The 113,697-nt window shown below is 61.2% G+C and carries 102 protein-coding genes and 11 pseudogenes (2 of these 113 cut by a window edge); 52 read left to right on the forward strand and 61 right to left on the reverse strand.

Annotation, left to right across the window (positions count from 1 at the left end; genetic code table 11):
• Both AC0NID_RS29880 and AC0NID_RS29885 read left to right on the forward strand, forming a co-directional pair.
• A protein-coding gene (locus AC0NID_RS29880) for a sensor histidine kinase (RefSeq protein ID WP_473456956.1) crosses the window boundary here: on the forward strand, positions 1-76 show its end. 1,586 nt of this gene lie to the left of the window's left edge; the window shows 76 of its 1,662 coding nt (coding positions 1,587-1,662); the start codon falls outside the window, past its left edge; its stop codon occupies positions 74-76.
• Positions 77-200: 124 nt separating this feature from the next.
• Positions 201-875, forward strand: coding sequence for a response regulator transcription factor (locus AC0NID_RS29885; protein ID WP_473456954.1), 675 nt, complete (start codon positions 201-203; stop codon positions 873-875).
• A gap of 407 nt (positions 876-1,282) precedes the next feature.
• Here AC0NID_RS29885 and AC0NID_RS29890 read toward each other — a convergent pair whose 3' ends face one another.
• Entirely contained in the window at positions 1,283-1,468 is a 186-nt protein-coding gene (locus AC0NID_RS29890) for a hypothetical protein (protein WP_473456952.1), read from the reverse strand.
• Positions 1,469-1,656: 188 nt separating this feature from the next.
• Here AC0NID_RS29890 and AC0NID_RS29895 point away from each other — a divergent pair, with 188 nt between their 5' ends.
• Positions 1,657-2,370, forward strand: coding sequence for a DUF6065 family protein (locus AC0NID_RS29895; protein ID WP_473456950.1), 714 nt, complete (start codon positions 1,657-1,659; stop codon positions 2,368-2,370).
• Between the two features lie 103 nt (positions 2,371-2,473).
• Here AC0NID_RS29895 and AC0NID_RS29900 read toward each other — a convergent pair.
• The 3 genes from AC0NID_RS29900 to AC0NID_RS29910 form a co-directional block, all read right to left on the reverse strand.
• Positions 2,474-3,417 (reverse strand): IS630 family transposase gene (locus tag AC0NID_RS29900; protein ID WP_473529920.1). Its coding sequence is split into 2 segments (ribosomal slippage): positions 2,474-3,081 and positions 3,081-3,417, totalling 945 coding nucleotides; the frame shifts between segments, so codons are not numbered across the junction.
• Positions 3,418-3,608: 191 nt separating this feature from the next.
• On the reverse strand, positions 3,609-4,331 hold the full coding sequence (locus AC0NID_RS29905; protein ID WP_473458155.1) for an RES family NAD+ phosphorylase: 723 nt from the start codon (positions 4,329-4,331) through the stop codon (positions 3,609-3,611).
• Positions 4,328-4,741, reverse strand: coding sequence for an MbcA/ParS/Xre antitoxin family protein (locus AC0NID_RS29910; protein ID WP_473458154.1), 414 nt, complete (start codon positions 4,739-4,741; stop codon positions 4,328-4,330). The genes AC0NID_RS29905 and AC0NID_RS29910 overlap by 4 nt, the downstream gene beginning before the upstream one ends.
• 143 nt (positions 4,742-4,884) lie before the next feature.
• Here AC0NID_RS29910 and AC0NID_RS29915 point away from each other — a divergent pair.
• Positions 4,885-5,058: pseudogene (locus AC0NID_RS29915) on the forward strand (efflux RND transporter permease subunit); the annotation flags it as partial.
• 66 nt (positions 5,059-5,124) lie between these two features.
• Here AC0NID_RS29915 and AC0NID_RS29920 read toward each other — a convergent pair.
• From AC0NID_RS29920 to AC0NID_RS29940, 5 genes and pseudogenes are all read right to left on the reverse strand, one after another.
• The gene (locus AC0NID_RS29920) at positions 5,125-7,011 is read right to left on the reverse strand and encodes an adenylate/guanylate cyclase domain-containing protein (protein ID WP_473458153.1); all 1,887 of its coding nucleotides are present in this window, start codon (positions 7,009-7,011) and stop codon (positions 5,125-5,127) included.
• A gap of 444 nt (positions 7,012-7,455) precedes the next feature.
• Positions 7,456-7,715 (reverse strand): annotated as a pseudogene (locus AC0NID_RS29925) (ankyrin repeat domain-containing protein); the annotation flags it as partial.
• 345 nt (positions 7,716-8,060) lie between these two features.
• Positions 8,061-8,486 carry a response regulator gene (locus AC0NID_RS29930; RefSeq protein WP_473458152.1) on the reverse strand — a complete coding sequence of 142 codons (426 nt, stop codon included), beginning with the start codon at positions 8,484-8,486 and terminating at the stop codon, positions 8,061-8,063.
• Positions 8,483-10,342 carry a PAS domain S-box protein gene (locus tag AC0NID_RS29935; protein WP_473458151.1) on the reverse strand — a complete coding sequence of 620 codons (1,860 nt, stop codon included), beginning with the start codon at positions 10,340-10,342 and terminating at the stop codon, positions 8,483-8,485. The genes AC0NID_RS29930 and AC0NID_RS29935 overlap by 4 nt, the downstream gene beginning before the upstream one ends.
• Before the next feature lie 195 nt (positions 10,343-10,537).
• Positions 10,538-10,747 (reverse strand): hypothetical protein, encoded by a 210-nt coding sequence (locus AC0NID_RS29940; protein WP_473458150.1) that lies wholly within the window; start codon positions 10,745-10,747, stop codon positions 10,538-10,540.
• Between the two features lie 669 nt (positions 10,748-11,416).
• On the opposite strand from AC0NID_RS29940, the gene AC0NID_RS29945 reads away from it, so the two are divergent.
• Entirely contained in the window at positions 11,417-11,725 is a 309-nt protein-coding gene (locus tag AC0NID_RS29945; RefSeq protein WP_473458149.1) for a hypothetical protein, read from the forward strand.
• 211 nt (positions 11,726-11,936) lie between these two features.
• Here the strand turns inward: AC0NID_RS29945 and AC0NID_RS29950 are convergent, their stop codons facing one another.
• The 8 genes from AC0NID_RS29950 to nanR all read right to left on the reverse strand — a co-directional run bounded on the left by AC0NID_RS29950 (position 11,937) and on the right by nanR (position 19,617).
• Positions 11,937-13,031 carry an ABC transporter ATP-binding protein gene (locus tag AC0NID_RS29950; RefSeq protein WP_473458148.1) on the reverse strand — a complete coding sequence of 365 codons (1,095 nt, stop codon included), beginning with the start codon at positions 13,029-13,031 and terminating at the stop codon, positions 11,937-11,939.
• A gap of 11 nt (positions 13,032-13,042) precedes the next feature.
• Positions 13,043-13,891, reverse strand: coding sequence for a carbohydrate ABC transporter permease (locus AC0NID_RS29955; protein WP_473458147.1), 849 nt, complete (start codon positions 13,889-13,891; stop codon positions 13,043-13,045).
• Complete coding sequence (locus AC0NID_RS29960; RefSeq protein WP_473458146.1) at positions 13,891-14,832, reverse strand: carbohydrate ABC transporter permease; 942 nt, start codon at positions 14,830-14,832, stop codon at positions 13,891-13,893. The genes AC0NID_RS29955 and AC0NID_RS29960 overlap by 1 nt, the downstream gene beginning before the upstream one ends.
• 116 nt (positions 14,833-14,948) lie before the next feature.
• Entirely contained in the window at positions 14,949-16,604 is a 1,656-nt protein-coding gene (locus tag AC0NID_RS29965) for an extracellular solute-binding protein (protein ID WP_473458145.1), read from the reverse strand.
• Positions 16,605-16,721: 117 nt separating this feature from the next.
• The gene (locus tag AC0NID_RS29970; protein ID WP_473458144.1) at positions 16,722-17,774 is read right to left on the reverse strand and encodes an NAD(P)-dependent oxidoreductase; all 1,053 of its coding nucleotides are present in this window, start codon (positions 17,772-17,774) and stop codon (positions 16,722-16,724) included.
• A 13-nt stretch (positions 17,775-17,787) separates the two neighbouring features.
• A complete protein-coding gene (locus AC0NID_RS29975; RefSeq protein ID WP_473458143.1) occupies positions 17,788-18,564 on the reverse strand; it encodes an HpcH/HpaI aldolase family protein in 777 nt (258 codons plus the stop codon).
• A 34-nt stretch (positions 18,565-18,598) separates the two neighbouring features.
• Positions 18,599-18,910, reverse strand: coding sequence for a putative quinol monooxygenase (locus tag AC0NID_RS29980; RefSeq protein WP_473458142.1), 312 nt, complete (start codon positions 18,908-18,910; stop codon positions 18,599-18,601).
• Positions 18,910-19,617 (reverse strand): transcriptional regulator NanR, encoded by a 708-nt coding sequence (gene nanR / locus AC0NID_RS29985; protein WP_473458141.1) that lies wholly within the window; start codon positions 19,615-19,617, stop codon positions 18,910-18,912. The genes AC0NID_RS29980 and nanR overlap by 1 nt, the downstream gene beginning before the upstream one ends.
• 1,027 nt (positions 19,618-20,644) lie before the next feature.
• Here nanR and AC0NID_RS29990 point away from each other — a divergent pair.
• Both AC0NID_RS29990 and AC0NID_RS29995 read left to right on the forward strand, forming a co-directional pair.
• Complete coding sequence (locus AC0NID_RS29990; protein WP_473458140.1) at positions 20,645-21,235, forward strand: ankyrin repeat domain-containing protein; 591 nt, start codon at positions 20,645-20,647, stop codon at positions 21,233-21,235.
• A gap of 14 nt (positions 21,236-21,249) precedes the next feature.
• Positions 21,250-21,777 carry a YHS domain-containing (seleno)protein gene (locus AC0NID_RS29995; RefSeq protein WP_473458139.1) on the forward strand — a complete coding sequence of 176 codons (528 nt, stop codon included), beginning with the start codon at positions 21,250-21,252 and terminating at the stop codon, positions 21,775-21,777.
• An 11-nt stretch (positions 21,778-21,788) separates the two neighbouring features.
• Here the strand turns inward: AC0NID_RS29995 and AC0NID_RS30000 are convergent, their stop codons facing one another.
• Entirely contained in the window at positions 21,789-23,981 is a 2,193-nt protein-coding gene (locus AC0NID_RS30000) for an adenylate/guanylate cyclase domain-containing protein (RefSeq protein ID WP_473458138.1), read from the reverse strand.
• Positions 23,982-24,357: 376 nt separating this feature from the next.
• Positions 24,358-24,852 carry an EF-hand domain-containing protein gene (locus tag AC0NID_RS30005; RefSeq protein ID WP_473458137.1) on the reverse strand — a complete coding sequence of 165 codons (495 nt, stop codon included), beginning with the start codon at positions 24,850-24,852 and terminating at the stop codon, positions 24,358-24,360.
• A 223-nt stretch (positions 24,853-25,075) separates the two neighbouring features.
• On the opposite strand from AC0NID_RS30005, the gene AC0NID_RS30010 reads away from it, so the two are divergent.
• On the forward strand, positions 25,076-25,171 hold the full coding sequence (locus AC0NID_RS30010; RefSeq protein ID WP_474033485.1) for a hypothetical protein: 96 nt from the start codon (positions 25,076-25,078) through the stop codon (positions 25,169-25,171).
• A 293-nt stretch (positions 25,172-25,464) separates the two neighbouring features.
• On the opposite strand, the gene AC0NID_RS30015 is transcribed toward AC0NID_RS30010, so the two are convergent.
• Entirely contained in the window at positions 25,465-25,659 is a 195-nt protein-coding gene (locus AC0NID_RS30015) for a hypothetical protein (RefSeq protein WP_473458135.1), read from the reverse strand.
• 881 nt (positions 25,660-26,540) lie between these two features.
• Positions 26,541-27,455: a nucleotidyltransferase and HEPN domain-containing protein gene (locus tag AC0NID_RS30020; RefSeq protein ID WP_473458157.1), complete on the reverse strand. Its 915-nt coding sequence runs from the start codon at positions 27,453-27,455 to the stop codon at positions 26,541-26,543.
• A 336-nt stretch (positions 27,456-27,791) separates the two neighbouring features.
• On the opposite strand from AC0NID_RS30020, the gene AC0NID_RS30025 reads away from it, so the two are divergent.
• From AC0NID_RS30025 to AC0NID_RS30035, 3 genes are all read left to right on the forward strand, one after another.
• A complete protein-coding gene (locus AC0NID_RS30025; protein WP_473458133.1) occupies positions 27,792-28,493 on the forward strand; it encodes a winged helix-turn-helix transcriptional regulator in 702 nt (233 codons plus the stop codon).
• A gap of 196 nt (positions 28,494-28,689) precedes the next feature.
• Positions 28,690-30,003, forward strand: coding sequence for an aminotransferase class I/II-fold pyridoxal phosphate-dependent enzyme (locus tag AC0NID_RS30030; protein ID WP_473458132.1), 1,314 nt, complete (start codon positions 28,690-28,692; stop codon positions 30,001-30,003).
• Positions 30,003-30,524 (forward strand): GNAT family N-acetyltransferase, encoded by a 522-nt coding sequence (locus AC0NID_RS30035; protein WP_473458131.1) that lies wholly within the window; start codon positions 30,003-30,005, stop codon positions 30,522-30,524. The genes AC0NID_RS30030 and AC0NID_RS30035 overlap by 1 nt, the downstream gene beginning before the upstream one ends.
• Before the next feature lie 492 nt (positions 30,525-31,016).
• Here the strand turns inward: AC0NID_RS30035 and AC0NID_RS30040 are convergent.
• A pseudogene (locus AC0NID_RS30040) lies at positions 31,017-31,230 on the reverse strand (ATP-binding protein); the annotation flags it as partial.
• Between the two features lie 160 nt (positions 31,231-31,390).
• Here AC0NID_RS30040 and AC0NID_RS30045 point away from each other — a divergent pair.
• The 3 genes from AC0NID_RS30045 to AC0NID_RS30055 are packed head-to-tail and all read left to right on the forward strand — an operon-like array spanning position 31,391 to position 33,569.
• On the forward strand, positions 31,391-32,746 hold the full coding sequence (locus AC0NID_RS30045) for a selenium-binding family protein (RefSeq protein WP_473458130.1): 1,356 nt from the start codon (positions 31,391-31,393) through the stop codon (positions 32,744-32,746).
• Positions 32,743-33,114, forward strand: coding sequence for a 2Fe-2S iron-sulfur cluster-binding protein (locus AC0NID_RS30050; protein WP_473458129.1), 372 nt, complete (start codon positions 32,743-32,745; stop codon positions 33,112-33,114). Before AC0NID_RS30045 ends, AC0NID_RS30050 begins: the two co-directional genes overlap by 4 nt.
• 5 nt (positions 33,115-33,119) lie before the next feature.
• The gene (locus AC0NID_RS30055; RefSeq protein WP_473458156.1) at positions 33,120-33,569 is read left to right on the forward strand and encodes a CoA-binding protein; all 450 of its coding nucleotides are present in this window, start codon (positions 33,120-33,122) and stop codon (positions 33,567-33,569) included.
• A 54-nt stretch (positions 33,570-33,623) separates the two neighbouring features.
• On the opposite strand, the gene AC0NID_RS30060 is transcribed toward AC0NID_RS30055, so the two are convergent.
• Together AC0NID_RS30060 and AC0NID_RS30065 are read right to left on the reverse strand one after the other, a co-directional pair.
• Complete coding sequence (locus AC0NID_RS30060; protein ID WP_474033365.1) at positions 33,624-34,823, reverse strand: flavin-containing monooxygenase; 1,200 nt, start codon at positions 34,821-34,823, stop codon at positions 33,624-33,626.
• A gap of 92 nt (positions 34,824-34,915) precedes the next feature.
• Positions 34,916-35,473 (reverse strand): OsmC family protein, encoded by a 558-nt coding sequence (locus tag AC0NID_RS30065; protein ID WP_292664767.1) that lies wholly within the window; start codon positions 35,471-35,473, stop codon positions 34,916-34,918.
• 277 nt (positions 35,474-35,750) lie between these two features.
• Here AC0NID_RS30065 and AC0NID_RS30070 point away from each other — a divergent pair, with 277 nt between their 5' ends.
• Positions 35,751-35,936, forward strand: a complete 186-nt coding sequence (locus AC0NID_RS30070) for a hypothetical protein (protein WP_473458127.1) — start codon at positions 35,751-35,753, stop codon at positions 35,934-35,936.
• Positions 35,937-36,336: 400 nt separating this feature from the next.
• Here the strand turns inward: AC0NID_RS30070 and AC0NID_RS30075 are convergent, their stop codons facing one another.
• From AC0NID_RS30075 to AC0NID_RS30150, 16 genes are all read right to left on the reverse strand, one after another.
• Positions 36,337-36,864, reverse strand: coding sequence for a GNAT family N-acetyltransferase (locus AC0NID_RS30075; RefSeq protein WP_473458126.1), 528 nt, complete (start codon positions 36,862-36,864; stop codon positions 36,337-36,339).
• On the reverse strand, positions 36,861-37,139 hold the full coding sequence (locus AC0NID_RS30080) for a type II toxin-antitoxin system TacA family antitoxin (RefSeq protein WP_473458125.1): 279 nt from the start codon (positions 37,137-37,139) through the stop codon (positions 36,861-36,863). Before AC0NID_RS30080 ends, AC0NID_RS30075 begins: the two co-directional genes overlap by 4 nt.
• A gap of 514 nt (positions 37,140-37,653) precedes the next feature.
• Positions 37,654-38,382, reverse strand: a complete 729-nt coding sequence (locus AC0NID_RS30085) for an ABC transporter ATP-binding protein (RefSeq protein ID WP_473458124.1) — start codon at positions 38,380-38,382, stop codon at positions 37,654-37,656.
• Positions 38,363-39,127: an ABC transporter ATP-binding protein gene (locus AC0NID_RS30090; protein ID WP_473458123.1), complete on the reverse strand. Its 765-nt coding sequence runs from the start codon at positions 39,125-39,127 to the stop codon at positions 38,363-38,365. Before AC0NID_RS30090 ends, AC0NID_RS30085 begins: the two co-directional genes overlap by 20 nt.
• On the reverse strand, positions 39,124-40,125 hold the full coding sequence (locus AC0NID_RS30095) for a branched-chain amino acid ABC transporter permease (protein WP_473458122.1): 1,002 nt from the start codon (positions 40,123-40,125) through the stop codon (positions 39,124-39,126). Before AC0NID_RS30095 ends, AC0NID_RS30090 begins: the two co-directional genes overlap by 4 nt.
• 3 nt (positions 40,126-40,128) lie before the next feature.
• Positions 40,129-40,989, reverse strand: coding sequence for a branched-chain amino acid ABC transporter permease (locus tag AC0NID_RS30100; protein WP_473458121.1), 861 nt, complete (start codon positions 40,987-40,989; stop codon positions 40,129-40,131).
• 79 nt (positions 40,990-41,068) lie between these two features.
• The gene (locus tag AC0NID_RS30105; RefSeq protein ID WP_473458120.1) at positions 41,069-42,241 is read right to left on the reverse strand and encodes an ABC transporter substrate-binding protein; all 1,173 of its coding nucleotides are present in this window, start codon (positions 42,239-42,241) and stop codon (positions 41,069-41,071) included.
• Positions 42,242-42,788: 547 nt separating this feature from the next.
• Positions 42,789-43,184: a VOC family protein gene (locus tag AC0NID_RS30110; RefSeq protein WP_473458119.1), complete on the reverse strand. Its 396-nt coding sequence runs from the start codon at positions 43,182-43,184 to the stop codon at positions 42,789-42,791.
• 3 nt (positions 43,185-43,187) lie between these two features.
• Entirely contained in the window at positions 43,188-44,366 is a 1,179-nt protein-coding gene (locus AC0NID_RS30115; RefSeq protein WP_473458118.1) for a glycoside hydrolase family 3 N-terminal domain-containing protein, read from the reverse strand.
• 248 nt (positions 44,367-44,614) lie between these two features.
• Positions 44,615-45,322, reverse strand: coding sequence for a hypothetical protein (locus AC0NID_RS30120; RefSeq protein WP_473458117.1), 708 nt, complete (start codon positions 45,320-45,322; stop codon positions 44,615-44,617).
• Positions 45,323-45,431: 109 nt separating this feature from the next.
• Positions 45,432-46,559, reverse strand: a complete 1,128-nt coding sequence (locus tag AC0NID_RS30125) for an MFS transporter (RefSeq protein ID WP_473458116.1) — start codon at positions 46,557-46,559, stop codon at positions 45,432-45,434.
• 170 nt (positions 46,560-46,729) lie between these two features.
• Complete coding sequence (locus AC0NID_RS30130) at positions 46,730-47,818, reverse strand: Gfo/Idh/MocA family protein (protein WP_473458115.1); 1,089 nt, start codon at positions 47,816-47,818, stop codon at positions 46,730-46,732.
• A 16-nt stretch (positions 47,819-47,834) separates the two neighbouring features.
• Entirely contained in the window at positions 47,835-49,001 is a 1,167-nt protein-coding gene (locus AC0NID_RS30135) for a Gfo/Idh/MocA family protein (RefSeq protein ID WP_473458114.1), read from the reverse strand.
• Entirely contained in the window at positions 48,998-50,530 is a 1,533-nt protein-coding gene (locus AC0NID_RS30140) for a GMC oxidoreductase (RefSeq protein WP_473458113.1), read from the reverse strand. Before AC0NID_RS30140 ends, AC0NID_RS30135 begins: the two co-directional genes overlap by 4 nt.
• Before the next feature lie 34 nt (positions 50,531-50,564).
• A complete protein-coding gene (gene hisD / locus AC0NID_RS30145; protein ID WP_473458112.1) occupies positions 50,565-51,875 on the reverse strand; it encodes a histidinol dehydrogenase in 1,311 nt (436 codons plus the stop codon).
• A 91-nt stretch (positions 51,876-51,966) separates the two neighbouring features.
• A complete protein-coding gene (locus AC0NID_RS30150) occupies positions 51,967-53,769 on the reverse strand; it encodes a thiamine pyrophosphate-binding protein (RefSeq protein ID WP_473458111.1) in 1,803 nt (600 codons plus the stop codon).
• 171 nt (positions 53,770-53,940) lie between these two features.
• Between AC0NID_RS30150 and AC0NID_RS30155 the strand changes: the two genes are divergently transcribed.
• From AC0NID_RS30155 to AC0NID_RS30190, 8 genes are all read left to right on the forward strand, one after another.
• Complete coding sequence (locus AC0NID_RS30155; protein ID WP_065010843.1) at positions 53,941-54,765, forward strand: helix-turn-helix domain-containing protein; 825 nt, start codon at positions 53,941-53,943, stop codon at positions 54,763-54,765.
• Positions 54,766-54,898: 133 nt separating this feature from the next.
• On the forward strand, positions 54,899-55,762 hold the full coding sequence (locus tag AC0NID_RS30160) for a sugar phosphate isomerase/epimerase family protein (protein WP_473458110.1): 864 nt from the start codon (positions 54,899-54,901) through the stop codon (positions 55,760-55,762).
• Between the two features lie 267 nt (positions 55,763-56,029).
• The gene (locus AC0NID_RS30165) at positions 56,030-56,908 is read left to right on the forward strand and encodes an ABC transporter permease (RefSeq protein ID WP_473458109.1); all 879 of its coding nucleotides are present in this window, start codon (positions 56,030-56,032) and stop codon (positions 56,906-56,908) included.
• A gap of 2 nt (positions 56,909-56,910) precedes the next feature.
• The gene (locus AC0NID_RS30170) at positions 56,911-57,714 is read left to right on the forward strand and encodes an ABC transporter permease (RefSeq protein WP_473458108.1); all 804 of its coding nucleotides are present in this window, start codon (positions 56,911-56,913) and stop codon (positions 57,712-57,714) included.
• Positions 57,711-58,796: an ABC transporter ATP-binding protein gene (locus AC0NID_RS30175; protein ID WP_473458107.1), complete on the forward strand. Its 1,086-nt coding sequence runs from the start codon at positions 57,711-57,713 to the stop codon at positions 58,794-58,796. Before AC0NID_RS30170 ends, AC0NID_RS30175 begins: the two co-directional genes overlap by 4 nt.
• A gap of 159 nt (positions 58,797-58,955) precedes the next feature.
• Complete coding sequence (locus AC0NID_RS30180; protein WP_473458106.1) at positions 58,956-60,095, forward strand: ABC transporter substrate-binding protein; 1,140 nt, start codon at positions 58,956-58,958, stop codon at positions 60,093-60,095.
• A 109-nt stretch (positions 60,096-60,204) separates the two neighbouring features.
• On the forward strand, positions 60,205-61,800 hold the full coding sequence (locus AC0NID_RS30185) for a GMC family oxidoreductase (RefSeq protein WP_473458105.1): 1,596 nt from the start codon (positions 60,205-60,207) through the stop codon (positions 61,798-61,800).
• Positions 61,801-61,832: 32 nt separating this feature from the next.
• Complete coding sequence (locus AC0NID_RS30190; protein ID WP_473458104.1) at positions 61,833-62,366, forward strand: VOC family protein; 534 nt, start codon at positions 61,833-61,835, stop codon at positions 62,364-62,366.
• 159 nt (positions 62,367-62,525) lie between these two features.
• On the opposite strand, the pseudogene AC0NID_RS30195 reads toward AC0NID_RS30190, so the two are convergent.
• The 6 genes and pseudogenes from AC0NID_RS30195 to AC0NID_RS30220 all read right to left on the reverse strand — a co-directional run bounded on the left by AC0NID_RS30195 (position 62,526) and on the right by AC0NID_RS30220 (position 69,400).
• A pseudogene (locus AC0NID_RS30195) lies at positions 62,526-63,085 on the reverse strand (SDR family oxidoreductase).
• A pseudogene (locus AC0NID_RS30200) lies at positions 63,072-63,308 on the reverse strand (SDR family NAD(P)-dependent oxidoreductase); the annotation flags it as partial. The pseudogenes AC0NID_RS30200 and AC0NID_RS30195, both read right to left, overlap by 14 nt.
• On the reverse strand, positions 63,305-64,213 hold the full coding sequence (locus AC0NID_RS30205) for an aminotransferase class IV (RefSeq protein ID WP_473458103.1): 909 nt from the start codon (positions 64,211-64,213) through the stop codon (positions 63,305-63,307). The pseudogene AC0NID_RS30200 and the gene AC0NID_RS30205, both read right to left, overlap by 4 nt.
• Before the next feature lie 57 nt (positions 64,214-64,270).
• Entirely contained in the window at positions 64,271-66,085 is a 1,815-nt protein-coding gene (locus tag AC0NID_RS30210) for a hydantoinase B/oxoprolinase family protein (protein ID WP_473458102.1), read from the reverse strand.
• Between the two features lie 12 nt (positions 66,086-66,097).
• On the reverse strand, positions 66,098-68,200 hold the full coding sequence (locus AC0NID_RS30215) for a hydantoinase/oxoprolinase family protein (RefSeq protein WP_473458101.1): 2,103 nt from the start codon (positions 68,198-68,200) through the stop codon (positions 66,098-66,100).
• A gap of 84 nt (positions 68,201-68,284) precedes the next feature.
• Complete coding sequence (locus AC0NID_RS30220) at positions 68,285-69,400, reverse strand: LacI family DNA-binding transcriptional regulator (protein WP_473458100.1); 1,116 nt, start codon at positions 69,398-69,400, stop codon at positions 68,285-68,287.
• A gap of 462 nt (positions 69,401-69,862) precedes the next feature.
• Here AC0NID_RS30220 and AC0NID_RS30225 point away from each other — a divergent pair, with 462 nt between their 5' ends.
• The 4 genes from AC0NID_RS30225 (at position 69,863) to AC0NID_RS30240 (ending at position 75,818) form a co-directional block, all read left to right on the forward strand.
• Positions 69,863-70,792 (forward strand): sugar ABC transporter substrate-binding protein, encoded by a 930-nt coding sequence (locus AC0NID_RS30225; RefSeq protein ID WP_473458099.1) that lies wholly within the window; start codon positions 69,863-69,865, stop codon positions 70,790-70,792.
• Between the two features lie 73 nt (positions 70,793-70,865).
• Positions 70,866-72,404 carry a sugar ABC transporter ATP-binding protein gene (locus AC0NID_RS30230; RefSeq protein ID WP_473458098.1) on the forward strand — a complete coding sequence of 513 codons (1,539 nt, stop codon included), beginning with the start codon at positions 70,866-70,868 and terminating at the stop codon, positions 72,402-72,404.
• A 23-nt stretch (positions 72,405-72,427) separates the two neighbouring features.
• Positions 72,428-73,453: an ABC transporter permease gene (locus tag AC0NID_RS30235; protein WP_473458097.1), complete on the forward strand. Its 1,026-nt coding sequence runs from the start codon at positions 72,428-72,430 to the stop codon at positions 73,451-73,453.
• A gap of 1,165 nt (positions 73,454-74,618) precedes the next feature.
• A complete protein-coding gene (locus tag AC0NID_RS30240) occupies positions 74,619-75,818 on the forward strand; it encodes an IS256 family transposase (RefSeq protein ID WP_473459523.1) in 1,200 nt (399 codons plus the stop codon).
• Between the two features lie 162 nt (positions 75,819-75,980).
• Here the strand turns inward: AC0NID_RS30240 and AC0NID_RS30245 are convergent, their stop codons facing one another.
• Positions 75,981-77,021 carry an IS110 family RNA-guided transposase gene (locus AC0NID_RS30245; protein ID WP_474033366.1) on the reverse strand — a complete coding sequence of 347 codons (1,041 nt, stop codon included), beginning with the start codon at positions 77,019-77,021 and terminating at the stop codon, positions 75,981-75,983.
• 175 nt (positions 77,022-77,196) lie between these two features.
• On the opposite strand from AC0NID_RS30245, the gene AC0NID_RS30250 reads away from it, so the two are divergent.
• On the forward strand, positions 77,197-78,306 hold the full coding sequence (locus tag AC0NID_RS30250) for an IS110 family RNA-guided transposase (protein ID WP_474033367.1): 1,110 nt from the start codon (positions 77,197-77,199) through the stop codon (positions 78,304-78,306).
• A gap of 408 nt (positions 78,307-78,714) precedes the next feature.
• Here AC0NID_RS30250 and AC0NID_RS30255 read toward each other — a convergent pair whose 3' ends face one another.
• Together AC0NID_RS30255 and AC0NID_RS30260 are read right to left on the reverse strand one after the other, a co-directional pair.
• Positions 78,715-79,776, reverse strand: coding sequence for an isopenicillin N synthase family dioxygenase (locus tag AC0NID_RS30255; RefSeq protein ID WP_473456355.1), 1,062 nt, complete (start codon positions 79,774-79,776; stop codon positions 78,715-78,717).
• On the reverse strand, positions 79,773-80,732 hold the full coding sequence (locus AC0NID_RS30260; protein ID WP_127268795.1) for a LysR family transcriptional regulator: 960 nt from the start codon (positions 80,730-80,732) through the stop codon (positions 79,773-79,775). Before AC0NID_RS30260 ends, AC0NID_RS30255 begins: the two co-directional genes overlap by 4 nt.
• A 221-nt stretch (positions 80,733-80,953) precedes the next feature.
• Between AC0NID_RS30260 and AC0NID_RS30265 the strand changes: the two genes are divergently transcribed.
• The 9 genes and pseudogenes from AC0NID_RS30265 (at position 80,954) to AC0NID_RS30305 (ending at position 90,270) form a co-directional block, all read left to right on the forward strand.
• Positions 80,954-82,072, forward strand: a complete 1,119-nt coding sequence (locus AC0NID_RS30265; RefSeq protein WP_474033368.1) for a BMP family ABC transporter substrate-binding protein — start codon at positions 80,954-80,956, stop codon at positions 82,070-82,072.
• On the forward strand, positions 82,072-83,622 hold the full coding sequence (locus AC0NID_RS30270) for an ABC transporter ATP-binding protein (protein WP_473456357.1): 1,551 nt from the start codon (positions 82,072-82,074) through the stop codon (positions 83,620-83,622). Before AC0NID_RS30265 ends, AC0NID_RS30270 begins: the two co-directional genes overlap by 1 nt.
• Positions 83,615-84,673 (forward strand): ABC transporter permease, encoded by a 1,059-nt coding sequence (locus AC0NID_RS30275; RefSeq protein WP_473456358.1) that lies wholly within the window; start codon positions 83,615-83,617, stop codon positions 84,671-84,673. Before AC0NID_RS30270 ends, AC0NID_RS30275 begins: the two co-directional genes overlap by 8 nt.
• A gap of 14 nt (positions 84,674-84,687) precedes the next feature.
• Positions 84,688-85,611, forward strand: coding sequence for an ABC transporter permease (locus AC0NID_RS30280; protein ID WP_473456359.1), 924 nt, complete (start codon positions 84,688-84,690; stop codon positions 85,609-85,611).
• Between the two features lie 272 nt (positions 85,612-85,883).
• Positions 85,884-86,106 (forward strand): annotated as a pseudogene (locus AC0NID_RS30285) (LuxR C-terminal-related transcriptional regulator); the annotation flags it as partial.
• 624 nt (positions 86,107-86,730) lie between these two features.
• Complete coding sequence (locus AC0NID_RS30290) at positions 86,731-87,609, forward strand: oxidoreductase (protein ID WP_473456360.1); 879 nt, start codon at positions 86,731-86,733, stop codon at positions 87,607-87,609.
• Positions 87,610-87,617: 8 nt separating this feature from the next.
• Positions 87,618-88,202: a TetR/AcrR family transcriptional regulator gene (locus tag AC0NID_RS30295; RefSeq protein WP_473456361.1), complete on the forward strand. Its 585-nt coding sequence runs from the start codon at positions 87,618-87,620 to the stop codon at positions 88,200-88,202.
• Positions 88,199-89,224: an alpha/beta hydrolase gene (locus tag AC0NID_RS30300; RefSeq protein ID WP_473456362.1), complete on the forward strand. Its 1,026-nt coding sequence runs from the start codon at positions 88,199-88,201 to the stop codon at positions 89,222-89,224. The genes AC0NID_RS30295 and AC0NID_RS30300 overlap by 4 nt, the downstream gene beginning before the upstream one ends.
• A gap of 77 nt (positions 89,225-89,301) precedes the next feature.
• On the forward strand, positions 89,302-90,270 hold the full coding sequence (locus AC0NID_RS30305; RefSeq protein WP_473456363.1) for an enoyl-CoA hydratase/isomerase family protein: 969 nt from the start codon (positions 89,302-89,304) through the stop codon (positions 90,268-90,270).
• A 92-nt stretch (positions 90,271-90,362) separates the two neighbouring features.
• On the opposite strand, the gene AC0NID_RS30310 is transcribed toward AC0NID_RS30305, so the two are convergent.
• Positions 90,363-90,926, reverse strand: coding sequence for a TetR/AcrR family transcriptional regulator (locus AC0NID_RS30310; protein ID WP_473456479.1), 564 nt, complete (start codon positions 90,924-90,926; stop codon positions 90,363-90,365).
• A 109-nt stretch (positions 90,927-91,035) separates the two neighbouring features.
• Between AC0NID_RS30310 and AC0NID_RS30315 the strand changes: the two genes are divergently transcribed.
• From AC0NID_RS30315 to AC0NID_RS30335, 5 genes and pseudogenes are all read left to right on the forward strand, one after another.
• Positions 91,036-91,824 carry an SDR family NAD(P)-dependent oxidoreductase gene (locus tag AC0NID_RS30315; RefSeq protein WP_473456364.1) on the forward strand — a complete coding sequence of 263 codons (789 nt, stop codon included), beginning with the start codon at positions 91,036-91,038 and terminating at the stop codon, positions 91,822-91,824.
• Between the two features lie 62 nt (positions 91,825-91,886).
• Complete coding sequence (locus tag AC0NID_RS30320; RefSeq protein WP_473456365.1) at positions 91,887-92,981, forward strand: alkene reductase; 1,095 nt, start codon at positions 91,887-91,889, stop codon at positions 92,979-92,981.
• A gap of 67 nt (positions 92,982-93,048) precedes the next feature.
• Complete coding sequence (locus AC0NID_RS30325) at positions 93,049-94,050, forward strand: NADP-dependent oxidoreductase (protein ID WP_473456366.1); 1,002 nt, start codon at positions 93,049-93,051, stop codon at positions 94,048-94,050.
• A 13-nt stretch (positions 94,051-94,063) separates the two neighbouring features.
• Positions 94,064-94,930 (forward strand): alpha/beta fold hydrolase, encoded by an 867-nt coding sequence (locus tag AC0NID_RS30330; RefSeq protein WP_473456367.1) that lies wholly within the window; start codon positions 94,064-94,066, stop codon positions 94,928-94,930.
• A gap of 54 nt (positions 94,931-94,984) precedes the next feature.
• Positions 94,985-95,179, forward strand: a pseudogene (locus tag AC0NID_RS30335) (thiolase family protein); the annotation flags it as partial.
• Here AC0NID_RS30335 and AC0NID_RS30340 read toward each other — a convergent pair.
• Positions 95,177-95,378: pseudogene (locus AC0NID_RS30340) on the reverse strand (LacI family transcriptional regulator); the annotation flags it as partial. The pseudogenes AC0NID_RS30335 and AC0NID_RS30340 overlap by 3 nt on opposite strands.
• A 314-nt stretch (positions 95,379-95,692) precedes the next feature.
• Between AC0NID_RS30340 and AC0NID_RS30345 the strand changes: the two are divergent.
• The 6 genes and pseudogenes from AC0NID_RS30345 to AC0NID_RS30370 all read left to right on the forward strand — a co-directional run.
• Positions 95,693-96,286 (forward strand): hypothetical protein, encoded by a 594-nt coding sequence (locus AC0NID_RS30345; RefSeq protein WP_473456368.1) that lies wholly within the window; start codon positions 95,693-95,695, stop codon positions 96,284-96,286.
• On the forward strand, positions 96,287-96,667 hold the full coding sequence (locus AC0NID_RS30350; protein ID WP_473456369.1) for a hypothetical protein: 381 nt from the start codon (positions 96,287-96,289) through the stop codon (positions 96,665-96,667).
• Positions 96,668-96,761: 94 nt separating this feature from the next.
• Positions 96,762-96,971, forward strand: a complete 210-nt coding sequence (locus tag AC0NID_RS30355; protein WP_473456480.1) for a BrnT family toxin — start codon at positions 96,762-96,764, stop codon at positions 96,969-96,971.
• Entirely contained in the window at positions 96,940-97,218 is a 279-nt protein-coding gene (locus tag AC0NID_RS30360) for a helix-turn-helix domain-containing protein (RefSeq protein WP_473456370.1), read from the forward strand. Before AC0NID_RS30355 ends, AC0NID_RS30360 begins: the two co-directional genes overlap by 32 nt.
• 69 nt (positions 97,219-97,287) lie before the next feature.
• Positions 97,288-97,761, forward strand: a complete 474-nt coding sequence (locus AC0NID_RS30365; protein WP_473456371.1) for a GrpB family protein — start codon at positions 97,288-97,290, stop codon at positions 97,759-97,761.
• 45 nt (positions 97,762-97,806) lie between these two features.
• A pseudogene (locus AC0NID_RS30370) lies at positions 97,807-97,998 on the forward strand (recombinase family protein); the annotation flags it as partial.
• Here AC0NID_RS30370 and AC0NID_RS30375 read toward each other — a convergent pair.
• Positions 97,999-98,217: pseudogene (locus tag AC0NID_RS30375) on the reverse strand (site-specific integrase); the annotation flags it as partial.
• A gap of 256 nt (positions 98,218-98,473) precedes the next feature.
• Positions 98,474-98,839, reverse strand: coding sequence for a winged helix-turn-helix transcriptional regulator (locus AC0NID_RS30380; protein ID WP_473456372.1), 366 nt, complete (start codon positions 98,837-98,839; stop codon positions 98,474-98,476).
• A gap of 112 nt (positions 98,840-98,951) precedes the next feature.
• On the opposite strand from AC0NID_RS30380, the gene AC0NID_RS30385 reads away from it, so the two are divergent.
• From AC0NID_RS30385 to AC0NID_RS30400, 4 genes and pseudogenes are all read left to right on the forward strand, one after another.
• On the forward strand, positions 98,952-99,698 hold the full coding sequence (locus AC0NID_RS30385; RefSeq protein ID WP_473456373.1) for an SDR family NAD(P)-dependent oxidoreductase: 747 nt from the start codon (positions 98,952-98,954) through the stop codon (positions 99,696-99,698).
• A gap of 352 nt (positions 99,699-100,050) precedes the next feature.
• Positions 100,051-100,677, forward strand: a complete 627-nt coding sequence (locus AC0NID_RS30390; protein ID WP_473456374.1) for a class I SAM-dependent methyltransferase — start codon at positions 100,051-100,053, stop codon at positions 100,675-100,677.
• 360 nt (positions 100,678-101,037) lie between these two features.
• Positions 101,038-101,310 (forward strand): hypothetical protein, encoded by a 273-nt coding sequence (locus AC0NID_RS30395; RefSeq protein WP_473456375.1) that lies wholly within the window; start codon positions 101,038-101,040, stop codon positions 101,308-101,310.
• A 270-nt stretch (positions 101,311-101,580) separates the two neighbouring features.
• Positions 101,581-101,903 (forward strand): annotated as a pseudogene (locus AC0NID_RS30400) (alpha/beta fold hydrolase); the annotation flags it as partial.
• 7 nt (positions 101,904-101,910) lie between these two features.
• Here the strand turns inward: AC0NID_RS30400 and AC0NID_RS30405 are convergent.
• The 8 genes from AC0NID_RS30405 to AC0NID_RS30440 form a co-directional block, all read right to left on the reverse strand.
• Positions 101,911-103,155, reverse strand: a complete 1,245-nt coding sequence (locus AC0NID_RS30405) for an adenylate/guanylate cyclase domain-containing protein (RefSeq protein ID WP_473456376.1) — start codon at positions 103,153-103,155, stop codon at positions 101,911-101,913.
• Complete coding sequence (locus AC0NID_RS30410) at positions 103,152-103,541, reverse strand: response regulator (protein WP_287177411.1); 390 nt, start codon at positions 103,539-103,541, stop codon at positions 103,152-103,154. Before AC0NID_RS30410 ends, AC0NID_RS30405 begins: the two co-directional genes overlap by 4 nt.
• On the reverse strand, positions 103,538-108,703 hold the full coding sequence (locus AC0NID_RS30415) for a GAF domain-containing protein (RefSeq protein ID WP_473456377.1): 5,166 nt from the start codon (positions 108,701-108,703) through the stop codon (positions 103,538-103,540). The genes AC0NID_RS30410 and AC0NID_RS30415 overlap by 4 nt, the downstream gene beginning before the upstream one ends.
• Positions 108,704-109,426: 723 nt before the next feature.
• A complete protein-coding gene (locus AC0NID_RS30420; RefSeq protein WP_473456378.1) occupies positions 109,427-110,320 on the reverse strand; it encodes an ROK family protein in 894 nt (297 codons plus the stop codon).
• A complete protein-coding gene (locus tag AC0NID_RS30425; protein ID WP_473456379.1) occupies positions 110,317-111,120 on the reverse strand; it encodes an alpha/beta fold hydrolase in 804 nt (267 codons plus the stop codon). The genes AC0NID_RS30420 and AC0NID_RS30425 overlap by 4 nt, the downstream gene beginning before the upstream one ends.
• Positions 111,117-111,953, reverse strand: a complete 837-nt coding sequence (locus tag AC0NID_RS30430) for a sugar phosphate isomerase/epimerase family protein (RefSeq protein ID WP_473456380.1) — start codon at positions 111,951-111,953, stop codon at positions 111,117-111,119. Before AC0NID_RS30430 ends, AC0NID_RS30425 begins: the two co-directional genes overlap by 4 nt.
• Positions 111,953-113,032, reverse strand: coding sequence for a Gfo/Idh/MocA family protein (locus tag AC0NID_RS30435; RefSeq protein WP_473456381.1), 1,080 nt, complete (start codon positions 113,030-113,032; stop codon positions 111,953-111,955). The genes AC0NID_RS30430 and AC0NID_RS30435 overlap by 1 nt, the downstream gene beginning before the upstream one ends.
• Positions 113,033-113,047: 15 nt before the next feature.
• On the reverse strand, positions 113,048-113,697 hold the 3' portion of the coding sequence (locus AC0NID_RS30440; RefSeq protein ID WP_473456382.1) for an ROK family transcriptional regulator. The gene runs 583 nt beyond the window's last position; only the last 650 of its 1,233 coding nucleotides appear in the window; the start codon falls outside the window, past its right edge — the gene reads right to left on this strand; its stop codon occupies positions 113,048-113,050.

Genomic DNA, 113,697 nt, shown 5'->3' on the forward strand with positions numbered 1-113,697 from the left:
GTCTTCGGATGAGACCGTCGACGCCAGCGCGATTGTTTCGAGGAAGAAGGCTCATGCGAAAACCAGCGCGGAATAAAGCAGAACCCGCGCCGTCCCAATATGCGTTCATTCATGCTACGCCGATAACGCAGCGACCGTGTCAATCTGAAAGCACGAAGTGCTCCGGCTCAGCGACAGGATCCCGGACGGAGGTGGTGTCAATGTCAAGAATTCTGCTGGTTGAGGATGACGATCGCATCGTGGGCTTTATCAAGCGGGGACTGGAAGCCGAGGGCTATCTGGTCGACCTGGCAAGCAATGGCGAGGATGCATTGGCGATGGTGCGCGAGACCGCCTATTCGCTAATCGTTCTCGACCGCCTGCTTCCCGGCATTGACGGGCTCCAGGTGTGCCGGATGCTGCAACGCGAACGGCGTGAGAATCTCATTTTGATGCTCACCGCAAAAGACAGCCTGCAGGACAAGGTTGAGGGGCTGAAGGGTGGCGCCGACGACTATCTGACCAAACCGTTCGCCTTCGACGAACTGATTGCGCGCATCGAAGCCCTGCTTCGACGGGGACCCGGCCCGGTCTCGGATCCGGTGCTGATAGTCGGTGACCTGACGCTCGACCCTGTTGCCAAAAGGGTTCGGCGCGGCGAGCGCGAGATCAGTCTGACGGCCAAGGAATTCCGGCTTCTAAACTATATGATGCTGCACGCCGGAGCCGTCATCAGCCGCACACGGCTGCTCAACAATGTCTGGGATCTGAGCTTTGACCCCGAAACAAAGGTGGTCGATGTGTACATACGCTATCTCCGCCGCAAGATCGACGGCGCGGAGGCAAACCCGCTCATCAAGACTGTGCGCGGCTTCGGCTACGTCATATCGGCCTGAGCGACGAACTTCGGGCATCGAGAGCTTCATCCGGTATGTGGCGGTCGCAGTTATCGATATTGTTGCACGGCTAACAAGATCAGAACTAAAGTAAGAGAACGGCGACAGTCAGGTTACAAGTTGGATAGAGGCGTTTTATTTCATTATTATTTCCAAATTTCTGCGTTATCTCATAGTTGTCGGGCGGTGGCGACTTCACCTTGTGACGATAACGGAGAAAGCATCATGAAACCCAATCACAAAACCGGCCGTATGATTGCCTTTGCGATCGCTGCCGCGACCGGAACAGCGGTATCAGGGGGGGCGCAAGCGGCCGTCGAGCCGCACACAATCGAGGCCGGCGGCATCAGGAGCATCGTGGGCGCGAAGCAGGCAGCGCCGAAGGCGCTCCCTGGAATGGTTCAGGCTCAGGAGAAATTGCTGCAGTTCGCCGGCAACAGCTCGTCGAACTCGAGTTCGAATGGGTCATCGAATTCCAGCTCGAATGGGTCATCCAATTCCAGCTCAAACGGCTCCTCGAACTCGAGTTCCAACAGTTCGTCCAATTCGAGCTCGAACAGCTCGTCGAACTCGAATTCGAACGGCTCGTCCAATTGGAGCTCCAACAGCTCGTCGAACTCCGGCTCCAACCGGTCGGCCCGGACCCTGCTTGACCTCCTGCGTTAACGCCAGTGACCGCGAAGAAACGAGGGGTCGGCTCTCTGGCCCCTCGTCGCACCGGACGACCCACGGTGAGCAAACCGGCTTCTCCGGCGATCACCCTTAGCTCCAGATGACAGCCATGCTGACACGCTTCAACAAGCCCTCGCCCAAGATCAGTTTTCTTTGTCAGCCCTCCGATATCGGCGTTATCGCCGAACCGCGGCCGGCCAAGTCGGTGCTGCCCGATTGGTTCCGAAAGATCGCGCCGATCGATCTGGAGCAAGTCGGCGCGCGCGACAACGGCATCACGATCAAGCGCTGCATGCCATTTCTGGACGCGCTCTCCACTGGCTGGATTATGCCACTCGCCGCGGAGGTGCGGCTGGAGATCAAGGACAGCGGGAAAACCGTCGATTACGGCTGGGAGTTCGACCGCACGATGGTCAGCAATCACAGCCCGCACCAGATCACGGGCCATCCCAGCATGCCACGGCCACCCTGCAAGTTCCACAATTACTGGGCGATCCGAACGGCGCCGGGATGGAGCTGTCTGTTCGTGCCTCCGCTCAACCGGCCGAACGGCGTCTTCGAGGCAGTCGCCGGCATCGTCGACACCGACAGCTATTCGGCGCACATCCACTTTCCCTTTTTCCCGATCGCCCCCGATGGCGTGCACATCATCGAAAAGGGTACGCCGCTGGTGCAGCTCATGCCGTTTCGTCGCGCCGACGCCTCGATCGAAAGCGAGATGCGCGCTGAGACAATGGAAGAGGCAGGCGAGCGGGAGCGCATCTATCGCAATACTATCGCCGGCTCGGGCTGGTATCGAAAGTTCGCTCGGGCCAAACGCTGAGACGAACCCAAGGGACCCAATTTGGAATTTCCGGGCCGCTGCTGTTTGAGCGGGCGACCGCCGTCGCCGCGCATACCCCCAGTCCGCCTAGAGCGGGATGAGATTACCTCCAGTCATATCCTGAGTTTGCGAAATAATTTGAGCACTCGACAGGTGTGACGCGGTTGAGAATCTGGCCGATGGCGTCGCAAACCGTTTCGACGGTCCGTTTTGCGGCCTTTCGCAGCCAGTGCTTGAGCTTGGCGAAGAGCTGTTCGATCGGATTGAGGTCGGGCGAGTATTTGGGCAGGAAGAAGAGCCTCGCGCCGGCGTTTCGGATCGCGCGGCGCACGGCCTTGCCTTTGTGACTGCCGAGATTGTCCATGACGACGATGTCGCCCGGACGAAGGGTCGGCGAGAGAACCTTCTCGACATAGAGGAGGAACCTCTCGCCGTTGATCGGCCCGTCGATGAGCCAAGGCGCGTCGACGCGATCCTGGCGTAGCGCTGCCAGGAAGGTCATTGTCTTCCAGTGGCCATTGGGAACTTTGGCCTTGATCCGCTGTCCGACCGGCGCCCAGCCCCTGAGCGGGGCCATGTTGGTCTTGGTCCAGGTCTCGTCGATGAACACCAGGCGGGCGGGGTCGATCCGGCCCTGATACTGAACCCACTGCGCCCGCCGGCGCGCCACATCGGGACGGTCCTGCTCGGCGGCGATCAGCGTCTTTTTTTATGCGACAGCCCCTCGGCGTGCACGAACTCCCACACCGAACGATAGTCGACCTTCAGGCCGCGCTCGCCAAGTTCGGCGACAAGCCCGCGCAAGGTGAAGGCCTTATCCCGGCAACGCTCGACCAGCCAGTCGCGCCACGCCCCCGATATCTTCTTCGGCTTATAGCCGCCGACCTGGCGGGGCTTGACGCTGCCGGTCTCCTCGAAAAGCTTCAGCCACTCGATCGCCGCGCTGTAGCTGACCCCAAAGCGAGCCGCCGCCGCACGCCGCGACATGCCCTCCTGCTTGACCGCTGCCACAACCCGTTCGCGAAGGTCCATCGAATATGATGCCATCCATGCTGGCCTCCTTCCCAGCATCGATGTTGAATCAGATCATTGCTGATTTGGGAATCCTACGACTCCTACAAATCCCATCCCGCTCTAGTCGCCAACGGAGAGGATCTATAGAACCACGCGAACGCCCAGTCCGTATCATTGACGAGTGGCGCAGAGTTGGCACGGGGCACTCACCCACAGCCCGTCGTTCAGGAAACATCCACGACACGGAAGACCTGCCCCGACCCTGGATCGCGCACAAGATCGACGCGCTCGCCATCCCAGTGGTAGTCGAGATGCCGGCCCTGAACGGGTGCCGAAGCACAATCCGGATAGAAAAGGCCAACGCACTCGCCGCTTGGGTGCCTGATGCTGGGATATACCACACCGTCCGAGCCAGCGTCCTTGAGGCTCTTCGCCAGCTCTTGCGATGCCTGGTAGCAGTCCGGAGCAAGGGCCGGATGGCCCTGCCGCTCAGGCCCTCTCAGGTCGTGTAGATCGGCATCAACCGAAACAACGATCTCCCGGAACTGCGACGTCCAGCCAGCTTCTTCGGCTGTCCGCGCCATGAAGCGCTCGTGGTGATGGATGGTCTCGAACAGCGCCGTCTCGAAGGCATTGCCGACGTAGAGGACGCCAAAAGTGCCGTCGGTGAAGCGGCTCGGCCTGTTGGTGCTCACATGCGTGAAGGGCGCCATCAGGTAGGACGCGCCATTGCCGCCGACCCTGCGCTCGACCGGAACGAGATCGAGATTGCCAATGCTCGCCATGACCCGCGGGTTGGTCTTCTGCTCCGCAGAGATCAGCAGCGGCCAATCGGCCGGATCCGCAATGTCCTCGAATAAATCGATCGGCGGAAAGGCGCTGCGTATGATCCTGACAGCGCCTTCCCACTCAATTCGCGAAACCGGGATCTGTTCTGGCGCCGTCACCAGCCGCCGCGCTCGGCGTCGAGGTAGCGGCGGACCCGCATGATGTCGGTAAGCTCGCCGCCGAGCATCACGTCCAAGGCGCTTGCCCCGGCAAAGGCGGAATTGCCGGTCCGGATCCACGCATATCCGCGCTGCGGCTCGGTGAAGATGATCCTGAGGGCCTTGTGGATGCCCATCAGGTTGGAGAGGCGCGCTCGGCCGTCGCGGGATATCCGCCCCGGCCCTTCGGCCTTCCAGCGGCGGAAGGACCGGACCGGCATGTCGAGCAGGGTCGCCGCCTGTTCGTCGGTCAGCTCCCATTTGCCGAAAAGATTGAGCGCGGCGCGAAACATGGCAGTCGCCTCGTCCTGGGTAACAGGATCGGCACGGAATGCCTCAGGGACGGTATCGACGCGTTCAAGTGCTGGCATGCGGAATCTCCGTATGGCAGTACATATCTCATTTTATGCCATTTGGCAATATGAGAAGAGCGCCTTGGCGGCTCCTCGGCCGGCTTGGCTTGCAAACTCGCTTCACAACTTGGCATTATGGCTGTGGCAGTTATGCTTGAGCCAAGAGCCTGCCGGCCGGTACCGAAATCATGCCTGCCTATGACCGCTCGGAACTGATTGACGCAGCGATAGAAACGCTGAAATCCACGCTGATAGAGGAAAGCCTGATCGTCGCGCTGGTGACGATCGTGTTCCTCCTGCATGCTCCGCGGGAAGCAGTGGGTCCGCTTGGCGTTAGAAGCAAGGATGTGGTCGTTAACGGGTGTCACCCGATGTCGCGCTGTTTCGGTAAACTCGCTGAACTACTTCAAGCAATCGGGAAGACGTTTTGGAAGGTTCACCTTGGCCAGCTGCTCGTCAGAGGCGCATAGCGGGAAGCCGGCCTGCGGCAACGTCGACAGGTAGCGCTCGCGCTCGACGGCGCTGACCCCAGGCGCGTTGACCATCCCCTCCACCGTCATATCCGGGTAGCTCTTGAGCGCTTCTTTCACAGAGGCTTGCGCCTCTCCTATGCGGCCGGCGCCTGCGAGCGAACCACTGCGAACTATCCACCTAATCTTGTTGTAATTGTCTGGTGTCAGGCCTTCCAGCATCTTCAGCGCGTCGTCGTATCGCCCCACCATATAGTAAGCAAAAGAAAAGGGGCCGGTGGCCCACATCGGATAGTTCGGGTCGAGCCGGATCACCCGATCGACCATTTCCGCTCCTCGTTGTGGTTCGCCGAAGGATACCGCCCAGCCGGCATAAAAGGTCAAGATTTCTGCCGAGCCGGGAGCCAGGCGCAACGCCGTGTCCAGCTCGACTTTGGCGCGCGCGAGGTCGCCGCGATCGCCGAGGCTCATGCCGAGCGCAGCGTGAGCCTCCGCGTCGCTCGGATCGAGTCGCACGGCGCGTTCGGCTGCATCGGCCGCCGCCTGCGCTCCCTTCTCGGGATTGACGCCGAAGTTCGCCAACACAGAATGAGAGTGGTAGAGTTCCACCCAGGCGCGAGCCAAACCCGGATCGAGTTGGACTGCTCGGTCAAGGAGTGCGATGGCTTCCTGAATATCCTCCTTGGTGAACTGCTCAAGCTTCTCGGTACCAAGCAGATATAGCTCGTAGGCGTTCAGGTTTTCTGGCGACTTGCGTTTGGCTGCTGCCCGCCCAGCTTCCTGGATCAGCCCGGCGCCGCCGCCGAGCCGGTTGGTGACCTGTTCGGATATCTCGGTCTGGACGGCGAACACATCCTCGGTAGGCCGGTCCCACCGCTCCGACCACAGATGGTTGCCGGATTGCGCATCGATCAATTGCGCGGTGATCCGGACGCGCCCGCCCTGGCGCTGGATCGAACCTTCAAGCACGTAGCCGACATGGAGCGCTTTGGCGACCTCTCGGGCATCCACGGGCTTGCCTTTGTAGACTTCCGTTGAATTGCGCGCCACAACCTCCAATTCCGGGAAGCGCGCAAGGTCGGTTATGATGTCTTCCGTGAGGCCATTGGCCAGCCGTCCGGTAGCCTCGTCGCCGCCATAATTGTCAAATGGCAGCACCGCCACCGACGGCCTTGCACTTACCGATGCCGCCGGCCAGAATTGCCAAGCTGCTCCGGCAGCAAGCAGCAGGGTCATGGCCACCGCCATCCCCGCTATCGCCCAACGCGGCGGAAACCGCACTGAGCGACGGCGGATGCCCTGTTTTTCTAGTGTGATGCGGAAAACCTGTACCGGTTCATCGATATTCTTGACCTTCTTTTCACCCATAGGTTCGAAGCCGAAGGCGAGCTTCTTCTCAACCTCCTTCGCCACCTTCCCCGAGACACATATGCCACCTGGTTCCGCCAATTGTTCGAGGCGAGCGGCAATATTGACCCCGTCGCCATAGCGGTCGTCACCGTCAATTATCACTTCGCCGAGATTGATTCCCATCCTGACCAAGATCTGCTCGGCCTCGGACAGCGAAGCATTGCGCTCGGCCAGGCCACGTTGCAACGACACGGCACATTCCACGGCATCGACCACGCTGGCGAACTCAGCCAGCATTCCATCCCCCATGAGCTTGAAAATGCGACCGTGGTGCCGCGCAATCTCCGGTTCGAAAAGCTCCGTGCGACCGGCTTTCAGTCGTGCAAAGGTGCCCGCTTCATCGCGCTCCATTTGAGCGGAATAGCCAACCACATCGGCCGCCAGAATGGCGGCAAGCTTGCGGTCCATGTCTCCGACCCTGCCTTCGGCTGAATAGTACCCGGCATCTGTCGAAGCGTAAAGGAGACCTAAATTGCATTGGGTGAGGGGGTATCCTAGCCAGGCCGACGCTAGTGTCCGGATCGAGTTCGCCAACCATCCGATAATTGCGATCCTAATTTCCATGCCGGTGAATTTTGCCAATGTTCGCCACAGCACAACCGCGGCAGTCAGCATCGTCAATTAGAACGTCGGCTTTTAGTCTTACTGAGTCAGAAAGTCGCGGATGCGGGGGGATTCGCGCTGGTCGCGGATTTGTTAGGGTGCTGCTTCGTGATCAGGGAAGCGCCCGCCATGCCCGACTGGACAGCCGAGAGTGAAGCAGCATTCGACGCCTATATGGATGCTTTGATCGGGGTGATCGGAACGCCGACCGAGCTGAGCCGCTGAAGGATTATTGCCTGGGACTCCTGACTTGCAGAACGCGCGGGTAATCGGCATGTAGCAATGACTCTCAGCCCGGTTCACATCCGCACCTTGCGCAATGAGGAATTCTGCCAGTTCGACATGGTTTTCCTGGCCCCGCTATCATCAGGGGGTGTGACCCCAGACTTGTTAGCCGATTCTCCGAGCACTGCCCCCTGTTCGAGCAACGGCTTGGCGATCGGCAGGCTTCCAGAAAAGGCAGCCGCGGGAGGGGGGGTAAACCCACCGGAATTGCGCGCCATGACGTCGTACAAGTTCGGCTGGAGGACTGTGGTCGGCTAAATGGCACTCCAGTGCGAGCCCGCAAAGGAATGTCCGCTTCCGATTACGCCACGAATGACGGGATGAGGCGTATTCTGTTGAAAAACTCCCCTAAGAACATTGCGGCGCGGAGCGGGACAATTGGCAGAGCACGAATCAATCTCTCGGTTTCGACCGTTGCGATGACCAGAAATGTCAGGGGCACGAGATTCTCCCTATTCCTGGAAAAGCACCGGCTAACCACCCCGCAGGCCGCGCGCATCATTGGGACCAAAGGGCAGTCGGAGCGAGGCCGACATCGCGGCATTGCGTCCAAAGGAAAGGCTAGCAGCTTAAAGTCGCGGGTGACCTGCTTCCTGGCATTCCTTGCGGTTGCCATCAGGTTCGATCCTGCCCGGCTCTTCGGAGAGTGCCAATTGCAACGAATGGTCCAACTTTTCCTTAGAATACGGTTTGGCGACTATCGTTGATCCGCGCGCGAACTCTGCCGCACCCTCTCCGTATCCGGTGGCGCACACAATCGGAATGCCCCGCAGCCTCAGAGCGTCGGCAACGCGGTCGCTCCGCTCACCGCGTATATTTACGTCCAAGACAGCCGCGTCGATTTCGTGGCTTGCTATCATCGCAATCGCATCGTCGATCGAGGTGGCGGGACCGATAACAATTGCCCCGAGCTCAATCAGAAAATCCTCGGCCAGCATAGCTACCAGGGATTCGTCTTCAACGATGAGCACGCGCCTGCCCGACAGTGTTGTCATTGGATGAGCTTTCCCTCTGGCAGGGGAGCATCGATCCTGCAGACGAGGCCCCGAGGTCGAAATTCCATCGCGACCTCGGCGTCGAGATCTGCTGCCAAGCCACGCTCAATAAGGCGGGAGCCGAAGCCTCGCCTGGTGGGAGACGAAACTGGGGGACCACCGAGTTCGCGCCAAACCAGCTTAAGCCTTGGCTTGGGTCTGTCGGTGCGACACCACTCGACAGAAATCTTGCCGGCGTCGTTTGAAAGGGCTCCGTACTTCACTGCGTTCGTTAGCAATTCATGGAGGGCAAGCGCTAGGGAAAGAGCTTGGTTGGGCTGCAATAAAATTGCAGGTCCAGTTGTCGAAACCCGGTTCGCGAACGTGCCTCGTATCTGAAGACTGTTGAAAACAAGTTGGTCCAGCGATGCATGTTTCCAACTGGTCTGGGTCAGAATGTTGTGCGCCGCTGCAAGGGCCATGAGGCGGCCTTCAAACGCAGCATGAGCATCGGTGGCCTGCGTTCCCCTGAATGTCTGATGAGCAATACCCTGGACTACCGCCAACGTGTTCTTCACACGATGGTTGAGCTCAGCCATCAGCAGTTCTCGTTGTGTCTCTGACCGCTTCCGCTCGCTGATATCGACGACGGAGGCGAGCGCCATCAATCCTTCGCTCGTCCGAATTGGGCTGAGCCCAATCTCAACCGGCACCTCACTTCCATCCTTGCGTCGCGCATAAAGATCCCTCCCGGCACCCATTGGTCGAGCCAGAGGGCGACTGCCGTAGGTCCGGCGAAAAACCGGATGCGAGCTGCTGTAGCGATCGGGGACCAGCATCTCCATGCCTTGGCCGATCATCTCCTCCCGCCCATAGCCGAACAGGGCTTCGGCGTGAAGATTGACCAGAACAATGCGTCCATCTCCGTCCGTCATCACCATGCCACTGGGAGCCGCCTCTACGGCCGATCGAAACCGCTCCTCGCTTAGACGCAGGTCCATCTCTGCCTGATCACGCTCCGTAACGTCGACATTTACTCCGATCAATCCGCGAAATATGCCATTTGCAGAGAAGTGGGGGCGGGCATCTGTGAGCAGCACGCGATACTCCCCCTTAGAATTAGCATAGCGACCCTGGACCGAAACGGCTGATTGTGTTGCCAACGCTTCCATCATCCGTGCGCCAACCTCCGCGGCATCTTCAGGATGCATGGTCGTGTGCCAATTGAAAGTTGGGACGTCATCGACCTCGACGCCCCAGAACTCCCGAAGCATGCTGTTGAGATTTGCGCATTTCCCCAAAGCGTCGCAGGTCCAGATCATCACCGGAGCGTGTTCCGACATAAGGCGAAATTGTTGCTCGGACGCTCGCAATTCTTCTTCGGCAAGTCTCCGGGCTTCTTCCGCTCGCATTCGCTCGAGATAGAACCCGATCTGTCTCGCAATTGTCGTAGCAAGGTCGATCTCGTGGCTGGCAAAAGAATGCCTCTGTTCGTGGTAGGTCATGAATTTACCCACCACTTCGCCTTGGACCGTCAGTGGAATAAACGCCAAACCAACGATGCCTTCGCTGACAACCATATCTTTGACGGAGGCAGGTTCCTCCGCCTCAGCGATGTCCGACACAAAGATTGCCTTGGGATTGCGTTGCCCCACAACCCAAGGCGAGTGCCCGTCAAGTGCCTTTCTGTAACATTCGGATAAGCCGCGCCAAGCTACGAAGCGCATCACCCCTGCACTATCGAAGAGCAGCATGGAAGCCCGTTGGCACCCCAAACCGTCCCGGATGGCATCCAGCCCGGCTTCAAATGCTTCGTAGCTGGACTTTGCCCGATACAGTCGGTCTGTCAGCACGTAAAGGGCGCTCAGTTCGTCCAAACGTGCTGCGAGCTTTTCGCGCCCCCCGCTTAGCTGCAACGCGACCCTCCCCGTGTCGAATTTTGATTAGCGGAACCTGACATAACGGTCAAAGCGCAACTTTGTTCCAACAACTTGGCACGGCGTGGTGGACGGCCAAGCGGCGGGCTAATTTACCCGTCGCTTCCGAGTTTAGTCTTCCCGTTGGTGCTGGCGTCAGAAGCGTCGCGCGATGACGGGGTTCATAGGAAGCTCGCCCAAGGACGAGCAAAGAGGACGCGCGCTCTGGATGCCGTGCGGCAGCATCCGCCAGCCTTCGGTATGCGTGAAGTAGCCATAGGGCCCGTTGCAGGCGGCAAGGATCGGCACTTCGGGGTGGTCAATGAGATTTTGCCCGACGCCGGGTAGGGTCGGCCACCACAGCAATACCCTGTGTCCTGAGCTCGTCCGCAGCGCCGATGCCCGAAAGCATCAGCAGCTTCGGCGTCACTAGTACCCCTGCCCAGAGCATTTGACAGGTTCGATGGGTTGTAACCTGGGCAGGCTATCGGGTTCGACGAGCAGTTCAATACTGCGCGCGAGGCCCGGTTGCCTGCGGATCAAATCCAGCGCGCTCGAGGGTGAGCACCATCTGCTGGACGGAAGGCGCGGTAACGCCGAGGAAGCGCAACAGCTCCCACACCCGTCAGCGATGAGTGTCAGAAAGTTCACGTGAACTGAATGGCTCCTTTACCAACTGGATCCCGAAAGCTGCCGATCTGCTTGCGGTCGACGGGTTATGTGGCGCGACACCTGGTCGAAGGCACGAAGAAACGAAACATGACCCGGCGCAGCTCGATCTACTCGACTGGGCAGCGAGCGTCCGATAGCCAAGATCATCAGCGCCATCCCGGATCGGCGAACGGATGAGGGACCGAACAACTCGCCGCACATCGTGCGGATGCGGAGGCGGGCATGAGCGTAGCAGCCTTACTGATGCAGCGTGAGCCGACCCATAGGCGCGTTTGCATCGGCCAACCTAGCCAGAGACGCTGCGACGAAGACGAATGAGAAGCCCGCCCTTCACATATTGCTGAGCGGTCTGAGGCGCCAACCGTGGCAACATGGGGCAGTGGCGAACCGGAAGGTTTTGGCCAGCCAGATGGTTCAACCCGTGCGAACTCCGTCAGCGCTGGTGGGATCGATCTTCGTCAACCGCTCCCTGGCCTCGATTACGCGCCGTCGCGCAGCCCGTATCCTGCTGCACAGCGCGATATTGATCCCGACGCCGCGGTCTTCATCCAGCATTTCATTCGCACGTTTAAGGGAAAGCTCCGCTCGGTTGAGCCGCTGTCGGGCTATCGCCAGTTCCAGATCCAAAAATTCCATTATCCTGCATCCATTGCAGTCCCTTCAATGGGGTAAACCGCTCGTAGTGGCCGTTGGTTCCGGCTGGCGCGAGCGTCCGACCCAAGCGGCCATCGCCAAGAGGCGGCACAAGGCAATATCGACACAGTCTGATCCTGTCCTGGTCAGCGCTGGGCGGCGCGGAAAGCCCGGGCAGCCGCGCCCTCCCCTTCCACCTCATTCCGACGATTCGACAGCTGCAAGCCGGCCACAAGCGAACGCTGCCTGGTCAAATCGCTCGCTCGGTCTTGGCATCAAAAACGGAGGCCCGGTTCATGTTGATGTCGATCGGCAGCCTCTCGCCGGGACGGCTGACGTCGTGCGCCTGCAGTTCCGCCATCACCGGCGCGCCGGCAAGGCGGAAGGTTGCATAGCTGCGCGAGCCGGTCGGCTGCAGCAGATCGATCGTCGCGTCGTAGCGAAATGTGCCCGGCGCAGGTGCTGCTGCGTGCGCGCGCGTCAGATGTTCCGGCCGCAGTCCGAGCAGCACCGGCTGTCCGTCGGTGACGCCATTGAGGGTCCGGCCGGGTGCGACCGGAAGCAGCACATCGGCGAGCCGGATGGCGGCAGCGCTGCCGTCCAACGTCAGCGTGCCCGGCAGGAAGCTCATGCGCGGTGAACCGAGAAAACCAGCGACGAAGGTCGAGGCTGGGCGCTCGAACAGGTCGAGCGGCGCGCCCTGCTGCTCGATCAGCCCGTCGCGCATCAGCACGATACGGTCAGCCAGCGTCATCGCCTCGATCTGGTCATGCGTGACATAGATCATCGTGGTGGCGATATGCTGGTGAAGGCGCTTGATCTCGCCGCGCATCTCGTCACGAAGCTGCGCGTCGAGATTGGACAGCGGCTCGTCGAACAGGAAGATGCGGGGATTGCGGACTATGGCGCGGCCGATGGCGACGCGCTGGCGCTGTCCGCCGGATAATTGACGCGGAAAGCGCCCGAGCAGCGGGGTGATGCCAAGCATGCGCGCCGCCTCGGCCACGCGTGCCTCCACCTCTGGCTTCGGCATCTTGCGAGCCTTGAGCCCGAAGCCGATGTTCTTCGCCACGCTCATGTGCGGGTAGAGGGCATAGTCTTGAAACACCATCGCCACATCGCGGTCGCGTGGGCGGAAATCGTTGACCACTTCGCCGCCAATCTCGATCGTGCCTTCCGAACTCTCCTCCAGCCCGGCGATCGTCCGCAGCAGCGTACTCTTGCCACAGCCGGACGGGCCGACCAGCACGGTGAACTCGCCATCGCGAATGTCGAGGTCTATGCCGCGCACGGCGTGGAAGGCGCCGTAGCGCTTGTGCAAGCCGGTGATCCTGACTTCGGCCATGCCGACCCTTTCTATCCGCGAACGGCGCCGAGCGTCAGCCCGCGCACGAGATGTCGTTGAGCAAGGACTCCCAGTGCGATCGACGGCACCAGGGAGACGATGGCAAGGGCTGCCGCCTCGCCATATTGCGCGCCCTGGAAACCGATGAAGGCGCGGAATACCGTTGGCAGCGTGAAAGCAGTGCGGCTGGTCAGGATCAGCGCGAAGAAGAACTCGGTCCAGCAGGCGATGAAGGCGAAGACGGCCGCCGCGACGATGCCGGGGGCAGCAAGCGGGACAGCGACGCGCCAGAATGCCTCCCAGCGCGTGCAGCCGTCGACGAGGGCCGCCTCCTCCATCGATTTCGGCATGCCGCGGAAATAGGCGAACATCATCCATACCGATACCGGCAGGGTGAACACCGTATAGGCGATGATCAGGCCGATATGCGTGTCGTAGAGGCCGACGCCGCGATAGATCAGGAATACCGGCAGCACGATGCCGATGGGTGGCAGGAAGCGTTGCGACAGCACCCAGAAGGACAGATGCTGGCCGCCGGTGTTGTAGCGCGCCAGGCTGTAGGCCATCAGCGTGCCGAACAAGGCGGAGAGCACCGTTGCCGACAGTGAGATGATCAGGCTGTTGATCAGCCCGTCGAGGCCGCGATAGGCGAACAACGCGGCTTCGTAGTGGACAAGCGTCGGCGCAGTGGGGAACCAGACCGGTGGCACGGTGAGATAGTCGTCGCTCGGCTTGATTGACGTGTTGAACATCCAGTAGAGCGGCCACAGCACGAACAGCAGGAAGAAGCCCAGCAGCAGGATGCGGCCGACGGGTATCGACCGGCGTTTCGGGCGGCGCACTGGCGCGACAGCGGCCATCAGACCGGCTCCGCCTTCAACAGCCGCCGCACCAGCAGCGTCACCACGAGCGCGGTGAAGATCAGGAACAGCCAGCTTCCTGCAGTCGCCTGCGACAGATGGAACTGGGTGAAGCCGACCGTGTAGAGATAGTAGGACGCCGTGTAGGTCCGCGTGCCCGGCCCGCCGCCGGTCATGATGAAAATAGTGTCGAACATGCGGATGGCGTCGAGCAGCCGAAAGGTCAGCGCCAGCAGCATCATCGGCGCGAGATGCGGCAGGGTTATCGCCCAGAATGCCTGCCAGGCGCTGACGCCGTCGAGTTCCGCCGCCTCATAGAGGTTCGGCGGAATGGCGGTCAGCCCGGCGAGCAGGATGACGAACATGAATGGCGTCCACTGCCAGACATCGGCGATGATCAGCGAGGCATAGAGCCATGGCGCTTCGGTCATCCAGCCGATCGTCACCTCCTGCCCCAACAATTGCGTCAAGATGTAGTTGGTCGGCCCGAAAGGCCGCTGCAGCAGCAGCGTCCAGGCCTGGCCGACGATGACCGGGCTGATGAACAGCGGCACGATCAGGATCGACATGATCACGCCGCGGCCCGGAAAGCTGCGCACCATGGTCAGCGCCACCAGAAGGCCGAGCACGAATTCGATGGCGACGCTGACCCCCGACAGCCACGCCGTCAGCAACAGCGACCAACGCGCGACGGGATCGAACACCACCCGCTCGAAATTCTTCAATCCGACAAAGGCGTGGCCCGGCACCTGGAAATCGTAGTTGATGAAGGACACGACCAGCGAGAACAGCAGCGGATAGATCGACAGCGCCAGGATCAGCAGCACGGCTGGCGCGACCAGCAGCCACTTGAAGTGGCGATCCGCCCATTGTGCGAAGCCCGACAGCCGGGGCGGAGCGCCGGCTGCTTTCATGCGACTGATGGTGGCGGTATCCTGCATCGACTGTTCCGAATCCGCCTGGCGGTTGGGTTGCGACAAGGTGTTGCGGGCCAAGCGCCCGCAACACCGATTTTGATCAAGAGAACCGGCCGGCGTCCCCGACGCAGGCCGGCACCTCACAGGGTGACCGCCATGCCCAGCTTCTCCACCGTATTGTCGGCGGTGGCGCCCGGCAGTTTCAGGAACTCGGTGTAGAATGCCTTCTGCGAATCCACGCCGAGCCGGTCGGTGGTCTCGTTCCATTCGGCCGCCGCCGTTTCCAGCGACGCCTTTGGATCTGCACCGGCCCACACAGCGGTGCACATGCGGTCGATGCTCAGGAAATAGTCCTGCGCGCCGGGCATGATCGGATCGAGGAGGCCGACATTGGCCGAGTTGTTGAGGTTGCTGAGATACTCCTTGGCGCTCGGGAACAGCGCGCCGTAGAGCTCGGACTTGAAGTGGGAGATGCGGTAAGGATCGCGAAGCGCATAGGGCAGCATGCAGCGCGCAAGCGAGACGGGCGGCGAGCATACCCACTGCATGAACAGGTAGGCCGCTTCGGGGTTGGCCGAATCTGCCGACAGCGCCTTGTTATAGCCGGTCGCATGTTCAGGATTGCCGGGCACGACCGCGTAGCCGACCTTGCCGGCGATCTGTGATTGCGGGATGAAGTTGATTGCAGTCGCCGACTGCGAATAGTTCGCGGCCATCCGGCCTGACGGCGGCCAGGAGTAGATCATCGCCACCTTTCCGGTGAGGAACGCCGCCCACAGCGAGACGGCGTCGAGCTCGTTGTTGCCGGGGATCGATGCCGCATTGGCGGCAATCATGTTTTGCAGGGTCTTGACGCCGGCATCCGAAACCAGGCCGGCTTTCATGTCGTCGCCGAACAGTTTCCCGCCGTTGGCGCGATACTGCTGCAGGAAATCGAACTGGTTTCCCGGGCTGCCGGCTTTTCGAAAATGGCCCGCGCCATAAACGTTGGGCGCCATCTGGTCAGTGATGAACTGGGCGATCTGGGCATACTCCTCCCAGGTCTTCGGCGGCGCAAGCTTGGCGTTGAACTTGGCCTGGTATGCCTCCACCATCTTCGGATCCTCGAAGATGTCCTTGCGATAGTAGAGAGCGAACATGTCGCCGTCGTCGAAGAAGCCCCAGACCTTGCCCTTATAGGTCGGCAGCGCCTTGTAGAGCGGATGATAATCCTCGAGATCGGCCAAGTTCATGTATTTGGCGATGTAGTCGTCCAGCGGCGCGATGACGCCGCCATCAGCGAGCGACGGCGTCCAGGCCGGCGAGATGTCGAGGACGTCATAGGCGCCTGAGCCGGCGATGTGCTCGGCCACCGCCTTGGAGTACTGGTCCGGGTTCGACAGTTCGACCACATTCGACTTCATGCCCGTAAGCTGCTCCCACATCGGCCCACTGAAATTGCGCGGGTCGAGCGCCTGCAGGCCTGCCTCGTAAGTCATGTTGAGCGTGACGCCGGAATGCGCCTTGGCCGCCTCGACGGCGCGGAAGGCGGAGCCGTCCGCCGGTCCTTCCATCGATGCCTTCATGGCCGCGGCCTGAGCCTGGCCGAGCGGCGAAGCGGCATCCGCGAGTTCGAGCTTCTGCTGCGCCAGCGCCCAATCCGTCATCATGCCGAGGATCGGCCCGGACGCCGCCAGCATGCCGGTCATCTGGCCGAAGCGGGTTATGAAGGTTCGGCGGGTGGTCTCGCCGCGCATGAAGGCGTCGACCTCGGCTTCGAGGCCTGCCTGAAAGTCACGTTTTTCATGATCGTTCATAGTGGATGGTCCTCCCATTTTTCCGTTTGCGTCACTCGTCCGCGGGCGCGGCGGTCGAGCATTCCTCCCGTGAAGCCGCCGCGAAGGGCCGCGGCGACGCGCCGAATTCTCGTACTCCTATGTTCCGAAGCGGGCGGCGAAACCGGTCAACCGATTCATCCATGCCTCCGTCGAAAGCACCTCGCGATTGACCACGCCGCGCGGTTCGCGGCCGTGCTGCACCTCGATCACCGCCTTGACATCGGCGGCACCGTTGCCGGCAAAGCACTGGTCGGTCCAGCAGAGCGCATGCGGCGCCAGGATAACGTTGTCGAGCTTGAGGATCGGGTCGTCGGCATCCGGCGGCTCCTGCTCCAGCACGTCGAGCCCCGCGCCGGCGATGCGGCGCTCCTGCAGCACTTTCGTCAGCGCCTTCTGGTCGACGATCGGGCCGCGCGCGGTGTTGATCAGGTAAGCCGTCGGCTTCATCATCGCGAGCCGCTCGGCATTGACGATGTGGTGGGTCTGAGGCGTCAGCGGGCAGCTTACCGACAGCACGTCGGCGCGGCGGAACAGATCCTCCAGACCGACCAGTTCGATGCCGAGTTCAGCAGCGACCGTCCTGTCGGCGAATGGATCATGGGCGATGAAATTCATGTCGAAGGGCTTTGCCATGCGAAAGACCTCGGCGCCGATGTTGCCGACGCCGAGCGACCCCAGCGTGCGCCCGACCAGGCCCAAGCCCATATGCTGCGAACGCTTGTCGAACCCATGAGCGCCCTTGCGGGTCAGTGCGTCCTTCGTGAGCAGCTTGCCGGTCAGTGCCAACATGAAAGTGATGACGGACACGGCAACGGGCCGCCGCACGCCGTCGGGCGTGATGACGAGCGCGATGCCGGCGGCGGTGCAGGCCTCGACGTTGACGGTATCGTAGCCGACCCCGAAACGGGCGACGACGGCCAGGCGGCCGCTCTTGGGGACACTCATCGCATCGAAGCGATGGGCAAGCAGGATCAGCGCATCGAAATCCTCAAGCTGCTCGGCACGCAGCGGATTGTTCGGCTCCAGGAACGCCATTTCGACGCCGGGCGCGTTGCGCAGCGGCTCGAGGTCGAAGTCGGGATAGGTCGGCGAGCCATCCGGCTTGCGGAAATCACCGGACAGCGCGACCCTGAACATTGTGTTGGCCATGGTTTCCTCCGCCTCACTCGCAGCCGGCCCGGATCTTGGACACCGCGTCGGCCATTGCGTCGTGCAGGACCCAGACATCACCCGAATAGCAAATGAAATCGAAGCCTTGCGCGTAGAAGTCGTGCCCCTGCTGCACGTTGGGCACCAGCCGTCCGAGCGATTTGTTGTGCTTCTTGGCGGCCGCGACGATCCTGTCCATCGCATCGGTAAAGGTGGGATGGGCAAAATCGCCGGGAACGCCGAGGGAGACCGACAGATCGAAATGTCCGACCCAAAGACAATCGACCCCGTCCAGTCCCGCGATGCCGTCGATGTTCTTGACGCCGTCGGCCGTCTCGATCAGGCAGATGAACGCCGAGCGCTGGTTGGCCGCTTCGAATTTGTCTTTAACCGAACCCGGACGGTAGCGGTCATGCGCGATCTGCAACGCCACGCCGCGAGCGCCGGCGGGATGGTATTTCATGGAATTGATGATGTGCTGCGCCTGTTCGACGGTGCTCACCATCGGCGCGATCAGGCCTTCAGCGCCCATGTCCATGGCGCGGGCGAGGAAATGGTAGTCCTGCGACGGCACACGCACCATCACCGGCAGGTCGGCAGCCTCGAAATAGCGGATCGCGCTCTTCACCGTCTCCAGGCTGAAGCCGGAATGCTCCATATCGAAGAAGACGAAGTCGCAGCCGGCGGACTTCAGAATGTGCCCGATTCCCGGCGTCGCGAACTCGGCGACGAGCGTGCCGAGCTTGACCCGCCGGTGAGCAGCTAACGCCTTGAGACCTGGTTGCGACATGCACTTCCTCCCTTCGCCCCGAAGGGCAATTCGATCATCCTTTGTTCGTAGCCTCGAGAACGAGATCGCAGATCGTCACCAATTTGGCGTCGACGAGCGGCGCGCTCTGCGTGTTGAAGTCATCGAAATGAACCGTGCGGCAGTGTTCGTCGAAGGCGGCCTCGCTATCGTAAATTTCGTAAAGCACGATCCGGTCCGGTTCGCCGCGCGCCTCCGTCACGTCGAAGCGGCGGCAGCCGGCCTCGTTGCGCACCGAAGCGACCGCATTGGCGTCGATCAGCTTCCGGAAGCTGTCTCGGGCGCCCGGCTTGAGGCGGAAATCGACCCAGACAACGAAGCTGGTCATCATTTGGGCCTCGCGATTTCCAGATAGCGCCTGGACACGTATTCCAGATGCCTGCGCATGGCCGCCTCGGCTTCGTCCGGATCGCGCGCCGCGATCGCCTCGAAGATTTCGCTATGGGCCTCGTAAGCCTTGCGGTCTTCACCTTTGGCCAAAGTCGTCCGCCGCTGTTCGAGCAGCCATTCGGCCAATGCCGCGTGGATGGCTGTGAAGATTCGATTGCGGGTGATCACCGCCAGCACGTAGTGGAAGTCGACGTCCGTGCGCTCAAAGCGCGCGAGGTCGCCGATCGACTGCCGGTTTATCTCGAGAGCCTCCTTGAGGCTGGCAATGTCCTCGTGCGTGGCATTGACGGCGGCGTTGCGGGCAAGCCCGACCTCGAAAAACAGACGGGCGCTCTGGAAGTCGTGAACCCCGCCCGGGGCCGAAATCATATGCCGTGCCGGCCCTGAGAGGGCGTCGATCACGAATCGGGGTGTGGGACGGGTGACGCGGGCACGCTCGCCAGACCTCACCTCGACAAGACCCATCTTGCTCAGATGCAGAAGCGCCTCGCGGATCGAGGGGCGCCCGACCCCGAACTGCCGCATGAGCTCCCGTTCCGACGGGAGTCGGTCGGCTTCGGCCAACTCTCCGGTGCGGATCAGCCGCTCGAGGTGTTCCACGACCTCGTCGGAAAGCTTCCGCTGTTTGATTTGAACTCCAATCACGTGGCATACCTTTTATACCAGTTCCCCACGCTATTGCCGTTCGTGTCCCTGAGTCAAACACAACCTCCACGCAGCCAATTCGGCAAGTCGGACGACAAGCTGCCCGCGTTCCTCGAATCCCTCTGATTATGCCGACACCTGTGAGCCGAAGGCGACCACTCCCGGTTCCACAGATCAGATCCCGGCAGAATCCGAATAACGGCGGTTATGCATGAGCTTATCGGCGAAAGCTCAGGTCAAGATCGACCATCATTTCGGCAATGCCGCGCCCGCTGGTGGAATGCGCCTTGCTTCATCGCCGAGGCAGCAGAGACCATTGGAGGCTGTCGAGGCCTTCTGTGCCCCTTCGTGATAAAGTCGGTTCGAACATGGTCGCGACCTCTCCGACTTGCGGCCGGGGGCGCCAACGTTTCAGTGGCTATTTCGCGATATTCTGACGGGATCGATAAGAGGACGCCCGCGTTTAGCACTATGGATTCAACCGACTCCAGACCTGATCGTCGTCTCAACCACCGGAAGCGTGTGCTGAAGGAAGCCTCCATACTTGCGGGCGTTCAGAAAGCGGAAAGCTGTCTGGTTTGCAATCAACATGAGAGAGGCGCCGAGTTGCGGGTCGCTGCCAATGCGTTGATACCAGATCGGTTTTTGCTGTTTGTCCCCGCGGACGGAGTCGCCTATCAAGCGGTAGTGCGATGGAGAAAGAAGGAGCGACTTGGCGTCCAATTCTATGGCACGGCGCCTAAGCCCAAGCTTGGTTGATGTGGTTAAGACTGACGGATGAACTTGTTCTCCCCATCCGTCTGCCACAGGTCCTGATGGGCAGCATAAGAAGCTTGAGACGACGGTTTGGCCCGTTCTGATTCGCGGGTTGGCCACCGCACTTTGCAACGCGCGGTCTCAGCAACCCGTCTAATGCGGGAGCCATCACAGAGGGCATTCCTTGCTGACTCGCACCGGAGCGCCATTTCGCCGAGCACAGTCCTCCTGCCGAACTTGTACGCCATCCCTGCGCGTGCTATCAGGAGGGATGCGTGGGCTGTTGACACTTTGTGTGTTGGCGTTTGTCGCGACGCCGGCAGACGCAGGTGATTTTCTGTTCGACGCCATCGCCGCCGGCAACAAGGCCGCCGTCGAGCAAGCATTGGCTGGCGGTGCCGACGTCGACAGCCGGGCGCGCGATCAAGGTACCCCCCTCATTGCTGCTGCTCTCGACGATCAGTTTGCCATTGCGGAATTCCTGCTGAGCAAGGGCGCCGACGTCATGGCGCGCAATTCCGGTGGGTTTACCCCCCTCCACGCGGCTGCCTTTTCTGGAAGCCTCCCGATCGCCAGGCTGTTGCTCGAACAGGGGGCGGTGCTCGAAGACTCGGCTAACAAGTCTGGGGTCACACCCTTGGTGGTAGCGGGTGAGGAAAACCATGTCGAACTGGCAGAATTCCTCATTGCGCAAGGTGCGGATGTGAACCGTGCCGAGGCTCATGGCTACTGGCCGACCACGCGCGCGTTCTGGAAGGGCAATACCGAAATCATAAAACTATTCAAACGGCACGGCGCCACGTGCCAGGCGAAAGTCCTTGGCGAAGCGAACGCTGCGAAGTGCGCAGCAATCCACGATTGATAAGGAGAGCGCAGATGGCCATGACAATCATGACGAACCTGGTTCGCTGTTCAGTGTCGGCAGCGGCATTTGCGGCCGCGGCGGTTGCCGGCACAGGATCGGCTTTCGCCAACGACACTGTGAATACCGGCTATTTCGGCGGCGTCGCGATCATGGGCTACGATACGGTGGCTTATTTCACGGACGGCAAGGCCGTAAAGGGTTCCGAAGAATTTTCCCATGAGTGGCTTGGCACACCTTGGCATTTCGCCAGCAAGGAACACCAGGACATGTTCATGAGCGAACCTGCCAAATACGCTCCTCAATACGGTGGTTACTGCGCGGGCGAGGTCGCACTCAATGAATCCGTCACCGTCAATGTCGATCCGGAAGCGTTCAAGATCATCGATGGCAAGCTCTACCTGATCTACGACGAAGGCAACGCGGCCGCCTTTGCGGACAATGCCGACGATCTTGTTCCGAAGGGCGATGCTAAATGGCCGGTCGTCGAAGCGAAGTTGGCAGTCGATGAGCCGGATTGGAACTTGGTCAATAATCCCTGAGGCTTGCGAGCTTAGTCCACCACGAAGTGAAACACCTTACCTGAATTGACGTAGGAATAACCCTCGCCGGAAGGGTCGCTGCGTTTGTAAACGGGACCACACTCGGGGCGTCCAAACGAATTCTCGCTCTGTTCACATAAGACGTCATGATCGACGTAGACTCTTAGCGTGAGCATTCGCGTCATCGTGCGGAAGCCCGCTGTGCCATCCTGTTCTATATGCATAATGGCCGGAACCCCGTCGGGTTCGAGGTTGCCTTTCAAGGTCTTGCCGACAACTAGAGATGCGATTTCGGGGCCGTTCAGCCGGTCCTGTTCGTCGGCGGTGAAGTTGAAAGGCCACTCGGGCAAGCCTGCTTGGCGCATGGCGTCGATGATCAGAGCTAAATCCTCAGCGCCGCGCAAATTGGCATAAAAATGTCGCCACGCAGCTAAGGACCGCCGCCGAGCAGGGGATTCGGACGTCGAAGTCACTCGGAGGCCCTCGGCGATTGCCGCTTTTGCATCCTGCAAACGGCCGGCGCGAGCGTATGCCGCTGCGAGCAGAATCCGAAAACCACCATCCGCCGGCGCATCGTCGCGGGTACGCTCGAGAGTCTCGATGGCCCTCGCGGTGTCGCCTTGCAGGAGAAAGACGAGACCAGCGATTTCCCGGTCCATGGGAGGGAGATTGGGATCGAGCTTCAATGCCGTCTCGACGGCATTGGCCGCCTCGGCGTGATTGCCAGCGAACAACTGCACGTATCCGAGGGCTATATGAGACCCAGCGTCTCCCGGGCCGATTGCGACCGCCCGCTTCCCCGAGGCGATCGCTTCGTCGTAATGGCGATCGATGGCCTGCATGATGCCCAGAAGGGCATAGGGCGATGAAAGGTCCGGATCGAGTTCCAATGCCTTGCCTGCCTTTTCATAAGCTCTCTTTCTCGCAAGCGCGCTCTGGCTGATGTCATCGAAGCCAGCCCGCCAAACATAGACACTCGTGCGTGCGTCGGCCGCAAAAGCTTCCGCGAATGCGGTGTCGACTTCCTCCGCCTTTTCATAGAGCGCAAGTGCTCTCTTCAGACCTGAGCCTCCACCGGAGCGAGCCGCCTGCTCGGCGCGCAGGTAGTAATCGTAGGCTTCTAGATTGGAAGTCGGCGGGCGTGCCATTCGCTCGCTCTCGGCTGCCGAAGCTTGAACGCCGAGCGCCTTGGCGATTTCCCGGCTCATCTCGTCCTGGACGGCAAACACGTCCGCGATGCCGCGATCGAACCGATTAGCCCATAGATTGTCGCCAGTGGCGATATCGATGAGCTGCGCGTTGAGGCGGATTTGATCGCCGGTGCGCCTGACGCTTCCGTCAACGACAAAGCGCACGCCAAGGTCACGCCCGACATCGGCCAGAACGAGGGGTTTTCCTTTGTAGGCGAAGACGGAGTTGCGGGCGATCACATCGAGGCCGGAAAGCATTGCCAGGTCGGTGATCAAGTCCTCGGTGATGCCGTCGGCAAAATAGTCCTGGCTTGGATCGCCGCTCAGGTTTGTAAATGGCAATACCGCAATGGATGGTTTGCCGAGCGCGGAGGGCTTTTGCCATTGCCATGCAAAAACGCCTGCAAGCATCACGATGAGCAGCGCTGCTACTCCTGCGAAAATCATGGTCCAGGAGCCCGGCCGGTGTGGCGCCGCCAGGATCTTCCCCGCTTCTCCGGGATCGAGCAGAACCCGATAGGCGCGAACCGGATCGGCGATATTCTTGAGGCGCTGCTCTCCGAGGTCGGCAAAGCCGACATCCACCTTGTGCACCGCGTGATCGAACGCCGTGCCGGAGATGCAAATTCCGCCGGGCTCTGCGATCTCCTGAAGACGGGCGGCGATGTTCACCCCGGCGCCGTAGATATCGTCACCCTCAACAATGATATCACCGAGATTGACACCAATGCGAAACCGGATTTGCCGGGCTTCGGCGGTGCCCTTGTTGCGGTCGGCCATCCGGCGCTGGATGACAGCAGCACACTGGACGGCATCGACGACGCTAGCGAACTCGACGAGCGCGCCGTCGCCCATAAGCTTGATCATGCGGCCGTGATGGATCTTGATTTCGGGGTCGATCAGTTCGCGACGGCAGCTCTTCAGTCCCTCGAGCGTGCCTACTTCGTCCTCGCCCATGAGGCGGCTGTAGCCAACCACGTCGGCAGCAAGTATTGCCGTAAGCCGTCGCTCCATGCGTGCCGTGCGCCTTCCCTGGTCGGTCGAAGCGGCTTTGCCTCCAGCCTATTATACTCCCGCTTCAGATGCGAGTGCGAGCGACCGTCCTCTGGAGGACGACGCGGTTAACTCGGAAGTGCAGATTTGCTGCCCAGCGAATTCATAGACACGAAGCTTGGTCTCGGGTCCAATTTCGGCCGATCACCCTGCCCCACGCAGGAGCATGCCGAACCGTGGCGTTTAGAAGGCCCAATCGTGCTCGCATAGCAGTCGTCAAATGGCAGCTTTGCGGAGCGGTCCAGTCACTGCGAGGAACTGCTTCGCCTGCAAAGAAAATGGCTCCCGTACTCATTCCCAAACCGGAACAATGGCACGTTCCGACGCGCAAAGGGGCTTATTCACCCGTTTCGTCGGCACTTCCGTGGATGAAGGATCGGATTTCCTCGATGTCGAGGCTGTCATCGCCATTTTCGTCGACGGCGTTGAATATCCGCCCGATGAAATCCTGAAGCTCGGTCTGAGTAAGTGCACCGTCGCCGTCGGCGTCCACTATGGCAAACATCATTCTCATGCGTGCGCTATGCATCATCCCGCCTCCCATTCGCCGCCCGTCCCGCGGTCCCTTTCGGAAGTCGCGATGCCAACGCTCGCCACCTCGCCATTCTGCGCGCCGGCCGCGACGCTCCTGCATTCTCTCCTCCAGCATCTCGCTCATCATCTGGCGCATCATTGCGCGCATGGAGTCTTCGGTCTGTCGGCTCACTCCTGGCGATGGCTCTGGGCCATGATCCTGTGCAGGTGCCGCGGGCGCAGACGACTGGGCCAGTGCTGGCGAGGCCAGCATAGCCAACGCTGCGGCAAATGCTGTGGTCTTGCCTGCTAATGTCATTGTGTTCTCCTTTGGCGAATGGGGTTGACCGAACCTGTCGGCATTCCATCCAAACCCGCCGCTCCCCGCATGGTTCCTGACGCGTCGGTAAGTGATCGCTGGGTGTTGATGTCGATCGAGACAAAACCGGGCAGTCACCTGCGCTCGCCCGGCGAAACGCATGGCGGAGAAAGTTCTAAGCCGACGAAGCGGCCCCCAATGGCGTCACGCCGTCGAACCCTGCATGGAGGGATTGCTGGGCAGAGTGCCGCCGGTAGTAGCCCGCGATGCCTTCGAAGCCGCTGCCAAGGAAGAAGGCATGTTTCTGCCCTCCGAGTGAGATCGCCAGCCTGAACAAGATCCAGAGCAAAGCAATCTCGCCACCAATCACCTACAACATCTGTCGCGTGGGCCAGGTGGCAGTCGGCACCGAACTGACCCAAGGCAAATTGGCGCAGCTACGGCAATGGCTGCCACCCACAGCCCCCTTGGCCCTTGGTTCCGCTGCGCAGCGGTCTTTGCCCGACGACCATGCGTGATTGACGCGCGACAGCCGCTACGAGCGCGGCCCCCGGGTGCCAATGCACCGCCGAGCACTCCGGCCTCGAAGACGCCGCCGTTCTCATCCAACATCTACGAGGTTTCGCCGTCCGTTCCTTGCTCTCGCTGATCAAGTGTCTCAAGCAACTCAGCAAAAGACGACGGCAGCTTTGGGTCGACTTTCAGACGCAGCAATTTGCGTAACTGCTTGCGGTTGGCTTCCCTGCTGATCAGCCGCCGCAAGGCTTCGGACTCCTGCCCCGCTTTTTGGAATGTGGGCACAACCAAGTATCCCTTCAGGCTCGTACCAGCCCTCAAGGTCGAAACCCGCTCGCGAGGGAATGGTTCCCTCACGACATCGACTTGAGCCGTCCGAATTAGAAACTACCACAGCCGCAAGTTTGCGTTCATCGATACCAGCTTATACTGTTTTGCGAGCGCTGCGACCTGGCTTAGACTAAGACTAGTCGGCTCTGCCGATAGCCAGGCAGGCAGGGCGCTGGTTGGTGAGCGGGGCCCAGAAGTGGCGTCGGCATGCTCATCACGCGCAAACCGGACTCTGGAGAGTGTGAGATACAAAAGCTGGCGGGAATGCCGGCACGCCAGGATTTACCGCAGCTGCTGCTTTCTGCGGGGCAGAGCTGCGCAAGACGTGTTCAGCACAGGACAGACCGGCCTGTGGGTCTTGGAAGCCAGCGCCTCCGCGCGGGCGGCGCCGGTATGATCACTGCCGCATTGAGGTTTTCAAGAACGCGGTCACTCCTTCTTGTTCAACGAGGTCGGCCGGAAGTGACTCTCGAAGACCCGAAACCAGAACCGATAATCGGCCTTGCGACCGTCACAGCGCGCCGAAAGAGCACACCAAGCGGCAGCGAGCGCGGCCTTGTTGTGCTCAAGTGCTGCCGCAGTGGCGAGGGCGCTTGCCTTCCCATGAGCGGCCGAAAGTTTTGCTCTGTCGCGTTTGTGCATGACGATGTTCCTGCGTGAATGTCCGACGCAGAGTTTGGGATGGCCGGACGTTCAAACTCCAATCGAGCCACGATCGAGGCAATCCGCCTCGAGTTTTCGCGTCGTCCCTGGCATCCACACCGCCTTCATTCAACAAACTCGATAGATTCCTCCTCTTCTGGTCCAAGGTCAAATCGGCGGCCCGTTCAAAGCCGCAGTTTTCACGCAGCCGGAACTTGCTGGGCAAGCATTTCCAGATGTTCGCGGCAGATCGTCTCGACCAGGTCATGCAGGATCGCGGCTCGCTCGCCGAGCCACTCCAGCGCTTCAACGCTGATCTGATAGTGCTCGGAATACCGAGCCTTCACATAGGCCTCGTTCAGCGTGTTGAACCAGGCACGAAAGCGCTGCTGGTCACGCGGCCAGGCTTCGGTCAGCCGCCGGTCACGCTCCTCAGCCAAGGTGCGAAGAAAGTTCAGGTTGTGTGACGGCGGGCTATAGCTTGTAAGGGTCAGCAGCAATGCTGAATAGGCATGCTCGACCGCTTGATGCAGCAGAAATGCAGCCTCATTGTTCCGTCCCTTTCCCAAGGCATATTTAGAGGTGTCTAGTAGACCAGCGGCCCCGGGGAAGCGATTCTGAAAATGTTCATGCGCCAACCTCAGCGCATCCGCGGGGCTTTGCGGTTTGGGTTCCGGCAGCGGTTCATCGTCGAGTTCGTAAAGCACGATGCCCTGGCGCCGAATTTCGGAGAAGAAATATTGCCCCTGCCTGAGCGCAGTGTTCACTTCCCGGCGAGAGTGCACGATCAAGCCGACCTGGGTGGACACACCGCGATCGCGTAACAGCCGATCACTGGCCTTGTACCAGTAGGTTGCAAAGTCGGTGAGCTTGCGATTGTTGACGATGACGAGGATGTCGAAATCCGAGCGGTAGCCCTTCATCGTGTGAGGTTCATCGACCCAGTCGCCGCGTGCATAGGACCCAAACAGGATGGCTTTGAGGACCCTGCCCTTTTTCTTGAACTCGGCCGAACTGCCCTTGAGCGCATCCTCGAGTTCTTCGAGCAGAATCTCGACGACGCGGACAAGTTCGCGCTGCTTGTTCGGTGGCAGGTGGTCGAGGCTGGTTTTCATCATCCGATAATGCGTGGTCCGCGATCTGGGCGAAAGGGTTAGATGATGCCGGTTGCGAAATCTATGCCCACTGCCGCTTTGCATTCTACCTTCGATCAACTGTCACAACTCCGCTTGTCACAGACAGCTGCAAGGATTATGTTGCAACATAATCACAACGTCAAACAGCATGTTGTGGCAGGATGTGAAAAAGAATCGCCTGATGAAACCGTTGTGTTCGTTGTAGTAGCTTCTCCTAATATCTTAAGATGCGATTCCTCTGAATTTGTTGCAACATCATTTTAGGCGTTAGGAACGTAAGCTCGAAACGCTCCGTCAACTGTGGGTCCGATCGGGATGAGACCTTGTATTCTCGTTTGCTCCTCCGATGCCAGCTACTACCTGCTTATCAGCTACATCCTCGAGATTGAGGGTTTTGCTTGTCTTCCGGCCGGCGCCTGCGTGAAGGCGCTGGAACTGTTGCCGCAATGCCCCTTCACGGCTGTGCTGCTCGATTGCAGCGATTCATCTTGTAAGCCCGACGCCATCGACCGCCTGTGCCAAGCGAGCAAGGAACGGTCAGTTCCGCTCGTTGCGGTCCTTCCTTCGCGAAACGAAGCGCTGTATTTTGAGCTTCTGAAGGCCGGCGTCGATCATATCTTGGTCTCGCCGCATTCTCCCTCGCAGATCGTTCGCGCGCTGCGCGCTCTGGCGGGCGTTGGCGAACAGATTGCGAGCCTCGCGAACATTGGCGAGACGGGGCTTTCGTGGGGAAAGCTCGAACTGTTCCTCCAACGGCATCGCGTGCGGTACGATGGTAAGGGTATCGTTCTGGGGCCAATACAGTTCAGGCTTCTTGCTACAATGATGGTCGATCCTGGGCGAATCTTCAGCCGGGAGGAGCTCATCCGGCAGGCGTGGCCACCCAACATTCACGTAGAACCGCGCACTGTTGACGTCCATATGGGCCGTCTGCGCGAAGCTTTGAGGAAGGCGGCCGGCCGCGATCTCATTCGCACGGTCCGTTCGGCGGGATATGGACTGGATGGCTCAAGTTGAGCAGGCGAATGGCCAAAACGCATGTCTGTGTCCGTGATAAGGCTCATCGTCAAACATTGTCACAAAATTGTCTCCGGCTTTATGGAATTTCGGGGACCACGCGCCGACTATTCGGACCGACGAGGCACGGCGCGAAACTGATTTCTTGGGTCATGACCTGCCGTTTCTCTCGCCGCGCGAGCGCTGGAGGAAGTCGATGGTCAGTCTATCTGCCGCAGATGCTGCAAAAGGCGACAGGCACGCAAGCCGAAACACGCAAGGCCTGATCGACACGGCAAGCAGCCATTTCACCGCTGCGCGTCTTGAGGGACTGATGGCACTATATGCGCGTCCCCTCGCCGGACGAGGCGTGGCAATCAGCATTGCTCGGAACAAGGAACGTTCGGTCGTCGACTTCGTCCGCTGTTCCTATCTTGGCCTGGACAACCATCCAAAGATCGTCGGCGGAGCTCTTGAGGCCATCGAGCGATACGGCACGCTACACTGGTCGTGTGCGCGTACTCGTCTGAACTTCGGTTTGATCGGCGAGCTGGAGGACAGTCTCTCGGATCTCTTCGCTGCGCGCGTGATCGTCTACACAACGGTGCTGGCCGCCAATATGGGCGCGCTTCCGATCCTGGCATCCGGGCATCTTACCGGCGGCAAGAAGCCGGTGATGGCTTTTGACCAGCTGGCGCATGCGTCATTGGCGTTTCACAAGGGCACGATCGCCGAGGAAACCGAAGTTGTTACAATTCCCCACAACGACTTGCAGGCACTCGAGGCGATCTGCCGCCAGAAAGGCGCTGTAGCCTACATCTGTGACGGCATCTACTCGATGGGCGGCGGCGCGCCCATTGAAGACCTGCTGGTGCTGCAGCAGCGCTACGGGCTTTTTCTTTACATCGACGACGCCCATGGCATCTCGATCTTCGGCCCCAGGGGCGAAGGCTACGCACGCTCTCGGATTCCAGGCCCACTTGGCGATCGCACAATCATTGCAAGTTCGCTGGGCAAGGGCTTTGGGGCGTCCGGCGGCCTGATCATGCTGGGCACATCACAACAAGAAGATCTGTTTCGCAGCTTCGCCGTCGCGCATGCCTTTTCAGCATCGCCGAATGTCGCGGCAATCGGTGCAGCACTCGCGTCGGCGGAACTGCATCGGACGACTGAACTGCATCGCCTGCAGTCGGCGCTCCAGGACAGATTGCAGCTGTTTGATCAGATGTTCGAGACGAGCTGGACCCACAGCAAGCTGCCGATCCGCATAGTCGCCATCGGCGACGAGCTGATTTCGATCGGAGCGGCACGCGCCATTCTCGACAGCGGCTTCTACGTGTCGGCCGTCTTCTTTCCAACTGTTCGGAAAGGAAGGTCCGGGTTGCGCATATGTCCAACGGCCGGACATGACCCCAAAGACATTGAGAGGCTGTGCGAAGCTCTTGCCGCGATTGTCCCATCCGATGAGGCCGGCCCAAAGTCGCCAACCACGCTTGCATCAAACATCGCAAAAGCGGGAGAAGGTCGTTGATGGTTTTGCAAACGGATCGCCTTTTTCTGAGGCCCCTTCAGCCGTCGGACGCGGATGCGTTGTTTCAGCTTCATTGCGATCCACTCGTCGTTCGGCTCACGACAGACGGTCAACCGATGACCCGCGTCCAGTCGGACGAGCGTCTGGACCTTTATCTGCGGGAGGAGAGAGACTTCGGGCTGACTTTCTTTGCCGCCTTCGAAAAACAGCCAAACGGTGATCTTCTCTTCGCTGGGCGATGCGGCCTGCGCAGCTTCAAATATGATGCCATCGAAATCGGCTATTGCTTCTCCGAGCGCGCCTCGGGACGTGGCCTGGCGACCGAATCCGCCGGTCTGATCGTTGCCGACGCCTTTGGCAGGTTGGATTGCCGCAAACTGGTCGGATTGGTCCGGCCAGCGAACCAGCAATCGCAAAGGGTGCTCAGGAGGCTTGGGTTCACACAGAACCGCATAACATGTCATCGCGATGTCGATTATCTCTATTTCGAACGCAACAAGGCTGAGAGTACGCGCATCTGAAGCACGGAACATTGGTCCAGCGGGCCATCAGCGAGATGTGCCATGAGAGTTCGCGCGGGCACTTAGTGGATACCGTTCGCGGGACAGTCGCGATTGACGTATTTGCACGAAAGACGACGACATCCGTACACACGGGCTTATGCGAATGCAAACATTGGAACGAGCCAGTCAGCCAGAACGTCATTCACGGTGACGTACCGTGTGCGCTGATGCGAGAGCGCATTTTGCGGCGCGGCGATCAGGATGAGAGGTCTCTCCCAGATCGCCGCGCTATAAGCATTTCGGGCTGATCATCTCAAAAAGCCAAAAAACGTTCTTTCAGGAGTGGAAAAGCGGTGCGTGCGCGATGCCCGTCAAGATACACCAAGTTCTTCTCATACTGCGTGTTTGCTCGCGAAGACAGGACATGGCAGGCGTTGTCGCCAACGAGATCTCCAGCTGTAGCGCGACGATCTGGATGAGAAGCTTTCTCAGGGTGATTGTCGGGGCGCGTCAATCAGGGGTGATGTTGGCGGGAGTGGCGTATGATGCGGGGGCGCCCGGGGCCGCGCTTTCGCTCCATCGCCTCACGCCGCCGGTAGCCTTCGACGTTCACCTCGAAGAGCGTTGCGTGATGAACGAGACGGTCGACCGCGGCGAGCGTCATGGCGGGATCCGGAAAAGTCTTTTCCCAAGCCCCAAATGGCTGATTGGCGGTGATGAGCATTGGGATAAGCAGCTCACGCGCTCTGTTCGCTCAGTTTCACGTCGTGGTGTGCGCTTGACCAGCCGCCCCGCCATAGCGCCAATGCCAAGCATGCACTAACATTCCAGTTTGACCCCCGTTGGGGCCGGCCAGTGATCTGTTCAAAACTGGGGACGTACCCATGACCAATCATTGCTGTGGACCGGGCTATGCTTCTCCGGCAGAGGCGATGAGGGCACCTCGCGAAAAGCTGCTCTATACGATTGCCATCTACACTGGCACGGGCATTCAGAAGCCGGACTATTTGTGTACCATTGATGTCGACCCGGAGAGTTCGACTTACAGCCAAGTGATTTCACGTTTGCAAATGCCGGGTATTGGCGATGAGCTTCATCACATGGGCTGGAATGCCTGCTCGTCGTGCCATGGCGATGCGAGCATGGAGCGCAAGTATCTGATTGTGCCGGGGGTGCGCTCGACCAATCTGCATATTGTTGATTGCGGAACCGATCCCCGCAATCCGACACTGTTCAAGGTCATAGACGGCGCTGAAATCAAAACCAGGACCAACTTGTCGGCGCCGCACACAGTGCATTGCCTCGGCTCGGACATCATCGTTTCCATGCTTGGCGACGCTCAAGGCAATGCCCCAGGCGGTTATTTGCAACTCAACAAGGAGTTCGAGATTGCCGGCCGTTGGGAAAACTCCATGGGCAGCATCAAGTTTGGTTATGATTTCTGGTACCAGCCGCGACATAACGCAATGGTCAGTTCGGAATGGGCCGCGCCCAATACCTTCATGCCTGGTTTTGACCTGGAGGAGGTTGGCCACCTGAAGTATGGCCGAGAGATCCATTTCTGGGATTTTGAGAAGAAGGAGCCAAAGCAGACATTCTATCTCGGTGAAGACGGCTTGCTCCCACTGGAAGTGCGGTTCCATCATAATCCCGATAGCAGTCACGGCTTTGTCGGCGCGGCCCTTTCTGCAAATATCATTCATTGGTGGAAGGATGCAGCGGGTGACTGGCAATGGGAAAAAATTGTCGATGTTGGCAATGAGCCGCATCCCGAATGGCCGATCCCGATACCCGGCGTGATCTCGGTCATTCTGCTCAGTATGGACGATAGATACCTCTATTTTTGCAACTGGTTGCATGGCGACATTCGCCAGTATGACATCTCGGACCCGCACAACGCCAAGCTCACCGGACAAGTGTGGATGGGCGGACTTCTCGGCCGTGCGCCTGAGGTCAATGGCGTGAAAGTGACTGGCGGGCCGCAGATGATACAGCTCAGCCTCGACGGCAAGCGCCTCTATGTGACGACCTCGCTCTTCTCGACCTGGGACAATCAGTTCTATCCGGAAATCCGTACCAATGGCGGATGCATGCTGATGGTCAATTGCGATACGGAAAAAGGCGGCATGGAAATTGATCCGCGATTTGTCGTCGATTTTGGCAAGGAACCAAATGGACCAAGCCGCTGCCACGAAACCCGTTATCCCGGCGGTGATTGCACGAGTGACATCTGGGTATGACCAGCTTCACCATCACCCTCGCCAACCAAGGCGGTGCGGCCTTTGACGTCGATCACCGCAAGCCCCTCTTGCAAAGCCTGCGCGAGCAGGGCGTGGATCTGCCCTACGGGTGCAAGTATGGCGGCTGCATAACTTGCGCGGCCAAGATAATCAGCGGCAAAGTCAGTCAAAAGGCCCAGCGGGCGCTGAACAACCGCCAGATCAACAATGGCTATATAATCCTCTGCATTGCCCGCCCTATGAGCGACTGCACGCTGGAGGTCGGCGTTGAAAGCCACGACAAGCTCTATCGTAACCCCTTCCTAGATCCCTTGGCCCCACATGAATTGAAAGCCGATATTGCGACCCCGTTGGAAGCAAAGAAATGACCCACATGAGTCATGATGAGCCCTATTCGGAGGCTTATCTGCAAGACATTCTGAAATCGGTCAAAACCATTGCGATGGTGGGCGCCAGCCCCGACAAGACCAAGTTTTCCTATGGTGTTCTCAGGGTTCTGCACGAAACCGGCTATGACATGATCCCGGTCAATCCCACTCCCGGTCTGGATGAAATTCGAGGGCTCAAGGTGTACGCGTCACTGGCGGCCATCGACCGGCCTGTGGATATGGTTGAGGTTTTTCGCCGCTCCGAAGATCTGTTGGAAGTTGCACAGGAAGCCATCGCAATTGGTGCCAAGGTTCTGTGGAGTCAGATTGGGGTGCGCGACGACGCTGCCGCCCTGTTGGCGGAGGAAGCGGGCTTGAAAGTCGTGATGAACCGCTGTCCCAAGATTGAGTTGTTCCGCCCCTTCTGGAAGCCGAAGTTGCACTTGGGAATATGATTGCAGGCTCACGGGCTTCGGCGTTGTCTCGGTAGCTGACCTGTTCCCTTGGCCTTAGACGTTGATTGATTTTTGCCTGAGGTAAGATGCCAGATGATCGCTGAGATCACGCGCGTCGTCGCCGGCGCCATCGATCAGCGCAGACTTGCGGCGGCGCAGAAACTGCATCCCCATCAGGTACATGCCCGGATGTTCCGTAGCGCCGCCGTCGTGACGGACGTGGCCCTTGCGGTCGAGGATCGGCAACTTTAGCCAGGAGTAGTCCGGCCGGTAGCCGGTGGCCCAGATGATCGTCCTGATCGCGCCTCCGGTAAGGTCGAGGCCGAGCGGCGGGTTGTCCTCGACACGGGTCGGCGGCAAGCGATCCGGCGGCCCGACCGTAGCGTCCAGGCCGTTGGCGTGCGCCCATTCGTCGATGAGGTCGAGCAGCCGGGCCATCTTGAGATCGGAAAGCGCGCACATGTTGCGCAACGACCCCGCAAACTGGGCCTTGCCGTCTTCGGTGATGCCGGCGAGACGGCCAATGAGCCTGACGCCGAGGTCGACCAGCGCATTGAGGTCGAGGGTGGTGCGGTCGGGGGTGCCGGCAAGCTGCAGCGAAGGAACCCGTCGCGCCCGCCTGATGTCGTCTACCTCGTCGTAGCGCTCGTCGAGCACGCCGGCGGCGTCCATCCACCACTCCAGGTCCTTGCCGCGATAGACGCGCGGCGCTCGGATGTGCTCACCCACCGACAGGGTCACTTGACGCCCCGAACGCTGTAGCTCCTGTGCGATCTGGGTGCCGCTCGACGATGCACCCACCACCATCACGCCGCCGTCGGCGACCTGAGCCGGATTGCGGTAGGACTGTGCCGTCAGCATGGCGACCGACGGCGGCACGCGGACGGCCAAATCGGGCAGGCGTGCGATGTTGCACGCGCCTGACGCCAGCACGACAGTTCGGCAGCGCCACTCGCCGCGGTCCGTGCGCACGAGATATCCCGCCCCGTCGCTGCTAACCGAGGTAACGGTCGTGTATGTTCTGACTGGAGCCCCGATCGCCTTGGCATAGTTCCCGAGGAAGTCGATCACTTCAGGCATCGTCCGGTAGCCGTCGGGGTCGTCGCCATCGTAGCGGAAGCCCGGCAGCCGGCTCTGCCAGTTCGGGGTGAGCAGCCGCAGCGACTCCCATCGCTCCGTGCGCCAGGTATGGGCGATCTCGCCGCGCTCCAGCAGCACATGGTCTATAGAGCGCTCCGCGAGGCAGCGGCTCATCGCGAGCCCCGCGTGCCCTGCGCCGACGATCACTGTGGTGACGGAACTAATCGCGCCCTCTCATCAGGAGAGTCTACGGCTCGAAGCGCCGTTCAATTCACCACGACCGTGACGTTCGTTGGATTGGTTACAATGTCATAGACAGCCGACCGCTTCTGTGACTGAGCGACGAGAGCCTCGATATCCTCGCGCTTGGCGTCGGCGTCGATGTTGTACTTCACCGTGATGCCGCTGAACCCGTTGCGGACGTCGCTGTCGATGCCGAGTATGCCCGCAATATCCATGTCGCCTTCTATCGTCGCCTTCACCGACTTCAACTGGATGTTCCGGTTCTGGGCAACCGCAGCGATGCCGGCTGTCAGGCAACTCGCCAGCCCGACCAGCACGTATTCAACAGGCGTGGCGCCCTGATCCAAGGAAGCAAAGACCTCCGGATGGTCGGCATCGAATGCGAAGGTGGTCTTGCGATGCTGGTCCTGGCCGAGACCGTAGAAACTCTCGACCGTCGAGTGGCTGTGGGTGCCATCCTTCCATTCGCAGGCCGCGCGCCACTTGAACTGCGCGGCCTCCGGGGCGTTGGTAAGCGCTTCGCGTGCGCCGAGCAGCGCCTCGACGTTAACGCCATTGTTTGCCTGTACTTCGGAAGCCATAGTATCCTCCTACTCTGCACTGGCTTAAAAACCCGACCGATCCCACCGACCTCCCGATCAGATTTCACCAGGGGATGGCATGCTATGGGTAGCGAAGCGTTTCTTCAAGTTGTTTCCGTCGCGAGTAGTGGTCGCCCCTCGTGGACCGATTTGCGCCTTCCAAGCTAAGGGTGCCCTGCGTGTCTGTCGGCGTTGGTTCCGCAGCCCAGGTGCCGGCCATAGGCATCGTGATGCAGTTCTTGAAGGTCGCCGGCAAGCTAGCGGACTGCATTCCCGCATGCCGATCTTCCTGACGTTGCCAACAGCTGGTTCGCCGCCGTTAATGGGCATTCAGAAGCAAATCAATTTCGGCTGCTGGCGCAACTTGCTCCGCCCGATTTTTGTTGAGAACTTCGGCAAGCGCGAGCGCTTCAGCCCTCTACTAACCGCGCAGGGATATGGCAAATCCACGTGGAATGCCTAATCAACGACGATACGGGTGCGCGGTAAGAGCATCGCGGAAAGGACTGTGGGCATTGACGAGATTGGCGTAAACTACACGCTTGGGGTGTTATCCATGCACCGTATCATCCCATTAGCGTTTGTGGCGCTCGCGACGGGAGCACGCTGAAGATTTTGAATGTGCGCTTAGTGGAGATTTCAGCCGCGTCGCATTTCGGCCTGCCGAAGCGCCAGCTGGTCTCAACCATAGCGCAGTTCCTCGCCTCCTTAGACCGATAGCGTGCTGCTCTGGCCGCGGCTCGACCCGAAAATGGCCATTTTTTTCGTCGAGCAGAGCCCAAGAATCCCGCCCCGCAGCGCTCCGAAGCGCCCCACAGCAAGGCGCCGGATTTCGGCCGCGCGGTTGTCGGCCGACGGCGTGCTCACAGGTGCCCGCTTGCTCTAAGGGTCGCGGCAAAGGTCGCCAGCGGGGCAGCGAGCGTCAGCGGACGATCCCTGAGTGCCTCTGCTCCATAACTGACATACCATTGCGCTGCCCGCTCGTTCTTTGCGTCGATGATCATCAGCACGCCGCCAACCTCGCCCGTGACACGGATGCAACGCAGCGCGGCCGCGAGCAGAAGTTGGCCACCAAGCCCCCTGCCCGCCACCGATTTGTCCACCGCCAGACGCGCCAGCAGAAATCCCGGCACATTGTGGCGAGCCAGGCCCTTTGTCATCGCGGCAGGAACTGAGTCGTGTTCGACCGAAGCTGGCGCCAGGCTGTAGAAGCCCAAGACCCTGTCCGGCGCATCGTCGGCAATCGCACAGAATGTCTTCACGGCGTTCTGCTCATGCCCCTGACGCGCAAACCGTTGCAGGAACTCGTTCATCCCGACATCGCCGCAATCGAAACGCTTGCGGTTATGCGGTCTAGCGATCGCCTCCTCGTGCCAGGGCGGCAGGCTCACAAGATCTTCGGCAGTGCCGCCGCCGCGGCGCGCAGCCTGACGTTCGGCTTGGGCGGGTTGTCCAGGAGTGCGAGGATGCGGCTGAAATCACGCTCCGAAACTTTGACGGCGTCGGCTTCGGCAAGGACGGAGTCCGCCTCACGCAGGGCTGATTGGGTCACGAAGCTGGTGAGATCGGTATGGCGAAGTGCGGCGGCCCGCAACAGGCGCGCCTTCACTTCCGGCTTCACCCGGATGTTCATCCGATCGGTATCGTCAAGGGCTGCACGGGCCATAGGCTCGATCTCGATTCTGTCTACGAGCCTTAGATACAGCTGATGGTCCAAGTTTGCAATACAATGCGCATTGAATGCGTACAAGGACAGCGAACGGCATGAAAGCCGAATAGACCTCGATGCCGACCTGGATTCGGTGTTCGGGCTTGCGCCGCTGGCGCAGCCAAGCCGTCCAAGCCGGGAGTGAAGTCCGCGCATCGTTGTCGCGTATGAGGCTGGATGCGACGGCTTTTGCTTGACGCGCTGGCTCCAAGCGCGCGCTGTCGGGCTTATGGCATAAACTATCGAGCGTCGCGGCTTCTCGCGAACATCGGCGCTCTCAGCTTGATTGATTGTCGCGCTGCACTTCAGCGGCGCTTCGTCGCCTTAACCGGTCGACAGGCCCGACGATGCGAACCGATACCGCCCCTCGCCGGCCTTCTGCATCCTACTGCAGACCCTCCGTGAAGGAGCAAGCCAGCACGCCTGAAGCTTGCCAAGGCATGCACCCTGCCCTTGCCCTTCGCTGCAGCCCTTACGCGACCGAATGCGGCATCGCGGCAACGCCGAGCAGCCTCTCGACGGTCTGCGGGCTGGCGCGCAGTGCCGCTGGCGTCCCTGCCCAGGCGACCCGGCCGCGCTCGAGGATGATGACCTGATCAGCGAAGTCCAAGGCGGCACGGATCCTTTGCTCCACGAGCAAAATGGTCATTTCTTCGGCGGAAGCGAGCCGCATCAGCGCCGCCATAAGTTCGTCGCAGATCACTGGGGCCAGTCCTTCGAGCGGCTCGTCAAGCATCAGGACGGATGGACGGCCCAGGATGGTGCGGGCTGTCGTCAACATCTGCTGTTCGCCGCCCGAGAGCTGGTTACCGCGATTGCGACGGCGCTCCTTCAGCCGGGGGAACATGGCGTATGCCTCGTCCACGGCCGATCGCTGGCGATCCTTCAGCCCGACGAGAAGGTTTTCCTCGACGGTCAGCGACGGGAAGATGCCGCGCTCCTGTGGCACATAGCCGAGGCCCAGCCAGGCGCGCGAGGCGCTGTCCTTGCCGACGATGTCGACGCCCCCCAGCTTGATCTCTCCAGTGTGGCGCCGCGTCTGGCCGGCGATGGTGGCGAGCAGTGTCGACTTGCCGACGCCATTTCGTCCCAGCACCGCCAGCCGGGCACCCGCAGCGGCGATGAAAGACACATCTTCGAGCACTCGGGTCTGGCCGTAGCCGGCGGTCAGGCCCAACACCTCAAGCGGCACTGCGGTCATCAGCATAGCTCCCGAGATAGGCCTCGCGTACGCGGGCATCCTTGGTCACGTCTCCGGGCGAGCCGTCGAAGATGATCGTGCCGGCGGCCAGAACGATGACTCGCTTCGCGAAACGGAACACGAGATCCATGTCGTGGTCGATCATGAGCACCGCCAAATCGGCGGGAAGCCCGGCAAGTGCGGACTCGATGCGCGGCGTTTCGCTTTGCGGAAGACCGGCCGCGGGTTCGTCCAGCAGCAGCACTTTCGGTCTCAACGCCAGCGCGAAGGCTATCTCCAGCAGCCGCTGCTGTCCGTAAGCGATCTCCGCCACCTTGCGGTCGGCGGCCGCCTCCAGGCCAAGGGTGCGCAGCAGCGCCTCGCCCTCTTCGAGGACATCCGGCATCGACCAGAACGTGCCGAACAGGCGGCCGGCACGGCCCTGACGCTGCAGCACGGCGAGCGCCAGATGTTCCCTTGGGGTCATCTCCGGAAACAGGCGAGTGACCTGAAAAGATCGTACCAGACCGCGTTGCACGCGCTGCATCGGCCTCATGCCGTTGAGCTGCTCGCCGGCGATCCGCACGACCCCAGAATCCGGTTTCAGGTGGCCGGTGACGAGATTGACGAAAGTGGTCTTGCCGGCGCCGTTCGGCCCGATCAGCGCCACGCGGTCGCCTGGTGCCATCGTCAGCGAGACGGCCTGCGCCACCGCCAGGCCACCGAAGGTCTTGCTCAGCCGCTCGACCTCGAACAGCGCGGTCATCGCCGCCTCCATAGATTGACCAGTTGGGCGCTCGTGCCGAAGATGCCGCGTGGTGCAAACAACACGACTGTGACCAGCAGCGCGCCCATGATAGTCAGCCAGTGAAACGGATTGGCGGCGGAAACGAAATCCTCGAACAGCATGAAGACAACGGTGCCGATGATTGCGCCATAGAGCGATCCGGTGCCACCGAGCACCAGCATCACCAGCGCCTGCGCCGACAGGGTAAAGCTCAGGCTGTCGAGCCCCACCACCTGGGTGGAGATCGCGTTGAGGCCACCGCCGACACCGGCGACCGCGCCTGAGATGATATACATCTTGAGCAGCGTCTTCCTGACCGACGCTCCCATCGCCGCGACCCGGATCGGGTCCTGCCGGATGCCGCGGCAGAGCATGCCGAACGGCGAGCGAGACAGGCGCTGCAGCAGGAAGAAGACGATCACCAGCAGCGCTGTCCCCAGCACATAGGCGCTGCGTCCCCAAAGATCGAACTCGAACACACCGAACAGCGGGCTTGGCGCGATGTCCGTCAGGCCATCGCTGCCGCCCGTCCAGCTCGTGGCCTTGTTGGCCGCCTCGTGAAAAAGATTGACGATAGCGATCGAAAGCACGAGTTGCCCTAGCCCGTGGCCGCGCAGGACCACGAGGCCGGATATCAGGCCGGCGAGCGCGCCGCCGACGGCGCCTGCTGCGATCATGGCGATCGGATCAGAAATGCCGAAATGCGCGGCGGCAATGCCGGCGGCGTAGGCCCCGGCCCCGAACAGGGCGGCGTGACCGAGTGTCGCCACGCCGCAGAAGCCGGTGACCAGATCGATCGAAAGCACCAGCATGATGATGCCGATGACGCGCGTGAGCAGCGCGAGATTGTTGGGAAACAGGAGATAGCCGACGACCGCGGCGGCCAGGATCGCGGCAAGACCGATCCAGTCGACCGAAGCGGAGAAGCGCGGCTTAACGACTTGCCCGGCAACGCTCGCAGGATGATTGGCGTTCATCCGTCAGCCCCTTCCAAGTAGGCCGCGCGGAAACACGCAGACGATGACGATCACGGCAAGGTAGAAGAAGAACTCGCCATACTCCGGCACCAGATAACGTCCCGTCGTGTCGACCGCGCCAAGCACCAGGCTGGCAAGCAAGGCACCACCGATCGAGCCGGCTCCGCCGACCGAAACGACGACGAGGAAGGTCACCAGGTAGCGCAGCGCGTAATAGGGTTCGATCGGCAGCAGTTCGGCGCCAACGATACCGCCCAACGCGGCAAGGCCGACCGCAATCGCGAAGCTCGCCGCAAAGACGGACTTGGTCCTTACGCCGAGGGCAGCAGCCATCGGCGTGTTGTCCACCGAGGCACGCAGCTTCACCCCGAATGGCGTCCGCTCGACGAGATACCAGAGGGAAGCTGCGACGGCGAGGCCGCACAGAATCGCAAACAGCTTGTGCGCGGCAATCGAGCGAAAGCCGAGATCGACCGGTCCAGTCAGCATCTCAGGCAGCGGTATGGTCTTGAGTGTTGGCCCGAACACGAAATTCGCGATGCCGATGACGCAGAAGGTGATGCCTATCGTCATGAGCACCTGGATGAGTTCCGGCTTGTTATAGATGCGGCGGTACAGCAAGCGCTCGATCGGTGCCGCAATCACGACGGTTGCGGCCACCGCCAGCACGACACCGGCGACATAGCCCAGACCAAGATCACGCACGGCATAAGAGGCAAAATAGCCGCCCACCATCGCAAAGGCACCGTGCGCGAGATTCACCACCCGCATCAGCCCCATCGTCATCGACAGGCCGATCGAGATGACGAACAGCACCATGCCATAGGCAAGGGCGTCGACCGCGATGCTGAGCACGCTCTGCATTTTTCACTCCGAGCGCTCGCCGGCGGGTCGCTGCCTGCGGACATGGATCCGATAACTGGGGGACTTTACCCCAGCAAGGCTATTTGGCGGCGGCGAGACCGGGATCGGTCATGTTCGGGAACGTCTCAATCTCCTTGTTGTAATAGGTGCCGTCCGCGGCTTTGGCGACCTCCCGCAGATAGATGTTTTGTGTGATGTGGCGGCTTGCGGCGTCGATCAGGACAGGTCCGCGCGGGGACTCCCAGGTCATTCCCTTGACGGCGTCTACGGCTTTGGCGGCATCCTGCGTGCCCCCGGTCGCTTCGATCATCTTATAGATCACCCGCATGCCGTCATAGGCGCCGACCGATGGGAAGGACAGCTCGACCGGATTGCCGATCGCGGTTCGCGCCGCTTCGACAAACTTCTTGTTTTCGGCAGAGTCATGCGCGACGGAATAGTGGAATGTGGTCGTGACGCCGAGAGCAGTATCGCCCAGCGCCGGCAGATCGGATTCCTGCGTCAGGTCTCCAGGCGCCAGGAACTGGATGCCGGCTCCCTTGAGGCCGTTTTCGTTGTAGGACTTCAGGAAGCCCAGCGTGGTCGGACCGGACGGCAGGAAGGCAAAGACCGCATCGGCGCCGGAGTCCCTTACCCGCTGCATGATCGGGCTGAAGTCGGTGGTCGAAAGCGGCATGCGGACCGATTCGACGATCTCGCCGCCATCCGCCTTGAAGGTCGTCGCGAACGCCGTCTCGGCATCGACGCCCGGTCCGTAGTCGCTGACGACGGTGATGACCTTCTTGATGCCACGCGCGGCTGCCACCTTCGCCATCGGCACCGAAGTCTGCCAGAGCGTGAAGGAGGTGCGCACGACGAGCGGGCTCTTGGTCACGATCGCCGACGTGGCGGCGTTCATGATCACCATCGGCACGTTCGCCTGCTCGAGAAGCGGCACAACGGCCATGGCATCGGGCGTAAAATAGAACCCGGCGAGATACTGAACGCTTTCCTTAACGACCAGATCCTGGGCGATCGCCTTGGCCTGCGCGGGATTCGCCGCCGGAAGGTCCCGATAGACGACCTCAACGTCGTCGTCACCGACCTTGGCTCCGTTCAATGCCACCCAGGCGTCGATGCCAGCCTTGAAATTCTTGCCCTGAATGGCGAAAGGACCGGAGAACGGGCCGATCACGCCGACCTTGATGGTATCTGCACCAGCGGTTCCGCTAAGCGCTATTGCCGCCACCGCGGCCAGAAGCAGGCGTCTCATGGCTTTCCTCCCTTAGCGGCTACCCAGCCTCCAGCAAGGTTTTCAGCCGCATTGGCATTGGTCTCTCATGCAGAAATGGTAATGTAAAATGAAAATAAGCCGTCGATTGTTAACCTCCTGGTTAGGGAAGCCGAGGAGCAAGTCGAGATGATTTCCGCCGGTTCATGGCCGACGGCACCATCGAACACGACTTGATCATCGGCATGAAGGCGCAAAACGGTTCTGTCTGTAACGCCCCCTCGCCCGCCGTCACGTCGATCCCGATTGCGATCATGTGAAGCGACAGGCGGCGGACAAATTTGGCTGGCCTTGATCCGGAGCCGTCAGCAATGCGCATGAACAGCTCCTGCTCCGAGCTATGACCCCGCTTGCGGCGTGCTTCTCTGCCTGTGCACGCGCGTGAACTTCGCGGCACCGTTTGACGCGCGAGACGCTTGCTGGGCGCAGGTAGCGGGCGGGCTGGGGCCGCCTCGAATAACGCTCTGAATTTCCTTACTAAATGTCGGCGGCATGAAGCGATCCGGGATTTGCATGCGGTTCACAGCAGTCAGGAGGTGATCTCTACCAGCGAGCCATCCGGGGTTCGTGCGATTGCTTCATAATAGCCATCTCCGGTCATGCGCGGCTGCGAAACCAGCAAACCGTCTTTATCAAGTCGCCTGGCGAGATCATCTACGGCTTCATGTGAACCGACCGAGACGGCGACATGCGCCCAGCCGGGAACTTCGGCGCCGGCGCGCGCCATGTCATCGGCAACCCACGGGCCGGTCATCAATTCGATGGTTGGTCCACTCTCCAATTCCACGAAACGAGATGCGAAGCCTGGGCGTCGACGACTGTCATACTGCTCGCCGAGCGTGGCGTCGAAGTAGCGTAACCAGAAGGCGGCCGATGTTTCCAGGTCAGCAGTCCAAAGTGCCACATGCGCAACCTTCGCGAACACGGCTTATTGAACTCCCAGGGCATCGCTGTTGGTTTCCACATTTCGTATCGCGTCGGCCAACCGGTGTTCAGGCAATTCTCCCGATCGGACTGCCGCGACGATGTGCATGGCAACCTCGTCTGCCCTGCCTGCCGGAAGAAGGATGAGGTCGGCACCCGCTTTCACGGCGGCGACTGCGGTTTCGCCATCTGAAAGGCCTCGCAGCATCCCAACAGCATCGATATCGTCACTGACGATGATGCCAGAAAAGCCAAAATCGTGGCGCAGCAAATTGATGGTTTTCCCCGAGCGAGAGGACGGATACTCCGGATCGACGGCGGGTACCAGTGTCGGGCCGGTCATGATCGCGCCTACGCCGGCTTGGATCGTCGAGCGGAAAACGTCAAATCCCGGGAGAAGATCTTCTGCTGTGCCTCGAACATCCGCGAGTTCGATGGCCGGGTCGCCCGTGATGTCATGATGGCCGGGAAAGTGTTTGGCCGTCGCCACAACGCCGGCACTCTGGACGCCGCTGATGAATGCTCTCGCGATGCGAGCGACCTGGCGCGCATCTGTGTCAAGGGTTCGTCCATGCAGCCAGGGATTGCGACCCGTGAGGACATCGACCACGGGACCGAGGAACATTCCAACCCCTAGCTCCCTGGCCTTCCGGCCAATATCGTGCGCCCGTTGGCGAATTGTCTCATCCAGCATCGAGAGCAGTTCGGCCCGATCGCCAAAGCTCGGCGCCAGTCCATGCAGACGTTCGATTCCGGTTGGCTCCTGATCGAGCGCGATTAGCACCCTGTCGGCGCGGTTGGCCACTTCGTCAGCCAGACGGCGGAAATCCTCCGCTCTTTCTGAAGCGCGTCTGGCATCGCTCATTCGACGCGAAACATATTCGGCCCGTGTCTCGCCGAGCAGAAGAGATCGGCCACCTTCGTCGAAATGGCGTTTCAAATCATCAGTCAATTCCAGACTGTCGATAGCGGGAAGGAGAACCGCGCGCGCTTTGCGTTCGATGCTGTCCACGGTCCTGTCCTTTGCAAATATGTTCGAGCCAGAGGATTTGCCGCGGCCGATGCGGATGAGAATGTTCGGTTCGGTATCACGATCTTCTGATGTTGCCCGACCCATACGGCGGCGCTTCCCGCGCTTATTCCGCGTCAACGGGTCCTTCGCAAAGTTGCTCGCTATACGCATGGGATACTTCGGAATGGGCCACGCACTTAATTCTGGATAACTCGACGTTCTGCTGATTTGTGCGGATTATAAAAGCCACGATCTTTCCCCCGAAAAAATATGATCCCGCCGACGACAACAATATCAGGCCTGCCAGGGCTGCGATTGGCATCAAGGGCTTTTTTCGGATTTGATTCAACATTGGCCTTTCCATGCAATGGGCAGAACATGGACTCCGTCTTGCCCTTTCAGGCGCCGAGACAGAGCATCTAGGAAATCGGGTGCAACTCGATTGCCAACCAGATCGAGTCCGTGTCGGCATAGTAGCGATGCCAAGGATACTCCCACCGGTTCCTGCCGGCGACGCGGCAGAATGGGTCATGCGTGTAACCAACCGGCATCATGATATCTTCATAGAGCGCGGACTGCTCGCGCTCATGGAATTTCTGCATGCGGCCGACGCCGTGGATCTGGGTATGCACCTCGAGGAACGGGTGCTCATTGTGGATGAAGCAGTCGGTTTCTCCCGGCGACCACCAAAGGTTCAGCTTCAGCTCGAACTCCTGATTTGCCGCGACGGTGGGGTCCTCGTTGGTAAAGGCGAGAGGATTGGTCGTCACGGTGCCGATCGTGTCCTGCGCCGAGATGTAGAGTGGCGTATCGCGCGGAAAGCTCTTGATCCGGTTGCCGAGCCAGTCCCAGCCGCGCAGGGCGACGCCGCCAAGGTTGGTGGTCTTGTTCATCTTCAGCACTGCCGCACGCTCCGCGCTGACGATCTTCGCCCCCTTCAGCGCGGTCGACTTCCAGGCCGGCACGATGCCGGGTACGGCTGATCCCGACGTCACCATCGGCTTTGGCGAAAGGTTGACGACCACGCCGTCCTCGACGGCGAAGTCGCGCACATTGTCGACCAATGCCGCCGAGATGAAATCATCGGCAAAAGCCAGGTTGCGACACGCGTTTTCTTGACCGGTCATCTGTATCCTAATTCCGTACGTCCAACTCTGGCGAATGGAACCACGATCCAGATCGCCGTTCAATTTCGCGGCGAGCGTTTTCCTGGCGTGGAAATAAGCAAACAATGCGTCAACTTGCGTCAGCTGCCCTGTGTGGACGGGTCGTGCCGGCACACAGTGTGATGACGACGAAGGCGACGAACACCAACCACAGACTGGCGCGCAGCGAAGTGGCCTGTGCCAGCAGACCGATAAAGGCCGGGCCGACGAGCAGGCCAGCATAGCCGAGTGTGGCGACCAACGACATCGCCGAGCCCGCCGCCTGGCCTCCGATCCGGCCGGCTGCGGCAAAAAGCAACGGCACAACGTTGGCGATGCCGAAGCCGCACAAGATGAGCGCCAGGAAGGTGACCGGCACCGTCGAGATGCCGAGGATCACCGCCAGCGCAAGAGCGCTTGCCGCGGCGCCGAGCCGCAACAGCCGTGCCGGCCCGAACGCATTGGCCATCGCGTCGCCGACCACGCGACCGACCGCCATCATGCCGGCAAAAACCGCGAAGCCGAAAGCTCCCGTGCTCTCCGACGCACCGGCATTGCCGACCAGATAGACGGCTGTCCAGTCCATCAGCGCCCCTTCCGAAAACAGCGCCAGGAACGCAATCACGCCGACGAGCAACAACCGTCGCCACTGGACAGGGTCGAGCCGTCCCGCGCCCTCGTTAGAATTCTTGCGGACTGACATATGCGGCTCGCTCAACCAACAACCGGCTGCGCCGAACAGGATCACGCCCGTTCCCGTAATGCCGAGGCACGCCTGAACGTTGCCGCCAGCAGATAGAACCAGCCCACAGATGCCGGCGCCCGCCAGATTGCCGACACTGAACATTGCGTGGAAGGACGACATGATATGGCGGCCAACACGTTGCTCCAGGAAGGCCGCGTCCGTATTCATCAACACGTCGAGCGCTCCGAACGAGGCGCCCGCGAAGGCGACGACGAACCCCAACGACATCACGCTCGGCGCATTCGGTGCAACGATCAACGCCAGACCGAAGCCGGTACAGGCCACCAGGCATAGCGTGCGCGTGCCGAACCGCGGCACCAGCCGACCGACATTGGTCATGGTCATGATCGCGCCTGCCGCGAAGCAGAGCAACACCAGGCCTAGCGTGCCCTTGTCGATCTGCAGTCCCGCACTGACGGACGGCAGGCTGGCGGCCCACGCGCCGATACCAATGCCGCCTGCAAGAAAAACCATGAAGGGGGCCAGGCGTGACGGCGTTTTTTTCTCGGCGGTGATCATTGGAATCCTGCTTGCCGGCCGGTCGGCCGGTTGTTGGCGGCATAGCCTACGGAGGGCTGGCGGACCGTTTACATGCACCAGCGACAGGGCCACGGCATTCGATCGCCACCCCGTTGTTTCGATGCCTACTCGTGATGTTTGATGGCAACCGCCCTCCCGGTCGCTGAAGCCTTTCCTACGGCTTCAGCGCCGGCGAGCGCCGCCAGCCCATCGCGTCCGGTGGCGCGAGGGAAGCCAGTCCCGGCGATGGCGTTCAGGAATTGCTCGACCGTATCTGCGTAGAGATCGTTGGCCCGCAGCGGGATCGATTCGTTGCGCCCATTCACCCGTCGCGTCAGCGTTCCGGTGGAACGCTGCGCCAGTGTGCCGGCCGCGATCAGTGCCCCGTCCGAGCCAAGCGCCACGACCTGGCTTTCCACGTCGGGCGTGACGAAGCTCTCATGCACCTGAACGAAGGTACCGCCGCTCATCTTCAGGGCGTACATCGCATGATCGTGGACGGTGTTGGAACCGAGCGCCACACCTGCGCCCAACGCGACCGCCGTCACCGGCGTCTGCTCCAGCAGGAACGAAGCCAGGTCAATGTCGTGTACACTGAGATCGAGGTAGATGCCGCCCTCGGCCGCGTCCTTAATCCGCCACGATTGCAAAACGGGTCTGAGATAGCCGGCATGGACGATCATCAGCGAGCGGACGGCGCCTATCTCGCCGGCCGCGATCATCCGCTGCATCGTCTGGTGCACCGGTGACGACCGCAGATGGTGGTTGACGGCAAGCACCACGCCGGCCTTGTCGCAGGCACGCACCATCTTCAGCGCATCAGCGGAGCGGGTGGCCAGCGGTTTGTCGCACAGCACATGTTTGCCGGCCGCCGCCGCGGCCAGCACCTGATCCCGGTGCCGCGTGTTGGTCGAACTGATGTAGACCGCGCCGATCCGCCGGTCGGCGAGCAGCGCGTCGAGATCGGAGCAGGAGTCGGGAATGTCGAGGTCGCGCGCGAAGCCGGCGGCGCGCTCGCCGTCATGGCTCATCACGCTAAGCGGCCGGCCGCCGCTGCGGCGGATCGCGTCGACCATGTATTCACGCGCGATGGTGCTGGCGCCGATAAGACCCCAGCCGAAGCCGTCGAGGGCCTCAATGGCGGCCGTCGGGGCGCGCGGCATGGTCGGAGCCAAACCGGCATGTGTGGTGTTTTTCGCTTTGCGCATAGCCATCGGAACACACTTCCAGTCAGGCGATCGAGACCCATTGGCGAAGCCGCGAGGAATCAAGACAGGCGTCGACGATCTGGGTGATGTGGTGGCCGCTCTCAAAGGTCGGCCACATGTGCTCGCCGGTGACGATGGAGCGCACCACCTCGGCGATCTCGATCTGCTTGGTTTCATTGTAGCCTAGCGCGAAGTTCGCGATCGGCAGGAACGCGGCATAGGTAGCATTCTCCGGCCCGACGTCGATCTCGCGAAAACCTCGTCGGCCTACACGGTCATCGTTGGTGTAGAAGCGCAGGCGGTTCACCTCGTCGTAGTCGTAGGCGATGCTGCCCCTCGTGCCGTAGATCTCATAGGTCTGCTTGAACTTGCGGCCGGTCGCGACACGGCTGAAATCGACGATGCCCATGGCGCCATTCTTGAAACGGCAAAGCAGGTTCGTGGCGTCGGCGTTGGTTACTTCGGCCATGTCCTCGTTGCCGGTAAGCTCAGCGCCGCTGCCGTAGTTGAACCCGGTGACGACGGGACGCTTGTGCGTGACGATCGCACAGTCGGCGATCAATTCGGACACCCGCCCAACCAGCCGCTCCATGAAGGAGAAAACGTGGCTGCCGGTATCGCCGACGATGCCGGTCGGCGCGAGCTTGCCATCCGCGCGCCACATGAAGGGTGCGTTCGGATCGCCCAGCACGTCGACATGCTGGCACGCCCTGAACAGCTTGATGTCGCCGATCTCGCCGGAATCGATGATGTCCTTGGCAGCGTCGTGGATCGGATTGCGCGGAAACGCGTGGCCGACGCGCGTGATGACGCCCTTCTCGGCCGCGATGTCGGCGAGCTCGCGCGCCTCGGCCGCCGTGTTGGCAAGCGGCTTTTCGCAATAGACATGCTTTCCCTGGAGAAGCGCCGCTTTGGCGACCTCGTGGTGCAGACTGTCGGGAAGGCAGATATCGACCAACTCCACTGACGGATCGCTGACCGCTGCGCGCCAGTCGGTCGACAGTTTCGCATTCGAGACCAGCTTGCCGGCCTTTTCCAGCGCCTGGGCGCTTGCGTCGACCAGCCAGGCGATTTCGGCCGTGCCTTTGTCCGAGCCAAAGATGAACGGGATGTTCTGGTAGGACATTGTGTGAACCTTGCCCATCCAGCCGCAGGCGCCCAGAACGGCCACTTTCACGGATCTAGTCATCGGTCCTCCTGTCCATTCGATTGCTGGACCAGCTCGGCGCGCAGCTTTGATGCAGCGCGCAGTGTCACGGCGACGATGGTCAGCGCCGGATTCACCGCGGCCGAGGTCGGCAGCACGCTTGCGTCCATGATGTAAAGGTTCTCGACGTCATGCGACCGGCAATGCGTATCGACGACCGATGTCGCGCCATCAGTGCCCATCTTGGCGGTGCCGCATTGATGCGATGGCGTACGACGATCGAAAGCGCGCGAAAGCACGATCGGAAAGCCGGCCGCCTTGAACACACCGCGCACCCGCTCGACCAGCGTCCTGTGACCGAGCATGTTGGAGCGCTGCCAGTCGAGCATGATCGCCGATCCATCAACCATGACCCGGCTTTCCGGATTGGGCAGGTCTTCGCTCATGACGTACCAGTCGAAGGAATAGCGGGCGATCAGCCCCGTAACGAACTCCGGCACGCTGGGCATGTTGGCCTTGAAGATCGGCCCCGATATCTTGCCGAGCAACTGCACATTGCCGAGCGGAAACCCGGTCTTGGTGTCGTGCAGATAGAAGTCGTTGAAGCCGAAGGTCTTGGAATGGACCGCGGTGTTGCGCAAGCGTGGATCGAGCGTGATCATCGCGGAACAATTGTGGTTCATGAAGTTGCGACCGACCTGGCCGGAGCCGTTGGCGAGGCCGTTCGGATGCTGCCCGTTCGCCGAGCGCAGCAGGAGTGCTGCGGAATTGACCGCGCCTGCCGCCAGGATGAAGCGTTTGGCGCGCACCGGCACATCCTGCCCCTTGTGACGGATCATTGCTTGCTTGATCGTCTTGCCCGAGGGGTCCGTGTCGAGGCGCAGCACTTCCGCGCCGGTCAAGAGTTCGACATTGTCGTGGGCGAGTGCGGCTGCGAGCGGACCGGTCTCGGCATCAATCTTCCCGGTGAAGGTGTCGGGAAAGGCATCCCATGGTGTCTGTGCGCGTTTCAGCCACGCGACATGATCGATCGCGATCGGTAGCGAACTCGTATGGATGCCGATCTTCTTCAGCCGCTGGCGGGCCTTGCCGATCGAGGGCTCGTCCGGAACGGCCGGAAAATCGTAGCGGGTCGAATGCGGCGGTTCTGTCGGATCGTCGCCCAGTTCGCCGCGGACGCAAAACAGCCGCTCTGCCTGGCCATACCACGCCTCGATCTCTTCATAGGAAAACGGCCAGCCCGGCGTAGAGCCCTCCATATGCTGCTGCGGGGCGAAATCCTCCGCGCGGTTGCGGTACATGATCGCGCCATAGAATTTTGAATTGCCGCCGACATTGTAGAAGTTGCCGGGGCTGAACGGCGTCCGCGTGCCATCGAGCCAGGATTCCTTGGTGCGGAAATGTTTGCGCTGAAAAATTGCGCGCTCGTCGCGCGTCTCGGGCGTATCCTGAAGCTGCTCGCCGCGTTCGAGGATAAGGATCCGCGCGCCCGTATCGGCAAGCACGCAAGCAGCCGACGCGCCGCCGATGCCCGATCCGATGATGACGATGTCGGCGGAAAGTTCCGTCACTGCGTATGCCTCGTGGGTGCTCGCCGCATGCTGGTCACGCCGCCTCGACCGCCTGCCCATAACCGACATTCTTGCGCGCGAAGCGGCGTACCCGCACATTTGCCTGCTCGGCATGGCCGGCGAAGCCTTCCATGATGCAAAGCCGCGAGCAGCGCTCGCCAATCATTGCCGAAGCCTCGTCGGTCATGATTCTTTGGTAGGTGCAGGTCTTCAGGAACTTGCCGACCCAGAGGCCGCCCGTGTAGCGGGCCGCCGTCTTGGTCGGCAGCGTGTGATTGGTGCCAATCACCTTGTCGCCATAGGCCACGGTCGTGCGATGGCCAAGGAACAGCGCGCCGTAGTTGGTCATGTTGGCGAGGAAGTAGTCAGGATCGGCGGTCATCACCTGGACATGCTCGGAAGCCATGCGGTCGGCCTCTTGCACCATCTCCTCCAGCGTGTCGCAGACGATCACCTCGCCGCAGTCTTCCCAGGCCTTGCCGGCAATGGCCGCGGTCGGCAGGATCTTCAGCAGCCGATCGATCTCGTGCATCGTGTCTCGGGCGAGCTTTTCGGAATTGGTCAAAAGCACCGCCGGTGAATTCACGCCGTGCTCGGCCTGGCCGAGCAGATCGGTGGCGCACAGTTCGCCGTCGGCCGTTTCGTCGGCGATGACCAGTGTTTCAGTCGGCCCGGCGAAAAGGTCGATGCCCACCTGTCCGAACAGGAGGCGCTTGGCCTCCGCGACATAGGCGTTGCCCGGTCCGGCCAGCATGTCGACCGGCTGGATGGTCTGGGTGCCATAGGCCATTGCGCCTATCGCCTGGACACCGCCCATGCAGTAGATCTCGTCGGCGCCGGCAAGATGCTGCGCGGCAACGATCAGCGGCGCCGGGTGGCCCTTGAACGGCGGCGCACAGGTGATGACGCGGTCGCAGCCGGCGACTTTCGCCGTCAGAACAGACATGTGCGCGGAGGCCAGCAGAGGGTACTGCCCGCCAGGTACGTAGCAGCCGACGTTCTCGACCGGGATGTGCCGGTGGCCAAGGATCACGCCGGGCAGCGTCTCGACTTCGATGTCGAGCAGGGAATCGCGCTGCGCCTGCGCGAAGTTTCGTACCTGGTCCTGCGCGAAACCGATGTCGTCGCGCTCCTGAGCCGTGAGGCTGTCGACACATGCCTGGATTTCAGCGTCGCTCAGCCGGTAGGACGACCGGTCAAGTCCGTCGAACTTGCTCGACAGTTCCCGTACCGCAGCATCGCCGCGCGCTGCGACATCCGCCAGCAGCGCCTCCACGGTCGCCGTCAACCTGGCGTCCTGCGCAAATCCCGTGGCAGCCTTCGACGATTTCAGCCGTCTGATCATGTCTGAACCTTTTGCCGAGGCGTTTCGTTGCCCATTCATTCGTGGGCGAAGCCGGAGCGGCGCCTTTCGGAAAGGCAGCCGCTCTTCGAACTCACATATGCTGTTCGAGTTCGCGGCCGGCGGCGTATTCGGCCTGCTCCTTCTCGTAGTAGGCGGGCGACGGGAAATCCCACCAGCCGGTGACGAACGGCCCGGCCGCATCGCGCGAGGTGGTCACCTCGACCAGTGCCGGGGCGCCGCTATCGAGTGCCGCCTTCAGCGTCTTTTCCAGATCGGCCGAGTCTTCGACCTTCCAGGCCTCCATGCCGAAATTCTTGGCCACTTCGGCAATGTTGGCGCTGTAAGGTTCGCCATTGCCCTTGTGGTGGTTGAACTCGCTGCCGACATGACGCCCCATGAACTTGCGCTGGCCGCCACGGATCGACATGTAGCCGCGGTTGTTCTGGACCAGGAACACGGCCGGGATATTGTTCATGACCGCCGTGCCCATCTCCGGCAGGGACATCATGAAATCGCCGTCGCCGACCACTGCAACCACTTGGCGGTCGGGCTGCGCGAGCTTGGCGCCGAGTGCCGCCGGCACCGCCCATCCCATCGGCGAGAAGGAACCCGAGGTGAGATGCGTTCGCGGTTCATAGACCGGGAACGTCTGTTTGACCGCGCCCTGCGTGTTGCCCGACCCGGCCACGATGATGCCAGAGCGGTCCATCACCTTGCGCAGCGCGCCAAGCGGCCGCTGCGACGTGAAAGGGCTTTCGTTCGAGTCGCGGCGCGGCGCCAGCATCTCCTCCCATTCGGCCTTGGCCTTGCGGATATCGGCGTGGAAGCGGTCACGCCGGCCGAGCGCGCGGCTCGACTGCTGGTCCGAGATCAGCGCAAGCATCGCCTCGAGCGTGGCGCGGGCATCGGCGACGATGCCGACTTCGGTCGGATAATTCTTGCCGATCTCATGATGGTCGAGATCGATATGGATGAGCTTGCCGGGCGGGATGGAGAAGGACGCGCCCTTGCGGTAACTCGAGGCCGACCAGTCGGTGAAGCGGCAGCCGACCGACATGACGACATCGGCGCTGGCTGTGATCTGATTGCCGCAGGCGGTGCCGGTCTGGCCGACGGCGCCGATCGACAGCGCGTGATCCTCGGGGAAGGCACCCTTGCCGTTCCAGGTCGAGGAGACGGCCGCGCCGACCTTCTCGGCCAGCGCGACCAGCGCCTCAGAGGCATTGGCGCTGATTGCGCCGCCGCCCGCGATAATGACCGGCCGTTCTGCCGACAGCAGCAGTGCCGCAGCCCTCTCGACCGCGATCGGATCGGGATAGGCGACGCCGATCGCCATGCGCGAGGCGAGCGGATGGATGGTGACGTCGGCCGCCTCGGTCTGAAGGTCCATCGGCACTTCCACATGCACCGGTCCGGGACGGCCCGACAGCATTGTGTTGAAGGCACGGTGCATGATGAAGGGCAGTTCGTCGACGCGGCCCGCCTTGTATACGCGCTTTGTCACCTGCTCGGTGATGCGCGGAAACGCGTTCTCCTGCTGGCGCTCCAATTCCTGCATGACGCCATGGCCCTTCATGTGCGTCGCCGGGCCGCCGGAAACGTAGAAGGCCGGAATGGAGTCGGTGTAGCAAGTCGCCAAGCCGATGATGGTGTTGGTCGCGCCCGGACCGATCGAGGTCGAGCACGCCATCGGCTTGCCCGAAGCCCGGAAATAGCCGTCGGCCATGTGCACGGCGCTCTGCTCGTGCATGACCTGGATAAACGGGATCTGCGAGCCGGACTCGAGAAATGCGTCGAACAATGACCAGATACCGTGACCGGGGACGCCGGCGACATATTCGACGCCGTACTCCTTCAGCGCTCGTGCTACGACTTGTCCGCCCGTCAAATTCATAGGTTCCACCTCGTGTTTAGCGTGGCCGGCGGGTCGATGGCTCGGCGCCCGGCAGCAGGATCGAGGCAGAGTTTCAGGAAATTGTCATTGACGCACAATTTCGCAGACACTTGAATATTGACGCGACATGACGCAACATATGCGACATGTAACTTAAGGTGGGCGAGGTCGATGGAACACGACGAAAACCAGGTGGCCCACTTCTCGGCCAACCTGCGCCTGCTCTGCGAGCGTCACGGCTCGATCTCCGCCGTCTGCCGGAAGATCAATCTGAATCGTCAGCAATTCAACAAATATCTTTCCGGGCTGCACATGCCCTCGCCGCAGAACCTGCGGCTGATCGCCAATTACTTCGGCCTGAGCGTGCCGATCCTGTTTTCGCAGCCGGACGAGTTTCGCACCCTTGTCGAGGGAAATTTTTTCCACGCGATGGAAAATGTGCGTCGTTCGCCCGAGCTCAACAAGTTCGTCGAAGCGATGATCGTCGAATCGAGCGGCGACCAGAAAGAGGTGCTTGGCGTCTGGGACCGCTACCAATACTCGTCGATCTACAAGGGGTTCGTCCTGCGCTCGGCGTTCTGCATCTACAAGAACAACCAGTTCCTGCAGCACTATTACATCGAGCGGTTTCCGAGCTACGACGATCCGACGAAGACGGAATATGTTTTCAAATATTACGGCTTCGTCTTTCCGGTCGCCGGCCGACTTTTCACCGCCGACTTCGAAGGCATTCAGCGTAACGAGCTGACTTTCGGCGTCTATGCCCCGGTCAAGCGCAGTTCATCGAAATTCATGTTCGGCATTGCCACAGGCATCGCCGCCACCATGTTCCGCCAGCCTTATTCGACCAAGGTGGCGCTGCACTACCGGGGACCCGGACTGCTCAAGCGCGAACACCTCGACGCACTGACCGTGCTCGACCGCGGCGACCCTTCAATCCCGCGCGAGGCCTTGCAATTCCTCGGCGACGGCTCAGAAATGATCCAGCTCGGCTGACGCAATCCGACGCGGCCAAAGCGTCAAACACGCTCGCGAATTTGTTGGCCACGAAATTGCGGGAGCGTGTGCAGACGTGTCAATTGGCGCGGTCCGGCAGGGCGCCGAACGTCCGGTCAGCAGGAGCACGATCTTGGTAGGCACCGTCAACTCGACCATGATGCCGTTTTCCAACGTGGCGCACCTGCCCTTCGCGGAAAAACTGCGGGCGACGCGGTTGGCCGGATTCGGCGAACTTTCGCTGATGCCCCTGGAGGTCGAGCGCCTGCTGGAAGGCGGCATGAGTTTTGCCGAGATGAAGTCGCGCGCGGCCGACCATGGCGTCGCGATCACCCGGCTCGATCCGCTCAACACCTGGCCGCGCATCTGGCGTCCCGACAACATGGACGACGCCTATATCCGCACTGTCGACACGACACCGGACGCCTTCTTTCGGCTGACCGATGGACTGGGTTGCACGCATATGAGCCTGAATGCCACGTTCCCGTTGAATGCCATGTCGATCGACGAGATCACCGAGCATTACGCCGACATCTGCCGTCGCGCCGCGGCGCATGGTATCACCTGCGACCTCGAATTCATCCCGCTGTGGGGCGTGCCGACGCTGGATATGGCCTGGCAAATCGTCAGCGCCGCGGACCAGCCGAATTCCGGTCTGGTTTTCGATGTCTGGCATTTCGTGCGGAGTGGCTCGAAGCTCGATACGCTTCGACGGCTTCCTGGCGACATCGTCCACTGTCTGCAGTTGAACGACGGCCCGCTCCACCTCCCAGCCGACGTCTCCATCAAGGACGACTGCTACAACAGGCTCTTTCCCGGGGACGGCGACTTTCCCAACGCGCAGATCATCCGGATCCTGGCCCAAGGCGGCGGTCTGAACCAGGTCGGACCGGAGGTCTTTTCCCCGATGCTGGCAGCCATGTCGGCCGACGAGGTCGCGGCCAAATCCTCGGTCTCGATCGCTGCCGCACTCGATGCGGCCGGCGTGAACGCCTGACGGCTTCTCTGTCCCAGCGCTGATGCTCGATTTGGAAGCGATACTTCGCGCATCGTGCGCAACATCGCTTCATGAAACCCTGTCGTGCGAAATTGTTAGCCGGCCCGAAACTGCGGACTATCACCTGGCAAGAGCAGGCGACTGGTCGATCGATCTGACGACCTGCCGACGGGAACCACGAAGGCGCCGTTGATCGGCGCGGACAGCAGCGGACGGAGCCGGCTCGAAAGGCCGGGCGATGGACGAAGCTTTGCGGGAGTGCTGCGAATGAGCCTATCACGCACGAGGACGGGAGCATTGCTGGCCACGCCGGCGATACTCTACATGCTCGTCTTCTTCGTCGTGCCGAGCCTGATCCTGTTCGCCTATAGCTTCTGGTCGTCTGCGTCCTATCGGATCGTGCCGGACTTCCAGTTCCAGAACTATCTCGGCTCGCTGGCCTCGCCGGTCTTCTGGAAAGTCACCTTCAACGCCATCCGCATCGGCCTTTTCACCGCCACGGTCACGCTGATCCTGTCGATCCCGGTCGGTTACTACCTGGTCTATGTCAGCCGTTCGCAGACCATCCTCTATCTCATCCTCATCACGTGGTTCTCGAGCTATCTGGTGCGCATTTACGCCTGGCGCACGCTGCTTGGCACGAGTGGCGTGCTCAACACTGTGCTCCTGCAGCTCGGTGTCATCGATCACCCGGTCTCGGCTTTTCTGTTCAGCCCCTTCGCGGTGACGATCACGCTGGTCCATATCTACTTGCCGTTCTGCATCCTACTGGTCGTGTCCTCGCTGAGTGAGATCAAGCGCGACCTGGTCGATGCGGCGCGTGACCTGGGCACTTCCTCCATCGGCGCATTCTTCAAGGTCATTGCGCCCAATGCTGCCAACGGCCTGGTCGGAGCCTTCATGCTGACCTTCATCCTTGTAGCGGGCGACTACGTGACGCCGCAGATGCTGGGCGGCTCGTCGGGACAAACCACCGGCCTCCTGATCGCTGACCAGTTCCGCAAGACAGGCAACTGGCCGCTCGGCGCAGCGCAGGCTTTCCTGATGTTCGGCGTCTCGATCATCCTCTACGGCGTCATCACGGTGCTTGGCCGCGCCACCGGCCTGATCGTCAAGCGGCGGGCGAAAACCGAACGGGAGATCTGACTGTGCTGTTGCGGATCATCGTCTGGGCCATCCTGGCCTTTCTGCTCGCCCCGCTGTTGATCATCGTGCTGTTCTCGTTCCACGCATCGCCAGCCCTGTCCTTCCCCTTCGCGGGATTTTCGCTGCGTTGGTACGAGGAGCTGTTCGGCAATGCGCAACTGGCCTCTGCGGTCATCAAGAGCCTGACGATCGCTCTACTCGCCGCGCTGGTGACCCTGCTGCTTGGCGCCACGGCGTCGCTGGCCTGGCTGCGCTTCGGCCGCGCCGGCCGCGGCATGATCGAGGCGCTGACCGTGACGCCGATCGCGCTGCCGGGCTTGTTCGTCGGCGTCTCGCTGCTCGTACTCTTCGCGCAGTCGGGCACCCAGCTGTCGACCGCCACGATCGTAATCGCCCATGTCGTCATCGCGATCCCGATCCTGATCGTGGCGATGAAGGCGCGGCTGGCGCTGTTCGACCCCTCTTTGGAGGAGGCCGCGCGTGACCTTGGCGCCTCTCAGATGCAAACCTTTGCCCGCGTTACCCTGCCGCTGATCGCGCCGACCCTGATCGCGTCCTCGATCCTGGCTTTTGCCGTGTCTTTCGATGAGTTCGTGGTCACCTCCTTCGTCGCCGGCACGGAAACGACCCTGCCCATGTACATCTGGTCGATGATGCGCCGCACGGTGACGCCACTCGTCAACGCCATCTCGACGCTCGCCCTCTTCTTCTCGATCGCAATCCTGGTTGCTTCCTGGCTGATCGGTCAGGCCCGTCGGCGCTCCGCGATTGCCGGCCGCCTCGAACAGTTGGAACCTTTGCCATGACCAATCCCAAGACGATCATCGATATCCGCGATGGCAAGAAAGTCTTCGGCAGTTTTACTGCATTGACTGACATCAATCTCTCGATCCGCCAGGGTGAGATCCTGACGCTGCTCGGGCCTTCCGGCTGCGGCAAGACCACGCTGATGCGCCTGATCGCCGGCTTCGAGACGCTGACGGCGGGCGCCATCAGCATCGATGGAAGCGATTGCGCCGCCACGCCGCCGGAACGCCGCCCGGTGAATATGGTTTTCCAGCGCTATGCACTCTTTCCTCATCTCGATGTCTTCGAAAACGTGGCCTTCGGCCTGAAGGTCAAGGGGATGCCCAAGGCCGAGGTCAAGGAGCGGGTGAACCGCATGCTGCATATCGTGCAGCTGGACACTTTCGCCAACCGCTACATCGACGAGATCAGCGGCGGCCAGAGCCAGCGCGTGGCGCTGGCGCGCGCCCTGGTCAACGGTCCCAAGGTGCTCCTGCTGGACGAACCGCTGGCCGCGCTCGACCTCAAGATCCGCCAGCACATGCTGGCCGAGATGAAGCGCATTCACACCGAGACAGGAGCCACCTTCGTCTATGTCACCCATGATCAGGACGAGGCGATGATCCTGTCGGACCGCGTCGTCCTGATGGAAAAAGGCCGCATTGTGCAGATCGACCGGCCCGAAGATATGTATGCCAGGCCGAAATCACTGTTTGCCGCGAAATTCCTCGGCGAGACCAACCTGTTCGATGCAACCGTCAGCGCAGTCAACGGCATCGGCACCACCGCGGTCACGCCCGCCGGCATCCCCTTCATCGGCGCCGAGACCGCGGATCGCCACGTGTCGGAGCGCATTACTGTTTCCATCCGCCCGGAATCCCTGAGTTTCCAGGGTGGCGATGCAGCAGCGCAGTCGGCCGAAGGTACAGTCGAGGATGTCGTCTTCATCGGCAGCCGTTCGTTCTACACTGTGCGCCTCGACGACCAGTCCCCGGTCCGCATCCAGGTGCAGCGCAATGGTCGCCTGGCTTTACCGTCGATTGGCGAGCGCACCCGCGTCTACTGGGACTCGGCCAATGTCGTCATGCTCCCGCATAGCTGACACGGCGCCAGAACTTGTGCATTTCCGGCGAAGGCATTCGCATACTGACGCACACAACGCGCCATGAAGCGCCGGCATTCAACACCATGCGAAATTGTTTCGTGGCCCCGGAGCCAACACAATCAAACTCCTAACGGATCTAAAAAGGGGAATTCGACAATGAGAAAAATCTGGTCCACCGACGAAGTCATGCAGTTTGCAACGAGCCGCCGTTCGTTCCTTGGCGGCGCCACGGCGCTTGCCGGCGGCGCGATGCTCGCGCCCTTCATTCCCAACCTGGCGCATGCCGCCTCAGGCGATCTCCAGATCATGGCCTGGGAAGGCTGGGAGCTGACCGACGAGCTTGCCGACTGGATTTCCAAGAACAATCTTAACGTCGAAGTCTCGGCCATGGGCAACCAGGACGACGTCACCACGAAGTTCAGCGTGCCGAACCCGCCGCCTTTCGACGCTGCCGAATACAACCAAGGCTATGCCGACCTTTATCTCGATGTGCTGAAGGTCACCAAGCCGCTCGACAAGTCCAAACTGCCGAACTACAGCGCCGACAACCTTTTCGACGTCTTCTACGATAAGCCGACCTGGTTCCGGAACGGCGAACTCCATGGCGTACCCTACGCCTGGGGCCTGAACACCATCGTCTACAATCCAAAGATGATGGAAAAACCCACCTCCTATGAGGATCTCCTGAAGCCGGAGCTGAAGGGTAAGATCGTGCTGGTCGACGACACGCTGGTTACCTGGCCGGTCGCGGCTGTGCTGGCGGGCTTCACGACCTTCCCGAACCTCACCAAGGACGAGATGGCCAAGACCTTCGAGCACCTGAAGCTCTATCGCGATCAGGCCCGCACCATCAGCCTGACCTATGGCGACGTGGTGTCGCTGATGGTGTCCGGTGAGGTCGCTGCCTGCTTCGCCGGCTGGACCGGCATCCCGACCGAGACCGCCAAGCAGAATGTCGAGACGATCTATACCATCCCCAAGGAAGGCGCCGCGACCTGGTGCGACGCCTGGTTCATGCCGCCTGGCGCCGATAACGAGGAAGCCGCCTACGAGTTCTTCAACCAGGCGATTTCACCGGAGGTGCAGGCCAAGGTCGTCACCCGCAATGCGGCCGGTGTCGTCTCGTCGAAAGCGGTCGACCTTTTGCCGCCCGAGACCAAGGCGCTGTTCGACTATTCCGACGTCGAAGGCATCTTCAAGGCCGCGCCGCTTCTCGGCATTCCGCCGCTCGAGTCGAACCAGTATGCGACGTATGCCGACTGGGTCGCCGCCTGGAACGAATTCAAGGCGGGCTGAATCCTCCGACACCAAAGCGGAGCGCATCCTCCCAGCGCTACCTGCGAGGCGGCGGCCGTGCCTGCGGCTGCCGCTCCACCGTACAGCTTGTGCAACAGAGGCAGCACCAATGCCAGACTACATCGTCATTGGCGGCGGCTCCGCCGGTTGCGTAGCCGCTTCGCGGCTGTCGGAGGATGCTGGCAGTTCCGTGCTCCTGCTGGAGGAAGGGCCTGAAGATCGGGCCATCGAAATCCATCTGCCGGTGATGGTCTACAAGACCGCGACCGGCAACCTCTTGCAGCGATTTGAACAGGAGCCGACCGCCGAGAACCCAAAGGCCACGCTCCCGACTATGGTGCAGGCGCGCGTGCTGGGCGGCGGCAGTTCCGTCAATGCCATGCTCTATATACGTGGCATTCCGGCGGACTATGACGGCTGGGCCGAACATGGCGCCGAGGGCTGGGCTTACAAGGACGTTCTGCCCTTCTTTCTACGCGCCGAGGACAACGACACGTTGGCGGGCGAGGCGCATGCATCGGGCGGACCGCTGAAGGTATCGTCTCCGCAATATGTCAGTCCGTTGACGCGGACCTGGCTCAGGGCCTGCCAGCAGGCGGGGATCCCCTATGTCGCCGATTTCAACGGCGGCGAACAGGCCGGCTCAGGTCTTTACCAGATCACGGCGCGCAACGGCCGCCGCGCCAGCGCTGCGGTCTGCTATTTGAAGCCGGCGCGCAGTCGGCCGAACCTCAAGGTACAGACTGGCGCCCGGGCTACGCGCATCGTGGTCGAGAACAATCGCACCGTCGGAATTGAATACGTCCAGGGTGGGCGCACGCTCGTCGCACGCGCACAGCGTGAAGTGATATTGTCGGCAGGCGCGATCAACTCGCCTCGCCTGCTGCTGCTTTCCGGCATCGGCCCGGCCGAGCATCTGAAGAAGATCGGCGTCCCCGTCGTGCACGATCTTCCCGGTGTCGGACGCGGTCTGCAGGACCATGTGGATTGCTACCTGATCTATGAGCTGAACGGTCCCCACGGCTACGACAAATACAAGAGGCTGCATTGGAAGGCCTGGGCGGGTCTTCAGTATGCGTTGTTTCGGCAGGGACCTGTCTGCTCCAACATCATCGAGGGCGGCGCCTTCTGGTGGGGCAATGCCGACGATCCGCACCCCGACCTGCAGTATGCCTTCCTGGCCGGCTCGGGCGTCGAGGAGGGTGTGGTAACGGTCGAAAACGGCCATGGCTGCACGCTCAATGTGTGTCAGACTCGGCCGCGGTCGCGTGGGTTCGTCGAGTTGCGTTCGCCAGATCCGTTCGCAGCGCCAAGAATCGTGCCGAACTACCTGTCTGACCCGTACGACCTCGATACGATGGCCGAGGGGGTGCGGCTTGGCCAAGAGATCATGGGACAGCCAGCCCTGAAGCCGATCGTCAAGCGCGAGCAATATCCCGGACGGCTCATGCGCACCAAGGATGATTATCGCGGCTATGTGAAGGAGATGGCGCAGGGCGCACTGCACCCGACCGGCACCTGCCGGATCGGCAGCGATCGCATGGCCGTGGTCGACAGCGAGTTGCGGCTGCACGGCCTCGACGGGCTGCGCGTCGCGGACGCCTCTGTCATGCCGAGTGTGCCTTCAGGCAATACCAACGCTCCATCGATCATGGTCGGTGAGCGCGTCGCCGACTTCATACGTCGCCGCCGCAACGCGCACTGAACCGAGATATTTTCTTATGCAGGAGGCAACAAATGAGCGACAGAAAAGGAATGCCGGGGTTGACCGCCATGGACCATATCGGCCTTGTGGTGCCCGACATGAAGCAGGCGATCGCCTTCTTCGGAGATATCATCGGCTGCGACTTCATCTATTCCGGCGGCTCGATGAAGGACGACAACGGCACCTTCATGCAGGACAAGATGAACGTCCATCCGCGCGCCAACATGAAGGAAGTCGTCTTCATGCGTTGCGGGAACGGCAGCAACATCGAGCTGTTCGACTTCGAGGCGCCCGACCAGAAGCGGGTCTATCCGAGGAACAGCGACATCGGCGGCTACCACCTTTGCTTTTATGTCGAGGATATCGAGGCGGCCGCCGACTATCTGACAGGCAAGGGCGTCAAGGTCTTCGACCGGCCCGAACTCGAAAAGCAAGGACCGGGAGCGGGCGAATCCTGGGTTTATTTCGAGGCACCGTGGGGGTTGCAGATGGAACTGATCAGCTATCCCGACGGCAAGGCATACGAGATGGATGCGCCAAAGCTTCTCTGGAAACCGGCCCGCTAGCGGATGCTCGCAGCATTATGGCGCGGATGTCACATTCGATGAACACCGGTGGATGCACGTGCTCGCTCAGCGATGTCATCGTCGGCACGTAAATCCGCTTTCATTTTTGGATGATAGGGGAGCAAGTCAGACAGGCTGCCCGGAGGTGGCGTCACGCGCTCAAACCGTCACGGTGATGCCGCCGTCGACGAAGAGCGTATGACCGTTGACGAACGAGGAAGCTCCGCTGGCAAGAAACACTGCGGCCCCGATGAGTTCTTCAACATTCCCCATCGACCGGCAGGTGTGCGCCTCTCCAGCCACGTGGAAAACTCGGGATCGTGAACGAGTGCATCGTTGAGCGGCGTCTTGAAATAACCAGGGGCGATGGCGTTGACCTGCAAACCATATTTTGCCCAGTCCGCACACATGCCTCGGGTCAGATTTCTGACCGCCCCTTTAGTCGCTGTGTAGGGCGCGATGCCTGGACGGGCGAGTTCGCTCTGGACTGAGCCGATGTTGATGATCTTCCCGCCGCCGCGGCTGATCATGCTTTTCGCCACGGCTTTGCTGACATGGAAAATGCTGGAGAGATTGGTACGCAGAAGCTCGTCCCATTTGTCTTGCGGAAAATCCTCCAATGCCGTGCGATGCTGCATGCCGGCGTTGTTGAACGAGGATGTCGATTGGGCCGATCGAGCTTTCAATTGCATGGATCCCTCGCCGAGCCGCTGGGGCATCTGTCACGTCGAAGGCCGCCACTTCCACCGACAGGCCATCTTTGATCAGATCGGTAGCGGCGTCCTTCAGTTGTTGTTCGCGGCGACCGTTCAAGACAACACAGGCGCCGTACTCCGCCAGGCCACGGGCAAGCGCCAGGCCGATGCCCTGGCCAGAGCCGGTAACCAACGCGATTTTGCCTTTGATGTCGAAAAGCGATTGCACCGGCACGCCCTCGATCACGAAGCGTACGACACCGGCGTCGCGTGCCAGCCGTTCTTTCGTTTCTCCCAAAAGGCCGCTCTCAACTGCGCGGAGATCGGACCCGGGCGGTCGTTCCCGAGGATCCTTTTTGCAAGTCGGCTTACCGGCATGATGCCGCCAGCCGTCGTCGAGAAAAAGATCTCGTCGGCGGCTTCAAATTCGTTGCGGGAGATATCCCGGACCTCGCAGCGAATTCCAAACTCATCGCAAAGTTCGATTACTGTTTTTCGAGTGATGCCCTCGAGTGCACCATGTTTGGGCGTGATCACCTTTCCACCGATGACGGCGAAGACGTTGAAGCCTGGGCCTTCCGTCACGTTTCCATCGCGATCCAGCAAAATGCAGGTTTCAGCGCCTTGATCGTGCGCCTCGAAATTCCCGCGGGTCAGGTCGCCCCAATGGAAATTCTTGATCGTCGGGTCGAGCGACTCCGGCGCAATTCGCTGCGGAGACGCGATCATCGCGTGCACGCCGCGCTCCTGCTGCTCGGGTGTGAACACCCACACCCAGGGCATGGCATGGCAGATCAGGTAGCTGCGGCCGTTGACGGGATGAAGCGGTACCCCGCGCGGCGGGCGGGAGCGGACACAGTCCATCGCCACATAGGCTTCACGCAAGCCGGTGCGCCTCACCAGTTCGGCAAGAATTTTCTTGATCTCTTCATCGCTTTCCTTCGGATTCATCCGCAGCTTCGTCATCGACGTGCGGAAGCGGTTGATGTGGTCATCGAGCCGAAAGAATGCACCGTAATAGACGCCCACGACATCGTAGGTCACATCTGACCGGCGATAGCCCCATTCGGTGATGCCGAGCTTGCCATCCTTGAGAGGCATGAATTCACCGTCAATGTAAGCCGCACCGGCGGACCAATCGACTTCTGTCATTGCAATTCTCCTTGATCTAAAGGTTTGCGCGGCTGCAAGCGGAGCTTCGGCCGGCGTCTAGACGGCCAACGCCAGTTCGCTCCGGCCGGATCGCAGGATGCGTGTCTGGACGATGTCCAATTCAAGATTGTCGTCTTCCGGAGACCCCTTGACCGCAACTGCGTAGATGTCGCGTGCGCGCTGCACGCTGATCCACCCTTCGGCAAGATCGTCCAGCACGCGCGCCGGATCGCGTTCCTGGGGGGAGCCATATCCACCGCCGCCTGAGGAGTGAGAGATCATGCGCTCGCCCGGCTGCAGCGTAACCCCGTAGCAGGGCGGAAGATCGACGACTGAACCATCGGCCTTGCGCATTGCCGCTCTGGACAGACCACCGGCGCCACCGCCGCGAGCGCCTGCGGCAGGGGTGATCGTGCCATCGGCGGTATAGAGGACGGTCAGGGTATTTCCGCCCCAGGGGCCGTACTCGCTGTAGACCGATGGCGCTCCGCGAAAAGTGCCTGCCCCCTCGGTGTCATTGAGGATATGGCGATCGTAGACGATAATTGGATGATGGAGCTCATCGACCTCAACGCTGTCGATATGGCACATCCCGGCATTGCCGGCATGGATCATGGTGAGAAAGCCGTCGGTGACCGGCGTGCCGGCACCGCCGCTGATGCCGATGTGGACCTGATTGATGAATGGCTCGTCATTGTTGTAGGGATCGCGCCCGGAGATGACACCCATTCCTGGAGGCTGGATCGGACCGGTCGCGGCTTGCCCAAAGCCGGGCGATAGTTCCGCTATCGCGCGCTGCACCGGATTGGTGACGTGGTCGGCGAGATTGGTGGTCGCCACCGAACACGAAGCCGGATGCCTCGGCATGCCGACGCAGCAGTTTTCGCGAACCCGAATGTCAATTCGTCGAAAGCTGCCCGCATTGGCTGTGACATGGTGATCGAGGATTCCGTTGAAAATCCCGATCATCGCCGCGCTCTTGGCGGTCGCCTCCGTAAGATTGAGACCGCAGGGCTGGCAATCAGGGTTATCGCGCAGATCGACAAGAATCCTGGCCTGGGCGGTATCGACTTCAACGTCTACCTTGACGGGAATGCCATCCGGGATACCGGGGAACGGGTCGTGCGCGGATACAAGGACGACACGGCCGGAAGATAGTCTTCCGATCGCCTCGATCATCTTTTGCTCGGAATAGTCAAACCAGCGGGTGGCGTAGCCTTCGAGCATGTCCCAGCCGATCTCGCGGCCAAGGTTGAGAAGCTCGCGTTCGCCGATGCGGACCGATCCGAGGCTTGCAAGAAAATCACCCCACCATTGGTCCGGAACCCGGATACGAGCCTGACACATACGCACGATGTCGTCGTTGGTCTTGTAATCTTCCTGAATCTTCGTGGCAGAAAAGATCAGGGCACCCTCTTCGTACAAATCCTTCACGTCAGCCAGATAGCTGGAAGGACGGGAATTACCGCAGTCTGCCTGGTGTGCCTTGGCCAGCACGAAGAAGCGCAGGACGCCCTCATCGTCGATGACGGGAACGATCATGCAGTGGTCTGCAGCGTGCGAGTTTCCCTCATAGGGACTGTTATGGAGGAAGCAGTCACCGCGCTTGAGGACCGGATGATGGTTGAGGACCGCCTGGCACATCAGATCGGGGCCGATGAGCGTGTGGTTCGGCAGGCTTTCCGCGGCCGCCAGCAGCTTGCAGTCCGCGGTCAGAACGACACATGAGAAATCATGGGCCGTGTTGAGGATCCCGGAGCGAGCGGTTCGAAAAAGTGTGTTTTGCATCTTGCGGGCGATGGTCTCCATGCGGCTGGAAATCATCGCCATCTGAACGCCGTCCGGCGTCGTCGTCGAAATTTGCTCAGACATTGTAGCGCCTCCTTAGAATGTCACACGCAGGCCACCGCTGGCCGTGCGTTCTGCGACTGTGCCCGGATCGATCACGACGGTCGTGAACGACGATTCGACGATGGCGGGGCCGGCAACCGGTTCGCCCGGCTGCATGGCCTCGTAGCGATGAACGGCGACATCGCTCCAACCGAGTTCAGAGAAGTAGACCGGCCGCATCGCGCGGCCGCCGGCAAAATCGCCTTCCGGAGGGAGCGTGCCGGTGGCCCGATCGGTCAGCCTGCATCTGACCTTGGCGCGCCATGTCACGAATTCGACATGGGAATTGCGGTCGCTGATCTCGAAAATGCGCTGGTGGGTGTCGTGAAAGGCATCCGTGACCTGCTTCAAATCATTGTCGCTCTTCACCTGATCAAGCGGGAGAGGAACGTCGATTTCCCAGATCTGATGCGGATACCGCGCCTCCACGGAGTATTCGATCTGGCAGTCGAGAGCCCCGGCGCCGGGTCCTTCCGCGAACTCAAGGCATCGCTTCCTCAGCTCTGCCAGGACCTCGTTGATCTTGTCGCCCGAAAATCTGTCACTGGTTGTAAACTGGAGTTGCGCATAGTCCGACGAAAGCTCCGACATCAGTGCCCCGGCGGCGCTCATCACGGCACCTGCTTCGGGGATGAGGACACCAGCACATTGAAGGCGCCTGGCAACGGCGACCGCATTGAGCCCGGCGGCGCCGCCGCCGCCGATCATAACGGCCGAGGTGGGATCAATGCCTTGGTTGACCGTGATCTCCTCGATCGCTCCGACCATCTTTTCGGTTGAAAGTCTCAGGACGGCGGCAGCGGCTTCCTCCACCTTGATTCCGAGCGGCTCGGCCACCTTCATGCGCAATTGTCGGGTCGCCCCCTCCCGGTCGAGGACCATGGCGCCACCCAGGAAGAAGTTCGGATCGATATAGCCCAGGATCAAGGCGCAGTCGGTGACTGTTGGCTCGGTTCCACCGCGGCCGTATGCGACCGGCCCGGGCGCCGAGCCCGCGCTCTGCGGACCGACCTGCAGAATTCCACCATTGTCGACCCAGGCGATCGAGCCGCCTCCGGCACCGATACTTTTGATATCGACAGATGGAAAGCCGGTCATGTGGCCGCGCGTGCGTTGGCCAATCCAGGTTTCGCGGCTCCAGGGGATGCGTCCGTCACGCACCAGGCTGACATCAAAGGTGGTTCCACCCGTGTCCGCGACAATCGCGACGGCGTTGCCGAAATCGCGTTGTGCGTAGTAACGGCCGGCGACTGGCGCCATCGCCGGTCCCGAATTGATCGAGTGGATCGGAGCGCGTGCAACTGCCGCCGCGTCCATGATGCCGCCGCTTGAGGTAACCATCAGCGTGCGGCCGTTGAAACCGGCATCCTGCAACCTGTTGGTCAAGCCATCGAGATATCTAGACATCAGCGGTTTCAGCGAGGCGTCGATGACGGTCGCGGAAGCTCGACGATATTCGCGCAGCGTTGGATTCAATCGGTGCGAGAGCGTGTATGGAACATCCGGCAGGTGCAGCTTGAGCAGTTCTCCGATCCGCCGCTCATGAACCGGGTTGACAACCGACCACAGGAGGCAAACGCCAACGGCTTCAATTTTCAGCGCCTCCAGCTTTTTGATTGTGGCGATGAAGTCGGTTTCGTTCAGGCTTTCGACGATGTTGCCGCGAGCATCGACGCGTTCATCCACGTCGAACGTATATCGCCGAGGCACATAGGGTTCGGGGTAGGCGACCGTGAAATTGAACGGCTCAATTCGCCCACCCTCGCGCATGAGCAGGATGTCACGATGACCTTTGGTCGTGATGAAGGCTGTTTTCGCCGTCCTGCCGGTGATGATGGCGTTGATGGCCCGGGTGGTGCCGTGCACGAACATGGCACCGCGGTTCAGGAAGTCTCCGAGCTCCAGTCGGTAGTGCCTGGCTGCGAGATCCAGGGCATGGAGCACGCCGCGCACCGGATCGTCAGGCGTCGTCGATGCTTTGAACAGCCTAATCTCGTTGCCATCTTCAACGACAAGGTCGGTGAACGTACCACCGGTGTCGCACGCCATCCTGATATGATTTGCGCTGGGTCTGGTGTGGGTGGCGTGGGTGTCCATAAGGCAAGCCTCTTTCGGGCCGGCGCGGATGCATCCGGCCGGATATGATGGGGTTGTCGGAAGAAAGGCGCTGTTCGGGGGCTGTTATTCCAAGCGTCGTTTTCGGATATGCGTGGCAGCCTCTTCCTGTGGCTTCGCGCATGTATCTCGAATGACGAGTTCAGGCAGAAAGATCGTATCGGAGCCGGCGCTGGTCGGCGCCGCGCTCGGTTTGAGAACGCTCTCGACAGCAGCGGCGGCCATCGCCTCGATAGGCTGACGTATGGTCGTCAGTGCAGGGAATGACAGCTGGCTGACCCAGGCGTCGTCCACGCCAATAATCGACATGTCCTTTGGAACAGCAATGCCGGCGGACCGGAATGTCGCCAGCAGGCCCAGCGCGATCATGTCGTTGAACGCGATGATGGCCGTGGGCCTGGGCGACAGCGCCGCCACATCGGAAGCGGCATCGCGACCGACCTCGACCATCTGGGCGTCTGCGATATCAAGCGCGCTCTGGTGACGCTCCAGCACAACAGCCTGACTGTCATCAAGTTCGCGATCTTTCATCGCTTTCTTGAAACCGGACAACCGCATCACCCGGCTGTGGGTGATGAGGGGATCGGTGACATAGGCAATCCGCCGATGACCAAGGGCAAACAAATGCTCCACAGCCATCGCGATTGCCGCCTCGTGATCGAGATTGACCGTATCAAGCCGAGCAAGCTTCAAATCGAGTCTGTTGGCGTCCACGGCAACGATGGAAAGGTCGCTCCACGCCGAGTAGTAACCCCGCCTGGTGTTCAGGGGCGCGATCGTGATGAGATCGGCAACGCCAACGGCGGCCAGGTTGTCCAGAAACTCCTTCTCGAGCTTCGGGTCGCGCATGGTATTGCACAGATGAACCCTGTAACCCGCCTTTACCGCAGCCTGTTCTATCGAAAACACCATCTGCCCGTTGAAGGGATTGACGATGCTGGGCACGACAAGGGCAATGACCCGCGCTTTACCGGTCTTTAGCTGACGCGCTGCCTGGTTAGGTCGGAAATCGAGTTCGGCAATTGCGGTTGCAATACGTGTCCGGGTCTCCGTTCCGAGCCGGTGGAAACGATTGTTCATGTAATTCGAGACGCTGCTCACGGATATGCCTGCCGCTTTCGCGACGTCCTGAATGGTGACGCGGTCTGCGGCATCTGCGGGTGATCCCCTCTTCGGCGGCATGACGTTCAAATCTCCCAAGGTCCCAGACAACCTCATTCTACGATTCCCGCAGCAGAACGAAACCTCGACAGCCGCGGGTTCAGCCTCGCAGCAACAAATTAAGCAAGATAGTAAAACGATACACCAAAAATCCGAACTGTCAATCGAGAACCCGTCGGAGGCGCCACAGCACAAAGCGCCCAGTATTGCCGGATTTCTGCGGCAATAACTCGAATGCGTCGGAACCACCGTCGTGACGGGGAGTTGACAGATGAAAAAAATTGAGTGTATCGTTTTACCTAATGCAGAAAGCCGAAGAGCTTCGCAGCAGGCTTTACCGGCGCTGACCATGCCTCGCTTAGGCAACGCCACGCCTGAACTTGCATGATCGTTTTTTGCGATGCCGCCGCTAGTCCGCCAGCTACCGGGACGAAGTCGGCAAAGACAAAGCTTTCCATCATCAAAAACCGACGGAGACGGAACATGAAAAAGATCTTGTTGGCTGCCGCCTGTCTAACGCTACTCGGTGTCCCTGCTCAGGCTGAAACCATCGGTTTCAGCATGCAGCGGTTCGACGACAATTTTCTTGCGATTCTTCGCAGCGGCCTGGAGGCACACGCCAAAGGCCTTGGGAACGTGACCTTGTTGATCGAGGATGCGCAGGGCGACATCGCCCGGCAGCAAAGCCAGATCGAGAATTTCATTGCCGCCAAGGTCGACGGGATGATCGTGATTCCGGTCGAGGCCGATGCCGGCGTTGCAATGTCGAAGACCGCCGACAAGGCCGGAATCCCTCTGGTCTTCGCCAACAATCAGCCTTCCAATGTGGACCAACTGCCAGAAAAGCAGGCTTTTGTCGGCTCCGACCAGATCCAGGCAGGTAGTTTGGAGGCGCGCGAGGTCTGTCGCCTGCTGGGCGGCAAGGGTAAGGCCGTGATTCTGATGGGCGAGCTCGGAACCCTGGTTGCGCGTGGCCGCACCGAGGCGGTGCACCAGGTCTTTAAGTCCGACGAATGCAAGGGCATCGAAATCGTCGAAGAGCAGCCGGCGACCTGGTCGCGCACACAAGCGCTCGACCTGACCACAAACTGGCTGTCGGCGGGTCTCAGCTTCAACGCTGTCATCGCAAACAACGACGAGATGGCACTGGGTGCGCTTCAGGCCATCAAGGCAAGCGGCGGATCAACCGGCGATTACGTCGTTGCCGGCATCGATGCGACGCAGGACGCCCTGACAGCCATGAAGTCGGGCGACCTCAAGGTGACCGTTTTCCAGGACGCCATCAGCCAGGGAAAAGGCGCACTCGACACAGTTTTGAAGCTGGCGCGAGGCGAGAAGACCGACAAGAAAGTCTTCACCACGCTCGAACTCGTCACCAAGGACAACATGGACAAATACCTGAAGAGGAATTGATCGCCAGCATCGCGCGCCGGTCATTGCTCGGCGCGCGAACTGTTCCCTTCGATCTGGATTTGGGACGACTTCGATGCAGACCACAGTCGCCGCTACGCCAACACCACCTGGTATTGAGGACAAGCCTCAGCCCTGCCTGCTGAGCGTGACCGGGATCAGCAAGTCCTTTCCGGGCGTGGTGGCTCTCGACGACGTGAGCTTTCAGCTCAGGCGGGGTAGCGTCCATGCACTGATGGGCGAGAACGGCGCGGGCAAATCCACGCTGATGAAGATCCTGGCGGGGATATATCAACCCGATGCGGGAGAGATCCTCCTCGACGGCGTTTCCGCCCAGTTCAAGACGCCGCTCGATGCGCTGGCGCAAGGCGTGGCGATGATCCATCAGGAGTTGAACCTGATGCCCTCGATGACGGTCGCGGAGAACATCTGGATCGGCCGAGAGCCGCGCAACCGATTTGGGATCGTCGACCATCGGCGCATGAATCGTCTGTCCTATGATCTTCTCGCGGAGCTGAAAATCAGTCTGAATCCAGAGACGGAAGTTCGCCATCTGTCGATTGCCAGCAGGCAGATGGTGGAAATCGCGAAGGCGGTTTCCTATCGCTCGCGCGTCCTGATTATGGACGAGCCCACCTCAGCACTGACAGAGCGCGAGTCGGCCCACCTCTTCGAGATAATTGGCGACCTGAGGAACCAGGGCATCGGCATCGTCTACATCTCGCACAAGATGCACGAGATCTTTGAAATATCAGACGAGATCTCCGTTTTTCGAGACGGCAAATATATCGGCACCCATGCGGCGGCTGCCACCAGCCGGAACGAGATCATCCACATGATGGTTGGCAGAGACATCTCAACACTGTTTCCGAAAGGTAACGTTCCAACTGACGAGGTTCTACTTTCGGTTCGGGACCTCACTTTGCGCGGCGTCTTCTCGGGGGTCAATTTCGATCTGCGGGCGGGCGAGATACTGGGCCTGGCCGGCTTGATCGGATCGGGGCGGTCCAACGTTGCCGAGACCATCTTCGGGGTGACGCCCGCCACCAGCGGCGAGATACGGATCGGGGGACAACGCGTCGATTTGCAATCGCCACGCGATGCGATCGCCAGCGGGATGGCCTTCCTGACAGAAGACAGGAAACAAAGCGGCTGTTTTGTCGTCCTCGACGTCCTCGAGAATATGCAGATTGCCGCGCTTCAAAGCCAATTCGTCAAAGCCGGCTTCGTCCAAGGCAAGGTGATTGCCGCGGCCTGTAGCGAGATGAGCAGGACGTTGCGCCTCAAGAGCTCTGGAATCCACACCACGGTCGAAAACCTATCGGGCGGCAACCAGCAGAAGGTGCTGATCGGACGCTGGCTTTTGACCAAACCGGACATCCTTATCCTGGACGAGCCGACACGCGGCATTGACGTTGCTGCCAAAGCCGAGATTCACGCCCTTGTCTCATCACTCGCCAGCGCGGGCGCGGGCGTCATTCTGATTTCCTCGGAGATGCCGGAGATCCTTGGAATGAGCGATCGGATCATGGTGATGCATGAAGGCAAGATTACCGGCGTTCTGGACCGCGATGAGGCGACGCAGGTCAAAATAATGGAACTTGCTTCGAAGTAAGCGAGGAATAGAGGAGCCGTACGATGGGAAAAGAAACAACAGCCGCCGCCATTCCTGTGTACCGTGGCAACTTTGGCAGTTGGCGAAAACCTCAGGAGATCAATATCTTCCTGGTCCTGGTGGGGATCGTTCTCCTGTGCGAGGTGTGCGGCTGGCTTTTGATCGGGCAGAGTTTCGTCTCGAATCCGCAGCGCCTCACGATCACCATTCTCCAGGTGTCCGTGGTCGGCATTATCGCAATCGGCGTGACACAGGTCATCATCACTGGCGGTATCGACCTTTCTTCGGGATCCGTCGTGGCGGCAAGCGCGATGATGGCGGCTGGGTTTGCCCAATCCGCGGAATGGTCGAAGGCGCTTTATCCTTCATTGACCGATCTGCCGGCGATCGTGCCAATGGCCATCGGTGTCCTGATCGGCCTGCTTGCAGGCATAACCAACGGCGTCTTTGTTGCCTATGCCCGAATCCCGCCGTTCATCGCAACGCTCGGAATGATGGTTTCGGCAAGGGGCATCTCGAAATGGTATACAAAAGGCCAGCCCATATCGGGACTGACCGATCAATTCACCGCCATCGGCTCGGCTGCATGGCCGGTGTTTGTCTTCATTGTCGTTGCCATAATCTTCCATGTAGCGCTTCGCTACACCCGCTACGGCAAGTACACCTACGCCATTGGCGCCAACGTCCAGGCAGCGCGGGTCTCCGGCATAGATGTCGAAAAGCATCTGGTTAAAGTGTACGCGATCGCGGGAATGCTCGCCGGGCTCGCCGGCATCGTCACCGCGGCACGCGCGCAGACGGCTCAATCCGGCATGGGATACATGTATGAGCTCGATGCGATTGCCGCGGCCGTGATCGGCGGAACGTCCCTTGCTGGCGGGGTGGGGCGGATAGGGGGCACTGTTATCGGCGTGGTGATCCTGGGCGTGATGTCGTCAGGTTTCACGTTTCTAAGGGTCGACGCCTACTACCAAGAAATCGTCAAAGGCCTGATCATCGTCACGGCCGTGACCATTGATGTCTACCGGAATCGGCAGAAGCGGTTCTAGCCCCGAAGGGTGTCCAATTCAAAAATGCAGTAAAACCCGTTCAGATAAAACTCACCAAGGCAGGGAAGCTCCACAAGCGCAAACAGGCTTGCAGGTCAATCCTGCAAAATTCCTTCGATGGGGATCGAAAATGCGAATCAAAGCGCGGCACAGCTTGGCATTGCACCATTTGGACATTCGCTCATTGACCGAATGCATATCTCAAAGATGGCGATATTTGACCAGGGTTCACGAACTTGCTCGTCGCCTTGTTGACCAATATGGGGCGAGCCGTGCGTCCGATCTTACAAAGAGGGCCGCTGCCAGAGCATCAGGGAGGCGCGGCGCGATCCTCAGGGTCGTTGCAGAGTCAGTGAACGATTTGATGCGCTTGGACATCTATTACCATTGACTGGACTGCTGTGATGCTGCGGCATCATGAGCTAGCCAAAGTTGAAGCTTATGCGCCGCAGCTGGGTCAACGAGGCGCCTGTGGCATTTAGTTTCTTTAGGTTCTGGAGGTAAGGTCGGCTCGCTGAAAGCACGCAGCTTAACTTCTGGCGGTTCGCTTAGAGTGGTCGGCAGTGAATTCGCCCCTAGACGTCATGTTCCAAGGCTGAGATCGGTGGCCCGCCCTTTCGTGCGATTAAGAGACGAGGGTTGCTTCTCTATTCGGCGTGTTGAAGTCAAGCGCTTGTCGAGCTTTCCGCTTCGCCGGTGCGTGACGTCTTTCGCGGGGTCATGCTTCTCTGCGGGATCGGCGCTCGGCCGTCGCCTTGATGGGGATCAGAAGAATGAGGCGGAACAATCTCGGAAGCGTCCTGATCGTTGTGATGCGACCGGTACTGCAACCCTCGCGAACTCACCTCATTCATCGTCCCGCGAAGGACGCTCTTTCCACCCGGCTGGTGGAACCTTATGGGGTGATCCTTGTCACGCTCGCTCTGCGATCATGTTTTCATCTCCGTGTTTGGCCGTCCCCGACCTGGTTTCGGCTCGGCCGGCGCGCGCAGTGGTCGGTCAAGGGTGGCCGAAGGTCAGCGCGCCGCGACTTGCCCTTGACGGATAGTGTCCTGAAGGTTCTGCAAAAAGCTTTGGAGAGAGAACAGCCCTTGCTCTGAGGCGAGGGGCGGCCATGGCACGCTGGTGACGTTACGACCACCGATTCCCGTGGAAGGGGAGTGCCATGACCAAGCCAGACGTTAGACTGAGCAGAGGCGAGTTGAAAGCGTTGCTGTTGTCGGATGAGGACGGCTTCCGCAGAGTTTTGCAGACTGTGGTGCAGGAGGCTTTGGAAGCCGAGATGACGGAGGCGATCGGGGCCGAGAAAGGCGAGCGGAGGGCGGAGCGGGTTGGCTACCGGTCCGGCTATTATGAGCGCAAGCTTGTGACGCGGGTTGGCGTGCTGGAGCTTCGGGTTCCGCAGGATCGGGCCGGCCGGTTCTCGACGGAGTTGTTCGAGCGTTATCAGCGCTCGGAGAAGGCATTGGTGTCGGCGCTGGTCGAGATGTACGTGCAAGGCGTGTCGACGCGCAAGGTCAAGGCGATCACCGAGGAGCTGTGCGGCCATTCCTTCTCGGCCTCGACGGTGAGCGAGGCGACGGCGCGGCTGGATGAAGCGCTGAAGGCGTTCTTTGAGCAGCGGCTTGCCGAACCTTACCCGTACCTCATCCTGGACGCGCGCTATGAGCGGGCGCGCGAGGCCGGCGTGATCGCCAGCCAGGCGGTCTTGGTGGCGATCGGGGTCGACTGGGAGGGCCGGCGCCAGGTGCTCGGTGTCGAACTGGCCAACCGGGAAAGCCATTCGAGCTGGCGCGCGTTCGTGGCAGGGCTCAAGCAGCGCGGGCTCGCCGGCGTCGAGTTCGTCGTCTCCGACGACCATCCGGGGCTCAGGGCAGCGATCCGCGAAGTCCTGCCCGAGGCAGTCTGGCAGCGCTGTTACGTGCACTTCCTCAGAAACGCGCTCGATTATGTGCCGCGCAAGGTCGATGACGATTGCCTGATGGAGCTCAGATGGTTCTATGACCGGCGCGACCTCGCCGAGGTCAAGCGCGACCTGGCGCAGTGGATCGCCAAATGGCAGGCCAAATACCCGAAGCTGGTGGATTGGGTGGAGAACAACATCGAGGAGACGCTGAGCTTCTACCGGCTGCCGCTGCCGCATCACAAGCACATGAAGTCGACGAACATGCTGGAGCGGCTAAACCAGGAGATCAAGCGGCGCACCCTGGTCGTCCGCATCTTCCCCAACCCGCAGAGCTGTCTGCGGCTGGTTCGGGCACTGGCGGTGGAGATCCACGAGAACTGGCTCGAGGCGACCCGCTACCTCAACATGGATCATCTGCGCGAGCACAAGAAGGAGAACTTGAGGGCACTGGCCGCCTGAGACGCGGCCCGCCATGTCCGCCGCTCCGCTAAACACGGGGGCTGCGCGGCGGACACGCCAACGTCACCGCTGAATGCCACGCCATTTTGCAGAACTTGACGCACACAACTCCTTGACGGGCCCACTGCGCGCGCCGGCAGGCTGCAATGGTCGGGCGCACAATCAGGCGGCCTTCGGCATGATGTCTTGTCGCGTCCAACGAAACTCTGTGCCGTCGCGCCACATGCGATGCATGATCACCGCCAGCCGGCGAGCCAATGCGACAATGGCCCTCTGTCGGCCGCGCCGCCTAGCGACATTCATCGCCCACGCCCTCAGCCACGACCATTTCGTCACGCGCGTTAGCAGGGTCTGCGCGGCTTCGTAAAGCAGCGTTCGCATCATGCCATCGCCGCAGCGGGAGATCCGGCCGATGCGGCGGCTTTCGCCCAACTCATGGAGCACCGGCGTCAGCCCCAAGATCTGTCCGACCGCCTTGGAGTTGCGGAAGCGGGCCGGAATGTCGATGGTCGCGGTATAGGCCAGCGCCACCACCGGACCGACGCCCGGTATCGTCGTCAGCCGCCGGCAGACCTCGTTATCCTGGACGATCGCCAGAAGCTTGCGGTGAAGCGCGGCAAAATTCTCGCGCAGCTTGCTGCGCGCCTCGAGCAGCGGCTCGACGATTTCGGCCAGATCGGGCATCCCTTCGGTGAGCTCGCGGATGCGGGGCTCGAACTTGACGGCGCCGACCATCCCAACCTTGAGACCGAAGTTGCGCAACAGCCCGCGGATGTCGTTTTCGATGGCGATCGCCTTATCCTGCAAGAGTTTGCGCGCCATCAGCAGGGCCCGGCGCTTCTGGCTCGTCAGCGTCTTGACATGGACCGGGCGGAACAGGTTGACCCGCATCATCTGGGCAATGCCACGGGCGTCAATGCGGTCGGATTTGTTCGGCTGCGCCTCCAGGAAGGCCTTGGTGTGGCGGGTCTCGATGCAGATCACCGGCAGGCCGGCTTCGGCCAGGCCGCTGAACAGCCATTGCGACAGCGGCCCGGCCTCGAGGCCGATCCGCTCAAAGGTCCAGGCAGGATCCGAGAGCACCCGCACAAGATCCTCGGGATGGCTCGGCACCTTCATCTCCCGGCAGATCTTGCCTGTTTCGTCGACAATGCAAATTGCGGTCTCTTTTACGGAGACATCCAATCCGGCATAATGTTTCATGCTGCGCTTCTCCTTCTGATGCTTGTGGCTGTTCCAACAGACCCACGTCTAACCATCAGCTCGAAGCGCAGCACCTTCAACCTATCCACCATGCATTGTCGCCCGAAGATGAGGCTCAAGCCGAATACCCCATCTCGGATGGGCCGAGCCGATCCTCACGCACGGAGGACGAGCCATGGGAGAGTATAGCGAAGCATTTGTTGCGTTTGATGTAGCCAAGAAGAAGCATGCGGTTGCGATCGCGGAGGGCGACCGCACCGGTGAGGTCCGGTTTGTCGGCGAGGTCGAAAATAGTCCTGCAGCGATAGAGCGGACGATCAAGAAGCTGGGAAAGAAGTATGATCGACTGCACGTCTGCTTCGAGGCCGGGCCGACGGGTTACGGGTTGTGCCGGCAGGTTCGCGATCTTGGTCACGACTGCATGGTGGTTGCGCCGGCCCTGATCCCGAAGCGGTCGGGCGAGCGGATCAAGACGAACCGACGGGACGCGGTCACGCTGGCGCGGCTGCATCGGGCGGGCGAGCTGACTGGAGTGTGGGTGCCGGACGTCGTCCATGAGGCTGTCCGCGATCTGGTTCGGGCCCGGGAAACTGCAGGCGACGATCTGCGCCGTAAACGCCAGCAACTGCTCTCCTTCCTTCTGCGCCATGGCCGGATCTACGAGGGCGGCGGTCATTGGACATTGGCGCACCGGCGCTGGCTTGCCCGCCAGAGCTTCGAGCATACGGCGCAGCAGATTGTCTTCCAGGAGAAGATCGACGCGATCGAGGACGCCGCTCAGCGGCTACGCCGCCTGGACGAGCAGTTGCGCACCATCGTGCCGACCTGGTCCATGGCACGGGTCGTCGAGGCCTATCAGGCGATGCGCGGCGCCTCGTTCCTGGTCGCAGTGATCTTCGCGGCCGAGATCGGGGATGTGCGCCGCTTCGATACGCCGCCGCAGTTGATGGCCTTCCTCGGCCTGGTTCCGGGAGAGCGCTCGACTGGCGATACGGTCCGCCGGTCGAGCCTTACGCTCGCCGGCAATCGACGCGCCCGCCGCGCCTTGGTCGAAGCGGCTTGGACTTACCGCTACCCCGCCAGGGTTAGCGAAGCGCTGAGGCTCCGGCTCGAGGGTCTGCCGAAGGCTGTCCGCGACATCGCCTGGAAGGCGCAAATCAGGCTCTGCACTCGCTATCGCCGGCTGAACGCCGCCGGCAAGAAGCCACCGGTGGTCGTGGCCGCGATCGCACGCGAGATGGCCGCCTTCTTGTGGGCTATCGGTCGGGAGGTCGCACCGTCATAGACAGGTCTCGACCCGACCCGCTGCACAGCGTTGGGGGTGGGGCCACGGTGGGGAACTCCCGTCGCTAGTTATGTGGCCGAGCCAACCCGCTCGACGCCCGCCCTCTAGACAGAGGACAGCCCCGAGACGAAGACACGGAAGGCGGTATCCAACCCGCGGATGAGAGTCTGATCAACCGTCGTCTCTGAGCTCCACCCCCAGCCCTGTGCAGCTTCACCCGATCCAACTGCTTCGCCCACGCCGAGCAGACCATCCGTCTTGCGCTCAGCCTTGACAGGGAACATGAGAGACTAACCAGTTAACCCGACGCTACCCATCGAGGGAACCTATCATATTGATCTCGGTCAACGGACGGCGGGTATGCGATGCGCGGCCACAGGAGCGGCCGCGCATGACAGGATTATCCGCTTAAGCCGCGGTTTCGGCGCCGGCCTCGCTTTGCGCGGCATAGTGCGCAAATGTCGCCTTGAAGCGGCCGTTGACGTATTCGCCCGACGTGATCGGGGGGTACTTCGCAGGATGATCCTCATCAACGCAACTGGGAAGCACCTCGATCACGGCATCATAGTTTGGACCGAAGAAGAACGGGATCGAATAGCGTTCTTTGCCGGAACGGTTCACCGCGCGGTGGACGGTCGAGGCGAAAAGGTCATTGGTCCAACGCGCCATCTGATCTCCCACATTGACGACGAAGCAGCCGGGGACGGGATCGGCCGCAATCCACTCGCCTGTTGCATTCAGTACCTGCAAGGCTGAAATACCATCCTTCTGGGCCAGGATCGTGAAGCACTCATAGTCCGAATGAGCCCCAATGCCGATCTGGCGGTCATCGATCTCGCCAAACTGCGGTGGATAGTGGAGCACCCGCAAAGTTGCGAGCGGCTTGCCGACCAGCAGGTCGAAATATGTCTCCTCCAACCCCAGAGCCAGAGCAAAGGCATGGAGCAGGTGGCCACTCAGCGTCAGCATCTCGGCATGGTAGGCTTCCAGTGCCGTTCGGAATTCCGGCCTGCCCGCTGGCCACTGGTTGGGACCGTAGAGTACTTTGCCGGCCTTCACGTCCGGATCGTCGGCCGGCACATCCAGCGCAATATCATAGGATTCGTGCAGGTCTCCGCGCGCGGTCGGATCCGTATTCTCCTCCAATATTGCCGCATAACCGCGATTATTCTTTGAATTGGAAACGTGATTCTCCATCTTCACGTCGTCGGATTCGGCGAAATACACCTCCGCCACCCCAAACGTGGCATCGATGACATCCTTCGGAACGCGATGGTTCTTGATATAGAGGAAGCCGACTTCCGTGCAGGCCTGGCGCAGTTCCTGGGCGAGCTTTCGCCTGGCCGCCTCGTCGCCTGTGAACATGGGCTCGAGATCGATGATTGGGATCTTGTCGAAGCTGACACGCTGCGGGTCGAGCCCTCCCCCTTTCATTGCACGCGCGCCGTTACCGGTTTCAAGGACCTTCATTTTTCTGTTCCCTTTTCTTGCTGGCTTGCATCGAAGATTGTTTCGACGTAGTAGCGCGGCCCCGTGAAAACGAAGCCGGGCGAGAAGTAGCGGCCGCAGACATCCATGAACGCGGTCATCTTACGCGACGGAGCGTGCGGGCGCGATATGCGGATGCTGACCCGCTTTTCCGCGGACTCCCATGTGTCGAGCAACGGGATGAGGTGGCCGCGTTCACACTCGATCGTGGTGAAGAAGTGCGGCAGATAGGCAATGCCCTCGCCCGCAACGGCGAAGTACTTGATAGTCCAGTATTCGTTGGCGATCAGGTTGCTGCGCGGCAGGATACTTTCCTGCGCGGTACCTTTCTGTAGCCGCCAGTGCTGCAGGCCCGCCGAGGTGCGATAGACAATGCCCTGGTGTTCCGCCAAATCGGCGGGTTTTCGTGGCATCCCGGCACGCTCGACATAGCTCTTGCTGGCAAAGAGTGCGAATTTTGCGGTGGAGAGCGTTTCGCCGCCTTCGATACCTTCGTCCCATGAAATCACGGCGTCGAGCATATCGAGGCTCTCCGGCGCGTAGAGAACGTGCGGCGAAAAGAAGGTGAGTTCGATTTCGACCTTGGGGTAGAGCTTTCTGAACGCCATGAGCATCTGCGTGTAGTAGGCCGTGCCGAACTCCCCCGTGGCGCCGATCCGCAAGGTTCCGGTCACGTCGTCGCTCAGTTCCGTCACGGCTGCCCGCGCCGTATCGCAGCTTTGCAGGATCTGCCGCGCGTGACCGAGCAGGGTTTGCCCTGCTTCCGTGAGCAACAGGACACGGCCGGAGCGCTCGAACAGAGCGACCTTCAGATCGTCTTCAAGCTGCTTGAGCCGGAGACTGAGCGTGGATTTGGGCAGGCCGTACAACTTCGCCGCGGCGGACAATGACCGCAGTTCCGCGATTTTTACAAATGATGCCAGAGCATCGGTGTTCATTTGATCGTTCACATTTCTGCACAAAATGCCCAAAAAATGAGCATGATTATTTTTGTTGCATGAACGAACGTAATCGGCTGTTATGCACTCCACAAGAGCCAATTCGCTTTTGCCAAATCAAAAAAGACGCTCCGGCGGCAATCGTCACCGTGCAGGGAAGCTGCATGGGCGCGGCATGCTTCCGGCTGAGAAAATCAAAGAAAAACAAGGGGAACCACGAAATGAAAGAGCGCAACACGAAGCCGTCCGACTCAGTTCGCCTGTTCGCGGCGGCGGCCACGGTTTTCGCATCCTGTGCTGCGTCCGGCGCTTATGCCTTTACTCTGGAAGGATCGCCCAAGGTCGCGTTCATCTACGCAAGTTCGGCGCAAGACGGCGGATGGAACGAAGCCCTTGAGGCCGGCCGCAAGGCCGTGGAGGAACAGCTACAGGTGCCCGTCTCGGTGACGGAGAACATACCGGAAGAGGCCACGAAGCTGCGCGCGGCGATCGATCTCTACGTCAAGCGCGGCTTCAACATCATAATCGGCACCACCTATGGCTACAGCGCCCCAATGGCCGAAGCGGCCAAGGCCTATCCGAATGTGGCGTTTCTCAGTGCTTCGGGCACGGAGAATGGAGCCAACATGGAAAGCTTCTATGCCCGCACTTACCAGGGTTGGTACCTTGCAGGCATCGCGGCAGGACAGGCGACGAAGACGAAGAAGAAGATCGGCATCCTCGCCGGCTTTCCGGTCGGCGTGGTGAACTGGGATATCAACAGTTTTGCACTCGGGGCCCGTTCGGTCGATCCTACGATCGAAACGGTCGCGGTCTTCGCCAACTCCTGGTGGGACCCGGTGAAGGAAGGGCAGATCGCCCAGGCCATTCTCGACCAGAAGGCCGACGTGCTCGCCACGAATCTGAGCGCGACCTCGGCGCTCGACGCCGCCGAAAAGGCAGGCGTTCCTTCGATAGGCTTTCAGCTCGACATGTCGCATGCCGCGCCGCGGACGATCCAGACCTCCGTCATCTTCCGCTGGGAGAAATATCTTGTGCCGACGATCAAGGAGATCATCGACGGCAACTGGAAACCCGAGGAATACGGCGCCTTCGAAGGCCTTGAAACCGGCGTGGTCGATCTCGCTCCTTTTGGCGCCTCGGTTTCCGAGGAGACCAAGGCAAAGGTCGAGGCAGCAAAGCAGGAGATCATCGCCGGCAAGCTTGATCCGTTCCAAGGCCCTCTGAAAAAGCAAGACGGCACCATCGTTGTCGATGCCGGCGGGAAGGTCGACGATGCGGCGCTCTGGTCGATGGACTATTTCGTCGATGGTGTCACAGGCACCATGCCGGCGAAGTAATGACGACGGCGCTTCCGCAAGCAGGCGACATGCGACAACCGCCGGGCACGCCGGCGGCTCTGTTGATGTGCGGCATAGGCAAGTCGTTTGACGGCAAAGCCGCGCTCCGCGATGCGTCCTTCTGTCTCGAATGGGGGGAGGTGCATGCCATCGTCGGTGAGAACGGTGCAGGCAAGTCCACTTTGATGAACGTCGCGGCCGGCGTCTATGTAGCTGACGGGGGCGACCAATCGATCGACGGCGAAGCGATCAGTTTGCGCAGCCCGCTGGAAGCCGCCGCCGCCGGTCTCGGCATGGTCCATCAGCATTTCCGGCTGGTCGAGAGTTTTACGGTTGCCGAAAATGTTCTCCTCGGCTTCGGCCGCAAGGCTGCTGTGAAAACGCTGACCGATGCGGCGGCGGTCGTTTCCGCCAAGTCGAGCGAGATCGGCCTGCCCGTCGATCCGCACAAGCTGGTAGCGAACCTTTCGATCGCCGAACGCCAGCGCGCCGAGATCATCAAGGTCATGCTTCTGGGCGCCCGAATTCTGGTCATGGACGAACCGACGGCGGTGCTGACCGACGAGGAAGCGCGCACGCTCCTCTCTTTTACCCAGCGATTGTCGAGGCAAGGTCACGCCGTGGTTTTGATCACGCACAAGTTCCGGGAGGTTGCCGCTTTCTGCGACCGGGTAACGATCATGCGGCACGGCGAGACCGTGCTTGACGGTGCGCGGGTTGCGAACGTCACCGAAGCCGAGGTGGCGCGGCTGATGGTCGGCGATGCCTTGACGGTTGCGGGCCGGCCGTTATCTCGGCCGGGCGATGTGTGTCTGAGCGTGGAAAGGCTTTCCGCACGGGCGACCGCTCACGGGCAAAGCCTGAACGATCTCGGGTTCGAGCTGCATGTCGGCGAAATTCTTGGCATCGCCGGCGTCGGCGGAAACGGGCAGGAGGAACTCGTTGCCTGCCTTCTCGGACTCGACCGTGCCGGTGCCGGCGCGATCGTACTGGATGGCGATGACATATCCACCGCTAGGCCAGACCAGCGCCGCGAGGCCGGCTTGCGCGTCATCCCCTCCGACCGCTTTGACAGCGGGTTGATCAGGGAGCTTTCCATTGCCGACAATCTCGCGCTCACGACCGTCGCCAGCGGTAGCTTCGGCGGTCCGTTTCGCCTGAGCCGGCGGGCGATGCGCGAGAAGGCCGCCGAGGCCATCGATGCGTTCGATATCCGCGGCGCGACGCCGGAACGGCCCGCCTCTTTGCTCTCGGGGGGAAACGCGCAGAAAGTGTTGCTCGCGCGGGAGCTCGATCGCGGCCTGAAGGTTCTCATAGCGCATTCCCCTTCTCGCGGGCTGGACATGAAAGCGGCCGAGTTCGTCCGATCGGCAATCCGCGGAGCTGTGGAAGCCGGCGCGGCCTGCCTTCTGATCAGCGAGGATCTCCAGGAGGTCATGTCCCTGTCCCATCGGGTGGCCGTCATGAACAGAGGAAGGATCGCCGGCTGCCGTCAGACCGGCGACGTCACGCCTGAATGGATAGGAGGCCTTTTAGCAGGCCATGCTTGACACAGCTTTCCTTGTTCGCAGGCAAAATCCCGGCTTCTTGTTGACCAGTCTCAGTTATGTTGGCGGACTGTTGGTCGGGCTGACGGTTTCGGCGGTGCTGCTCGTGCATGCGGGCGTGCCGGCAAGCGCTCTTGTGGATGAGTTCCTGATTACAACTTTTCTTACCTCGGACGGCCTCTCCCAGACGGCGACGGCCGCTTTACCGTTGGTGCTCGTCGGCCTCGCCTCCGCCGTTGCCATGCGCGTGCGGTTTTGGAACATCGGCGTGGAGGGCCAGCTATGGCTCGGCGCGATCGCGTCAACCTGGGTGGCGCTGAACGGCAGCGGGCCTGAAGTGCTGAGGTTGCCGGCGATGTTCGTTCTGGCAGCGCTTGCGGGAGCCGCCTGGATTGCGATTCCGCTTTTTCTGAAACTCAAGTGGGGCGTTAACGAGGTTATTTCGACCCTGCTGCTGGGAAGCGTCGCGTTTCTGCTCGTGCAGCATCTTCTGTTCGGGGTCTGGAGAGACCCTTCCAACAGCTTTCCCGTGACCGCCACTTTTCCCGAGGCGAGCTGGTTTCCCGTTCTGGGATGGGGGCAGTTGCATGCCGGAATCTTCCTGGTCGCCGTTATCGCATTGTCCATCTGGTTCGTCATGGAACACAGCCGGGTCGGCTTCTACGCGGATGCTGTAGGTTTCAACGCCAAGGCCGCGCTCGCCACGGGCCTGCCGGTGCTCAGCATAGCCGTGGGGCTCGTGCTGCTCTCCGGCGCTCTCTCAGGCGTTGCCGGCATGATGATCGTGGCGGGGACGGAGCACCGCCTCAACCAGTCCGTCGGCAACGGCTATCTCTTCAGCGCGATTGTGATCGCCTACCTGGCCCGCGCGAAGCCATTGTGGGTGGTCGTGATCTCTTTCGCGCTCGGCGCGGTGTTCACCGCCGGGAATGTCCTGAAGGTCTTCTACTCGATCTCCGAAGCGATGATCGTGCTGATGCAAGGCGCGGTACTGATGTCGATTTTGATGGCGCAGTTCTTTAGCTCCTATTCGCTCAAACGGCCGAAGAACTAAGGAAGGGCAGTTGCATGGATTTTCTGATCGGCTGGATTGCCATCATTCCGAGCTATGCGGCACCGTTGCTGCTGGCGAGCCTCGGCCTCATCATCTGCGAAAGAGCCGGCGTTCTCAATCTTGGAGCGGAAGGGCTGATGGCGGTCAGTGCCATGACCGGCGCGATGACGGTGCTTTCCGGAGCCGATCCTTGGGTTGGTCTTGCCGCCGGCTCAGCGGCCGCGATGGCTCTCGCGCTGCTGTTCGCAATATCGACAGTCGCCTTGCGCGCCAATCATACGCTCGCCGGCCTGGCCGTCGTCGCAATCGGACTGGGCATCACCGGGGTCGTGGGGCGACCCTACGTGCAGAAGACCTTCTCCGGCATTTCCACCCTTGGCGACCTCTTCGGGATAGACCGCGGTTCGGCATTCGGCCGCATTTTTGCGGTGCAGGACCCGGTTACGCTGGCGCTGCCGATCCTGGTCGGCGCGCTCTGGTGGTGGCTTTCCAAAAGCCGACGTGGCCTCAGGTTGAGGTCCGTCGGGGAAAACCCGGCCGCCGCGGATGTCGCGGGTATCGACGTGCAACTGGTTCAGTTCGGGGCTGTCCTGGCGTCCGGGCTGTTTTGTGGTCTCGCCGGCGCCTATCTCTCAGTCGCCACAAGTCATGTCTGGGTGGAGGGAATGGTCGCGTCGCGCGGCTGGATTGCCGTTGCGCTCGTCATCTTTTCGCGCTGGAATGCGGCTCGAGCTCTCTGGGGTGCGCTTCTTTTCGGAAGTGCGGATGCGCTTGTGCCCAGACTACAAGCCATAGGCGCCGACGTTCCTGTCTATCTCATGATGACTTTGCCGTACTTGCTGACGCTTATCGTACTGGTGGCAGGCTCATTGGGCGGCCGGCGCTCCGGCGAGCCGGCCTTCCTCGGCAGGGTCTATTTACGACAAGACAAACAATAGGAACTTGCCAGGTTCCTTCATGAGCCCCGCCGCCGCGCATCCTTCTGGACGCACTTCGCGGATTTCATGGACAAGCATCAAGGATCGCCGATGCCTGTGCGGTCCCCCCTCGCCCGGCGCTGACCTTGCGGCTCCGCTCGAGGCCTATTCGCGTGCCACTAACCGTGAGATCAAGAACAAAGCGCCATGGAGGCGACAGAGGGGGTCGCCGCGCGTAAAGCGCCAACCTCCGACCGTCGCGAGAAAGTCGCAGCCAGTCGAACCGACCCCCTCTCATGGCGCTGGTTGTGACGGGACTGTTGAACAAGCAGATAGGCTTCGAGCTCGGCATCAGCGAGATCAGTAAAGGCGCATCGCGGCCAGGTTATGCGAAAGATGAAGGCCGGTTCCCTTCCCGCACTAGTCAATATGGCTGCAAGGCTCAATCTCGCACAGTCGCCGCATCTCAGCTATTGCAAAGCCGAGGGGTCGCTTCTTGGAGTGACGGCTAAATAGCCAACTCAAAAAATTGGTGCATTGTTGGTGCAATCGCGCGCAATTCACCACCATGTCCGCTTCCGGTAAATGGAAAAGCAAGTCATCTGACTTGCGGCGCAAGCTACCGTTCGAAGCATTAGCCGCACCGGTTTTCCCGGCCGTGCGGCTACAGGGTCTGCGGTTCGATCCTGTTCAAGACCACCATGAGCGAACTGGCGGCGTGGCAGCGGAATAAGATGCAGGCTGGAACGTCCGTTTCGGGGCCGAAAGCTGCTTGTCTGCTTTTTTGGCGTCGAAACGCGGATAGCGGTCATTCACTCCGATGGGGCCACCGTTCGGATGGCATACGCACCGGATTGCAAATCAGCTGCAACATCCATGATTTCAACAGAGGCTGCGGCCATCGACGATCAGCGTCGCCAGATAGCCCTCCAGGACCTCGACCACGGTCGCTGGATCGCAGACACAATCCAGTTCGAGTCTCGAAGGCCGGCTCATACGAGACCGGCATACCTTCACCCGTCCGGGCCGCTGTGGTCGACGTCTCGCCCCTCCTTGAGAGTACGAACATAATTTAATCCTTGCCTTGCGACCGCCCAACGGCTATTGTCGTATGAACGTAATTCAAAACTTCAGGAGCTCATGATGACAACAACTCCGCAGGTTGCGCTCGTAACAGGCGCCTCCTCAGGCATCGGCAAGGCCACAGCGATCGCCTTGGCCGCCGCAGGTTTCCAGGTGATCGGAACCGGCCGCAACACCGCGAAACTCGCCTCGCCCGCCGGGGTGACCTACCTCGACCTCGACGTGACCAGCGACGAATCGGTCGCCTCAGCGGTCAAGCAGGTGATCGACCGGTTCGGGCACATCGACGTCCTGGTCAACAACGCCGGCGTCGGCACAACCGGCGCAGCCGAGGAGTTCTCGATTACCCAGACGCAGGACATCTTCGACATTAACGTCTACGGCGTCATGCGGACGACCAAGGCGGTCCTGCCGCAAATGCGCGCCCAAGGCCGCGGGCGCATCATCAACGTCTCCTCCCTCAGCGGGTTCGTCCCCAGCCCGTTCATGGCTCTCTACGTCTCGACCAAGCACGCGGTCGAGGGCTACTCCCAGTCGCTGGACCACGAGGTTCGCGATTACGGCGTCCGGGTCCTGCTCGTCGAGCCCGGCCCGATCAACACTCCGTTCGCAGGCCACAGCGTGGAGGCCGACACCCCCATGCCGCTCTACGCGGCGGGACGGCGCAACTACGACGAACTGCTGGAGAAGAACCTCAGCAACGGCGACGACCCCGCCGTCGTCGCCAAGGTGATCGTCGCGGCGGCCACCGACCGGAACCCAAAACTACGGCGAACCGCCGGTACGACCGCCCGGATCATCAACGCGGTGTACCGTGTCGCCCCGGCCCGGATCTTCGACCGCGTCATCCGCAGATTCAACCGGATGCCGAGATCCACCAACCAGTACACTGACCTGGACATAACGGTATCCGGAGCGCAACCCCGGCTGAGATAGAGGAACGCATGGTGCGTTACACGAAAGAACACAAGCAGGAAACAAGGCAGCGGATCATTGCGACGGCCGGTCGACGGCTCAAGCGGGACGGTATCGACGGCTCCGGAGTCGCGACGCTCATGAAGGACGCGGACCTGACCAACGGCGCCTTCTACGCCCACTTCGAATCCAAGGACAGCCTCGTCGCGGAGGCGGTCACCGACCAACTGCACACACTGCACGCGAGCATCGTCGAGCTGGCGGAGCCCGGCCGGGCCGGCCTCGAACAGATTGTGCGCTGGTACCTGTCAACCGACCACCGGGACAACCCCGGCGACGGCTGCCCCAACGCCGCCCTGCTCGATGAGATCGGGCGCAGCGCGGACGCAATCAGGCAGGCGTACACCGACAGCGTGCTGGTCGTCATCGACAGCCTCGCCGCCCGCATGGCACCCGGAGATCCGCTCTCGGCCCGCGTGAAGGCGCTCAGCCTCCTCGGCCTGATGGCCGGGACGCTGCAACTCTGCCGCGCCCTGACCGACCGACAACTCTCCGACGCCCTGCTCGATCAGGGCCTCCGCAACGCCCTGGCCCTGGTGGACGCCCGACCATGACCCTCATTTCCGCGACAGGCCCCGGCACACCCGGCGACGTCGCCCTCCCATCAGACAGGAACACGATGACCGAGCAACCCTTCAACCCACAGCTGCGAGCCGCGCGGTTCCTTCCGCGCACCATCATCACGGCCGGAACGCTTCCGGCGCTGCGTGTCCTCACCAAGCTCACCGGGATCACCCGGCGGCCGGACGCGCAGGTCGTATCCGTGGACGCCGACGTGTCAGTACACGTCTTCCGTCCGGCTTCGGCCCGGCCTCGGAGTCCGGCACTGTTGTGGATCCACGGCGGCGGAATGGTGCTCGGCGACGCGGCGCAGGACAGCGGCTTCTGCCGCCGGATCACCGATCAGCTCAACATCGTCGTCGTCTCGGTGGAGTACCGGCTCGCGCCCGAGCACCCGTTCCCGGCGCCGCTGGAAGATTGCTACACCGCGCTGCAATGGCTCGCCCGCCAATCCGACATCGACCCCGCACGCATCGCCATCGGCGGCGCCAGCGCTGGCGGCGGTCTGGCCGCCGCGTTGGCGCTGCTGGCCAAGGAACGCGGCGAGATCCGTCCGGTGCTGCAACTGCTGTCGTACCCGATGCTGGATGACCGGACCACCACTCGCACCGACATCGACCCGCAGCGGCTCCGCCTCTGGAGCCCGGCCAGTAACCGGTTCGGCTGGCGCTCCTACCTCGGCCCCGCCGCCGCGGACCGCAACGTCCCCCCGCTGGCCGCGCCGGCCCGCTACGAAGATCTCTCCGGCCTGCCGCCCGCATGGATCGGCGTCGGCACCAACGACCTGTTCCACGACGAGGACGTCACCTACGCCCGGCGACTGCAGCATGCCGGCGTCGCCAGCACCCTGCACGTAGTGCCCGGCGCCTACCACAACTTCGACGCCATCGAAGCGAAAGCTGCCATCTCCCGAGCCTTCGTCAAGGCTCAGACGACGGCACTGGACCAAGCACTCAACGGCGGCCGAACGGACGCACACGACAGGTCAGCCGCCCGCTTGGTCTGGGGCGCCTAGTTGCCAGCGCTAGCGCTGCGGCGAGGTGCAATTCAACAACAGGTTGCTGGTCAAACTCCAGCGTTTAGGAGACAGAGATGACATCAGATTCCCGCAAAACCGAAACAGGCTCCCGCGGTCACATCGATATCGAAGAGCGCGGGGCAGTCCTCGTCGCACGCATCGACGGAGGCCCGCATGCGCTGTTCGATGCTGCGCTTACTAAGCAACTAAAAGAGCTAGTCGATCGCGCAGACCGCGACCCGAACATTCATGCGGTCGTCTTCACCGGCACGCACCCGGATCGATTCTTGAGCCACTCCGATGTTACGTGGCTCCAACAGGGTGGTGTCGGGTTCCCGCCCATCAATACACGCATCGCGGGGATTGTTACCCGCATGGCGAGACTCATAAATAAAGTGCCGATTGTCAGAACGCTCGCGGGAATGACGCGACTCAAGACACTTTTGCAGCTCGATAGCTTCCACGCGACCTTCCTGAAGATGAATGCAAGCGGCACTATCTTTATCGCCGCACTCAATGGCTCAGCGCTTGCCGTTGGCGCGGAGTTCGCCTGGGCGTGTGATTTGCGCATCATGGCGGACGGAGACTTTGTCATCGGCCTTTCCGAAGTACTACTCGCGCTTACACCAGGAGGTGGCGGCTCCCAGCGATTACCTCGATTGATTGGCGCCCAGCGATCGTTAGCCGCCATTCTCGAAGGCAAGCCATTCACGCCAGCGGAAGCCCTCGCGCTCGGCGCAGTCGATGAGATTGTTCCTCAGGACGAGGTGCTTGCCCGCGCGATAGAACGTGCAGAATATCTGAGCCTACGGCCCAAGAAGTCTCTCGGGGCGATCAAGCGATCCATCTACTTTGGCAGTTCGCTCCCGCTGGAAGAGGGCTTGCAGCTCGAGCACGCCGAGTTTCTCGTGCGAGATCAGTCAAGGGAAGCTCAGCAGCTGATGCTCAACTACATTGCTGCGACCAACGCCACCGGCGAGTTGCCGCTTATGAATCGAGAGACCTATGCCCGTGCGCTGAGCGCTGGGCGTCTGGGCGATTGATCAAACAAATGGATTCGAACGGCTCAAGCACCCGGTCGCGGCCGACGAGGCAATCCCCAAAGTGAGATGCACAAGGCAACACACCAGCTGGGCTAACCAGCTGACTGTTGTTCAAGCCCGGCATTGATCCACGCACGCGTCTGTTCCAGGATCTCGTCCGAAAGCGCAGTGTCGTCGATCGCCCGGGCGAGGATCACGGCCCCTACCATCGCCGCAAAGCTTCCGATCGCCGCGCGGCGTCTGTCTGCCGCATCCAGCTCTGGGAGCGCCTTGCCGATACGGTCGATCTGCGACCGAAGGCCTTCGGTCATGGCCGAGCGTGCGGCCGGGGTCTGATGGCGGATAGCCGCGGCAAGACCTGCCGTCGGGCAACCACCGGCGGCGTTGTCGCGATGACGGGGCGCAAGATAGTCATCCACATAAGCACGAAAATCGCCCCCTCCGCCTGAGTCCGCGGCGAGGACATGGGCAAGGGTCTGCGCGATCAGGTCGTCCTTCGAGTTGAAGTGACCATAGAAGCCGCCATGAGTGAGGCCGGCGGCGTTCATCACTTCCGCCACGCTGACCGCGTCGAACCCTTTGTCGCGGAACAGCCGGCTGGCCGCGTCCAGGATCCGGCGACGATTCTCCGCCATCTGCTCTCGACTGACCTTCATTTCAAAATTCTCCACCAGCCCCATTGACATTTAGATGATGGCCATCATATTTAGAGGCAATCATGATAACCGTCATGAATATAATTCAATCGGAGAAAAGAGCAATCCCATGACCACCATTCCATCAGTCCTCATCACCGGCGCCTCCACCGGCATCGGCGCCGCCTATGCCGAGCGCTTCGCCCGCCGCGGCCACGACCTCGTGCTAGTCGCCCGTGACCGGACGCGGATGGAGGCGCTGTCGGCGCGCCTGCGTCAGGAGACCGGCGTGGCGATCGACATCGTCAAGGCCGACCTTACGCAGCCTGCCGATCTTGCAACAGTGGAGACGAGGCTGCGCGACGACGCCCGCATCGGCATCCTCGTCAACAATGCCGGAACGGCCATCGGCGGAAGCTTCATCGAGCAGAGCACCGATGACGTTGCGCGGCTGGTTGCGCTCAACACGACCGCGCTTCTGCGGCTTGCCAGCGCCATCGCCCCGCGTCTTGCGAAGGCCGGCGAAGGGGCGATCGTCAATATTGGCTCAGTGGTCGGCTTGGCGCCGGAGTTCGGCATGACGGTCTACGGCGCAACCAAGGCCTTCGTGCTGTTTCTGTCGCAGGGGCTCAGCCTCGAGCTCGAACCGAAGGGCGTCTACGTCCAGGCCGTGCTGCCCGCCACGACGCGGACCGAGATCTGGGGCCACGTCGGCGCCGACGTCAACACGCTCTCCAACGTGATGGAGGTGGACGACCTCGTTGATGCGGCGCTGGTCGGCTTCGACCGCGGCGAACTGGTGACCATTCCGCCGCTTCCAGATGCCGGGCAGTGGGACGCGCTTCAGGCCGCGCGCCAGGCCATGCTTCCGAACTATCGGAACGAACGTCCCGCCGAGCGGTATCGCACCGTCGCGTGAGCGCCAGCCAAGCCATTTCGTTAGTCGACCCCGCCACCGCCGGGGTCAAACAAAGGTGACCTATGACCAACAAAACGCTGTTTGAGCCCTATACTCTCGGCTCGCTGACCCTCTCCAATCGTATTGTGATGGCGCCGCTGACGCGCAATCGCGCTGACCCGGGCTTCGTTCCAGGCGATCTCGCCGCGGAGTATTACGGCCAGCGCGCCTCGGCTGGGCTGATCATTTCCGAGGCCACGCAGATCTCGCAACAGGGACAGGGTTACCAGGACACGCCCGGCATCTACTCCCAGGCGCAGATCGACGGCTGGCGCAAGGTAACGTCCGCCGTGCACGCCGAGGACGGGCGGATTTTCTTGCAGCTCTGGCATGTCGGCCGCGTCTCGCACGTCGATCTGCAGGAGAACGGCGCCGCGCCCGTGGCGCCCTCGGCGATCCGGGCTGAGACCAAGACGTTCGTCAACAACGGCTTCGTCGAAGTCTCGGAGCCGCGCGCGCTCGAACTCGATGAACTGCCGGGTATTGTCGATGAATTCCGGAAGGCGGCTGCGAACGCCATTGCGGCCGGTTTCGATGGCGTCGAGATCCACGGCGCCAACGGCTATTTGCTCGATCAGTTTGCCAAAGATGGCGCCAATGCCCGTACAGATGCCTATGGCGGTTCTGTCGAGAACCGCGCTCGGCTGATGCTGGAGGTTGCAGCTGCGGTCGTCGAGGAGATCGGCGCTGAACGCACCGGCATCCGGATTTCGCCCGTCTCGCCGGCCAACGGCGTTTCCAGCAGCGACCCCCAGACACAATTCGACTACATCGTCGATCAGCTCGATGCCTTGGGCATCGTCTACATCCACGTCGTCGAGGGCGCCACGGGCGGGCCTCGCGATGTTGCGCCGTTCGATTTCGGATCGCTCCGTCGCCGCTTCACGAACACCTATATCGCCAACAACGGCTACGACTTCGAATTCGCGGCGTCACGGCTTGCCGAAGGCAAGGCGGACCTGTTCGCCTTCGGCCGGCCCTTCATCGCCAATCCCGATCTGGTGGAGCGGCTGCAAACCGGCGCGCCGCTGGCGCAGATCAATCCTGCCACGATCTATGGTGGGGGTGCCGCGGGCTATACCGATTATCCCGCCATCGCAGCCGCAAGCCACCCCTGACCATTCGCCGCCGCGCGCAGCAGTTCCAGCCAAGGCTGGCTGTGATGAGAGATCGGAGAACACTATTATGAAGGCCTTCGTCGTCGATCGATACAAAAAGAAGAGCGCCCTGCGCTTCGGCGACATGCCGGAGCCCGCGCCAGGGCAAGACGATGTGCTGGTCGAGATCCACGCGGCCGGGCTCAATGTTCTGGATTCCAAGATCCGGGATGGAGAGTTCAAGCTCATCCTGCCCAATCGCCCGCCCTTCATCCTGGGACACGACGTGGCCGGGGTTGTGGTTCGGGTCGGATCGAAGGTCCGGCAATTCAAACCGGGTGACGAGGTCTATGCTCGGCCACGCGATGGCCGGGTCGGGACATTCGCGGAATTCATTGCCATGAACGAAGCCGACGTGGCGCTGAAGCCCAAGAACCTCACTATGGAGGAAGCGGCATCCATCCCCCTGGTCGGTTTGACCGCCTGGCAGGTCCTGGTCGAGCGAGCCAAATTGAAGAAGGGGCAAAAGGTTCTCATCCATGCGGGCTCAGGTGGCTTGGGTACATTCGCCATTCAGTTGGCGAAGCATCTTGGTGCCACGGTCGCGACGACGACGAGTACGCCGAATGTCGAGCTGGTCAGAAGCCTTGGCGCCGATGTCGTCGTTGACTACAAGAAGCAGGACTTCGAGAAAGTCCTGGCCGGCTACGACGTGGTATTGAACAGCCTGGACGGCGACACACTCCAAAAATCCCTGAGCGTGCTGAAGCCCGGCGGCAAACTGATTTCTGTCACCGGCCCGCCGGACCCTGATTTCGCCAGGGGACAAGGACTGAACTGGGTTCTGCAACAGATCGTGCGCCTGCTGAGCTTCGGCATCCGGAGGAAAGCCAAGCGCCATCGCGTCAGCTATTCATTCCTGTTAATGCGCGCAAACGGCGAGCAGTTGAGCCAGATCACATCGCTGATCGAAGCCGGGACCATTCGCCCAATCATGGATCGGATATTCCCATTCGAAGCGACCAATGAAGCTTTGGCTTACATCGAAACGGGACGATCAAAAGGCAAGGTCGTCGTCAAAATCCGATAGCAAGAAGAAGAACATGACCAAGTCTCATCCGCCACGTACCAGCAGCATAATCACCTGGAAAGATACGGGGACCAAGAGCGTCGATGTTGCAGGCACGACATTCGTCTACCGGCAACTCGGACCCACGGCCGGTGTACCGGTGTTCATGCTGAATCATTGGGGCGCCACCTTGGACAATTTCGATCCGCGCATCGTCGAGGGCCTCGCCGCGACCACGCCCGTGATCGCCTACAACTACCGGGGCGTCGGCGCATCGGGCGGGAAGGCGCCGCTCACAATAGCGAAGATGGCGAACGACGCGATTGCCTTCATCCGCGCGCTGGGCCTCACGCAAATCGATCTGCTCGGTTTCTCGCTTGGCGGCTTCGTGGCGCAGGACATTGCGCTGAAAGAACCCGGCCTTGTCCGCAAGGTCATCCTGACCGGCACCGGCCCGGCTGGGGGCGAAGGCATCGATAAGGTGGGGGCCGTGTCATGGCCGCTCATCATCAAGGGGATGCTGACGTTCCGGGACCCGAAATTCTACCTCTTCTTCACCTCGACGGCGAATGGTCGTCGCGCCGCGAAAGCCTTTTTGGAACGGTTGAAGGAGCGAAAGGCGGATCGCGACAAGCCGATCACGATGACGACATTCCTTAGGCAGCTCAAGGCGATCAAGGCCTGGGGCATGCAGGCGCGGCAGGATCTAAGCGCGATCCGGCCACCTGTTCTGGTGGCCAACGGCGATCAGGACAAGATGGTGCCGAGCAGCAACTCGATCGACCTGGCGCGCCGCCTGCCGATTGCAGAACTCGTCCTCTACGAGGACGCCGGGCACGGCGGCATTTTTCAATATCACGAGACCTTCGTGAAGAAGGCGCTTGAATTCCTCGCGCGCTGATGCGTCGCCCGAACGCTGCGCCAACAACGCCACCACCCGGACAAGGAGAAAACCATGAGCAGACCCCACATCATAGTCGGCCATCCGGTTCGCACCGCGATCGGCGCCTACAACGGCACGCTCAAGAGTGTGCCCGCGACCGAACTCGGCGCCATCGTCGTTCGGGAAACCCTTCGACGCGCCGGACTTTCGGGCGACGACATCGGCACAGTCGTGATGGGCAACGTCATCCAGGCGGGCAATCGGATGGCCCTCACTGACTTCGACGATGCCCAGGCGGGATAACGCTCGCGAAGCGCTTGCCTGAACCCTATCTTGCGTTCCTCCTCGCCGCGAAACCGGCTACTGCTGATGGTGACGAGGATGTGCGCCGGCCCGCCCCCGAGCCACTCGCCGAGGGATTGGCCGCGGTCTCGCCGGCCGCGCGGTTGTCCATGCCGACATAGGCCTGCTTTCTCCATGAGAAGAGACCCAACCGGGTACGCCCAATGACTGCTTTTAGGATCGGTGAACGGTTGTCCAAGCGTCCGAATTGGGGGCGCATTGCGGACTGGCATGATTTGGGCAGCAAGCGATCTGACAGGTTTCGAGATGTGATCGGCCATAGCCGCCCTGCTTCTAGGCTAAGCCAGACAGCCCTTGCGCCACCCTCGCAAAGGTCATTTCATCCCACTGTCCACGCCAGGCTTTACGGATACAGGGCCGATACTGTGCTTCAGCCAGCACTCTCGCTTTTTTCGAACATACGAGAATGCGCGGCAAATGTTGTTGCTGATTCAGGATGCTGAGCGCCGACAGGCGCACGATCCTGCACTGTGGGCACTCTCGGATGATGCCCGCGAGAAAATCGCAGAAGCTGTGACGTTCGCGCTGACGGCAGAAAAGCAGCCTTTCCGGCAGAAGTGGTTAGTCGCGGAGTCGGAAGACAAGCTGGTTGGTATCCTTCATTCAATGCTCCTGCCTGTGCCCCCCATCTACGCCGGCAAATGGGGCGAGCCTGGCCTGCTGCTGCCAGAGACCTTTGTAACGTGGGATGCGCCTGCTGGCACATTGGAGGCTCTGGTTGACGCGGCCGAAGCCGATCTTCGCACCGCAGGGGCGACACTTCTGCTGGCTTCATTCGTCTGCGGTGACGAATGGAGCTCGGCTTCCCGGGGGCGGGGCTATGAACCTTTGACCCTTTATCTGTCCAAGTCCGGTCTCAAACGCGCGTCGGAACCCGCTGATGTGCGGGCCGCCACCGAGCAGGATATTGAAGGGATTGTCACCCGAAGCGCGGAACACAGGGCCATTCTTCACGAACTGGATGTGTTCTGGACTCCCCATGCCGAGGCCGATGCCCGCTTTGGGGGCTAGATGAAGAAAAGCCTGTCCTTCAAGGACCGGGATATGTTGGTGGCGGGCCCGCCAGATACGATTGAGGGCTATGCAATCGCCCAGCCAGCATCGAGGCTGCACTTCCCGCCAGCGCATGACATCTCTGCGACCGGCGTGATCGACGACTTTTTCCACCGCCAGTATGCCGATCCGGCCAAGGCGCAGGGTGCCGGTGCGTCCGCACAGGCGCTACTTCAGACGGCTGAAGCATCATTCGCGGCGCGAGGGATCACGATGGCATTTGGTGTTTGCCCCGCCGCATGGACCTCGAAAATCGCGGTCCTTGAGAACGCGGGATACGAGACGGCGATGGTGTGGATGGTCAAGCGATACCACAGCTCAACGGCTCCATCCGCATAGCTGCCGTTCTGTCGCAGAACTCCTAAAACCTATGGCAGTTCACAAGCGGATCAAGGGTTGCATCCAATACGGGAATCCCGTATAGTTGAGCTATATGACGGAAGACAGGTTCGACCCCGCCAAGGATGCGGCCAACCGCGAAAAGCACAAGCTGCCGCTGGCCTTTGGCGACCGGATTTTTGCGGACGACAACCACCTGATTATTCCCTCCATCCGCGAGATCGACGGCGAGGAATGGTTCAAGGTGGTCGGGATCGTCGGGAGCAACAAAGGTGAAGAAAGAGCATATCACGCTGCCTGCTGATCCGGCCGACGCCGAAGATTTCGACGTGAGGGCCGAAGCACTGGACCGGGGCCAGCGCGCCCGCCTGATCCGCAGGACGAGGACCGGGCTTGGCCTGTCGCAAGCCGAGTTCGCCAGCCGCTTCCGGGTCCCGGTCGGCACGCTGCGCGACTGGGAGCAGGCGCGGGCGACCGCGCCGGATTTCGCCATCGCCTATGTGCGGGTGATCGGCCAGCATCCTGACATGGTGGCGAAGGCCGTCGCATAGCTGGCGTTGCCTGCATGTCGCAGGTTTCGAGATTTTTGCGACGGCTTCGGATTCGGGGAGGAGATACAGATGGCACTCACCAGCAAAATCGCCCCCTATGACAGCCGATGGCCTGCTCGGTTTTTCATTGAGAAAGAACGCGTAGCAAAGAGCTTCGGCACGGAGCTCGGCGATATTCATCGTGTTGGAAGCACGGCTGTTCCCGGCCTCGCAGCAAAACCTGAAATCGACCTCTTGGTTGAAGTGTCGGAGCATCGAAATCAGGCCGCGCGTGACGCTTCCATGCGTGCCTTGGGCTACGTTCGGGGAAAGGACCTTTCCGCAGGCCACCATTTCTATCGTCGCGACGTTGATGGGGTACGAACACATAAGGTGCATGTTTGTGTCAGTGGCCATTGGCAGATTGAACGAATGCTCCGCTTTCGTGACCTCCTGCGAGATGATCCCGTTGTCCGACAGCAATCAGGATTTGAAACTTCAGCTCGAAGCGAACAATCGACAGGGCATTGGCGAGTATCTTGCGCAGAAGGCTCCCTTTATTGATGCCTTGATGGGGCCGGAACCTCTGTCGCGAAATTCTCGTCGCGGCTGGCGCGCAACGGCCGTGACTGGCACACATTGATCGAGTTCTGTGGATTGGTCGGGACCATCATCGTCGACGAGGACGGAATGTACGATCCTCGCCATCCCAATGATCGGCTGTTGCTGGGAATGAAAGGCACGATGAGTGAGCTTGAGCTTTCGCTGTTCCGCCAGCGCTCGCAGGAGGCGCTGAAGCAGCCGAGGTGAGTGAGTGCCATACTCCTCTGGACGAAGGCCGATCGCCGTCACCCATTCGTCAACCAGGCGAGCGTACTGCCTCGTGCTCATGTGGTGTGCCTGATCGATGCGGCTTGGGAATGCATAGTCCTCGACCGTGCCGCCACGCCGTTCGAGCCAGGCCAGCAGGCTCGCTCTCACGTCGCTGGTGATCTCAAACTGGACCGGCCTCCCCGTCTTTTATCACGGGGCGCAGAGCCGGCGCGCTAACCAGCTTCGCGATTGCGGAAGCAAAACCAGATAACCACAAATGGAGCCGACACCAGACCGTCCGCTTCCGGAGAGCGATGGCAAGAAATTGGACTTACGTGTGATTTGGAGACACGCAGCTACGGTTCAATCGTCCAGCCGGCCGGGAAAGATGCAGATAGGCACTATTCCCCACGCTATAGCGACCTCAGGCGCCCCATAGCTTGCCGGCAGGATATTCGGAAATTCAGGCGGCCTTCTCCACCTCGGGAGTGCCGCGGCGTGACATGAGTTTCTCGACTTCGATCATATGTTCGGTTCCCCAGGCGCAGAGCGGCTTTAAGGCTTCGGCGAGAGTCTGACCGAACTCAGTAAGGGAATACTCGACTTTCGGCGGAATCTCCTTGAAGTCGAGCCGATCGACGATTCCATCAGCCTCAAGTTCCTTGAGTTGCTGGATGAGCATCTTGTCACTGACATTGCCGATGGCGCGTCTCAGGTCACCATAGCGTCGGGCTTCGTGGGCAAGGTGGAACAGGATCAAGGGCTTCCACTTGCCACCAATGACAGCCAACGCCGCGTCCAGGCCGCAGATGAAGCCAGATGTCGCCATTTCGTATGCCCCAATTAGTGCTCGCCAGAATACACTTACCAAAAGGTGCATACTGGAAGAAAGAAAAGCAACCCTCTAAGTCGAAGCGGTCATCATTTTCCAGGAGATAGAGATGGGCAGGCTTGAAGGTAAGATCGCCGTCATAACCGGTGGCAACAGTGGCATCGGTCTGGCCACCGCCAAACGGTTTGTGGCGGAAGGCGCCGAGGTTTTTGTTACCGGTCGTCGTCAGGAAAAACTGGACAGGGCGGTGCGGGAGATCGGTTCCGGAGTGACAGCGGTGCAGGGCGACGTTTCGCGTCTGGATGATCTTGATCGGCTGTTCGACGGGGTGCGTTCGAAGAGCGGACGAATAGACGTTCTCTTCGCCAATGCCGGGCTCGGAACGCTGGCTGCGCTTGGCGCTATCGACGAAGCGTCGTTCGATTTAACGTTCGATGTCAACGTCAAAGGAACGCTGTTCACGGTGCAAAAGGCGCTGCCGCTTATGCAAGCCGGCGGATCCATCATCCTCACCGGCTCGACCACCGGCTCGACGGGAACACCTGCATTCAGCGTCTACAGCGCGACCAAGGCTGCAATCCGCAATTTTGCCCGAAGCTGGGCGCTAGATTTGAGGGGGGCAGGCATCCGCGTGAACGTGCTCTCTCCCGGCGCCACTGAGACGCCTGGCCTCAAGGGCCTGGCAAAGGCCGGAGAGGAGGATGCGTTGATGGAGGGCTTTGCCACGCAGATACCGCTCGGTCGTGTCGGGCACCCAGAGGAGACGGCGGCTGTGGCGCTCTTTCTTGCCTCGAACGAGAGCAGCTTCATGACCGGTAGCGAGGTCTTCGTTGACGGCGGAGCCGCACAAGTTTGACGGCCGATCGAACCTCGGCCCCGAGCTTTCTTGCTCGGGGCCTTTCTCCGTTCCGCTACAGCTTGATGACGGACCGGCGGGATTCGAATGCGTACACCGAACAAGGGTGGCACTTGGATGCCCACAAGCAACGTCAGCTTTTGAACGTTGGACAATGCAGCTTTGATGTTCGAAATCGGGCGCATTGCCGCCCGGCAGCATGGGCAATCGGTCGGTAGTGTTTCTGATCGCATTTCTGCTAAAGCTGGGAACCAAATCGCCCGCGATGTCACCAACTGCCGAAAGTGTAAGAGCGCAATGGCTGATGGGCATCTCGCTCATCTGGCCTCCTGTCTTGAAGAGGAGCGCTAAGATGAGCACCGACCGGGATACCGTGCGGTCCTATGATGCGGTCGCGGCGGAGTACGCTGCCGAGGCTGCGGCGATGCCCGAATGGGTCGCAATGGAGATCGATGCGTTCGTGACAGAGCTGGGTGGCTCGGGCAGGGTGCTGGAGATCGGAAGCGGTGGCGGGCGAGATGCACTTGAGCTTGAGAAGCGGGGGATTAGCGTCCGTCGCACCGACATTTCGAAGGGTTTCGTCGAACTGCTTCGCGAGAGTGGCTTCGAGGCCGACCTGTTGGACCCGCTGACCGAAGACTTGGCCGACCCGCAGCGTCCCGGCACGCCGTACGACGGGATCTGGGCCTGTGCCTGCCTGATTCACGTCGCGCGCGAGGATTTCGGCACGGTGCTTGGGCGGCTTGCCGAGGCGACCCGGACCGGTGGCCGACTGCACGCCTCGGTTAGAGAGGGCGATGGCGAGGATGTGTCCACACACGGCGGCGCTGCAGCGCCTCGGCGCTACTTCGAGATGTACTGGCGCGAGTCTGCCCTGCGGTCCGCGCTCACAGACGCCGGCTGGATCGTCAGCGAGGTACGTCGGTGCATCGGAAAGCCCAATGATCGGTGGCTGAGCGTTCGGGCTGGTCGGGCGTGACGCACACAGACCTTGCGGGAATGGCCGGTTGTGGCGCGACCATGGACTCCAGGTGGTCACCGCAATGTCTGCTTCCGGGCGAAGGCAAGGATCGCCTCTATGGCCAACATTGGGGGCGTTGCCGCCCGGCGGTCATGGGGCCGTGACCCGACTGTCCGCAATCGAGAGCCAAACGGCTAAAGCAGTCGTTCCTGTACCGACCTATTTGTAGATTTTCAGGTGCCGACTGGAGGCTCCAAAGCGCTGGTTGCCATCAGCAATGGCTAATTGACAGTCCATGGGAAACGGCGCTCATTGGCCTTGCGCAGATGGATCGCGGCATTCGGCGGCGATTTCAACCATCGGCGTGGGGAGGATGCCATGCCAACAATTATCGGCCATCACAACATTACAAAAGATACCAAGCACTGGCTTAGTTCATCGAAGCGCAAAGAGTTGTTCGGTGCGATCGGGATTACCAACATCCGCACCTTCGTCGATCCGCAGAACCCTAAACGTGTGGCGCTGATGATGGAAGTGCCGGATATGGATAAGCTGTCGGCAATGATGCAGAGCAAAGCAGCCGCCGACGCAATGGCCTTCGATGGCGTGGTGCCGGAGTCACTGGTGATCCTGGTCGAATCCAAAGGGTAGCCGCCCGCCGGCCGAGATGGGGCCGAAGGCTGTCAGTCCGCTTTGCGCAGCCAAGGTGGAATAGCAGATATTCGCCTGGATGAGGCGGCTGCCCGAGTCTCACCCAAGTCGGACGAGCTGGACGAAAGAGAGAGGGCGGCGGCACTCGTTCAACGAGCGCTGCTAATTCGGAATGGGCAGCGATTGACGCTTCGCCTCATCCGAGGCCGGGTTTGCGAAGTCCTTCGATGGAGATTGCCCGGTCCTCCGGACGGTGCTTCTAAACCTGGGCTCGCTCGCAAAGGTGTAGCTGTCCTACGCTTCGACTTTACGGCCTTGGGATCGAGCGAGGGCGAATTCGCCCCGACGAATTTCTCCTCGAATGTCGCCGACCTCCGTTCGGCCGTCGGCTATCTGCGCAATCATTACCGCGCACGGTCCTTGCTGATCGGCTATTCGATCGGATGTGCGGCAGTCCTGGCGATGGCCAAGGATATTCCCGAGGTGCGCGCCATCGCCACGATCGGCGCGCCCGCCGATGCCGTTCATGTATTGAAGAATTCGGACCGAGCCTCAAGGAGATCGAAGGGAGAGGAAACGGACATTTGAACGTAGGCTCGATCAATCCATGTTGATCCGCGGACCTGTTGCCCCGTTCAGCAATCGCTTCAAGTGGAAGCTCGCAAGCTGGTCCCCTGCGCGCCTGCCTACTTCAGCAGCGAACGAGGTGACCGCACTAGGGTCGCCGGCTTCCAGCTTGGCGAAGGCCGCGAGGTAATCCTTCGTCGCGAGGTCGTCGCATTGCTCAGGCCTCAGCGGCTCGAAAGCGCGCAGCGACTCCGTTCGTCCTCTCAACACGAGGTCACCCACCGGCCGCCCTCGGAAATTCGCAACTTGCCTAGCGACGCTCTCGCTCACGCAAATACGGGTGCCCAGTTGCTTGTTGGCGGCTTCCAGCCGAGCCGCGATGTTGATGGTATCGCCGTAGGCCGTGTAATCGAAGAAGCGGCCCCCGCCGAAATTGCCAACGATCGCAGGCCCGGCGTGGACGCCGATGCGGGTGGGGCCGAGCGCCACGCCCCTGGCGCGCCAGCCGGCGCGGAAGTCTTCCGTGAAGTCGTCGAGGTCAAGCGCGCAGGCGACGGCGCGGGCGGCATGGTCGGGCTGCTCGCCCGGCGCGCCGAAGAGCACATGCAGTGCGTCTCCGACGATCTTGGCCACCGTACCCTCGTGGTGGAAAACGATGTCGGTCATGCCGGCCAGGTACCGGTTGAGTAGCTCGCCCAGGACCGACGGGTGGAGCGTTTCCGCCAACGCAGTGAAGCCGGCGATGTCGGTGAAGAGCGACGCCACCTGGCGTCGCTGCCCGGCAAGCTCGCCAGCGTCGCCGGCGAGCCGCTCGGCGAGGTTGGGCGAGAAGTAGCGCGACAGCGAGGCGTGCGCGCGCTCGGCCGCCGCCTGCTTGCCCCGCGCCTCGCGCAGAAGGGCAAGGTGCCTCAGCGTCTTGGAGATAGTCGTCTCCAGGTCGGCGAAATCGATCGGCTTCATCAGGAAATCGAAGGCGCCGCGGTTCATTGCCGTGCGGATGTTGGCCATGTCGCCGTAGGCCGATACGATGATGGTCGACAAACGCTCCTCGGCGTCCTGGAGCTTCGCAAGCAGCGACAGCCCGTCCATGCGCGGCATGTTGATGTCGGTAACGACCATTTCGATGTCAGGATTGACGGCGAGCACTTCGAGCGCCTCGACGCCATCGCGGGCGAAGATAAAGCTAACGGCGCCGTCGCGGATCTGGCGGCGGAACTTCTGCAGGACCAGCGGCTCCAGATCCGGCTCGTCATCCACGACAAGGATTAGCGCTGTCACGCCGCGAGCCCGACGCGGGCGTCGATCTCGCCGCGCAGCGCGACAAAATCGAGCGGCTTCGTCAATAGCGACTCGGCGCCGTTTTCCAGCGCCTTCCTATTGGTCTCTGCGTCGCCATAGGCGGTGATCATGATCACGGGCACATCGGGACGCAACGCCTTCGCTTTCGGCAGAAGCTCCAGGCCGCTCATGCCCGGCATGTTGATGTCCGACAGGATGAGGATCAGCGAAGCGCTTTCCGCCGCCTCGATAAGCGCCAGCGCCTGCGGCGCCGAAAGCGCGAACGCCATCTCGAAGCGCCCGGTTCTAAGATCTCGCCGGAACTGCTGCCGGAACAACAGCTCTACGTCGGGCTCGTCGTCGACGACCAGGATCAGCAGGCTCAAGCGTTGCCTCCGGTTTTGGCGAGCGTCGCCGCACCTCGCGGTAAAACGATGCGGAACTCGGTGAAGGTGTCCGGCTCGGTCTCCACCTCTATCGTGCCGGCGTGCTGTTTCACGATGATGTCGTAGCTCAAGGACAGGCCAAGCCCCGTGCCCTCGCCCGCCGGCTTGGTGGTGAAGAACGGGTTGAACATTTTTTCCTTCACGTCCGGCGGGATGCCGGTGCCGTTGTCGCGGATCCTGATCTCGACCGCATCGCCCAGGCTTTTCGTCGATACCGCCAACACCGGCTCGTAGCCGGTTTCGCCTTCGGCCGCCCGCCGTTTCGTCGTCGCGTAAAAGCCGTTGGAGATCAGGTTCAACAGCACGCGCGTGATTTCCTGCGGAAAGAGATCGACCTCGCCTGCGCTCGGGTCGAAATTCCTTTCCAGCGTGATGTTGAAGCCCTTCCCTTCGGCGCGCGCGCCATGATAGGCGAGGTTCAGGCTCTCCTCCACGACCGCGTTGATGTCGACCGGCCGGTGCTCGCCCGAGCCCGAGCGCGAGTGGAGCAGCATGTTCCTGACGATCGAATCGGCGCGCTTGCCGTGTTGAACCACCTTGTCGAGATTGCCTTTCAACATCTCCGATAGTTCGTCGACTTCCGCACGTGTCTTATCGTCCAGCACGGCGCCTTGCAGTGTCTCACGCAGTTCCGTGATCAGGTCGCCGGAGAGCGAGGAAAAATTGTTGACGAAGTTGAGCGGGTTCTTGATCTCGTGCGCTATTCCCGCAGTCAATTGGCCGAGCGAGGCGAGCTTTTCCGTCTGCACCAGTCGGTCCTGGGCCTTGCGCAGGTCGTCCAGCGAGCGCGACAGCTCGTCGGTACGTGCCTGCACCTCATCGAACAGGCGGACGTTTTCGATCGCGATCACGGCTTGGTCGGCGAACGTTTGCACAAGTTCGCCTTGGCGCGAAGTGAATGAATTCGGCTCCATCTTTCCGAGGAAGAACACGCCCTCGACCTTGCCTTCTCTGAGCATCGGAACACCCATCAGCGCTCTTGTGTCGGTGATTGCCCGGAATTCCTGCAGATTGAAATCCGCATCCTCTTCCACGTCGGGTATGTACTCGATAGTACCCGAGAGGGCTACGCGTCCCGAAAGCCACCGGCGGTCGATTGCGATCGGATGATCCATCGTCCAATCGGTTTTTCTTTCGGAGATAGTGGCGCGGCCACGCAGCATGTTGCCGTAACGAAGGAAGATTCCGCCATAGCTTGCTCCGCACAGCTTGGCGGCCGATTCGACCAGAGCGTTCAACACGGTGGGCAGATCGAAAGCCGCGCGGCTGATCACCTTCAGCACATCCGCCGTCGCCGTCTGCTGCCTCAGCGCCTCGCTGACATCTGCGGTACGTGCCTGCACCTCGTCGAACAGGCGCACGTTCTGGATGGCGATCACCGCCTGGTCGGCGAAGGTTTTGACCAGTTCGATTTCCCTCTCGTTAAAGGGCCGCACCTCGGTGCGGATCATGGCAAAGGTGCCAAGGAGTTCGCCTTCACGAAGCAGCGGCACTGCAAGGACGGTGCGCATGCCGCCGACCGCGGCAATCGCCGAGTGTGTATATTCGGGGTCCACGGTGACATCTTCGATCTGGATGACGCGCAGTTCTTCGGCAGCGCGCCCCACAGCCGATCCGCGGCCGGATTCCGTCTGGTGCGTTTCGCCATACTCCCTGAAGCCCGGGGGAAATCCGGTGATGGCCGCATATTCGAACCTGCCATCGATAATTCGTTCGAGGCAACCCTTGTCCGCGCGACACAGCCGGACTGCCGATTCCACGAGAGTGTCCAGCACCGTCTGCAGGTCGAAGGCGGATGCGCTGATGACTTTCAGCACATCTGCGGTCGCCGTCTGCTGCTGCAGCGCCTCGCCGAGTTCGGCCGTGCGCGCCTGCACCTCGTCGAACAGGCGGACATTCTCGATGGCGATGACCGCTTGGTCGGCGAAGGTCTTCAGAAGTTCGACTGGCTTGGCAGCAAGAAGGCCCGTCTCGGCGCGCCCGACGGCTATGCAACCGATGGGCAGGCCGTCACGCAGCATCGGCACGGCGACAGCGCTGCGCAGGCCCGAAAAAGCCGCCGCGGCGCGATGCGTGAATTCACTATCCAAGGTGAGGTTCGGGATCTGCGCCACCTCAAGATAGAGAATCGCCCGTTCGGCGGCACTGCCGCGAGTAGGTGCCACGGGAAAGGTGTTGCGTACGATCTCAACGCTTTCTTCGGTGATGCCGTGATGCGCGACGAAATGCAGAAGCTGGCCATCATATCTGTAGACAAAGCAGAACTGCGCTTCGCACAGACGGGCGGCACTTTGCGCGATCATGTTGAACACCGGCTGCACATCAGTGGGCGAGCGGCTGATGACGCCAAGCACATCGCTGGTCGCCGTCTGGTACTCTAGCGCCTCGGTGGCCTCCCGCGTCCGCTGCTGCACTTCCTCGAACAGGCGGACGTTCTCGATCGCGATGACGGCCTGGTCGGCGAAAGTCTGGACGAGTTCGATCTGGCGCTCGGAAAACGGGCCTGGCTTTGCGCGCGCCATCGAGAACACACCAATCGGGATCCCTTCGCGCAACAACGGCACCGATAACCCAGCTGCGAACTTTCCTATTTTTGGCACATCTGGAGTACCATACTCCAAGTCCAGGCTCACGTCGGGGACATGAACGACCGCCCTTTCCAATGCGGCGCGACCAACCCAGGAATCACGGCCAACCCGATTGGGATGGGCTTCCTCATGGGCTCTCAACTCAGGCGAGTCCCCATGCGAAGCGGATATGTGGTAAACGTCGCCGTCGAGCATATATATGCCACCCAATTCGGCCCCGCATAACTTCACCGCGGATTCTATCAGCGTCTGAAGCACCGCCTTGAGATCGAATGTCGAGGCACTGATAACCTTGAGCACGTCCGCCGTCGCGGTCTGCTGAGCAAGCGCTTCGGTCAGTTCGGCCGTCCGCGCCTGCACCTCTTCGAACAGCCTGGCGTTCTCGATCGCGATCACCGCCTGGTCGGCGAAGGTCGTGATCAGTTCGATCTGGCGGTCCGAGAAGGGCACCGTGCGCCTGCGCGCCGCCGCGATGACGCCGATCGGATCACCATCGCGCAACAGCGGTACGCCAAGAAAGGTGCGCGCGTCGCTCAGCTTGATCCATTCCGAGCGCGTATAGGCCGGGTCGGCGGTCGCGTCCGGGATATGCACCGTTCGCCGCTCCAATGCCGTGCGTCCGGTGGTGGTGCCGCGGTCGAGGCTCACCGGATTGGCGCGCCAGTAGTCGATCTGCGCGGCGTCCGCCGGGTGCGCCGCCACCAGATGATATTTCCCGTCATCCTTGCGCATGTAGACATAGGCATAGTCCGCCTCGCAGAGGTGGCCGGCGGTCGTGACGATGGTGTCGAGGACCGGCTGCGCCTGCGCCGGCGAGCGGCTGATCACGCCGAGCACGTCGGAAGTGGCGGTCTGGTATTCCAGGCTTTCCTGCAAATCCCTCGTCCGCGCCTGAACCTCCTCGAACAGCCGGACGTTGGAAATGGCGATGACGGCCTGGTCGGCGAACGTCTTGAGCAGCGCGATCTGCTTGTCGCTGAATGGCTTCGCCTCGGCGCGTCGGATCATTATCCCTCCGATCGCCTCGTCCTCGCGCAAGAGCGGAGCCGCAAGGATCGCGCGGAAACCGAGCCGGTGGGCCATTGCCCTGCCCGTGGCAAAGTCTACACCCGCCTCGGTCAGGTCATGAACATGGACCGGTGCCCGGTCGAGCACCGCGCGACCGGTGACCACGTCGCGGGCGACAGGCAGCCCGGCGTCGTCGACCGGGATTGGCCCATGATGCGCCCCGACCGCCAAACGATCGCCCTGCCGCAGATAGATCGTCGCGTCATAGGCATCGCAGAGACGCGCGGCGCTTTCAGCGACGGCGTCGAGAACCGGTTGGATGTCGGTGGGCGACGCCGCGATGACGCGCAGGATGGAGCCCGTCGCGGTCTCGCGCTCCAGAGCCTCGGTCACTTCGCGATTGCGCGCCTGCACCTCGTCGAACAGGCGCACGTTCTCGATCGCGATGACCGCCTGGTCGGCGAAACTCTCTACAAGTTCGATCTGGCGTTGTGAGAACGGCCCCACGGTCCGTCTCGCCATGCCGAAGACACCGATCACCTCTTGGCCTCGCTTGAGGGGAACCGAAAGGGCAGCGCGGAAATGGCCCATGCTCGCCGCTTCCGGCCTTTTGTATTCCATATCCTTGGACACATCGGGCGCATGAATGGTTGCCCCTTCGAGGGCGGCTCGACCTTGAAATGTCCCACGCCCGATCGGGTGTGGATGGCTCTCCTCATAAGCGCGAAGTTCATCGGTCCAGCCGGTGCCGGTCATGACCCGTAGCCAATCGCCGTCGCGCAGCGAGATCGCGCCCATATCCCCGCCGGCCAAGCGGATCGCCGAATCGAGCAGCGTCGTCAACACGGGTTGAAGGTCGAACGCCGACCGGCTGATCACCTTGAGCACGTCGGCCGTCGCGGTCTGCTGCGCCAGCGCTTCGCTGAGTTCGGCCGTCCGCGCTTGCACTTCTTCGAACAGCCGCACGTTCGAGATGGCGATCACGGCCTGGTCGGCGAAGGTCTTCAGAAGCTCGATCTGCCTGTCGCTGAACGGCCTCACCTCTCTTCGCCGCAGGCTAATCGCACCGATTGCTCTTCCATCGCACACAAGAGGTGTCACCAGAATGGTGCGAAAGCCGTACTGAATGGCCATTTCCCGGCCTGCCGCGAATTCGGCCCCGGCCTCGGACAGGTCTTCGACCTGCACGGTCCCCGCATCGATCACCGACCGCGCCATTACCCGGTCGCGCTCCAGCGGCCACGGCGCCTCATCGACCGCGATCGGGCCCGAATGGGCACCGAGATGGAGCATATCGTCCTTCTTGAGCCGGATGATCACGTCATAGGCGTCGCAAAGACGGGCGGCGCTCGCCGCCACGGCGTCGAGGACCGGCTTGATATCGGTCGGCGACGAGGCGATGACGCGAAGCAGCTCGCCGGTCGCCGTCTCGCGTTCGAGGGCTTCGTTGAGCTCGAACGTGAGAAGCTCAATCCTAGCTTCGAGTTGGCCGTGTGATTCCCGCATGTGCAGGTTCTAGCCCTCGGTCGCACCGCTGCCCACTAACTTGAGACACGAACCATAGGCAGAATAAAGCTAAAAATACTAGGTCACCGACGGTCGATCGATTCGTCCCCCCATTCGCAGCGAAGAAGATCGGTAGCCCGACTCTCGACGATTACCGATAGAGCGGTTCGCCAGCAATCAGAATCGTAAGGTGGCACTTCCTGCCAAGGGCCTGCGCGGGCTTGATCACGACCTTCCTGTATCTAACAGCAATGTCAGGTGTTGGCGCAACTGCGATGTCCAGGTGGTCGCCATCAAGGTTTGTTATCGGGCCGGAGCAAAGATCACCTCAACGGCCGACATGGGCGCATTGCTGACCGTCCGAATGTGGTCCGTTTGCTGCCAGTCCGGTTTCGGCACAATATGTAAGTGTAAGCTGCCGTTTGGCTCACGGGATCGTTCAACAGGGTCTCCATCAACAGGGCGTCTACTCCTGTGCCATGCCAACTGGCCTTCGATGATCATCGCTTCATAGACGGCATCCGTCATGGTGCGGGCGAAAGCGACGAGATTGCCGCTCTCGGATCCACGAAGTCAAATATCGGCCCGCCCTGCCCGAGCTACTCGGATTCCGCCAAGAGCATGACTGGCAAGACGGAGTCCGCCGTTCATGACCACAATCGTGAACTGCGCCGAAACCGCCTTTGAAGCGCAGCGACCGAATGGCTCCGCTGCACCGCGTGATCACATTGCGGCGAGCAGCAGGGCGCCATGAATGGCCGCCTGCCAGCCAAGGGACGCCCAGCGTATGTCCAGGGGCTGGACAAGCGGCGAATGCGGCAGGCATTCGGCGATACGCTGCTTCAGCGTCTGGCGGGGGTAGGCCTTCATGTCGACGATGCCGCCACCGATCAGGATTGTTTGCGGAGAGAACAAGGCGGCTGCCGTTGCGATGGTCACCGCCTGCTGCCAGACGATCTCATCGAGGCATTCGCGCAATGACGACGGTTGCCCTGCAGCTGAAAACAGACCGGCGACCGGGATATCGTAGTCCGTCGCGAGTTCAACGAGCGTTGCCCCTGAGGCATAGGTCTCGACCCGGTTTGGCGGTTCGCTTTCGTTGGGCCGGTAGATCGGCATATGGCCGATTTCGAGCGCCCAGCCGCCACCCCTGAAAATGCCATCCTTGCCGAGATAGGCCGCACCGATGCCGGTGCCGAGATAGACCGCCAGAACCTCCTTTTGCCGCCTCACCGCGCCTGCAACACTTTCGCCGAGCAATTGCAGCACGACGTCGCGTTCGAGGCGGACAGGGATGCCTAGCTTCGAAGCCAGTTCGGTCCCCAGCCGGATGCCGTTCAATTCGGGAATGTTGGCCGTGTGCAGCACCGTGTCGAAATCGCGGTCGATGAAGCCAGGTACGGTCGCAATGACGCGCGCGGGCATGAGGCCCGCATCGCGGTAGGCCGCTGTGACGGCGTCGGCCAGTCCCGCTACCGGCGCCCCTTGGCGCAACTGCGCGGTCGGGTAGGTGCGGGCAAAATCCACGGGGATGCCGTGGTCGGCAAAGCCAACCTTGACCGCCGTGCCGCCGATCTCGACCACGGCGATCGTGTCATCCATCGTTTTGTCGGTCATGCGAGCGTTTCCAGAAACTTCGAAAGACAGGCGCGGAATTCCCGCCGGTAGGCTTCGCGATCCTGCGATTTCGCGGTGATGGTGCGAAGCCGGGCGGACGGAATGAGCCCGGCCAGCGTATGCGCGTCGGCCAGTCGATGGACGAGGTCATGGTCATGGCCGATGACCAGGGTCGGCACCGTGATCGCACGGATATCGGCTTCGCTCACACCTGGACCATCGCCGGCGATTGCCACCAGCAACCTGCCGAAGAGCACCGGGCCCGGGCGATTGAAGAAGCCCTGCAGGCTGCTAAGATTGTCCGGCGCGAGCCTCGCTAGGTCGGCTGCAACTGCACTCTCATCGAACAGACGCATGGCGTCTTCAGGCGAATGGCGCATCAGCAGATCACCAACCACGGCATAGGGCCTCATATTGGCCGGCGCCGCCTCGGACACCCAGGCAGGCCGGGCCAGCACCAGCGCGCGGACACGGGCCGGCCTGTGCACTGCCAGGTGCAGCGCCAGCGCCGCGCCCATCGAAATGCCACCGACGATGGCCGGACCGATGTCGAGATCGTCGGCCAGCGCTTCGACGTCCTCGGCAAACGTCGCGATCGAAAGCCGCTCGACCGGCCCATAGCCGGATCCGCCCTGGCCCCGACAGTCGAGCGTCACGCGCCGCGTTTGTGGCAGATCGGGAAACACGTCGGCGACCTGTGCCTCATCGCCGCCAAGGCCATGCTGGAAGATGACGGGCAGGCCGACGCCGACGTCCCGGTAGGCAAGGTCGACGCCATCGCGGCTGAAGGTCCTTTTCACGCGTCGTCGCTCTCTTCCAGCACTGTGCGCAGAAAGGCGCCAACCCCAGGCGCCTCGGCCTCGGTCAGGCCATGCGTGATCAAGGGGCCGTCGAAGCCGGCGGCTTGAAGGCGGCTAATAAAATGCGGGAAGTCGACCACGCCCTGCCCTGCGGCGGCAAAGCTGCCATCGGCATGGCGGTCCTTGGCATGGGCCACGCCGATTTTTTCCGCCAGCAACTCAACAGCCTCGTCGATCAGGCGATGACGCTCTGCGCTGTCCGCCACTTCGAACAGATTTGCCGGGTCGAGCACGATGCGCAGGCGCGCGCTTTTCATTTCGTCGAGCAAGCGGCGCGCGGCGCGCGCACCGGAGACGACATTGGCGAGTTCAGGTTCGACACCAAGCTCTATGTCGAAGCGCTCGGCAATCGCGATCGCCGCTTCCATCTCCGTTCGAAGATCGCTCCAGGCGGCCTCCTTGGCATTGTCAGGATGCCTTCGCCACTGATCCTGCGCATCCCGGGAGCCGGTGCACAACGTGATGAGCCGGGTGCCCATGTCAGCGCATGACGCGGCCAGCACTTCGAGCCGGGCGAGTCCCTGATCGCGAACCGAGCGGTCCGGGTGGATCATGTTGTAAGTCCCAGACACGGCCGCGATCGAAACCCCCGTCTCACCGCTCGCCAGGGCAACGGATCGGCCCGCGTCGGGCTCGATGCTATCCGGCATCGACGGCAGGCCGAGACAGGCCATGTTGAACTGCGCCGCCGCGTAGCCGGCATCCGCCACCGCGCGCAGCACTGGCAAGGCGCCGGTGGCAGCGAAGGTCTTGGCGAAGATACCAAGCTGCATCACACGACCCCGTCAACATCGGCGAGGTTGACGGCGCGGCCGCCGGCGGCGGCCGAGCGGGCGATTGCCGCCATTCCTCTCACCGATGCGATGCCGTCGTCGATGCCGGCGCCGACCATGGGCGCGCCATTCAGCACGACATCGGCAAAGCCTTCGAGCTGGCGGCGATAGAAGTGACCGTCCGCGCCGAGCGCGCGATGCCAGCTGCCATCGGCCTCGCGGAAAATGTCGACCTCACTGCTCTTGTAATACCAGGGGTTATAGGTCTTCGCGAGAACGCTGCCGTTCTCGCCGTAGATCTGGAACCCTTCATGCCAGTCCATACGCACGGCGACCGTCAGATCGAGATGGCCGATCGAACCGTCTGCGAAGATAGTGGTGACGAACCAGCAATAGGCGCCGTAGCGTTCGGTGAGCCGGGCCTCGACGGCCTCGATCGGCCCATGCAGATGGCGGGCCGTGTCGATAAGATGGCTGCCATGCGCCAGCATGTAGTACTGGCGCAGATCCGCCTTGGGATTGACGGAAGGTTTGCGCGCCTTGGCGCTGGTGATGATGAGCGGCTGCACCGCATCGGTCATGGGGTAGCGGTGCGTGCTGTCGCAATACCAGCCTTTGAACGCCAGCCGCTCGCCCATCTCGTCATCGACGAAGGCCTTTGCCGCCTGGACGCCGGGATCGAAGCGCTTCATATGGCCGACCTGGAGCACCTTGCCGCTCTTGTCGAGCGCGGCCCGCAAGCCTTCGACTTCCTCGACCGAAACACCCAGCGGCTTTTCGCAAAGCACATGCTTGCCGGCATCCAGCGCCAGTTCCGCGGCCTTGACGTGAAACGTGTCCGATGTCGCGATGATGACGGCATCGAGATCGGGATCGGCCAGCATCTGGCCATAGTCGGCATAGGATTTTTCAGGCGCGTACGTCGCGGCCATCCTGTCGCGCAGATCGTCGGCGACATCGCAGATCGCGTAGAGATCGGCATTGCGCGCCTTTGTGCAGGATTCGAAATGCGCCGCCTGCGCAATCGGGCCGCAGCCGAGCACGCCGACACGCAGCCGCTTTTCGTCTTTGCGAGGCATGGAATTTTCTCCTGATTAGTGCGCGGCGAGGCCGCGAAGTTGAAATTGCGGATCGCCCGACAAAGCCGCCTGATGCAGCAGACAGGCAGCGCCCAGTGCGGGACCGTCGGCGCCGACACGCGATAGTTCGATCGTGGGAACGGGATAACCTTCGGCCAGGAAATCCAGCAAGAAAGTTTCCACCTGTTCGGCGACAAAGGGATAGACGGCGTTGACCGAGCCGGAGAGAATGATGCGCTCCGGCTGCAAGGTGCAGGTAAGCGTCGCCAAGCCGCGGCCGAACCAGAGCGCCCAGTCGCGCGCGGTGGCGACGGCTGCCGGGTCGCCGCCGGCCAGCGCGGCGACAAACTCATCCACACCGGCGCGCCGCTTGCTTATATGGAAGTAGCGTGCCAGCAGCGCATCCTTGCCGACATAGGATTCCAGCCGGCCCGGGCGCTTTGCGTCGAAAACGAAACCTTCATCGCCAACGCGCAGATGCCCGATTTCGCCGGCGCCGCCGAGCCGGCCGCGATGCAGCCTGCCGGCATTGATGATGCCGCCGCCGACGCCGTTCTCGATCAGGATGACCAGAGCATCCTCATCGTCCTTTCCGGACTGCGGCCGGTATGTCTCGGCCACCGCGACGGCATTGGCATCGTTTTCCAGGAGGATCGGAAAATCGT

The organism is Mesorhizobium sp. WSM4821, assembly GCF_055901555.1.

What these genes read in the sequence shown, in the direction of transcription:
- AC0NID_RS29885 (WP_473456954.1), top strand. Translation starts at nt 201, where the DNA reads ATGTCAAGAATTCTGCTGGTTGAGGATGACGATCGCATCGTGGGCTTT.
- AC0NID_RS29895 (WP_473456950.1), top strand. Translation starts at nt 1,657, where the DNA reads ATGCTGACACGCTTCAACAAGCCCTCGCCCAAGATCAGTTTTCTTTGT.
- AC0NID_RS29910 (WP_473458154.1), bottom strand. Translation starts at nt 4,741, where the DNA reads ATGCCAGCACTTGAACGCGTCGATACCGTCCCTGAGGCATTCCGTGCC.
- AC0NID_RS29920 (WP_473458153.1), bottom strand. Translation starts at nt 7,011, where the DNA reads ATGGACCGCAAGCTTGCCGCCATTCTGGCGGCCGATGTGGTTGGCTAT.
- AC0NID_RS29930 (WP_473458152.1), bottom strand. Translation starts at nt 8,486, where the DNA reads ATGACAACACTGTCGGGCAGGCGCGTGCTCATCGTTGAAGACGAATCC.
- AC0NID_RS29950 (WP_473458148.1), bottom strand. Translation starts at nt 13,031, where the DNA reads ATGGCCGAAGTCAGGATCACCGGCTTGCACAAGCGCTACGGCGCCTTC.
- AC0NID_RS29955 (WP_473458147.1), bottom strand. Translation starts at nt 13,891, where the DNA reads ATGGCCGCTGTCGCGCCAGTGCGCCGCCCGAAACGCCGGTCGATACCC.
- AC0NID_RS29960 (WP_473458146.1), bottom strand. Translation starts at nt 14,832, where the DNA reads ATGCAGGATACCGCCACCATCAGTCGCATGAAAGCAGCCGGCGCTCCG.
- AC0NID_RS29965 (WP_473458145.1), bottom strand. Translation starts at nt 16,604, where the DNA reads ATGAACGATCATGAAAAACGTGACTTTCAGGCAGGCCTCGAAGCCGAG.
- AC0NID_RS29970 (WP_473458144.1), bottom strand. Translation starts at nt 17,774, where the DNA reads ATGGCCAACACAATGTTCAGGGTCGCGCTGTCCGGTGATTTCCGCAAG.
- AC0NID_RS29975 (WP_473458143.1), bottom strand. Translation starts at nt 18,564, where the DNA reads ATGTCGCAACCAGGTCTCAAGGCGTTAGCTGCTCACCGGCGGGTCAAG.
- AC0NID_RS29980 (WP_473458142.1), bottom strand. Translation starts at nt 18,910, where the DNA reads ATGACCAGCTTCGTTGTCTGGGTCGATTTCCGCCTCAAGCCGGGCGCC.
- AC0NID_RS29990 (WP_473458140.1), top strand. Translation starts at nt 20,645, where the DNA reads ATGCGTGGGCTGTTGACACTTTGTGTGTTGGCGTTTGTCGCGACGCCG.
- AC0NID_RS29995 (WP_473458139.1), top strand. Translation starts at nt 21,250, where the DNA reads ATGGCCATGACAATCATGACGAACCTGGTTCGCTGTTCAGTGTCGGCA.
- AC0NID_RS30000 (WP_473458138.1), bottom strand. Translation starts at nt 23,981, where the DNA reads ATGGAGCGACGGCTTACGGCAATACTTGCTGCCGACGTGGTTGGCTAC.
- AC0NID_RS30005 (WP_473458137.1), bottom strand. Translation starts at nt 24,852, where the DNA reads ATGACATTAGCAGGCAAGACCACAGCATTTGCCGCAGCGTTGGCTATG.
- AC0NID_RS30010 (WP_474033485.1), top strand. Translation starts at nt 25,076, where the DNA reads ATGGAGGGATTGCTGGGCAGAGTGCCGCCGGTAGTAGCCCGCGATGCC.
- AC0NID_RS30020 (WP_473458157.1), bottom strand. Translation starts at nt 27,455, where the DNA reads ATGAAAACCAGCCTCGACCACCTGCCACCGAACAAGCAGCGCGAACTT.
- AC0NID_RS30025 (WP_473458133.1), top strand. Translation starts at nt 27,792, where the DNA reads ATGAGACCTTGTATTCTCGTTTGCTCCTCCGATGCCAGCTACTACCTG.
- AC0NID_RS30030 (WP_473458132.1), top strand. Translation starts at nt 28,690, where the DNA reads ATGGTCAGTCTATCTGCCGCAGATGCTGCAAAAGGCGACAGGCACGCA.
- AC0NID_RS30035 (WP_473458131.1), top strand. Translation starts at nt 30,003, where the DNA reads ATGGTTTTGCAAACGGATCGCCTTTTTCTGAGGCCCCTTCAGCCGTCG.
- AC0NID_RS30045 (WP_473458130.1), top strand. Translation starts at nt 31,391, where the DNA reads ATGACCAATCATTGCTGTGGACCGGGCTATGCTTCTCCGGCAGAGGCG.
- AC0NID_RS30050 (WP_473458129.1), top strand. Translation starts at nt 32,743, where the DNA reads ATGACCAGCTTCACCATCACCCTCGCCAACCAAGGCGGTGCGGCCTTT.
- AC0NID_RS30055 (WP_473458156.1), top strand. Translation starts at nt 33,120, where the DNA reads ATGAGTCATGATGAGCCCTATTCGGAGGCTTATCTGCAAGACATTCTG.
- AC0NID_RS30060 (WP_474033365.1), bottom strand. Translation starts at nt 34,823, where the DNA reads ATGAGCCGCTGCCTCGCGGAGCGCTCTATAGACCATGTGCTGCTGGAG.
- AC0NID_RS30065 (WP_292664767.1), bottom strand. Translation starts at nt 35,473, where the DNA reads ATGGCTTCCGAAGTACAGGCAAACAATGGCGTTAACGTCGAGGCGCTG.
- AC0NID_RS30070 (WP_473458127.1), top strand. Translation starts at nt 35,751, where the DNA reads ATGCCGATCTTCCTGACGTTGCCAACAGCTGGTTCGCCGCCGTTAATG.
- AC0NID_RS30080 (WP_473458125.1), bottom strand. Translation starts at nt 37,139, where the DNA reads ATGGCCCGTGCAGCCCTTGACGATACCGATCGGATGAACATCCGGGTG.
- AC0NID_RS30085 (WP_473458124.1), bottom strand. Translation starts at nt 38,382, where the DNA reads ATGACCGCAGTGCCGCTTGAGGTGTTGGGCCTGACCGCCGGCTACGGC.
- AC0NID_RS30090 (WP_473458123.1), bottom strand. Translation starts at nt 39,127, where the DNA reads ATGACCGCGCTGTTCGAGGTCGAGCGGCTGAGCAAGACCTTCGGTGGC.
- AC0NID_RS30095 (WP_473458122.1), bottom strand. Translation starts at nt 40,125, where the DNA reads ATGAACGCCAATCATCCTGCGAGCGTTGCCGGGCAAGTCGTTAAGCCG.
- AC0NID_RS30100 (WP_473458121.1), bottom strand. Translation starts at nt 40,989, where the DNA reads ATGCAGAGCGTGCTCAGCATCGCGGTCGACGCCCTTGCCTATGGCATG.
- AC0NID_RS30105 (WP_473458120.1), bottom strand. Translation starts at nt 42,241, where the DNA reads ATGAGACGCCTGCTTCTGGCCGCGGTGGCGGCAATAGCGCTTAGCGGA.
- AC0NID_RS30115 (WP_473458118.1), bottom strand. Translation starts at nt 44,366, where the DNA reads ATGCGTATAGCGAGCAACTTTGCGAAGGACCCGTTGACGCGGAATAAG.
- AC0NID_RS30120 (WP_473458117.1), bottom strand. Translation starts at nt 45,322, where the DNA reads ATGACCGGTCAAGAAAACGCGTGTCGCAACCTGGCTTTTGCCGATGAT.
- AC0NID_RS30125 (WP_473458116.1), bottom strand. Translation starts at nt 46,559, where the DNA reads ATGGTTTTTCTTGCAGGCGGCATTGGTATCGGCGCGTGGGCCGCCAGC.
- AC0NID_RS30130 (WP_473458115.1), bottom strand. Translation starts at nt 47,818, where the DNA reads ATGGCTATGCGCAAAGCGAAAAACACCACACATGCCGGTTTGGCTCCG.
- AC0NID_RS30135 (WP_473458114.1), bottom strand. Translation starts at nt 49,001, where the DNA reads ATGACTAGATCCGTGAAAGTGGCCGTTCTGGGCGCCTGCGGCTGGATG.
- hisD (WP_473458112.1), bottom strand. Translation starts at nt 51,875, where the DNA reads ATGATCAGACGGCTGAAATCGTCGAAGGCTGCCACGGGATTTGCGCAG.
- AC0NID_RS30150 (WP_473458111.1), bottom strand. Translation starts at nt 53,769, where the DNA reads ATGAATTTGACGGGCGGACAAGTCGTAGCACGAGCGCTGAAGGAGTAC.
- AC0NID_RS30155 (WP_065010843.1), top strand. Translation starts at nt 53,941, where the DNA reads ATGGAACACGACGAAAACCAGGTGGCCCACTTCTCGGCCAACCTGCGC.
- AC0NID_RS30165 (WP_473458109.1), top strand. Translation starts at nt 56,030, where the DNA reads ATGAGCCTATCACGCACGAGGACGGGAGCATTGCTGGCCACGCCGGCG.
- AC0NID_RS30175 (WP_473458107.1), top strand. Translation starts at nt 57,711, where the DNA reads ATGACCAATCCCAAGACGATCATCGATATCCGCGATGGCAAGAAAGTC.
- AC0NID_RS30180 (WP_473458106.1), top strand. Translation starts at nt 58,956, where the DNA reads ATGAGAAAAATCTGGTCCACCGACGAAGTCATGCAGTTTGCAACGAGC.
- AC0NID_RS30185 (WP_473458105.1), top strand. Translation starts at nt 60,205, where the DNA reads ATGCCAGACTACATCGTCATTGGCGGCGGCTCCGCCGGTTGCGTAGCC.
- AC0NID_RS30190 (WP_473458104.1), top strand. Translation starts at nt 61,833, where the DNA reads ATGAGCGACAGAAAAGGAATGCCGGGGTTGACCGCCATGGACCATATC.
- AC0NID_RS30205 (WP_473458103.1), bottom strand. Translation starts at nt 64,213, where the DNA reads ATGACAGAAGTCGATTGGTCCGCCGGTGCGGCTTACATTGACGGTGAA.
- AC0NID_RS30210 (WP_473458102.1), bottom strand. Translation starts at nt 66,085, where the DNA reads ATGTCTGAGCAAATTTCGACGACGACGCCGGACGGCGTTCAGATGGCG.
- AC0NID_RS30215 (WP_473458101.1), bottom strand. Translation starts at nt 68,200, where the DNA reads ATGGACACCCACGCCACCCACACCAGACCCAGCGCAAATCATATCAGG.
- AC0NID_RS30220 (WP_473458100.1), bottom strand. Translation starts at nt 69,400, where the DNA reads ATGCCGCCGAAGAGGGGATCACCCGCAGATGCCGCAGACCGCGTCACC.
- AC0NID_RS30225 (WP_473458099.1), top strand. Translation starts at nt 69,863, where the DNA reads ATGAAAAAGATCTTGTTGGCTGCCGCCTGTCTAACGCTACTCGGTGTC.
- AC0NID_RS30230 (WP_473458098.1), top strand. Translation starts at nt 70,866, where the DNA reads ATGCAGACCACAGTCGCCGCTACGCCAACACCACCTGGTATTGAGGAC.
- AC0NID_RS30235 (WP_473458097.1), top strand. Translation starts at nt 72,428, where the DNA reads ATGGGAAAAGAAACAACAGCCGCCGCCATTCCTGTGTACCGTGGCAAC.
- AC0NID_RS30240 (WP_473459523.1), top strand. Translation starts at nt 74,619, where the DNA reads ATGACCAAGCCAGACGTTAGACTGAGCAGAGGCGAGTTGAAAGCGTTG.
- AC0NID_RS30245 (WP_474033366.1), bottom strand. Translation starts at nt 77,021, where the DNA reads ATGAAACATTATGCCGGATTGGATGTCTCCGTAAAAGAGACCGCAATT.
- AC0NID_RS30250 (WP_474033367.1), top strand. Translation starts at nt 77,197, where the DNA reads ATGGGAGAGTATAGCGAAGCATTTGTTGCGTTTGATGTAGCCAAGAAG.
- AC0NID_RS30255 (WP_473456355.1), bottom strand. Translation starts at nt 79,776, where the DNA reads ATGAAGGTCCTTGAAACCGGTAACGGCGCGCGTGCAATGAAAGGGGGA.
- AC0NID_RS30260 (WP_127268795.1), bottom strand. Translation starts at nt 80,732, where the DNA reads ATGAACACCGATGCTCTGGCATCATTTGTAAAAATCGCGGAACTGCGG.
- AC0NID_RS30265 (WP_474033368.1), top strand. Translation starts at nt 80,954, where the DNA reads ATGAAAGAGCGCAACACGAAGCCGTCCGACTCAGTTCGCCTGTTCGCG.
- AC0NID_RS30270 (WP_473456357.1), top strand. Translation starts at nt 82,072, where the DNA reads ATGACGACGGCGCTTCCGCAAGCAGGCGACATGCGACAACCGCCGGGC.
- AC0NID_RS30275 (WP_473456358.1), top strand. Translation starts at nt 83,615, where the DNA reads ATGCTTGACACAGCTTTCCTTGTTCGCAGGCAAAATCCCGGCTTCTTG.
- AC0NID_RS30280 (WP_473456359.1), top strand. Translation starts at nt 84,688, where the DNA reads ATGGATTTTCTGATCGGCTGGATTGCCATCATTCCGAGCTATGCGGCA.
- AC0NID_RS30290 (WP_473456360.1), top strand. Translation starts at nt 86,731, where the DNA reads ATGATGACAACAACTCCGCAGGTTGCGCTCGTAACAGGCGCCTCCTCA.
- AC0NID_RS30295 (WP_473456361.1), top strand. Translation starts at nt 87,618, where the DNA reads ATGGTGCGTTACACGAAAGAACACAAGCAGGAAACAAGGCAGCGGATC.
- AC0NID_RS30300 (WP_473456362.1), top strand. Translation starts at nt 88,199, where the DNA reads ATGACCCTCATTTCCGCGACAGGCCCCGGCACACCCGGCGACGTCGCC.
- AC0NID_RS30305 (WP_473456363.1), top strand. Translation starts at nt 89,302, where the DNA reads ATGACATCAGATTCCCGCAAAACCGAAACAGGCTCCCGCGGTCACATC.
- AC0NID_RS30310 (WP_473456479.1), bottom strand. Translation starts at nt 90,926, where the DNA reads ATGAAGGTCAGTCGAGAGCAGATGGCGGAGAATCGTCGCCGGATCCTG.
- AC0NID_RS30315 (WP_473456364.1), top strand. Translation starts at nt 91,036, where the DNA reads ATGACCACCATTCCATCAGTCCTCATCACCGGCGCCTCCACCGGCATC.
- AC0NID_RS30320 (WP_473456365.1), top strand. Translation starts at nt 91,887, where the DNA reads ATGACCAACAAAACGCTGTTTGAGCCCTATACTCTCGGCTCGCTGACC.
- AC0NID_RS30325 (WP_473456366.1), top strand. Translation starts at nt 93,049, where the DNA reads ATGAAGGCCTTCGTCGTCGATCGATACAAAAAGAAGAGCGCCCTGCGC.
- AC0NID_RS30330 (WP_473456367.1), top strand. Translation starts at nt 94,064, where the DNA reads ATGACCAAGTCTCATCCGCCACGTACCAGCAGCATAATCACCTGGAAA.
- AC0NID_RS30345 (WP_473456368.1), top strand. Translation starts at nt 95,693, where the DNA reads ATGTTGTTGCTGATTCAGGATGCTGAGCGCCGACAGGCGCACGATCCT.
- AC0NID_RS30350 (WP_473456369.1), top strand. Translation starts at nt 96,287, where the DNA reads ATGAAGAAAAGCCTGTCCTTCAAGGACCGGGATATGTTGGTGGCGGGC.
- AC0NID_RS30355 (WP_473456480.1), top strand. Translation starts at nt 96,762, where the DNA reads ATGACGGAAGACAGGTTCGACCCCGCCAAGGATGCGGCCAACCGCGAA.
- AC0NID_RS30365 (WP_473456371.1), top strand. Translation starts at nt 97,288, where the DNA reads ATGGCACTCACCAGCAAAATCGCCCCCTATGACAGCCGATGGCCTGCT.
- AC0NID_RS30380 (WP_473456372.1), bottom strand. Translation starts at nt 98,839, where the DNA reads ATGGCGACATCTGGCTTCATCTGCGGCCTGGACGCGGCGTTGGCTGTC.
- AC0NID_RS30385 (WP_473456373.1), top strand. Translation starts at nt 98,952, where the DNA reads ATGGGCAGGCTTGAAGGTAAGATCGCCGTCATAACCGGTGGCAACAGT.
- AC0NID_RS30390 (WP_473456374.1), top strand. Translation starts at nt 100,051, where the DNA reads ATGAGCACCGACCGGGATACCGTGCGGTCCTATGATGCGGTCGCGGCG.
- AC0NID_RS30395 (WP_473456375.1), top strand. Translation starts at nt 101,038, where the DNA reads ATGCCAACAATTATCGGCCATCACAACATTACAAAAGATACCAAGCAC.
- AC0NID_RS30415 (WP_473456377.1), bottom strand. Translation starts at nt 108,703, where the DNA reads ATGCGGGAATCACACGGCCAACTCGAAGCTAGGATTGAGCTTCTCACG.
- AC0NID_RS30420 (WP_473456378.1), bottom strand. Translation starts at nt 110,320, where the DNA reads ATGACCGACAAAACGATGGATGACACGATCGCCGTGGTCGAGATCGGC.
- AC0NID_RS30430 (WP_473456380.1), bottom strand. Translation starts at nt 111,953, where the DNA reads ATGCAGCTTGGTATCTTCGCCAAGACCTTCGCTGCCACCGGCGCCTTG.
- AC0NID_RS30435 (WP_473456381.1), bottom strand. Translation starts at nt 113,032, where the DNA reads ATGCCTCGCAAAGACGAAAAGCGGCTGCGTGTCGGCGTGCTCGGCTGC.